This window comes from Pedobacter sp. G11, assembly GCF_003860265.1.
Lineage (GTDB): Bacteria > Bacteroidota > Bacteroidia > Sphingobacteriales > Sphingobacteriaceae > Pedobacter > Pedobacter agri.
Genome location: NZ_CP034190.1, coordinates 1,390,366 through 1,505,708, shown reverse-complemented (window position 1 = coordinate 1,505,708; position 115,343 = coordinate 1,390,366). Strand labels below are relative to the sequence as shown.

The 115,343-nt window shown below is 38.3% G+C and carries 108 protein-coding genes (1 of these 108 running past the window's edge); 71 read left to right on the top strand and 37 right to left on the bottom strand.

All coding sequences use genetic code 11. The features are described from left to right. Positions 1–45 precede the first annotated feature (45 nt). Complete coding sequence (gene mqnB / locus EA772_RS06600) at positions 46–672, top strand: futalosine hydrolase (protein ID WP_124911980.1); 627 nt, start codon at positions 46–48, stop codon at positions 670–672. A 40-nt stretch (positions 673–712) separates the two neighbouring features. Then, positions 713–1,561 (top strand): menaquinone biosynthesis family protein, encoded by an 849-nt coding sequence (locus tag EA772_RS06595; RefSeq protein ID WP_124911978.1) that lies wholly within the window; start codon positions 713–715, stop codon positions 1,559–1,561. A gap of 169 nt (positions 1,562–1,730) precedes the next feature. On the opposite strand, the gene EA772_RS06590 is transcribed toward EA772_RS06595, so the two are convergent. The 3 genes from EA772_RS06590 to EA772_RS06580 form a co-directional block, all read right to left on the bottom strand. Continuing rightward, positions 1,731–2,426 (bottom strand): response regulator transcription factor, encoded by a 696-nt coding sequence (locus EA772_RS06590; protein ID WP_029204345.1) that lies wholly within the window; start codon positions 2,424–2,426, stop codon positions 1,731–1,733. A 169-nt stretch (positions 2,427–2,595) separates the two neighbouring features. After that, entirely contained in the window at positions 2,596–4,425 is a 1,830-nt protein-coding gene (locus EA772_RS06585; RefSeq protein WP_124911976.1) for a sensor histidine kinase KdpD, read from the bottom strand. Between the two features lie 213 nt (positions 4,426–4,638). Further along, on the bottom strand, positions 4,639–5,007 hold the full coding sequence (locus EA772_RS06580) for a DUF3127 domain-containing protein (protein ID WP_124911974.1): 369 nt from the start codon (positions 5,005–5,007) through the stop codon (positions 4,639–4,641). 71 nt (positions 5,008–5,078) lie between these two features. Between EA772_RS06580 and EA772_RS06575 the strand changes: the two genes are divergently transcribed. Next, positions 5,079–6,269 (top strand): class I SAM-dependent RNA methyltransferase, encoded by a 1,191-nt coding sequence (locus EA772_RS06575; RefSeq protein ID WP_124914992.1) that lies wholly within the window; start codon positions 5,079–5,081, stop codon positions 6,267–6,269. A gap of 30 nt (positions 6,270–6,299) precedes the next feature. Here the strand turns inward: EA772_RS06575 and EA772_RS06570 are convergent, their stop codons facing one another. The 4 genes from EA772_RS06570 to EA772_RS06555 all read right to left on the bottom strand — a co-directional run bounded on the left by EA772_RS06570 (position 6,300) and on the right by EA772_RS06555 (position 10,391). Continuing rightward, positions 6,300–8,567: a peptidase domain-containing ABC transporter gene (locus EA772_RS06570; protein WP_124911972.1), complete on the bottom strand. Its 2,268-nt coding sequence runs from the start codon at positions 8,565–8,567 to the stop codon at positions 6,300–6,302. Beyond that, positions 8,564–9,847, bottom strand: coding sequence for an HlyD family secretion protein (locus tag EA772_RS06565; RefSeq protein ID WP_246834058.1), 1,284 nt, complete (start codon positions 9,845–9,847; stop codon positions 8,564–8,566). Before EA772_RS06565 ends, EA772_RS06570 begins: the two co-directional genes overlap by 4 nt. A gap of 20 nt (positions 9,848–9,867) precedes the next feature. Next, on the bottom strand, positions 9,868–10,083 hold the full coding sequence (locus tag EA772_RS06560) for a hypothetical protein (RefSeq protein WP_124911970.1): 216 nt from the start codon (positions 10,081–10,083) through the stop codon (positions 9,868–9,870). Between the two features lie 74 nt (positions 10,084–10,157). Continuing rightward, a complete protein-coding gene (locus EA772_RS06555) occupies positions 10,158–10,391 on the bottom strand; it encodes a hypothetical protein (RefSeq protein ID WP_010601658.1) in 234 nt (77 codons plus the stop codon). 297 nt (positions 10,392–10,688) lie between these two features. Here EA772_RS06555 and EA772_RS06550 point away from each other — a divergent pair, with 297 nt between their 5' ends. The 24 genes from EA772_RS06550 (at position 10,689) to EA772_RS06435 (ending at position 35,213) form a co-directional block, all read left to right on the top strand. Next, the gene (locus EA772_RS06550; protein WP_010601657.1) at positions 10,689–10,970 is read left to right on the top strand and encodes a helix-turn-helix domain-containing protein; all 282 of its coding nucleotides are present in this window, start codon (positions 10,689–10,691) and stop codon (positions 10,968–10,970) included. Positions 10,971–11,041: 71 nt separating this feature from the next. Beyond that, a complete protein-coding gene (locus tag EA772_RS06545; protein ID WP_124911969.1) occupies positions 11,042–11,686 on the top strand; it encodes an HD domain-containing protein in 645 nt (214 codons plus the stop codon). A gap of 102 nt (positions 11,687–11,788) precedes the next feature. Continuing rightward, positions 11,789–12,328: a hypothetical protein gene (locus EA772_RS06540; protein WP_124911967.1), complete on the top strand. Its 540-nt coding sequence runs from the start codon at positions 11,789–11,791 to the stop codon at positions 12,326–12,328. Positions 12,329–12,413: 85 nt separating this feature from the next. Continuing rightward, positions 12,414–13,673 (top strand): putative DNA modification/repair radical SAM protein, encoded by a 1,260-nt coding sequence (locus EA772_RS06535; protein ID WP_010601654.1) that lies wholly within the window; start codon positions 12,414–12,416, stop codon positions 13,671–13,673. Beyond that, positions 13,674–14,438: a TIGR03915 family putative DNA repair protein gene (locus tag EA772_RS06530; protein ID WP_116168686.1), complete on the top strand. Its 765-nt coding sequence runs from the start codon at positions 13,674–13,676 to the stop codon at positions 14,436–14,438. A 34-nt stretch (positions 14,439–14,472) separates the two neighbouring features. Next, positions 14,473–15,498, top strand: a complete 1,026-nt coding sequence (locus EA772_RS06525; protein WP_010601652.1) for a cell wall metabolism sensor histidine kinase WalK — start codon at positions 14,473–14,475, stop codon at positions 15,496–15,498. Between the two features lie 144 nt (positions 15,499–15,642). Beyond that, positions 15,643–17,058, top strand: a complete 1,416-nt coding sequence (miaB, locus tag EA772_RS06520) for a tRNA (N6-isopentenyl adenosine(37)-C2)-methylthiotransferase MiaB (protein ID WP_124911965.1) — start codon at positions 15,643–15,645, stop codon at positions 17,056–17,058. A gap of 163 nt (positions 17,059–17,221) precedes the next feature. After that, a complete protein-coding gene (locus EA772_RS06515) occupies positions 17,222–18,463 on the top strand; it encodes a sigma-54-dependent Fis family transcriptional regulator (RefSeq protein ID WP_010601650.1) in 1,242 nt (413 codons plus the stop codon). Positions 18,464–18,484: 21 nt separating this feature from the next. Beyond that, complete coding sequence (locus EA772_RS06510; RefSeq protein WP_124911963.1) at positions 18,485–18,991, top strand: LptE family protein; 507 nt, start codon at positions 18,485–18,487, stop codon at positions 18,989–18,991. Positions 18,992–19,063: 72 nt separating this feature from the next. Further along, positions 19,064–20,095, top strand: a complete 1,032-nt coding sequence (locus tag EA772_RS06505; protein WP_124911961.1) for a hypothetical protein — start codon at positions 19,064–19,066, stop codon at positions 20,093–20,095. A 14-nt stretch (positions 20,096–20,109) separates the two neighbouring features. Then, positions 20,110–20,466, top strand: a complete 357-nt coding sequence (gene secG / locus EA772_RS06500) for a preprotein translocase subunit SecG (RefSeq protein ID WP_124911959.1) — start codon at positions 20,110–20,112, stop codon at positions 20,464–20,466. Positions 20,467–20,621: 155 nt separating this feature from the next. Further along, complete coding sequence (locus EA772_RS06495) at positions 20,622–21,173, top strand: RNA polymerase sigma factor (protein ID WP_124911957.1); 552 nt, start codon at positions 20,622–20,624, stop codon at positions 21,171–21,173. An 11-nt stretch (positions 21,174–21,184) separates the two neighbouring features. Further along, complete coding sequence (locus EA772_RS06490) at positions 21,185–21,529, top strand: hypothetical protein (RefSeq protein WP_010599236.1); 345 nt, start codon at positions 21,185–21,187, stop codon at positions 21,527–21,529. A gap of 227 nt (positions 21,530–21,756) precedes the next feature. Then, positions 21,757–22,023, top strand: coding sequence for a hypothetical protein (locus EA772_RS06485; protein WP_124911955.1), 267 nt, complete (start codon positions 21,757–21,759; stop codon positions 22,021–22,023). A gap of 3 nt (positions 22,024–22,026) precedes the next feature. Continuing rightward, complete coding sequence (locus tag EA772_RS06480) at positions 22,027–22,251, top strand: hypothetical protein (RefSeq protein ID WP_124911953.1); 225 nt, start codon at positions 22,027–22,029, stop codon at positions 22,249–22,251. A 4-nt stretch (positions 22,252–22,255) separates the two neighbouring features. After that, positions 22,256–22,639 (top strand): hypothetical protein, encoded by a 384-nt coding sequence (locus EA772_RS06475; protein ID WP_124911951.1) that lies wholly within the window; start codon positions 22,256–22,258, stop codon positions 22,637–22,639. A 50-nt stretch (positions 22,640–22,689) separates the two neighbouring features. Further along, entirely contained in the window at positions 22,690–23,109 is a 420-nt protein-coding gene (locus tag EA772_RS06470; protein ID WP_124914991.1) for an Hsp20/alpha crystallin family protein, read from the top strand. Positions 23,110–23,289: 180 nt separating this feature from the next. Further along, entirely contained in the window at positions 23,290–24,048 is a 759-nt protein-coding gene (locus EA772_RS06465; RefSeq protein WP_124911949.1) for a DUF4197 domain-containing protein, read from the top strand. Positions 24,049–24,133: 85 nt separating this feature from the next. After that, positions 24,134–25,069 carry a PD40 domain-containing protein gene (locus tag EA772_RS06460; protein ID WP_124911947.1) on the top strand — a complete coding sequence of 312 codons (936 nt, stop codon included), beginning with the start codon at positions 24,134–24,136 and terminating at the stop codon, positions 25,067–25,069. A gap of 189 nt (positions 25,070–25,258) precedes the next feature. Next, positions 25,259–25,549 carry a co-chaperone GroES gene (gene groES, locus EA772_RS06455; protein WP_010599229.1) on the top strand — a complete coding sequence of 97 codons (291 nt, stop codon included), beginning with the start codon at positions 25,259–25,261 and terminating at the stop codon, positions 25,547–25,549. Positions 25,550–25,643: 94 nt separating this feature from the next. Beyond that, positions 25,644–27,278 (top strand): chaperonin GroEL, encoded by a 1,635-nt coding sequence (gene groL, locus EA772_RS06450; RefSeq protein ID WP_124911945.1) that lies wholly within the window; start codon positions 25,644–25,646, stop codon positions 27,276–27,278. Between the two features lie 318 nt (positions 27,279–27,596). Next, complete coding sequence (locus tag EA772_RS06445; protein ID WP_124911943.1) at positions 27,597–33,512, top strand: PKD domain-containing protein; 5,916 nt, start codon at positions 27,597–27,599, stop codon at positions 33,510–33,512. Next, positions 33,509–34,531, top strand: a complete 1,023-nt coding sequence (locus tag EA772_RS06440; RefSeq protein ID WP_010599227.1) for a PorP/SprF family type IX secretion system membrane protein — start codon at positions 33,509–33,511, stop codon at positions 34,529–34,531. Before EA772_RS06445 ends, EA772_RS06440 begins: the two co-directional genes overlap by 4 nt. 22 nt (positions 34,532–34,553) lie before the next feature. Beyond that, positions 34,554–35,213 carry an MgtC/SapB family protein gene (locus EA772_RS06435; protein ID WP_010599226.1) on the top strand — a complete coding sequence of 220 codons (660 nt, stop codon included), beginning with the start codon at positions 34,554–34,556 and terminating at the stop codon, positions 35,211–35,213. 4 nt (positions 35,214–35,217) lie between these two features. Here the strand turns inward: EA772_RS06435 and EA772_RS06430 are convergent, their stop codons facing one another. Continuing rightward, positions 35,218–36,219 (bottom strand): energy transducer TonB, encoded by a 1,002-nt coding sequence (locus tag EA772_RS06430; protein ID WP_124911941.1) that lies wholly within the window; start codon positions 36,217–36,219, stop codon positions 35,218–35,220. A gap of 124 nt (positions 36,220–36,343) precedes the next feature. On the opposite strand from EA772_RS06430, the gene EA772_RS06425 reads away from it, so the two are divergent. After that, a complete protein-coding gene (locus EA772_RS06425; protein ID WP_124911939.1) occupies positions 36,344–37,771 on the top strand; it encodes an L-serine ammonia-lyase in 1,428 nt (475 codons plus the stop codon). Between the two features lie 305 nt (positions 37,772–38,076). Here the strand turns inward: EA772_RS06425 and EA772_RS06420 are convergent, their stop codons facing one another. Continuing rightward, positions 38,077–38,988 carry an AEC family transporter gene (locus EA772_RS06420; RefSeq protein WP_168187491.1) on the bottom strand — a complete coding sequence of 304 codons (912 nt, stop codon included), beginning with the start codon at positions 38,986–38,988 and terminating at the stop codon, positions 38,077–38,079. A 60-nt stretch (positions 38,989–39,048) separates the two neighbouring features. Beyond that, on the bottom strand, positions 39,049–40,284 hold the full coding sequence (locus tag EA772_RS06415) for a DEAD/DEAH box helicase (protein ID WP_124911935.1): 1,236 nt from the start codon (positions 40,282–40,284) through the stop codon (positions 39,049–39,051). 478 nt (positions 40,285–40,762) lie between these two features. Here EA772_RS06415 and EA772_RS06410 point away from each other — a divergent pair, with 478 nt between their 5' ends. Both EA772_RS06410 and EA772_RS06405 read left to right on the top strand, forming a co-directional pair. Continuing rightward, complete coding sequence (locus EA772_RS06410) at positions 40,763–41,341, top strand: RNA polymerase sigma factor (RefSeq protein WP_010599220.1); 579 nt, start codon at positions 40,763–40,765, stop codon at positions 41,339–41,341. Next, positions 41,334–42,626: a carboxypeptidase-like regulatory domain-containing protein gene (locus tag EA772_RS06405; protein WP_124911933.1), complete on the top strand. Its 1,293-nt coding sequence runs from the start codon at positions 41,334–41,336 to the stop codon at positions 42,624–42,626. The genes EA772_RS06410 and EA772_RS06405 overlap by 8 nt, the downstream gene beginning before the upstream one ends. A gap of 299 nt (positions 42,627–42,925) precedes the next feature. Here EA772_RS06405 and EA772_RS06400 read toward each other — a convergent pair whose 3' ends face one another. Then, a complete protein-coding gene (locus EA772_RS06400) occupies positions 42,926–43,936 on the bottom strand; it encodes an inorganic phosphate transporter (RefSeq protein WP_010599218.1) in 1,011 nt (336 codons plus the stop codon). 12 nt (positions 43,937–43,948) lie between these two features. Beyond that, a complete protein-coding gene (locus EA772_RS06395) occupies positions 43,949–44,590 on the bottom strand; it encodes a DUF47 domain-containing protein (protein WP_010599217.1) in 642 nt (213 codons plus the stop codon). A gap of 342 nt (positions 44,591–44,932) precedes the next feature. Here EA772_RS06395 and EA772_RS06390 point away from each other — a divergent pair, with 342 nt between their 5' ends. From EA772_RS06390 to EA772_RS06375, 4 genes are all read left to right on the top strand, one after another. After that, the gene (locus EA772_RS06390; protein ID WP_124911931.1) at positions 44,933–46,720 is read left to right on the top strand and encodes a hypothetical protein; all 1,788 of its coding nucleotides are present in this window, start codon (positions 44,933–44,935) and stop codon (positions 46,718–46,720) included. A 61-nt stretch (positions 46,721–46,781) separates the two neighbouring features. Continuing rightward, positions 46,782–48,617, top strand: coding sequence for a hypothetical protein (locus EA772_RS06385; RefSeq protein WP_124911929.1), 1,836 nt, complete (start codon positions 46,782–46,784; stop codon positions 48,615–48,617). Positions 48,618–48,670: 53 nt separating this feature from the next. Then, positions 48,671–49,225, top strand: a complete 555-nt coding sequence (locus EA772_RS06380) for a LemA family protein (RefSeq protein ID WP_124911927.1) — start codon at positions 48,671–48,673, stop codon at positions 49,223–49,225. Continuing rightward, entirely contained in the window at positions 49,225–50,184 is a 960-nt protein-coding gene (locus EA772_RS06375) for a DUF3137 domain-containing protein (protein WP_124911925.1), read from the top strand. The genes EA772_RS06380 and EA772_RS06375 overlap by 1 nt, the downstream gene beginning before the upstream one ends. A gap of 6 nt (positions 50,185–50,190) precedes the next feature. Here the strand turns inward: EA772_RS06375 and EA772_RS06370 are convergent, their stop codons facing one another. From EA772_RS06370 to gltX, 8 genes are all read right to left on the bottom strand, one after another. Then, positions 50,191–50,556 (bottom strand): response regulator, encoded by a 366-nt coding sequence (locus tag EA772_RS06370; RefSeq protein WP_010599212.1) that lies wholly within the window; start codon positions 50,554–50,556, stop codon positions 50,191–50,193. 34 nt (positions 50,557–50,590) lie between these two features. Continuing rightward, positions 50,591–51,175 (bottom strand): chemotaxis protein CheB, encoded by a 585-nt coding sequence (locus EA772_RS06365; protein WP_124911923.1) that lies wholly within the window; start codon positions 51,173–51,175, stop codon positions 50,591–50,593. Beyond that, the gene (locus EA772_RS06360; RefSeq protein WP_010599210.1) at positions 51,160–51,978 is read right to left on the bottom strand and encodes a protein-glutamate O-methyltransferase CheR; all 819 of its coding nucleotides are present in this window, start codon (positions 51,976–51,978) and stop codon (positions 51,160–51,162) included. Before EA772_RS06360 ends, EA772_RS06365 begins: the two co-directional genes overlap by 16 nt. After that, a complete protein-coding gene (locus EA772_RS06355; RefSeq protein WP_010599209.1) occupies positions 51,975–52,349 on the bottom strand; it encodes a two-component system response regulator in 375 nt (124 codons plus the stop codon). Before EA772_RS06355 ends, EA772_RS06360 begins: the two co-directional genes overlap by 4 nt. Before the next feature lie 16 nt (positions 52,350–52,365). Further along, on the bottom strand, positions 52,366–55,947 hold the full coding sequence (locus EA772_RS06350; RefSeq protein WP_116168708.1) for a response regulator: 3,582 nt from the start codon (positions 55,945–55,947) through the stop codon (positions 52,366–52,368). 18 nt (positions 55,948–55,965) lie between these two features. After that, a complete protein-coding gene (locus tag EA772_RS06345; protein WP_124911921.1) occupies positions 55,966–57,099 on the bottom strand; it encodes a hybrid sensor histidine kinase/response regulator in 1,134 nt (377 codons plus the stop codon). A gap of 102 nt (positions 57,100–57,201) precedes the next feature. After that, positions 57,202–58,044 carry a neutral zinc metallopeptidase gene (locus EA772_RS06340; RefSeq protein ID WP_124911919.1) on the bottom strand — a complete coding sequence of 281 codons (843 nt, stop codon included), beginning with the start codon at positions 58,042–58,044 and terminating at the stop codon, positions 57,202–57,204. A gap of 150 nt (positions 58,045–58,194) precedes the next feature. Then, positions 58,195–59,700 carry a glutamate--tRNA ligase gene (gene gltX / locus EA772_RS06335; RefSeq protein WP_124911917.1) on the bottom strand — a complete coding sequence of 502 codons (1,506 nt, stop codon included), beginning with the start codon at positions 59,698–59,700 and terminating at the stop codon, positions 58,195–58,197. Between the two features lie 224 nt (positions 59,701–59,924). Between gltX and EA772_RS06330 the strand changes: the two genes are divergently transcribed. From EA772_RS06330 to EA772_RS06320, 3 genes are read left to right on the top strand one after another with little or no spacing between them, the layout of a single operon-like run. Next, a complete protein-coding gene (locus tag EA772_RS06330; RefSeq protein WP_116168712.1) occupies positions 59,925–61,130 on the top strand; it encodes a HAMP domain-containing sensor histidine kinase in 1,206 nt (401 codons plus the stop codon). Then, a complete protein-coding gene (locus tag EA772_RS06325; RefSeq protein WP_124911915.1) occupies positions 61,111–61,620 on the top strand; it encodes a DinB family protein in 510 nt (169 codons plus the stop codon). Before EA772_RS06330 ends, EA772_RS06325 begins: the two co-directional genes overlap by 20 nt. Then, positions 61,610–62,035, top strand: coding sequence for a hotdog fold thioesterase (locus EA772_RS06320; RefSeq protein WP_124911913.1), 426 nt, complete (start codon positions 61,610–61,612; stop codon positions 62,033–62,035). The genes EA772_RS06325 and EA772_RS06320 overlap by 11 nt, the downstream gene beginning before the upstream one ends. 118 nt (positions 62,036–62,153) lie before the next feature. Here EA772_RS06320 and EA772_RS06315 read toward each other — a convergent pair whose 3' ends face one another. After that, a complete protein-coding gene (locus tag EA772_RS06315; RefSeq protein WP_116168714.1) occupies positions 62,154–62,519 on the bottom strand; it encodes a DUF6249 domain-containing protein in 366 nt (121 codons plus the stop codon). Positions 62,520–62,651: 132 nt separating this feature from the next. On the opposite strand from EA772_RS06315, the gene EA772_RS06310 reads away from it, so the two are divergent. The 4 genes from EA772_RS06310 (at position 62,652) to EA772_RS06295 (ending at position 64,887) form a co-directional block, all read left to right on the top strand. Beyond that, a complete protein-coding gene (locus EA772_RS06310; RefSeq protein ID WP_124911911.1) occupies positions 62,652–63,218 on the top strand; it encodes a Crp/Fnr family transcriptional regulator in 567 nt (188 codons plus the stop codon). A 69-nt stretch (positions 63,219–63,287) separates the two neighbouring features. Further along, complete coding sequence (locus EA772_RS06305; protein ID WP_124911909.1) at positions 63,288–63,608, top strand: multidrug efflux SMR transporter; 321 nt, start codon at positions 63,288–63,290, stop codon at positions 63,606–63,608. Between the two features lie 221 nt (positions 63,609–63,829). Continuing rightward, on the top strand, positions 63,830–64,411 hold the full coding sequence (locus EA772_RS06300; RefSeq protein ID WP_124911907.1) for an RNA polymerase sigma factor: 582 nt from the start codon (positions 63,830–63,832) through the stop codon (positions 64,409–64,411). Then, the gene (locus EA772_RS06295) at positions 64,408–64,887 is read left to right on the top strand and encodes a hypothetical protein (RefSeq protein ID WP_124911905.1); all 480 of its coding nucleotides are present in this window, start codon (positions 64,408–64,410) and stop codon (positions 64,885–64,887) included. The genes EA772_RS06300 and EA772_RS06295 overlap by 4 nt, the downstream gene beginning before the upstream one ends. Positions 64,888–65,201: 314 nt before the next feature. Here EA772_RS06295 and EA772_RS06290 read toward each other — a convergent pair whose 3' ends face one another. The 5 genes from EA772_RS06290 to EA772_RS06270 form a co-directional block, all read right to left on the bottom strand. Then, complete coding sequence (locus EA772_RS06290) at positions 65,202–65,393, bottom strand: cold-shock protein (RefSeq protein ID WP_010599196.1); 192 nt, start codon at positions 65,391–65,393, stop codon at positions 65,202–65,204. Positions 65,394–65,497: 104 nt separating this feature from the next. Then, positions 65,498–66,424 (bottom strand): hypothetical protein, encoded by a 927-nt coding sequence (locus EA772_RS06285; protein ID WP_010599195.1) that lies wholly within the window; start codon positions 66,422–66,424, stop codon positions 65,498–65,500. Positions 66,425–66,440: 16 nt separating this feature from the next. Beyond that, positions 66,441–67,307: a phosphodiester glycosidase family protein gene (locus tag EA772_RS06280; protein ID WP_124911903.1), complete on the bottom strand. Its 867-nt coding sequence runs from the start codon at positions 67,305–67,307 to the stop codon at positions 66,441–66,443. 143 nt (positions 67,308–67,450) lie between these two features. Further along, positions 67,451–69,964, bottom strand: coding sequence for a zinc-dependent metalloprotease (locus tag EA772_RS06275; RefSeq protein ID WP_124911901.1), 2,514 nt, complete (start codon positions 69,962–69,964; stop codon positions 67,451–67,453). Between the two features lie 94 nt (positions 69,965–70,058). After that, positions 70,059–71,306, bottom strand: coding sequence for a pepsin/retropepsin-like aspartic protease family protein (locus tag EA772_RS06270; protein WP_124911899.1), 1,248 nt, complete (start codon positions 71,304–71,306; stop codon positions 70,059–70,061). A 51-nt stretch (positions 71,307–71,357) separates the two neighbouring features. On the opposite strand from EA772_RS06270, the gene EA772_RS06265 reads away from it, so the two are divergent. From EA772_RS06265 to EA772_RS06230, 8 genes are all read left to right on the top strand, one after another. Continuing rightward, positions 71,358–72,686 (top strand): D-alanyl-D-alanine carboxypeptidase, encoded by a 1,329-nt coding sequence (locus EA772_RS06265; RefSeq protein WP_124911897.1) that lies wholly within the window; start codon positions 71,358–71,360, stop codon positions 72,684–72,686. A 50-nt stretch (positions 72,687–72,736) separates the two neighbouring features. Next, positions 72,737–73,762 (top strand): glycosyl hydrolase family 18 protein, encoded by a 1,026-nt coding sequence (locus EA772_RS06260; RefSeq protein ID WP_124911895.1) that lies wholly within the window; start codon positions 72,737–72,739, stop codon positions 73,760–73,762. A 3-nt stretch (positions 73,763–73,765) separates the two neighbouring features. Next, entirely contained in the window at positions 73,766–74,809 is a 1,044-nt protein-coding gene (locus EA772_RS06255) for an aminotransferase class I/II-fold pyridoxal phosphate-dependent enzyme (RefSeq protein ID WP_124911893.1), read from the top strand. Between the two features lie 72 nt (positions 74,810–74,881). After that, positions 74,882–75,430: an RNA polymerase sigma factor gene (locus tag EA772_RS06250; RefSeq protein ID WP_168187490.1), complete on the top strand. Its 549-nt coding sequence runs from the start codon at positions 74,882–74,884 to the stop codon at positions 75,428–75,430. A 58-nt stretch (positions 75,431–75,488) separates the two neighbouring features. After that, a complete protein-coding gene (locus tag EA772_RS06245; RefSeq protein ID WP_124911889.1) occupies positions 75,489–76,511 on the top strand; it encodes a FecR family protein in 1,023 nt (340 codons plus the stop codon). A 91-nt stretch (positions 76,512–76,602) separates the two neighbouring features. Next, positions 76,603–79,914 carry a TonB-dependent receptor gene (locus EA772_RS06240; RefSeq protein WP_116168726.1) on the top strand — a complete coding sequence of 1,104 codons (3,312 nt, stop codon included), beginning with the start codon at positions 76,603–76,605 and terminating at the stop codon, positions 79,912–79,914. A gap of 10 nt (positions 79,915–79,924) precedes the next feature. Beyond that, the gene (locus EA772_RS06235; RefSeq protein WP_010599184.1) at positions 79,925–81,295 is read left to right on the top strand and encodes a RagB/SusD family nutrient uptake outer membrane protein; all 1,371 of its coding nucleotides are present in this window, start codon (positions 79,925–79,927) and stop codon (positions 81,293–81,295) included. A gap of 103 nt (positions 81,296–81,398) precedes the next feature. Further along, positions 81,399–81,899 (top strand): phosphoglycerate mutase family protein, encoded by a 501-nt coding sequence (locus EA772_RS06230; RefSeq protein ID WP_124911887.1) that lies wholly within the window; start codon positions 81,399–81,401, stop codon positions 81,897–81,899. Positions 81,900–81,968: 69 nt separating this feature from the next. Here EA772_RS06230 and EA772_RS06225 read toward each other — a convergent pair whose 3' ends face one another. From EA772_RS06225 to EA772_RS06210, 4 genes are all read right to left on the bottom strand, one after another. Continuing rightward, entirely contained in the window at positions 81,969–82,646 is a 678-nt protein-coding gene (locus tag EA772_RS06225) for a M15 family metallopeptidase (protein ID WP_124911885.1), read from the bottom strand. A gap of 95 nt (positions 82,647–82,741) precedes the next feature. Next, positions 82,742–83,968: an alanine dehydrogenase gene (locus tag EA772_RS06220; RefSeq protein WP_010599181.1), complete on the bottom strand. Its 1,227-nt coding sequence runs from the start codon at positions 83,966–83,968 to the stop codon at positions 82,742–82,744. Positions 83,969–84,040: 72 nt separating this feature from the next. After that, positions 84,041–84,457 carry a tRNA (adenosine(37)-N6)-threonylcarbamoyltransferase complex ATPase subunit type 1 TsaE gene (tsaE, locus tag EA772_RS06215; RefSeq protein WP_246834056.1) on the bottom strand — a complete coding sequence of 139 codons (417 nt, stop codon included), beginning with the start codon at positions 84,455–84,457 and terminating at the stop codon, positions 84,041–84,043. Positions 84,458–84,532: 75 nt separating this feature from the next. Further along, positions 84,533–86,086 carry a PglZ domain-containing protein gene (locus tag EA772_RS06210; protein ID WP_010599179.1) on the bottom strand — a complete coding sequence of 518 codons (1,554 nt, stop codon included), beginning with the start codon at positions 86,084–86,086 and terminating at the stop codon, positions 84,533–84,535. Between the two features lie 111 nt (positions 86,087–86,197). Here EA772_RS06210 and EA772_RS06205 point away from each other — a divergent pair, with 111 nt between their 5' ends. From EA772_RS06205 to EA772_RS22035, 10 genes are all read left to right on the top strand, one after another. Further along, positions 86,198–87,421, top strand: coding sequence for an HD domain-containing protein (locus EA772_RS06205; protein ID WP_168187489.1), 1,224 nt, complete (start codon positions 86,198–86,200; stop codon positions 87,419–87,421). 122 nt (positions 87,422–87,543) lie between these two features. Continuing rightward, a complete protein-coding gene (gene lpxD, locus EA772_RS06200; RefSeq protein ID WP_010599177.1) occupies positions 87,544–88,620 on the top strand; it encodes a UDP-3-O-(3-hydroxymyristoyl)glucosamine N-acyltransferase in 1,077 nt (358 codons plus the stop codon). Further along, positions 88,610–90,022 (top strand): bifunctional UDP-3-O-[3-hydroxymyristoyl] N-acetylglucosamine deacetylase/3-hydroxyacyl-ACP dehydratase, encoded by a 1,413-nt coding sequence (locus EA772_RS06195; protein WP_010599176.1) that lies wholly within the window; start codon positions 88,610–88,612, stop codon positions 90,020–90,022. Before lpxD ends, EA772_RS06195 begins: the two co-directional genes overlap by 11 nt. Beyond that, positions 90,022–90,807, top strand: a complete 786-nt coding sequence (gene lpxA / locus EA772_RS06190) for an acyl-ACP--UDP-N-acetylglucosamine O-acyltransferase (RefSeq protein ID WP_010599175.1) — start codon at positions 90,022–90,024, stop codon at positions 90,805–90,807. The genes EA772_RS06195 and lpxA overlap by 1 nt, the downstream gene beginning before the upstream one ends. A 38-nt stretch (positions 90,808–90,845) precedes the next feature. Beyond that, positions 90,846–91,328, top strand: a complete 483-nt coding sequence (locus EA772_RS06185; RefSeq protein ID WP_124911883.1) for a GNAT family N-acetyltransferase — start codon at positions 90,846–90,848, stop codon at positions 91,326–91,328. A gap of 10 nt (positions 91,329–91,338) precedes the next feature. After that, positions 91,339–91,953 carry an ABC transporter ATP-binding protein gene (locus EA772_RS06180; protein ID WP_124911881.1) on the top strand — a complete coding sequence of 205 codons (615 nt, stop codon included), beginning with the start codon at positions 91,339–91,341 and terminating at the stop codon, positions 91,951–91,953. A 613-nt stretch (positions 91,954–92,566) separates the two neighbouring features. Beyond that, entirely contained in the window at positions 92,567–93,127 is a 561-nt protein-coding gene (gene efp, locus EA772_RS06175; RefSeq protein WP_010602180.1) for an elongation factor P, read from the top strand. Between the two features lie 119 nt (positions 93,128–93,246). Beyond that, positions 93,247–93,807, top strand: coding sequence for an elongation factor P (gene efp, locus EA772_RS06170; RefSeq protein ID WP_010602181.1), 561 nt, complete (start codon positions 93,247–93,249; stop codon positions 93,805–93,807). A 349-nt stretch (positions 93,808–94,156) separates the two neighbouring features. After that, positions 94,157–94,717: a 5-formyltetrahydrofolate cyclo-ligase gene (locus EA772_RS06165; protein ID WP_124911879.1), complete on the top strand. Its 561-nt coding sequence runs from the start codon at positions 94,157–94,159 to the stop codon at positions 94,715–94,717. A 10-nt stretch (positions 94,718–94,727) separates the two neighbouring features. Continuing rightward, complete coding sequence (locus EA772_RS22035; RefSeq protein WP_157258990.1) at positions 94,728–94,886, top strand: hypothetical protein; 159 nt, start codon at positions 94,728–94,730, stop codon at positions 94,884–94,886. A gap of 65 nt (positions 94,887–94,951) precedes the next feature. Here the strand turns inward: EA772_RS22035 and EA772_RS06160 are convergent, their stop codons facing one another. From EA772_RS06160 to EA772_RS06145, 4 genes are all read right to left on the bottom strand, one after another. Further along, positions 94,952–95,908: a formimidoylglutamase gene (locus tag EA772_RS06160; protein WP_124911877.1), complete on the bottom strand. Its 957-nt coding sequence runs from the start codon at positions 95,906–95,908 to the stop codon at positions 94,952–94,954. Continuing rightward, positions 95,901–97,142 (bottom strand): imidazolonepropionase, encoded by a 1,242-nt coding sequence (gene hutI / locus EA772_RS06155; protein WP_124911875.1) that lies wholly within the window; start codon positions 97,140–97,142, stop codon positions 95,901–95,903. Before hutI ends, EA772_RS06160 begins: the two co-directional genes overlap by 8 nt. Positions 97,143–97,230: 88 nt before the next feature. Beyond that, entirely contained in the window at positions 97,231–97,998 is a 768-nt protein-coding gene (locus EA772_RS06150) for an exodeoxyribonuclease III (RefSeq protein WP_124911873.1), read from the bottom strand. Continuing rightward, the gene (locus EA772_RS06145) at positions 97,998–98,717 is read right to left on the bottom strand and encodes a peptidylprolyl isomerase (RefSeq protein WP_168187488.1); all 720 of its coding nucleotides are present in this window, start codon (positions 98,715–98,717) and stop codon (positions 97,998–98,000) included. The genes EA772_RS06150 and EA772_RS06145 overlap by 1 nt, the downstream gene beginning before the upstream one ends. A gap of 94 nt (positions 98,718–98,811) precedes the next feature. Between EA772_RS06145 and EA772_RS06140 the strand changes: the two genes are divergently transcribed. From EA772_RS06140 to EA772_RS06110, 7 genes are all read left to right on the top strand, one after another. Then, complete coding sequence (locus tag EA772_RS06140; protein ID WP_124911869.1) at positions 98,812–99,216, top strand: hypothetical protein; 405 nt, start codon at positions 98,812–98,814, stop codon at positions 99,214–99,216. Positions 99,217–99,295: 79 nt separating this feature from the next. After that, on the top strand, positions 99,296–99,832 hold the full coding sequence (locus tag EA772_RS06135; protein ID WP_124911867.1) for a heavy-metal-associated domain-containing protein: 537 nt from the start codon (positions 99,296–99,298) through the stop codon (positions 99,830–99,832). A 2-nt stretch (positions 99,833–99,834) separates the two neighbouring features. Then, positions 99,835–100,647: a hypothetical protein gene (locus tag EA772_RS06130; RefSeq protein ID WP_124911865.1), complete on the top strand. Its 813-nt coding sequence runs from the start codon at positions 99,835–99,837 to the stop codon at positions 100,645–100,647. Positions 100,648–100,654: 7 nt separating this feature from the next. After that, positions 100,655–101,158 (top strand): DUF3347 domain-containing protein, encoded by a 504-nt coding sequence (locus EA772_RS06125; protein WP_124911863.1) that lies wholly within the window; start codon positions 100,655–100,657, stop codon positions 101,156–101,158. Continuing rightward, positions 101,158–101,718, top strand: a complete 561-nt coding sequence (locus EA772_RS06120) for an AraC family transcriptional regulator (protein ID WP_124911861.1) — start codon at positions 101,158–101,160, stop codon at positions 101,716–101,718. Before EA772_RS06125 ends, EA772_RS06120 begins: the two co-directional genes overlap by 1 nt. Positions 101,719–101,826: 108 nt before the next feature. Further along, positions 101,827–102,651, top strand: coding sequence for a 4,5-DOPA dioxygenase extradiol (gene ygiD, locus EA772_RS06115; protein ID WP_124911859.1), 825 nt, complete (start codon positions 101,827–101,829; stop codon positions 102,649–102,651). A 249-nt stretch (positions 102,652–102,900) separates the two neighbouring features. Then, positions 102,901–103,620 carry a heavy-metal-associated domain-containing protein gene (locus EA772_RS06110; RefSeq protein ID WP_124911857.1) on the top strand — a complete coding sequence of 240 codons (720 nt, stop codon included), beginning with the start codon at positions 102,901–102,903 and terminating at the stop codon, positions 103,618–103,620. A gap of 93 nt (positions 103,621–103,713) precedes the next feature. Here the strand turns inward: EA772_RS06110 and EA772_RS06105 are convergent, their stop codons facing one another. Continuing rightward, on the bottom strand, positions 103,714–105,105 hold the full coding sequence (locus tag EA772_RS06105) for an aldehyde dehydrogenase family protein (RefSeq protein ID WP_246834055.1): 1,392 nt from the start codon (positions 105,103–105,105) through the stop codon (positions 103,714–103,716). 159 nt (positions 105,106–105,264) lie between these two features. Between EA772_RS06105 and EA772_RS06100 the strand changes: the two genes are divergently transcribed. From EA772_RS06100 to EA772_RS06080, 5 genes are all read left to right on the top strand, one after another. After that, positions 105,265–106,452, top strand: a complete 1,188-nt coding sequence (locus tag EA772_RS06100; protein ID WP_124911855.1) for a hypothetical protein — start codon at positions 105,265–105,267, stop codon at positions 106,450–106,452. A gap of 287 nt (positions 106,453–106,739) precedes the next feature. After that, positions 106,740–109,127: a prolyl oligopeptidase family serine peptidase gene (locus tag EA772_RS06095; protein ID WP_168187487.1), complete on the top strand. Its 2,388-nt coding sequence runs from the start codon at positions 106,740–106,742 to the stop codon at positions 109,125–109,127. Between the two features lie 528 nt (positions 109,128–109,655). Further along, complete coding sequence (locus tag EA772_RS06090) at positions 109,656–110,288, top strand: peroxiredoxin (RefSeq protein WP_010599334.1); 633 nt, start codon at positions 109,656–109,658, stop codon at positions 110,286–110,288. A 14-nt stretch (positions 110,289–110,302) separates the two neighbouring features. Next, a complete protein-coding gene (locus EA772_RS06085; protein WP_010599335.1) occupies positions 110,303–110,611 on the top strand; it encodes a co-chaperone YbbN in 309 nt (102 codons plus the stop codon). After that, the gene (locus EA772_RS06080) at positions 110,611–110,859 is read left to right on the top strand and encodes a hypothetical protein (protein ID WP_010599336.1); all 249 of its coding nucleotides are present in this window, start codon (positions 110,611–110,613) and stop codon (positions 110,857–110,859) included. The genes EA772_RS06085 and EA772_RS06080 overlap by 1 nt, the downstream gene beginning before the upstream one ends. A gap of 280 nt (positions 110,860–111,139) precedes the next feature. Here EA772_RS06080 and EA772_RS06075 read toward each other — a convergent pair whose 3' ends face one another. After that, positions 111,140–113,725, bottom strand: coding sequence for a phosphoenolpyruvate carboxylase (locus EA772_RS06075; RefSeq protein ID WP_124911853.1), 2,586 nt, complete (start codon positions 113,723–113,725; stop codon positions 111,140–111,142). Between the two features lie 262 nt (positions 113,726–113,987). After that, positions 113,988–115,343, bottom strand: partial view of a DHA2 family efflux MFS transporter permease subunit gene (locus EA772_RS06070; RefSeq protein WP_124911851.1) — the 3' portion only. It continues 192 nt past the right edge of the window; the window shows 1,356 of its 1,548 coding nt (coding positions 193–1,548); the start codon falls outside the window, past its right edge; the stop codon is at positions 113,988–113,990.

Sequence of the window (115,343 nt, the reverse complement as noted above, 5' to 3'; positions counted from 1 at the left end):
GATGGAAATTGAATGATTATAGTGGTAATCCCCTAACTTTACTTTATGAAAACACTGGTTGTAGCAGCCACAAAAGCCGAGGTTGCCTTCTTCTATCAGCACTTTAACCTACCTGAGGGAGATTTTATTGAAAGCAAAAATTTTGATTTATTGATTACCGGCGTGGGCATGGTGGCAACAGCATTTTCTTTAGGGCAATATCTCACCCCAAATAAATATAATTTAGTGATTAACGTGGGCATAGCAGGATGTTTTGACCGCAACATTAAACTGGGCAGCCTGTTAAATATTAGTGAAGATATTTTTGCAGAACTGGGCGCCGAAAACGGTGATGATTTTTTAACGATAACGGATTTAGGATTTGGCGAAAACCAATTCAATGCTAAAAGCAAAAAAATTATTGATTTGCCATCTGTAAAAAGTATCACCGTTAATTGTGTTACCGGAAGTGAAAAAAGTATCAGAAACTTAAAAAAACGAATTAATCCGACAACTGAAAGCATGGAAGGTGCCGCCGTTTTTTATGCCTGCACACGCGAAAATATCGATTGTTTGCAAATCAGAAGTGTTTCAAACTATGTTGAACCCAGAAACAAAGAAAACTGGGAGATTGGTTTAGCAATTAGAAATCTGAACGAGTGGATGATTTCTTTTATCTCAGAAATGAACTGATTATGACGTTTTAGTGTATTGCAGTGGTTAATTTTGATTTATGAAACTTACACTTGGTTTTTCACCCTGCCCGAATGACACCTTTATTTTTGACGCTCTTATTCACCATAAAATTGATACCGAAGGCCTTGAGTTTGAAGTAACTTATGATGACGTGGAAACATTAAATCAAAAGGCTTTAAAGGGGCAGTTGGATATTACTAAACTAAGTTTCCATGCCTTTGCCTACGTGGCGAACCAATATGCTTTGCTCGATGCAGGAAGTGCGCTGGGTTTCGGTGTTGGTCCGTTGCTAATCAGCCATAAGCACACCCCAGAAGCGCTTGATGAATTATTGAAATCCGGAACACGTGAACTGAAAGTCGGAATCCCGGGCAAATACACTACAGCAAATTTTTTACTGGGCATTGCATTCCCTCAGTTAAAACATAAACAGGAAATGGTTTTCTCTGAAATTGAATCAGCTTTGCTGGAAGACCAGATTGATTTGGGTCTGATTATTCATGAGAATAGATTTACTTACCAGGATAAAGGCTTAACTAAAATTATTGATTTAGGAGATTACTGGGAAAAACTAACAGGTTGCGCCATTCCTTTGGGTGGAATTGTAATCAACAGGAATTTGGATCGTGAAATTCAGCTTAAAGTAAACCGCTTGATTCGTCAATCGGTTGAGTTTGCCTTCGCTCACCCCAAATCGGGCATCGATTTTATACGCGAATATGCACAGGCAATGGATGAGGCGGTGATGTATAAACACATCGAATTATATGTAAATAAATACAGTATCAACCTTGGCGAAGAGGGTAGAAAAGCTGTGGATACCCTTTTCACCCTTGCTCAGGAGCGCAACATTATTCCGGCAATAAAAGAAAATTTATACTTGTAAGTAAGGATGCTATCATATATATTGGATGACATCCTGAGCCTATTTAAGACTTTTAAGATATCCTGAATGGCGTTTTCGGCAAGCTTGGTGTAACTACATTTAGAGATCAGTGATTTACGATACCTGCTCTTGCTTCTACTGTTTGGTGTCTTAAACAAGCCATCTACATCTAACTTACCAGCAACTTATAGCCCTTACCATGAACGTTAATAATCTCCACGTTCGAATCGCCTCTTAAATATTTGCGTAGCTTGCTGAGGAACACATCCATGCTGCGCCCGTTGAAATAGTTATCGTCATGCCAGATACTTAACAACGCTTCTTCACGGGTTAATACCGTGTTCTTTTTCAAACACAATAAACGAAGTAATTCTGCTTCTTTAGTAGATAGCTTTTGTTGCTGGTCGGCATTGGTAATAATTTGTGTGGTATAATCAAAAGTATAATCACCAATGCTAAACTGAGTTTCAGGCGCCTCTTCTATCCCATCCGTTTTGCTCGAAATTCGTTTGAACATAGCGTTAATGCGCAACAGCAATTCCTCAATACGAAACGGTTTTGTAATGTAGTCATCCCCGCCTAAATCATAAGCTGCAGATTTATCTTCTAACATGGTCTTAGCAGTGGCAAAAATAATGGGTACCTGTGCATTTATTTTACGAATATCTTTTCCTAAAGTAAATCCATCCTTTTTAGGCATCATCACGTCGAGAATACACAAATCGAAGTTTTGCTTATTGAAGGCACGTAAACCTTCCTCGCCATCTGTGCAAAGCACCACATCAAACTTGCCTTTCAACTGCAAATAATCTTGAAGTAATAAACCTAAATTTGGATCGTCCTCAACCAGAAGTATCTTTTTCATTGTTTTTATTTTGTTCCCGTATGTAGCATTACCTACCGTAAGGGTTTGATTGTGTGTTTGCATAACGGTTTAAATTTACTTGTGATATAAAATAAATTCACCGCTATGTTAAATAATGTTTGGCTGCATTTAGGTAATGTATCGACCAATTCAGCTTTTGTGCCGACATTTAGCCTTCGTATAAAGGTAACGATATTTCAAATGTTGTTCCTTTATCTTTCTCGCTGCTTACCTTTATGCTGCCATTTGCTTGTTTAATAATATCCTGAACGTAATTTAGCCCCAAACCAAAGCCCTTAACATCATGCAGGTTACCCGTGGGTACACGATAAAACTGATCAAAAATTCGCTTCGACTGGTCTTTGGTCATCCCAATACCCTTGTCCGCAATCTCAATAATCAAATTTTTATGTGTGTTCCTGGTAGATATTGTAATTTCTGGTACCTCTGCACTGTATTTATTGGCATTGTCTATCAAATTATAAAGCACATTCGAAAGGTGCAACTCATCGCCATAAACAGTTGATTTTTCAGCATCTGTATTGATATTTAAAACTGCACTTCTTTTTTGCAGCTGAAGTCCCATACTATCCAACACAATCACAATCAGGTCATTCATGTCAACCGCTGTGTTATCCATCTTTAGTTCACCTTTTTCCAGTCTGGCAATACTTAACACGCGTTCAATATGGCTTCCCAAACGCACATTTTCATCATAAATGATATTTGCCAAACGTTTCAGGCGGGTCTTATCTTCCGTAACTTCCGGATCCTTTAGTGCCTCACTGGCAATCATGATCGTGGCTACCGGTGTTTTAAACTCGTGCGTCATATTATTGATGAAATCTGTTTTCATCTCAGAGATTTTTTTCTGTTTTAGAATGGCATAAAGAGTATACGAAAAGATAAAAACCAGCACCAGCAACAAGCCTACCGACGATGCCAGCGTGAAACCCAGATTGGTTAAGATAGCAGAATTTTTGTTTGGGAAAGTAACAATCAAAGTTCCCGGATCGCGAAATAAGTCGTTACCAAAAAGTGGCGTTTTATAGGTGTTCTCTGGTAAAAACTCCCCTTTGGTATTGGAAGCCACCATAAACAGCACTGAATCTTTTTTTGCCAGCGAAACTTTATACGATGGTTTAAGGCTAATGTTGTGTGTAGATAATTCTGACATCAGAATATCACCAAGTGCCCTGAAATTAATTCGCTTGTAAATCGGAATTTTAGCATCTTCAAGCTCTTTGGATACATCTTCAACCAGATTCATTCGGGTGTAAGGGAGCGTGTCTTTACCCAGGGCCGCAATTCTTACTTCGAGCTTTTTTTTGGCAATTTCATCTTCACGCTTAAATTTCTTCTCTAAATCATCAGGAATTTTTGCAAGGCTTACAAAACCAGGACTGCCGTTTCTAGGATCGAAAACCAGATACCTTAAAGAGTCTGGCAAGCTTTGAAAACTTTTGAATTCGAAAGTTTTTGGAGGCGCTGCAAAAGGTTTAGTGCGCATGCTATACCCTTTGATCACAAGGCTTCGGATATCAATAAAAGCATCCATCTGTAAATCTACCTTATCGCCGTTAGGAGTATTAAGGGAGATGAACTCTTTCTCCGAGATTACTTTGGGTGCCCGGTAAGACATCCTTATGATACTATCCTGCTGATTTAAATAATTTTCTATTTGGTTTTCCCGTTCGGCCAACCTCAACTCCGATTCCTGCACATATTGTTGCCTTAAATCTTTAATATCGAGCGCTCTTTGCCGGGCATCCTGAAGTCGCCTTAATTTATTTTCGGCATCTTTCCTGTTAATGTGATTGGCCACATTTAATCGCTCTACTTTTTTAACTACTGTTGCTAAAGTCTGATTGACCTGTTCATCGAAAAGCTGAGATTTTAGGTTGTAGGCTTCTTTGATGTAATACAACTGCATCACAAAAACGCCCAGCAAAGCCACCGTCATTAAAACAGTAATAAACCAAAAACTCCTTTTTTTCATTGATGTGATCTTCTGCTGAAAGTATTTACAGTACTTTCTGCAACCTAACTGATATCAAAAATACTCAATAGCTAAGTTAAAGGAATGTTTTTAACATATTTTAACATGGCTTATTTAGCTGGAAATGAATATTCAAAGAAATTTTTAACAAAAAAATGCCGGGGCAAAAGCCCCGGCATGGTTCAAAATTGTTTGCTTAAAAAGAATCTTTATTTAGAATGGTAAATCATCATCTTCACCTGGTGTGTTACTCACATCAACCGGAGCTGCATAAGCTGGAGTAGCTGCTGCCGGAGCACCCCCTGCAATAGCATTGATTCTCCAAATGACCAAGCTGTTAAAATATGATGTTTTTCCTGTTTTATCTGTCCAAGGGCGACCACGTAAGTTAAAGAAAACCTCAACTTCATCACCCGCTTTAAATGTATCTAATAATGCAGTTTTATCTTGTAAAGCCTCAAAACGGATATATTCTGGGTATGTTGGATTTTCTGCGTATTCTACTATTAAATCACGTTTTTTAAACGTTTCACTCACTTGCTGCGTTGCACCTACTTCGTGTACTTTTCCTTTAATTTCCATATCTAATACTACTTAATGTACTATAAACATCAAATCTCTATAATTTTATTGATAACTTCGCATATATTATGATGCAAGTTTTCCACAATAAAAGCAAGGTAATTATTACCTGCAATAAGCGCCTTTCTCCGTATTTGCAAGATGAAGTTACGGCCTTAGGATATAAAATTGAAAGGGCTTTCCCAACTGGTGTTGAGCTAAATATCACCCTTACAGAGTGTATTAAGCTAAATTTGAACTTGCGTTGCGCCAGTCAGATTTTGTACGCCATAAAAAGTTTTAAAGCAGTTACGCCTGATGATTTGTACAACGAAATCAAAGCGATTGAATGGGAGGAATTGATTGATTTTGCAGGTTATTTCTCTGTAACCTCCAATGTGGATAATCCAAACATTACCACCCCACTTTTTGCCAATTTAAAGGTTAAAGATGCGATTGTTGACAGGATGAAAGAGAAAAAAGGGATACGCCCGAACTCTGGCTCTGATGCCAACAAAGCAGTAGTACATTTATACTGGAAAGATGCCGATGCCGATGTATTTATAGATACCTCAGGCGAAACGTTGGCGAAACATGGTTATCGTAAAATTCCGGGAAAAGCACCAATGCTCGAAGCCTTAGCTTCAGGTGCCATTTATGCCACCAATTGGGATAAAAAATCGCCCTTTATCAATCCGATGTGTGGTTCAGGAACTTTGGCTATCGAAGCAGCATTAATCGCAACCAATCGTGCTCCAGGCTTGTATCGCATGAATTATGGCTTTATGCACATTTTAGGTTATGATGAGCAGGAATTTTTTGCTGAAAGAAGAATTTTGAAAGATCAGGTAATTAAAAACACAGATCTTAAAATCATTGCCTCTGATATTTCTGAGGATGCCGTTGAGGTTACGCGTAGAAATGCCAAAACCGCTGGAGTAGATACTTTTATTGAATTTGAAGTTTGTGATTTCGAACTTACACCTGTTCCGGAAGGCGGAAAAGGCGTGGTGGTTTTCAATCCGGAATACGGGGAACGTTTAGGCGTACACAGCAAACTGGAACTCACCTACAAGCGCATGGGCGATTTCATGAAAACCAAATGTAAAGGTTATTCAGGTTATATTTTTACCGGAAATCCTGACCTTGCCAAAAAAATCGGCTTAAAGGCATCAAGAAAAATTGAATTCTATAACGGAAAACTAGATTGCAGAATGCTAGAGTACGAGCTTTACGATGGTTCAAGAAGAGCACCACTGATTGAAAATCAAGTACAAGCATAACTATATAAATTATCAGGAATTTAAAATGCACTAGCTTTTGGGTTCCTGATTACCTACTTTCTTTACCCGCTTTTTCTTTATTGAATCTGTAATTGACGGAAATTGTTTGTGCCACATGCTGGTGTACATCCCGTTTATTTCAACCAGCTCGGCATGTGTACCTTCTTCAATAAGTTTTCCCTCTTTTAACACCACAATTTTATCCGCATTTACAACGGTGCTTAATCGGTGAGCAATTAAAATAATGGTTTTGCCTTGTTCACGAAGTAAAGAAATAGCGTGATGGATATGTTCTTCTGATGAGGAATCTAACGAAGAGGTGGCTTCATCCAAAATTAATATTTCCGGATCACGATACAGCGCCCTTGCAATGGCCAGCCGCTGCCTTTGCCCGCCAGATAAATTGGTAGCGTTTTCTCCCAAATAGGTATCAAATCCGTTTGGCAAACGTTCAATAAAATCCATAATATGCAGTTGGGCACAAATACGCACAATTTTTTTCATATCAGGTTCCATCTCTCCAACAGCAATATTTTCAATCACATTTCCGGCAAACAGATGCACATCTTGTGGCACTACCGCTACCAGTTTCCTCAAACTTTCGTTAGTAATGTAATTGATGTCGAATTCGCCGATCATAATATTTCCCGACTGCAGCGGATAAATATTTTGAAGTAGCGAAAGTAATGTAGTTTTCCCAGAGCCGCTCTCTCCCACTACAGCTGTGATTTTACCTTTCGGAACATGAAGATCAAAGCCATCAAAAACCGTAACCCTGGTCCCGTACCTGAAATTCACTTTCCGAAATTCGATATCTCCAATCATATCCGGTGTAATGTCAGTTTTGTTCTCTGTTTTCTCCCGCTCTAAATCCATGATTTCAAAAAGTCTGTCGGCGGCAATGCGGGCATCTTGAAAAACCTTATTCATGCCAATTAAACTAATTACAGGACCTGTGAAATATCCGATAATGGCATAAAATGATAACAATTCTCCGGGAGTGATCAGGTTTTGAAGTACAAAACTTGCCCCTGCCCATAATAAAATAACAGCAAATGTGCTCGAAATAAAACCACTGGCGTTACCTACTAATAGTGAATTTGTTCCGGAGGTGTAAACCGTTTTCAGTAAATTAATAAATCTGATTTCTGTTTTCAGGTTAGAGAAATTCTCCAATCCAAATCGTTTTATGGTACTAACTGAATTGACTGATTCTACCAATTGATTTTCCAGTTCAGCACTTTTTTCCATTAGTTGCCTTTGTGTGGTTTTGTTCAGGCGATTTGATATATAATAAACCAAGGCGTACAAAGGCACAACAGTTAACATAATCAAAGCCAGTTTCCAATAGTAGGTAAACATCAGTGCAAAAGAAAAAATCAGGATGAAGACATTGACCGCAAAACCAACCAATACATCATTGATAAAAGCCCTGATTTTTACTGCATCATTCATCCGTGAGATGATTTCTCCTACACGCATGGTATCGAAAAAAGCCTGAGGTAACTTCAAAAGGTGTTTATAATAACCCAGGATTAACCTCGCATCAATTTGCTGTCCGGTTTTTATGGTTAATAGTGTTTTAGCGTAATTGATAAATATTTGCAGCAGGATGATGATAATCATCACCGTTCCCATCAGGTTTAATAAATTCGTATTGCCCTCTGGAAGTACATTATCTACTATTTTTTGAAGAAAAATGGAAGTTGATAAACCTAAGATGGTGTAAAATATGGCGCCAATTAATACCTGAATTAGAATTGACTTATGTGGCATCAGCAAATAGAGAAATCTTTTCTCTAATGATATTCGCTCGGTTCCGGCAGTGAAATCATCTCCGGGTAAAAGCATAATCAATACACCAGTCCATTTCTGCCTGAATTCATCCGGCGTTAGCCGCTGCATTTCTCCGTAAGCAGGATCCATCACCTCTACATAATCTTCGGTTACCTTGTAGATAACAATGTAGTGAGCGAGATTATTATGATTCACATGGGCAATAACTGGCGTTGGAATGGTAAAGAGATTATCAAAACTGGCTTTAACGCCTTTTGCAGAAAATCCTAACCTGGCAGATGCCTCAATTAAGCCCAGTACGTTGGTTCCCTTTTTATCGGTACCAGCATATTGCCGTATTCTGGCAATTGGTAAATCTAAACCATAGTGAATAGAGATAGAGGCCAGGCATGCAGCACCACAGTCGGTAACGTCATGCTGTTTGATAACGGTGCGTTTAGCTTTCTTTTTTAAAGCAATTTTCTCTTTGAAAGCCTGGAAGAATTGGTTTAAATTTTTCATCGGCTGCTTACTTGATTTTCTTTACTTTCAGGAATTACATTTGGGTTTAACCAATCATCAGCCTTATCATACAGCAATTGAAATAGCGTTCTTCTTGTTACAAAGAAACGGGCCTGTAGCGTCATACCCTTTTTTATTTTACCCTGGTATCCGTTCCTTAACTTTAAATTGTTTTTATCCAATAAACAGCGAACTTTGAAAAAGGGTTGTGATCCATTTTCCATAAATACGTCACTTGAGATGGATATTACTTTACCAGTTGCCATGCCCCATTCATTATAATTATAGGCATCAATTTGAAACCGGGCTTTGGTGCCAACTTTTAGCAAACCGATATCTTTAGGTTGAACATAGGTTTCTGCAATCAAGCCTGAATCGGGGGAAATTTCACCCAAAATTTCATTTGCCGAAATAGAACTTCCGGGTTGTATACCCTTTAATTGCTGTACTGTTCCGGTTAAAGGTGCTTTTATGGTGTAAAACTCTTTCTCTTCTTCATATTGCCGATCTCTGGTATCAAGTTGTTGATTTTGGATATTGAGCTGATTCAATTCCGTTTGCCACTTATTCCCCTGCTCCTCTCCAATTAAACTTAGCTCATTGAATACGTTATCCTTTCTGAGTTTCATTTCATCATATTCTAATGCAGAAACCGCTTTTCGTTTAAAAAGATAGGCGTAACGTTCATAATTTTTATAAGCCAGCTGATATCTTGCTTTTGCCTCGGTTACCCTTTGCATAAAGAAACTGTATTGCTGACCATATACGCCAGATTTAAGCGGCAACTTTTTCGACCAATCGTTCCTTCTGTAAGCATTGATGAGTAAGCCTAAATCGTGAAGCTGATCCTTAACATCGGTTTGCTGAAACTGATTCAAGGCATCCTGACTTTCGATATTTTCTTTTTTAATCGTCAGCAACACCTGACCGGCCTTCACATGCATATTTTCCTTTATAAATAAAGAATCGATGCGTCCGGCTATAAGTGGTTTAATTTCATTCCGCTCAGCAGTAGGCCTGAATAAACCAGTACTTTTTACATTTACATCAACCTTAATAAGAAATAATGCCAGAAAAGCAGCAATGAGTACAACCAAAATAACCTGGTAAATTACTTTGGTGTAAGAGTTATGAGAATGAAAATGATACTCGGCTGTATTTTCAATAATCTCTTTCGGAAATATGTATTTGTCACTATCCATATCTAATATTGACATACGCATTTTTGCTATTTTAGGTTTTAAGACCATAAAAAAAGACCAAATCTCTTGGTCTTTCATCACTTATATTTAACAACAAATTATTGCCTGTTGCCAATTAAACCTAAATCCAGGGCAATGTCATTGCCAACAGAAATGGTCGTTTCATTTCGTCTATCGCCGTTTGTGGTAATAAATGTAATACTTAATAAACTGTCAGATGTAGCACTGATTGATATGCCGGAGGCTTGCTGTGTATTTCCAAAAATACCCCCACCTCCAATTTCTAAAAGTTCTTGTGCTGATAAATTTTCCATTATTTCAGTATTTTGTTAGAGAAAAAAAGGGATTCTTTTCAGAACCCCTTTCTATAAATTGAGTGTTAATCAAATTAGCTGGTTAAGCTTTGGAATAATCCTTCCAAACTTCCACCGATGTTATTCCCTAAAGAGAACGAGGTTTTACTCGATTCATCTCCGTCTTGGGTTTCGTTTGAAAATGATAGTAAATTACCAATTCCAATTGATCCTAACAATCCACCTGAATTCGATGAATCATTACCACCAAATAAACCACCACCGTTGATTTCTTTCATTTCGTTTAAATTTAACTCTTGAAGTTTCATAACGTTCTAATTTTAATAATGCCTACTCTGTTTGAGGTTTTCGGCTACTCCTTTTTATAATCGCATTTAACTGCGAGGTTATTTAAGAAACGATACTCACCCATCAATAGTTTTTACAACTGCCTGATTAGCAACAACAAAATAGAATACATTAAACTTTTGAGTTGTTTCATTGTTGGTAATAATTACCGTGTTTACCCGTTCACGTGATACCTTAGAGCTAGCGAATCATTCCTATAAAATCTAAGCCTTTAAGAATTTCGTAAATTATAGAAACATATAAAATTATCCCTTTTTATGGAAGATGTATTAGCTTTAAAGACGAAGAACGTTGCCGGGAATATTAGGAAAATTAGAGAATACAGAGACTATACTCAAGATTATCTGGCAGCGAAATTAAAAATCTCTCAAAATGCTTACAGTAAAATTGAGTTAGGCTATAGTAAATTGACTATTGATCGTTTATTTCAAATCGCCGCAATTTTAGAGGTTGAGGTAACACATTTACTTACTTTAAATCACAATGATTTAATTAAAATTATTGCTGAAGATGAAAGTAGAACAGCAGCGGCGAGTTAATCAACTCTCCGCTGCTGATAACATTTTTTCTGCCCTGCATAAAATTCCGATATATTTGAGAAAAATTAATTATGCAGTCGTCTATCCAAAAAACCATTGATTTTGTTAAAGAAACTTTAGCCCATGCCGAAGCAGGCCATGACTGGTTTCATATTGAGCGTGTTTTCAAAACCGCTCAAAATATTAATCAAAAGGAAAATGGGAATGAACTTGTAGTAGCCTTTGCTGCACTGTTGCATGATATTGCTGATCCAAAATTTAACAATGGAGATGAAACCTTAGGCCCGAATATGGCTGCTGCCTTTCTCCAGTCTATATCCATTGATGAAGAAATAATTAATCACGTAAAACTGATTATTCAAAATATGTCATTTAAGAACAGTTTTGAACAAAGCTCCTTTATATCCAAAGAAATGCAAATTGTTCAGGACGCCGATCGGTTAGATGCCATTGGTGCAATAGGGATTGCAAGGGCTTTTACCTATGGCGGGTTTAAAAACCGTGTGTTATATGATCCTGCAATTCAACCACAACAGCATTTAGATAAAGAGAGTTATAAAAATACCACCGCCCCAACTATTAATCATTTTTATGAAAAGCTGTTGCTGCTTAAAGATATGATGAACACCGAAGCCGGCAAAGCTATCGCGGAGGAAAGGCATCAGTTTATGGAACTTTACCTGACGCATTTTTACCGCGAATGGGAAGGAAATTGAAATCAAAACAGTGTAAATACCGTAATTTCACCGTATAAAATACTTAGAAGTAAGTATTTCATGGAGTTTGATCTGCGCTTAAATTAGTAGCAGATTAACGTCATGAACTCTTTTCAATTACAATATCATAAATGTAGGGTACTTGTTGCCGCGTTTATTGGCATACCGCTTATTGGTGCCTTGCTGATGCTGGTTATTCTATTTTGCTTACCGCTTGATACGCCAGTTTGGGCCATTTCAATTCTTATTTTATTTTTTTTAGCGCTGATGATTGTAGCGCTACAATGGGTTATCAAAACCCAGATATTTGTTGCGTGTGATGTTGAGTTAGATAAAAACGGGATAAAGTTTGCAATCAAACATAAAACCTTATTTTATTCGAAAAAAACCCTACATTTTTCATGGAAGAACATCTATTCCATTGAAGAAAAATTTAGCAATCAAAATGGCGATTATTATTATGTCGTAAAATTTAGTGAACCTTCTTTCAGTGCAAATTTCAGTATCAAAGAACAGCATGAAGCAGAAGCTGAAGCATTTTTTAAACAGCTCAGACAACTTCAGGAGAATCAAAACCAATCAGAAAGTCACTTTCCAAAGCATTATAAAATCAACGGCAATAACATTTTAGCAACCAATTAGGCCATTCCACAAAAGAGTAAACTAAAGTATTAAATTTACTAATTTATTTAGTTTTAAAGCTATATTTGTTAGTAAATATGTATTTATGTCATTTGATCGAATTCGTGAAAAATTAAATATTCTTGCTGACGCTGCTAAATATGATGTTTCATGTTCATCAAGCGGTGGCACCAGGAAAAATGATAATAAAGGCCTTGGAGATAGTCATTCTTCAGGCATTTGCCATACCTACACGGAAGATGGTCGTTGTGTTTCCTTACTTAAAATACTGCTAACTAACCACTGCATTTATGATTGCCTTTTTTGCGTTTCGAGAAAAAGCAATGATGTGAAGCGGGCAGCTTTTACCGTAGATGAGGTAGTGGAACTCACCATGAATTTTTACCGCAGAAATTATATTGAGGGATTATTTCTGAGTTCTGGAATTTTCAAGAATGCCGATTTTACCATGGAGCGATTGCTTTTGGTTTGTAAAAAACTGCGGTTAGAGCAAAACTACAATGGTTATATTCACTTAAAAACTATTCCCGGAGCAAGTGATGAATTAATAAAAGAAGCAGGACTTTATGCTGATCGAATGAGCATCAATTTGGAAATGCCTACTGAAGCAGGTTTAAAACTTTTAGCACCAGAGAAAAACCATGCAGATGTGATTAAACCGCTAGATTTTGTTCAGAAAAATATTGCGCAGTTTTCTGCAGATAAAAAACTGATTAAACATGTTCCAAAATTTGTTCCGGCGGGGCAAAGTACACAAATGGTTATTGGAGCCACGCCAGAAAGCGACAAAGATATTATGTACACTGCAAATGCTTTTTACAAGAATTTTTCGCTAAAAAGGGTTTATTATTCTGGCTATGTTCCTATTAGCGATGATACCAGAATGCCGGTTTTAGGAACCCAGCCACCGCTTTTGCGAGAAAACCGCCTTTATCAAACAGATTGGCTTATGCGTTTTTATGGTTTTAAGGTTCAGGAGATTTTAAATGATGCCAATCCAAATCTTGATATCGATATCGATCCTAAATTAAGCTGGGCAATTAGAAATATGCAACATTTCCCTGTGGATATTAATAAAGCTGATTACAAAATGATTTTGCGCATTCCTGGTATCGGCGTAATGTCGGCCCAGAAAATTGTTCAGGCCCGCAAATTTGGGAAATTGAGAATTGATCAGTTGAAAAAGATTGGTGTGGCTTATAACCGGGCGAAACATTTTATTACCTGCGTCGATAGTCCTTATCAATTGAAAGATTATCAGGGAACCCAAATCAAAGCCTTTATTTTAGCCGAAAGCCAAAGCAAATATTTAAAAACTGATAGCAATCAATTGATTTTATTTTAAATGATTTACATTTTCGATGGATCTTTAACCGGCTTATTAACTGCGGTATTTGAATGGTTTGAAAGGAAACCTGGATCTACGTCTTTAAAATCGATGATGCTTTATCAACCAGAGGCTTTCCGTGAAAACCTGATAGTTGCAACTGACCAGGAGAAAGCCGACCGTGTTTGGGTTGGACTTCAAAAAAAATTGAAAAAAGATTGGCTCCGGAAATTTTACTGCACCTATTTATCTGAAATTCATGAGGCTTACGATCACTTATTTCAGTTCACTATCTATATTTTTCAAAATGAAACCGGTGCGGCGTCCAATTATGGTAATGATCATGTGATGGCCTTATCGAAATATGCAAAAAGTGTAGAACGCGAAAAACATCGCATGGAAGCATTTATTCGCTTTCAAAAAACTGGCGACGGGATGTTCTATACCTCAGTTGATCCGGATTTTAATGTTCTGCCTTTAATCAGTAATCATTTTAAAAACCGGTATGCAGATCAGGAATGGATAATTTATGATTTGAAAAGAAAATACGGTTTGCATTATAACTTAAAAACAGTTGAGGAAATCACGATCGATTTTGCATCAGAAGTAAATCAGAAAAATCCTGGGTTATTATTAATGGATGAAAAGGAAGAATTGTATTCTTTACTTTGGAAAGATTACTTCAAAAGCGCCAATATTGTTGCCCGAAAAAATACCAAGCTTCATGTAAAACATGTGCCCAAAAGATATTGGAAATATTTAACTGAAAAGCAATTGGGTTAACATTCCATTAACATAAAAAGCTTTAAATTGCACCATGAAATTAAGTGTGCTGGTTTTAATTACAGCTCTGGCTGTTGCGCTCTCCATCGGGATGGTGAACTTTTATTTTGAGCGCAGCTGGTATTATTTTGGAATTTCATTTGGTGTTTCCTTTCTGTGCAGCTTTTTGGTTTTCTACTATCTGCTGGAAAAATACATTTACAATAAAATTAAACTGATTTATAAGCTCATTCACAATCTCAAGCTTGGAAAAGATTTGAAAGATGCGCTTGGAGAATATGTAAGTTCCGATCCGATTAATGACGTTGAACAAGAAGTTAAAGAATGGGCTGGTGCCAAAAAACGAGAGATTGATTTGCTGAAAAAGCAGGAACAATTTCGTCGAGAATTTTTATCTAACGTTTCTCATGAGTTTAAAACACCGCTTTTTGCCATCCAGGGTTATATCGAAACTTTGCAGGATTGTATTGTAGATGATCCGGATATGGCGGTAAAATTTTTGAAAAAGGCAGAAAATAATGTGGAGCGTTTGAGTTATCTGATCAATGATTTAGATGCCATTTCGAAACTGGAAACAGGCGAAGCGCCTATTCATTATCAGAAATTTGATTTCGTTACACTTGCCAAAGAGGTGATGGAAAATCTGGAGGATAGGGCGAAAGCCAAGCACATCAAACTTTTTTTTAAAGATAAATATACTGCTGTAACCATGGTTAATGCCGACCGCGAAAAAATCCGGCAGGTGTTAATTAATCTGATCGTAAATAGCATTAAATATGGCATCGAACACGGTGAAACAGCCATTAAAATTTTCGAACTTCATGATCAATTCCTGGTCGAGGTAACTGATAATGGAATCGGTATCGAGGAGAAACATTTACTGCGTTTATTTGAGCGTTTCTATCGCATTGATACCCACCGGGCAAGAGAAGTAGGGGGAACTGGTTTGGGTTTGGCCATTGTTAAGCACATTTTGGAAGCGCACCAGCAAACTATTTCGGTGAGAAGCACCCCAGGTATTGGTACAACTTTCGCCTTTACGCTTCAAAAAATTGGTTAGCAAACCTACAGGCTTGAAGTGAATTGCCCACAGACTTCCTTAGCCGGTTTTTCAATTCAATTGTAAACATTGAAACAAAACGTGCCAATTTGTCACTTTTAATTTTATTTGTGTATTTTTGCAATCCCCAAAATCTTTTTAAGAATGATTGATTTACAAGTACAGGATAAAACGCATGACGAGACGAGACAAGGCGAAGCGTTGATTTTAGATACGCCTGTTAAAGCCGATGCCCGCAAATTATACATCGAAAGTTACGGCTGTGCAATGAACTTCGCTGATAGCGAAATTGTTGCCTCTATCCTATCTGAAACCGGTTTCGAAACCACTGGCGATTATCACCAGGCCGATGTAATTTTCATCAATACTTGTTCTATCCGTGAAAACGCCGAAACCAGAGTGCGAAATCGTTTATCTCAATTTGGTGTTGAAAAGCGCCGCAATCCTAAATTAATTGTTGGGGTGTTAGGTTGTATGGCTGAGCGTTTAAAATCTAAATTTTTAGAAGAAGAACGCTTGGTTGATGTAGTAGTTGGCCCAGACGCTTATCGCGATTTACCTAACTTAATTGAGCAGGTTGAAAGCGGACATAAAGCCGTGAATGTATTGTTATCCCGTGAGGAAACTTATGCAGACATTAGCCCAGTAAGGTTAAACAGTAATGGCATTACTGCCTTTATTTCGATTACACGCGGATGTAATAACATGTGCTCATTCTGTGTAGTGCCTTTTACCCGCGGTCGTGAGCGTAGTCGCGATGCACACTCCATCATCGAAGAAGCAAAAACACTTTTCGAAGCTGGTTACAGGGAAGTTACGCTGCTGGGTCAAAATGTTGATTCGTACACCTGGACTTCAGAAGATGGAACGGAAACTGTAAATTTTGCGCAGTTACTAGAACAAACGGCATTGGTTAGCCCAGATTTAAGGGTTCGTTTTTCTACGTCGCACCCTAAAGATATTACCGATGAAGTTTTACATACCATCGCCAAATACGATAATATCTGTAACTACATTCACTTACCAGTTCAATCTGGCAATACCCGGGTGTTGGAGTTAATGAACAGAACTTATACCCGTGAGTGGTACATTAACCGCATTGATGCGATTAGAAATATTATTCCAGGTTGTGCCATTTCAACTGATATTATTGCTGGTTTCTGTACTGAAACAGAGGAAGAGCACGAGGAAACACTGAGCATGATGGATTATGTGCAGTATGATTTTGCTTATAACTTCACCTATTCGGAAAGACCTGGAACTTTAGCAGCCCGTAAACTGGCTGACGACATTCCTGAGGATGTAAAGAAACGTCGTTTGGCAGAAATTTTAGCTAAACAACAAGCACATTCGTTGATGCGATTGCAGGAATGGGTGGGTAAAACGGTTCGTGTATTGATTGAAGGCACTTCAAAAAAATCTGATTTGGATTACTGTGGACGTGGTGATAGTGGCGCAATGGCTATTTTTCCGGCTATTGATGGCGTTAAACCAGGCGAATATGCTAATGTGTATATCGAAAGATGTACCTCAGCAACCTTGATCGGAAGAATAGTTTGATAATAGTTACACGTTATCGGTTCCGGGTTACATGGTTGAACGCCAAATTCCAACACCGAAACTGATCACACATATTACAATAAAAGTTAACGATTAAATCATAAGAAACATGTTATAAAGCATGACCTTCAACTTTTAACCTTTAACTTTCAACCATTAAAAAATGGATACACAAAATATTAAACAACGGTTCGGAATTATTGGCAATTCGCCTTTGCTTAATCGTGCTATAGATATTGCGAGCCAGGTGGCACCAACGGATATGTCGGTGCTTATTACAGGTGAAAGTGGAAGTGGTAAGGAGGTTTTTTCTCAAATCATTCACCAGATGAGTGCCCGTAAACATGGCGCCTTTATCGCTGTAAACTGTGGTGCTATCCCGGAAGGAACGATAGATTCAGAACTATTTGGACACGAGAAAGGCTCATTTACCGGTGCGCATGAAGCCCGAAAAGGTTATTTTGAAGTGGCCAATGGCGGAACAATTTTCCTTGATGAAGTTGCCGAACTGCCGCTAGGTACTCAAGCCAGGTTGTTGAGGATTTTAGAAAGTGGCGAATATCTTCGAGTAGGTTCATCAAAAGTTCAGAAAACGGATGTTCGTATTATTGCAGCCACCAATGTTGATGTATATAACCGCGTTAAAAATGGAAAATTTCGCGAAGACTTATATTATAGATTAAACACGGTTCCTTTGCGCATCCCTGCATTGCAAGAGCGTAAGGAAGACATCTTTTTATTATTTAGAAAATTTGCCGCCGATTTTAGTGATAAATACCGTAGCCCGGCATTACATTTAGAGCCAGATGCCGTAAATATTCTAACAAATTATAGTTGGCCAGGAAATGTTCGTCAATTGAAAAATATTGCGGAGCAAATTTGTGTACTAGAGAAAGATAGAAATGTTTCCGGTCAGGCCATTTTAAATTACATTCCTAACGAAGCCGGAAGCAATTTGCCTATGGCAATTAATGCGCAATCAAAAGAAGATTTCACGGAAAGAGATATCTTATATAAGGTACTTTTTGATATGAAAAAAGATATGGTTGAGCTTAAAAAATTAGTAGCGGAAATTATTCAACACGGCGGAAATACCGCTACTGTCTTAGCTGATAATCCCCAATACATCAACCAGCTATACAGAGATGTGGAGTTACCTTCGGGTCACGAGCATGCTTTCACTATTCAGCAGCCCGCACCAAGCAGCAACAACAACGGCAATAACGGAGATTACTTCGCCCATGAAGCGGAAGAAGTTGAAGAATCATTATCGCTGGTAGATAAGGAATCTGATTTGATTAAAAAAGCCCTGAAAAAACATAAAGGCAAACGCAAGTTCGCGGCTCAGGAATTAGGCATCTCAGAAAGAACCCTTTACAGAAAAATCAAGGAATTGAACTTATAATATTGCCAAAATATTCAGTTAATGAAAGTCAAAATATTAGCATTTATACTGATTGCTGCGCTTACATCTTGCTCATACAAGTTTAGTGGTGCATCAACCGAAGGTTTGAAAACTGTAATTGTGCGTACATTTGAAAACAATGCGCCATTAGTGGTTCCGAACTTAAACAATCAACTTACTGAGGCATTAAAAACGAGGATTCGTAATCAAACCAACTTAAGCGTATCTACTACTGAAGCAGATGCAGTTTTCGAAGGCAGGATTACAGGTTATGATATTAAACCAGTTGCATTGCAATCTAGCGCCACACCAACTGCAGGCGCAAACCGGTTAACCATTACAGTTTCGATTAAATACACTAATAATGTTGCGGGAAAAGAGAAAGAAAGCTTTGATGAAAGTTTTACCAAATTTTTTGATTTCCCACTAAATGGAGCTTCCATTCAGGCGGCATTACCAAATGCACTAGATCAAATTAATAAGCAGTTAACGGAAGACATCTTCAACAGAGCCTTTGCACAGTGGTAAATATCTAATTACACATTACAATCTTTTCTCAAAAACCGCCGACAATTTTTAACTTAGCGACAAACCTCAAACATGGATTACAAACAGCTACTTGCAGATTTACTTGCACAACCCGGAAAGGTTGAGGCTGCACATGTACCCATGTTGAAAGAGATGGCCGAAAAATTTCCTTATGCTCAGCCGATTCATTTGTTGCTGGCAAAAGCTGAATCGTCATTAATTCCAAAAGCAGCACTTTATACACAAGGAAACACCTTGTTTCATATTTTAAACATTGTTGCTGTAGAAGCTGCACCAGAAGATACTGAAACAGCGGAGACATTTTCAGTTGAAACTGATCCAGGTAACGAACTTTTACAAGAAACGGAACCAGAGCATAAAGTTGAACCGGCTGAAGTGGAAACACCCATCCATTTGCCGGGAGCAGATCAACTTTTGGATTTACCTGCCGATGAAAATAATTTTATCGAAAGCGTTGCCGCAGTAGATTTTTTTGCATTTGAAAAGAAATTAAGTACTGATGTTGTTCCGGAAGCACCCAATATCGAAACCGTTATTCCTGATGAACCTGAAATTCACCGTGTTTCTAAATATGACGATGATCAGTTGCCTTACACTTTCTTGTGGTGGCTGGCTAAAACCAGAAAAGAACATGAACAAATATTTCAGCCTTATGCGCAGCCAAGGCCGAATATAGCCAAACAACAACAGGAAGTTAGCAAACAACAAGATGGCGCAGCTTTTCAGCAGCAGTATGTAGAGCATATTTTCCACATTCAAACCCCTTTTGAGGTAGCAGATCATTTGGCAGAATATCCTGCTCCGGAGGTAAAAGATGCAAAAGGTGCAGAAATTATCGAGAAATTCTTAAAAGAAGACCCAACGATTAAGCCACCAAAACCGGAGCAAATTGACACCGAAAATAAAGCGAAAAAGAGTGCAGAAGATCATTATGACCTTGTTTCGGAAACCTTAGCTAAAATTTACATCGAGCAAATGCTTTATCACAAAGCCATAGATACTTATAAAAAATTAAGTTTGAAATATCCAGAAAAAAGTGGTTACTTTGCCGACCTTATCCAATCCATAGAAAAGAAATTTTAAAATATAATATTACGATGGTAACCTTTTTAATCATTTTATTAATTGTTGTGTGTATAGCTTTAGGCTTATTTGTATTGATACAAAACCCTAAAGGTGGTGGTTTAGCAACAGGCGGTGGCACAAGCAATATGTTTGGTGTTCAACGTACGGGCGACGTTTTAGAAAAAGGATCGTGGGTTTTATTGGCTGCAATTGTTGTTTTAACACTAGGTATTACTACGATCACCAAAAATGGTGGTGGTGCTACAGCTGTCGGAAACTCAGCTATTCAAGAGCGTTTAGATAAAACACCTTCTCCATCTCCACTTGGCGGATCGTTAAATAATGCTGCTCCGGCTAAGCCTGCAACTAATGATACCACTAAAAAATAATTGATGCTTTTTAGCATAATTAAAGCTTTCCTCAAAAGGGAAAGCTTTTTTTGTATCTGATATTTCGCAATGATCAATAGATTTTAGAAAAAATTAAAATAATTTAAAGTAAAATTATATCTCATCCGTTTACTGATTTATATCCCAATAAATAAGTGCCGACAAACGAACCCCAAAATATTATTTCAACCGTTTCCAGTTATGGAAAGCGCCTTTTCAGTTTCATTCGGGGGCGAGTGAATACAGATGAGGACGCGGAAGATATTTTGCAGGATGTGTGGTATCAGCTGAGTAATCAGCCGGAAGCGGGCGCTATTGAGCAGATTAGCGGATGGCTTTATCGCGTTGCGAGAAATAAAATTACCGACAAGTATAGAAAACAAAAAGAAGAGCACCTGGAGGATTTTACTTTTGAAGGGGAAGACGGGGAAATCAACTTTAAGGAAATTTTGTTAGCCGATGCGTATTCACCGGAACAGGAAGGCTTGAAAAAACTCTTTTGGGATCAGTTGTTTTTAGCCCTGGAAGAATTGCCGGAGAATCAACGTTATGTTTTTATTCAAAATGAACTGGAAGAAAGAACATTCCAGGAACTGGCGGATGAAACCGGCGAAAATATAAAAACGTTAATATCAAGAAAGGGTTATGCGGTAAAACATCTGCGTAGTCGCTTACAAAATTTATATCAAGAATTTATTAACTATTAATTGAATAGGAAATGAGAAACAGGAAATTTAGTAAAGGCAAGAAATTCATTTTCTTTATACCTGTAGTTGCCGCAATTGCAGCGGCCTTAGGCTACATTGTAATGTTTTTGTGGAACTGGATTTTACCAGAGGTTGTTGGTGCCGGTAAATTAAACTTTTGGCAAGCCTTGGGTTTGCTGGTGCTTTGCCGGTTGCTGTTCGGAAATTTTAACAAGGGTGGTGGTCATAATCGCTTTCGGGAAAAAGCAAGAGAAATGCGTTCCAAATGGGACGGCATGAATGAAGAAGAAAGAGCCAAGTTCAAAGAAGAATACAGACGCAGATGTGGCGGATGGGGACACAGAAATAAGGAATAATTTAGAGCCGGCAGAAATGCCGGCTTTTTTTTTATCTCGCCCGCCTTTTCCACGTTCCAATGAAAACAATCAGGATGCTCAATGACGAATGCATTTAGCTTTCGCTCGTTTTAAGATGTTGAACTAGGGAGAAATCTTCTATTGAAGTTCAATTATAAATATTTCAATTTTTTTAAAGTAAAAATAAATCTGTTCCGTCTACCCTATTAAATTACAAAAAATAATAAATGAAACAGATATTAAAAACTATAGCATTTGGAATTGTACTCGGTACGGCGGTATTCTTTGTGCCCTTTATATTCAAGTTTATACTAGCCTTAATGGTACTTGGGTTTACGTTCAGAATGATTTTAAAAGGTCGTCGTCGTCATTTTGTCAATCGCTTTGAAAGCTTCGATTCGAATTATTCGCCAATAGTTCCGATTGACAATCAATGGTATAAACCATCAGTACAAAGTAATGGACAGATTAATAACATCAATATTAATTATTAAGCGATGAGAGCATTCAGAATTTTACTGGCTTTAGCAGTTGCAGGCGCAACTTTTTACAGCCTAAACGTACTGGCTATGAGAAATGGATATCCAGACAGACTCGACTTTAAAAATAAACATTATCACGAGGGAAACTGTGAATCACATCATCGAAATCATGGTTTTAGTCATCACAACAACAAACCAATTGATACCGTAATCAATCCAGTAGATAGTTTAAACAAATAAGCACATGTCACAGGTTTTAGTTTTAAGCAGCCCTTCTTCACAAGATGTTGATCCGATTTTAGGATTTGCAAGTGAATTAATCATTCAGGGAGAGAAAGTTACTTTCTTTAGTTCGGATGAATTCAAAACATCGATCCAAAACATCGGCGCCGATTTTAAAGCGTATAATCAGGATTTGAACATTTTTAAAGTGGATGAGCAGGATGATAAACCAAAATCGGGATTAATAAGTGCGCTACTGGAACCAATGAAGTTTATTGATGATATCGTGGTTCAGATTAGAGGTTTGAAATTTGACTATGCCGTTTTTTCTCCCTCTTATCCGTATGCCAGCATCATCACACAATTACTGGGTATTTCGAGAACCCAGCAAATGATCTCGAATTAACAATTAAATATTACAAAATGTATAACGAAAATAGATGCCATACAGGCAAAATGAATCACAACTGCGGTCAAAAAGGAGGACGATTTGGAAGACATCACCACGGCCGGTTCGCCTACCATGCGCATGAAATGTTTGGAAAAGGTTTCAGACGTGTTCCTGCAAACATCGAAGAGAGTGATGAAAATTATATCATCCATCTTTTTGCCCCAGCTTTAGAAAAGGAATTTTTAAAGGTAATAACGAAAGATGATGTGCTCAGCATATCCTATACTCCGAATGAAGAGCAAGAAGCGACACAGAAATTCAGCAGAAGAGAATATAGCAACGGTGCTTTTGAAAGAGCCTTTGCCTTAAACGGAAAAGTGCTTACTGAAAACATTTCAGCGAAATATGTTGATGGAATTTTGAAAATAACACTTCCTAAAAATCCCGAAACCAATGTGCCCGCAAAAGATATCGCGGTAAACTAAGTTTCGTCTATTATAATTTCAACGGCCCTGATTGTTTGTACAATTAGGGCTTATTTTTTAGCTATCTCCAGCCAATTAAAATTTAACATTTACGTTTTCATTGAAGCTTTATCTTTGTGGCAAAGCAGGCTACTAAATTTGTGGCAGTTCTTTTGCTTAAAGAAGCTAAACACACACAAAATGAAAAAAATAAATATTTTAACGTCATCCCTGGCATTAATATTATTTGCAAACCTGAACGCGAATGCTCAAATTAAACTGAGCGATATTTTTAAGAAAGTAACGGATAAGCAAAGTACTACTACTGCCACCGGCACCCCAACCACTTTCGAAATCGGGCAGGGTATTAAAGAGGCTTTGCAACTCGGCGTTTCTGCAGGTGCCGACCGCTTATCAGTAAAAGATGGTTTTTTGGGTAATTTAGCTGTTAAAATTTTAATGCCTCCCGAAGCACAAAAAGTAGAAAAAACGCTACGTGGCATAGGCTTGAATAAACTTTGCGATAATGTGATTACCAGTTTAAACCGTGCTGCGGAAGATGCGGCTACTGAAGCAAAACCAATTTTCATCTCGGCAATTAAACAGATGACACTGGCTGATGCAACCAATATCCTGCTAGGAAACAATGATGCGGCAACAGCTTATTTTAAACGGGTAACTACCTCTGAATTGATGCAAAAATTTAGTCCAATAGTAACCACTAGCCTGAATAAAGTGAACGCAACGAAATATTACAGCGATTTAACTTCGCAGTATAACCGTTTGCCTTTAGTAAAACCCGTAAATACAAATCTTACGGAATATGTAACGCAAAAGGCAATTGATGGATTATTTATTGAGGTGGCTAAAGAAGAATTGAAAATCAGAGGGAATTTCAACGCTCGAAGTACCACCCTGCTTCAAAAAGTGTTTGGTTATGCAGATAAGAAAAAAAGTTAAGTCTGAATAAAATCATAAAATTAGAAGATCTGGGTTTTAAAAAGCCTGGATCTTCTTTGTTTAAAAACAATTCGTAAAATTGCGCATGACTAAATTGTATTCTCGTTTCGTACTGGCAATCGTTTCATGCCTGGCTATGTTTGCTTCTTGCACATCCAACAGTAATGATCAATCTAAATCAACAGCGATATTGGATACCGTTTCTTTAAGCGGGAAAAACTTTGCTTTGGCTTATCAGGATGGGCAAAAAATTGTAGCTACCAGTATTGATACGATGAAACAAATTTCATTTGGTGGCGCTACTGACCCATCCATTTCTCCTGATGGAAATAAATTGGCTTATACTGTTAGCGATAGTGCCGGAAACAGGAGCGTTTGGATAGCAGATTTGGAGAATAAAAGTCAGTTGCAGTTGCATGCAGACAGTAAAAATTATTATGGCGCAGTATGGTCTGAAGATGGTATGCATATTGTTTTTAGTGTTTTAAACGAGAAGAGCATCTGGAAAGTTGGTCTGATCAAAAACGATAATACCAGCTTTGTAATCCTTGATGGCCAATCGAATATCAATGTGAGTTCACCAACCTGGAAATCGGCGAATGAAATTGTTGCCCACGATTTGAAAAATCTATACACTTTTAATACTTCAGGAAAAATCATCGATACGAAGCCTTTAAAAGATTTGATCGGAACGAATTACAATATTGCCAGCGATAATCGTTTCTTCTATGCCGATAAGGGTAATAAAATTATTTTCAGTGCTTATTCTGGTAACGCCATACCCGAATTACATGGTAAAGCCAATGCTGTTTTTTCAATGGATGTGGCATCTAAAGCGATCAAACAAATTTCCTCCCCTGAGATGAATGTGTCGAATCTTTTTGTTGCTGCCGATGACCGGATTTTCTTCAGCGCAGCTGAAAAACCATTTACGCAAAGCCGAATTTATGTTTCTGATTTAAAAGGCGATATTAAAACCATTGTAGATAAGGGAACAGATCCTACAGCAGCCTTAAAGTAGTGCATTTGTAAGCCTTCACTCTGGCAATACCTCTAAATCTTCTCTGCCAAGCTGACACCTAATATTCTTGATTTGTTTGTATTTTGACAGGACAGGTGTAATTTTGTCCCTGAAAACCTCTTGGCATAAAAAGTGTTAATTGTAAGCTTAGTTAAAAAACTTAAATCAAAATAAAAAATAATAAAAGTTATGGCGTTAAACCTTAAACCAATTGCTGGCAGTTCGAACAGAGTAATTGTAGAACCAGCTGCCGCAGAAGAGAAAACTGCATCGGGTTTGTATATCCCTGATACCGCTAAAGAAAAACCATCTAAAGGAACTGTAGTTTCAGTTTCTGAAGAAGATGCTGAAGGTAAAAAAGCAAGCGTAAAAGTAGGCGATGTTGTTATTTATGGTAAATACGGTGGCACCGAGTTCCCTTACGAAGGTAAAGACTACTTAATCATGCGTGAAACTGATATTTACGCTGTTGTAGGGTAATTATAAGTTAAAAGTAGAAAGTAGAAAGTTAAAAGTTATAAGATGATGCGATTTAAAAAATCGTAAATCGTAATTCTAAAAATCTTAAATCAAAATGTCAAAACAAGTAAAATATAACGTAGATGCACGTGACGCCCTGAAACGCGGTGTAGATATCTTAGCAAATGCAGTAAAAGTAACTTTAGGTCCGAAAGGCCGTAACGTAATCATCGATAAAAAATTCGGATCGCCAGCGATCACTAAAGATGGTGTTACCGTTGCTAAAGAAATCGAATTGAAAGATGCGATTGAAAACATGGGTGCTCAAATGGTTAAAGAAGTAGCTTCAAAAACAGCTGATATTGCTGGTGATGGAACAACTACTGCTACGGTTTTAGCTCAGGCAATCATTACTACAGGTATTAAAAACGTTGCTGCTGGTGCTAATCCAATGGATTTGAAACGCGGTATTGATAAAGCTGTTGCTGCTGTTGTGGCTAATTTAAGAGAACAATCTCAAACGGTTGGCGAAGACAACAACAAAATCAAACAAGTTGCTTCTATCTCTGCAAATAATGATGAGGTGATCGGCGCTTTAATTGCTGAGGCAATGGGTAAAGTTGGTAAAGATGGTGTAATTACTGTTGAAGAAGCAAAAGGTACTGAAACTGAAGTTAAAACAGTAGAAGGTATGCAGTTTGACAGAGGTTACTTATCTCCATATTTCGTTACCAATGCAGATAAAATGGAAGCTGAATTAGATAGTCCTTACATTTTAATCTACGACAAAAAAATCAGCAACATGAAAGAATTGTTGCCTGTTTTAGAAAAAACTGTTCAAACTGGTAAGCCATTAGTAATTATCTCTGAAGATTTAGATGGTGAAGCTTTAGCTACTTTAGTGGTAAATAAAATCCGTGGTTCATTGAAAGTTGTGGCTGTTAAAGCTCCAGGTTTCGGTGATAGAAGAAAAGCAATGTTAGAAGACATCGCAATCTTAACTGGCGGTATTGTGGTATCAGAAGAAAGAGGTTACAAATTAGAAAATGCTGATTTAACTTATTTAGGTTCTGCTGAGAAAGTTGTAGTTGATAAAGACAATACTACAGTAATCAATGGCGCTGGTAACTCTGAAGATATTAAATCTCGTGTAAGCCAAATCAAAGCTCAAATTGAAACTACTACTTCTGATTACGATAAAGAAAAATTACAAGAGCGTTTAGCTAAATTAGCTGGAGGTGTTGCAGTTCTTTACGTAGGTGCAGCTAGTGAGGTTGAAATGAAAGAGAAAAAAGATCGTGTTGATGATGCTTTACATGCAACTCGTGCAGCTGTAGAAGAAGGTATTGTTGCTGGTGGTGGTGTTGCTTTCATCCGTGCAGTCGCTTCAATTGCTGATTTAAAAGGTGCTAACGAAGATGAGAATACTGGTATTCAAATCATTCGTCGTGCGATCGAAGAGCCATTACGTCAAATTTGCGAAAACGCAGGTATCGAAGGTTCTATCGTAGTTCAAAAAGTTAAAGAAGGAACAGCAGATTACGGTTATAATGCCCGTACTGATGTTTACGAAAACTTAATTGGTGCTGGTGTTATCGATCCAACTAAAGTTTCTCGTGTAGCATTAGAAAATGCAGCTTCTATCGCGGCGATGTTATTAACAACTGAAGTTGTTTTGGCAGACGAGCCTGAAGAAGGTGGTGCGCCAATGCCTCCAATGGGCGGCGGCGGTATGGGTGGCATGATGTAATCCAAATCGCTAAAAATCACGGAAAAAATTTCGTGTAAAAATATACCCTCAAGGTTTAATCTCCTTGAGGGTTTTTTTATGCTTATATTTCATTACAGAGCCCATTTCGCCATTCTTAAACTGTTCATTTTGTTCGAGTTGGTGTAAATATTTGAAAGTGCAACATAAAAATTACGTACTTTGTAACTGAATATTTATGAAAGCGTAGGTTTACTTATTACACAATTGTAAGTATACTAGATCAGCCGCCAAACAAACACTGATTTAAAACGAACGTAAATCATTCCTTAGTGTTAGAGATTTTTAATGTAGACCTGTTTGAAAAGGAAATGGCTTTTATATACCCTTATTTTAGGGATATTATTGATTACTAAAACATCTTCTGCCCAAATTACCATTGGAACAATTGATCCAGGGCCATTTACGCCTGGAAGTACTATTGCTGCGCCGCTTACCATCCCGAATGGATGTATCGACAGAGGCAATGTTTTTCAGTTGTATTTATCTGATGAGAATGGAAATTTCGCAGCAGAAAAGCTTATAGGAACTTATACCGGTTTTTATAGCACTTATATTAATGGTAGTATTCCTACTACGGGGATTACTCCAGGTATGAGCTACAAGCTTAGAATTAAAACTACAAATCCTGCCGCTGTAAGTGTGGAATCAAATGCATTTGAAATCAAAGCAGGTCAACCTACACAAGCTAAGCTTACTGCTAATTACCTCAATACAACCAACACTGAAACTTTCGGAACCTGTATTAGCAGAGCAAATAACTCATTTTTTATCACAAATGAGTCAACCTCGGGCACCACTGTTACCGCAAAAGTAACTAACGAAGTAAGTGGAAGCGCTACGAATTTGAGTTTTCCAACGAAAATACAAACCTTTATTGCTGATCAGGTTCACTATACAATATTGGCAAAGGCTGTAAATGCTGATGGTACGGTCGGCACAAAAGCTTACCTGTTAATTAACAACAAAGCCATTACAGCTTTCGGAACTTCAGGAAACAACATCGTTTGTTTGCCTTTGGGTGCGCTAGAGTTTAACGTTGATATTACATCGCCAGAGGGAATACAAAACAACTTTCCAGGAGATCTCTATACCATTACGTGGGGAGACAACACCACCTCGGTCTATACCCTGTGTGAAATAAAAGCCCTGGCGGGAAAAGTTAAACATACCTATATCAGATCCTCTTGTGGAAGTACTTCGGTATCAAGCGCCGGAACAATTTACAATGCCTTTGATGTAAGTATCAATGTATCCAATGCTTTCTGCGGCAACGTCGGAACACCGGTTTCTTCTTCGGCAAAAGTTGTGGTAAAGCCACTTAATGCGTTTAGCTATACCAATCCGGGTTGTACCAATACCAACATAACTTTTACCAATACATCAGTATTAGGTGAAAACCCAAATACCAATACACCGGGGTGTACACCAAACGTAGTAACTTACAACTGGTTTGTAGACGGATTACCTGTAGAGGTTAATAAACCTCGTTCGTATAATTTGGTTACTAAATTTTTAACCCATGGGGAACATACTATACGTTTAGAATCTAATAGCTCTGGCTCATGCGAAGCAGATCCTGTGGAGATGAAAATTTGTATTCAAGATCCTCCAAAACCTATTTTCACGCTTCCAAATACAACGATCTGTTCTGGAAGCACATTAAAAGCAAGCGATAACTCTGTGCTTGATAACATTTGTAATGCAGCAAATACATATTCATGGAGCGTAACACCAGCGGTTAGTTATGCCAATGGCACAAACGCATCAAGTAAGGAGCCTGAGTTTATATTTAGCAATGCTGGAGTTTATACAGTGGTTTTAAGAATTTCTACACCATCGTGTGGGATGATTTCATCTGACCCGCAAACGGTAATTGTTAATGCATCGCCAACAGCTACACTTTCTCCAGACATCACCCTGTGTAACCTGGCAACATATGATTTTAATAACACTACATTAGGGCCAACGAAAACAACAATAGCAGGTACATCGAAAGATTTAAGTGATACCTATACCTGGAGCGTTTCAGCCGCTGGCTCCGGAACGTATGACTTTTCTGGTGGAACCACAGCAAACTCAAAATATCCATCCATAAAGTTTAATAATTACGATGAGTATACGATTACGGTTATCCACAAAAATAACTGTGGCTCAGTAACCAAAACTCAAAAACTTACATTCTCTACAGCTCCGGTAGTAAGTGCAGGTGCTGATCAAAGTATCTGTTTTAATGATCCCAGTTTTGCATTGGCTGCCTCGATCACAGGTACAACAACATCACAGGTATGGATTGGTGGTGCAGGTGTATTTACGCCTGATAGAAATACATTAAATGCGGTTTATACGCCTACAACAGCAGAGAAAAATAGTGGAACCGTAACATTAAGGTTGAGGACTACAACATCTCTTGCAGCTCCGTGTAATCAGATAGATGATGATGTAATTCTTACTATAAAACCCAATATTAGTTTAACCAGTGCAGCCAGCAAAGTGATTTGTACCGGCGCAAATGTAGCTTATACGCCAACATCTGCACCAGCAGGGACCACTTTTAGCTGGACGGCTACCGGATCATCGAATGCAACAGGTTTTAGTTCAAACGGAAATGGCAATATAAATGATGTGCTCAACAATACAGATCCTTCTAATAATGCTACAGTAACTTATGTTATTACGCCAAGCCAAGATGGGTGTGTTGGTACCCCCTTTAATTTTGTAGTTACGGTAAATCCAAATCCTACAGTTACCGCAATAGCTCCAAATTTAATTGTTTGCAGTAAAACCAGTTCTGCCATTACACTGGCATCTGCGATGAATGGCCTGAATTATACTTACACCAGTGTTGTTACGGGAGAAATTACCGGAAACACAAATAGGGCGGTTGCAGCTTCAGGAAGCTCAATTAACGACATTTTAATTAATAGCGGAACCACTCCTGGAACCGTGACTTACACCATCATTCCTGTTTCGGCAGGGAACTGTGCCGGTATTCCTACCTTAATTACGATAACTGTAAACCCAAGTGCAACTTTAGCCAATGCAGGTGCTGATGATGCCATTTGCAATGCCAATACTTATATTTTAAAAGCAAATGAAGCTCTGGTTGGTTCAGGAAAATGGACGATCGTTTCTTCACCGACAATTATCACTTTTACCGATGATACAAAACCTAATACAGTTGTTTCGGGACTGCAACCGGGAAATAAATATGTTTTAAAATGGACGATTAGCGATGCGGGATGTTCAACATCAAGCGATGAAGTGGAGATCTCAGTCAACCCTCAAAGTGTAGGTGGAACAACAGCCGGAAGCAATTCAGTTTGTGCTGCTTCTAATGGCGGTAACATTACACTATCAGGAAATGTTGGAAATATTACAAGATGGGAACGTTCCATTGACAATGGACAAACCTGGTCTACCATTAGTTCAACCGCCAATCCGTTTATTTATGCAAACTTAACTGTAACCACGCAATATAGGGCAATTGTTCAGAGCGGGAGTTGTGCGGAAGCGATATCATCAGTTTCAGTTGTAACCGTGAACCCTTTAACCGTGACTGCAAATGCAGGTGCTGATCAGAACTTGTGCAGTGGCAACGGTATTACATTGAATGGGAATAATCCTGCCCCAAATAATGGATTATGGACATTGCTATCTGACCAGACGGGAATTACATTCGCCGACCCAACATTATACAATACAAATGTTACTGGTCTAATACCTGGTGAAATCTATAAATTCAGATGGACGATCTCAGGTTTTACGGGGTGTCCACCATCATCATCAGATGTTACCATAACTTATTTCTCTCCAATTACAAATAGCATCAGCAGTACTTCTTCTACCATTTGTTCAGGGCAGAGTATTACAATAGCGGGCAATGTTCCAACAGGAGGATCAGGTAGTTTCAGTTATCAATGGCAAAGCAGTTTTGATGGGAGTAGCTGGGTAAATATTCCTTCGGCTGTTGCTCAAGATTTAACCATTAAACCGACAGCATCAACAGCTTTCCGACGATTGGTAAACAGTGCAATCTGTACATCGCTAAGCAACTCCGTACAGCTAAATGTACTGCCGGATTTAACGAATAATTCCATTTTATCAGATCAGCAAATTTGTTTGGGCTCAGCAGCGGCAATGCTTAACGGATCAACCCCTGCTGGTGGCGATGGAAACTTTCGCTATCAATGGCAATCAAGTATCGATGGAACCACATGGAGTGATGTATTGGGTGCAACGGCAATTAGTTTTACGCCACCGAATCCTGCTGCAACAATTTTCTACCGTCGTTCAGTAAGCAGCGGATCTTGTTCAATAAACATTAGCAATCAGATAAAATTAACGGTAAACCCTCCGGCAAAGGCAGAAATAACTTATACCCAGGATAAAGGTTGTGCGCCATTTCAACTTACAAATGCCAATGTAACGGCAACATTATTCCCTGACAGAAATGCAACCTATACCTGGTTTGCAGATGGAACACAAATTGGTACTGGAGCAGTTTTTCCAGGTTATACGCTGGCAAACCAAAATCAAAGTGTGGTGATCAAACTTGCGGTAACGAGTAGCCTCGGCTGCAAAAACGACGAAATCGAACATACTTTTACTACCCAGCTGGATGTAAAAGCGGCCTATACTCAAAGCACAACTAATGGCTGCGGACCATTAAATGTGACTTTTACCAATACGTCGAACTCACTAACAGCAGCTACTTTTAAGTGGGATTTCGGAAATGGAACTACTTCGGATTTAGCACAGCCTGCCGCGGTAACTTACCAGCCCGATCCTACAGGAAAAGACCTTAACTATACCATTACATTAACTGCGACAACTCCTTGCGGAACGACTACTCAAACTTCAGAGGTTTTAGTGAAAGCCAAGCCTGTATCTATATTTTCTCCTGATAAAACAGCTGGATGCTCGCCATTCAAAGTGACTTTTAGCAATACATCACCTGGAAATTCGAGCAGTTATACTTATGATTTCGGTGATGGAGAAACCTTAACCGTGAAGGATAAAAATAGTGTTTCGCATATATACAATACAATTGCAGTTAAAGATTATGTTGTTAAAATGATCGCCACAAATGAATGTGGATCCAGGGAATCTCAATACACAATCCGTGTTTCACCAAATTCTATTGTGCCAGAGTTGGTCGTGAACAGCAATCAACTGAGGGGATGCGCACCGATGAAAGTAGATTTCTACAATAACACCAAAGGAGCAAGTACTTTTGTTTACGATTTCGGCGATGGCAGCACCAAAATAACCAACACTGCACCCGAAGTAGTTACGCATACTTTTACAAAAGCCGGAAAATATACCATTACCTTACATGCTTCCAATGGCTGTTCAAATGCATCCACAACAGAAGAAATTGAAGTACTGGAACAACCCCTTGTCAGTTTTACTGCTGATAAAACCAGCGGCTGTGAAGGCATAGTAGTGAAGTTTAAGAACAACAGTCAAAATGCCATCGGCTATGTTTGGGATTTTGGCGATGGAACCACTTCCAATGCAATTGAGCCGACGCATACTTTTACGGGGTCGGGAAAAAGTTTTACAATAACCTTAACAGCCACCAACACATTAGGCTGTACTAATACCATAAGCATTCCAAATTATATCAATACGGTAAATCCGCCGGTGGCAACATTTTCGGTTAGCCCGGGAAATGAATTATCCATTCCAAATTATACGTTTGGTTTCAAGGATCTGAGCACAGGAGCAGTTAGCTGGGAATGGACATTCGGTGATGGATCGAGATCTACACTTCAGAATCCTAACCGTACCTATGCTGAGGATGGTGTGTATTCGGTAACCTTAAAAGTATTGAATAAAGAAGGATGTTCAGCCACCACAACGCAATCAGTCAGGATTATTGGTGTGCCTGGAAACCTTAATCTGCCCAATTCGTTCATGCCTGCTAGTGCTAAGAATGAGTTGAGAACCTTCAAGGCCAAGGGACAGGGCATCAAAGACTGGAAGATGAGTGTTTTCAATAAGTGGGGACAATTGCTTTGGGAAACGACACAACTTGATGATGGCGCACCGCTGGAGGGATGGGATGGAACTTTTCAAGGACAAGATCAGCCACAGGGCGTTTACTACTGGAAAATAGATGTCAAATTTATAAATGGTAGCGACTGGAAAGGGATGACATACGATTCATCTCCGGCAAAAAAAACAGGCGTAATATATTTAATCAGATGATGGGGAGAAAGATAAGATTATTGGTGCTTGCGATGGTGTTGCCATTCCTTTCATTGGCTCAAGACCATATTTATTCGCAATTTTACAATTCGCCGATTTACTTAAATCCGGCATTAACCGGCCAGTTCGAAGGCGATTTCAGATTTAATGCCTTATACCGCAATCAATGGTCGGGCTTAGCGAGTGATTACTCCTACATGAGCGCATCAGGCGATTTAAATCTCGACCGCATTAATAGCGGCGTAGGTTTAATTTTTAACAGAAGTACCGAAGGAACGGCGTATCTGGTAAAAAATAATATCGCTGCCAGCTATTCATACATTATTGGAGGAGATGATTTCGCCCTGTCTTTTGGATTACAGGCAGGAATCACCAATCAAAAATTAAACTGGGATAAACTGGTTTTTGGCGATCAGATCGGAATAGGAACGGGTTATATTCCGGGTAGTATTTCCGGTGCGGAAAGGCCAAGTATCGACAGCCGGTTTTACCTGGATGCCAACGCAGGTACCAACCTAGTTTATGGTAAATTTATGTTAGGTGTTGCAGCACACCACATCAATCGCCCGGATGAATCTTTATCTGGCTTCCAGGCCAAATTGCCCATGCGTATTTCCGGAAACATGAGCTATAAAGTAACTTTAATTCCTGATCAGTATGATCGCGATGGAAGTTATCTAATTCCTTCATTGGTAGTTTATAAACAACAGAATATAACATCATATAGTGCAGGTATGCAATATAAATATGCCAGTATAAACGCAGGCATTTGGTACCGTGGTGGAAGCAATGCCGGTGGAAACGATGCGATCGTATTTTCAGTCATCTTCGATATTTTTAACCGCAAAACGAATGGAGAGAAGTTTCGGGTGGGTATTAGCCACGATGCCACTTCTTCCAAAATAAATTACACCAATACCGGAGGAACATCAGAAATTGGAGTGGGTTATGAAAAATATTTTCAGAATAGTTCAAATGGTGGTCGTGCAAATGGTTTAAGATGTTATGATTTTTATTAATTTGCCTTGCTAATTCGAGGCAATGAACGATATTTTAGATAACAGCCATTTCATCACACAGAGTGAAGTCAATAAGTTTTTACTGGCCACATTGCTTTGTGGTTTAATTGGCGCTGAAAGAGAGTACAGAAGTAAATCAGCTGGTTTAAAAACCATGATGATGATTGGTTTAGGTTCAACCTTGTTCACCATCCTCTCCATTAAAATCGGATTAACCAGTCAGGATCGTATTGCCTCTAATATTGTAACCGGAATTGGTTTTTTAGGCGCCGGTGTAATTTTTAAAGAAGAAAACCGGGTGAAAGGCTTAACCACAGCCTGCATCATCTGGATTGTTGCGGCTATCGGGATGGCGATTGGCAGTGGATATTACGAACAGGCAATTGGCGTTACCGGGGTGGTTTTGCTCGCCTTGATCATATTTCCGTTTTTAGAAGAAGTTGGCGATCGCCGCTTTACCAAAAGAGTTTATCGCATTGTTAAAAAGCAGCATACACATGGCGACTTAGAAAGTTACGAGCAGGTTTTCAGGGAAAATAAACTTAAACCACAACGTGGAAAACACCAACTGGTAAATAATGTCATCACCGGAAACTGGACTGCGACAGGAACACCCAAAAATCACCAAAAATTTGTGGAACAGATGCTAAAGGATAATGATATTATAGAGTTTGATTTTTAGGATATCAAAAATTGAAATTTATACTCTGATTATATCTCACCCTAACAGGTATGCCTCTCTGTTTGGCAGGCTTCCATCGAGGTGCAGAACTGAGTACCCTAATGGCTTCCTGATCTAGTAAGCGATCCACAGGCTTATCTATTTTAATTTCAGTCAGGTTGCCCTTTTGATCAATCACAAAATTTAAAAAAACTCTGCCTCTTATGCCATTCTTGTAAGCCTCTGCCGGATATTTTGTTGAGGATCCAAGATATTTATTCCAGGCTTGCTGACCACCAGGATAGGATGGCGCTTCCATGGTAGCTATATAGGGATAGGTGTTTCCGTCTTTGATGCTTTCGCCTGATTTGAGCTCCCCGTTTTCATACAATTCTGTAAATGTATCGCTCTTATTAGAATACTTTCCACTCCAATTCCCATGCTTAAAACCATTCACATAATCACCCTCCTCCGTAAGCGCTCCATCTCCAGATTTTGATATTTCTACTAAATGTCCGTTTCCATCTGCGATGTTCACTTTCCCGTTCGAATCTGCATCATAAATGATTTTTGCATTGGTATTAAAAATAAAATCCGTAAGTGAGGAATTCATCCCAATCATTTGGTCGCTTACTGGTTTCGCCTTAACATATTCAGCTCTTCTTCTTTCCTTACCGTTTTTATGATAAAAGATAGATACGCCAGAAAGGGTGCCATTCAGGTAATTCATTACCTGGGTTCTTTTGCCTGTGCTATCAAAACTCATCACTGGCCCTTCGAAAATTAATCTAGGTTCAAAAGCACTGATGTATCCCTGAGATTTACGCTTGCCGTTTTTATATAACTCCAATAACTGGAAGCGATTATCTCCCGAATCTGGCTCTTCAATTATCCTGATAAAGTCTGCTTCTGCCCTGGTAGGCACTTCTTTACCGTTTTCTTTTAAATAATAAATATTTTTCTTCTTCTGAGCTTGAGCAAAAGTATAAGTTGCCAATAAAAAGAATAAGAGTAAGCGTAATTTCATAATGTAAATTTAATGAGAATCAATGGACAAACTAACTAAGTCGCATTACATTTTTGTAACGAACATATTGTGATAAAAGGGCAAATTATAAAAACAAATCATAGCTTTGTGTAACTAACTTATCATGATTAAGGAACAGATTTCAGTTTTCGATATTTTTAAAATAGGCATCGGTCCATCAAGTTCTCATACACTTGGCCCTTGGCGGGCTGCGCAACAGTTTACCGCTTCTCTTAATCAGCAAGGGTTGCTTTCTGAAGTGGAGATGGTGAAAATATTACTCTATGGATCACTTGCCAAAACCGGCAAAGGCCACGGAACTGATGTTGCCATTTTATTGGGACTAACAGGTGCAGATCCGGTTACATTTGATGTTGATGCTGTTACTCCAACTTTTGAAAGTATCCAAAAAGATAAAAAATTAAATCTGGCAGGAAACCTGATTATTGATTTCGATTACAACAACGATTTACTATTTCTATTTGCCGAAAGCCTCCCCTTTCACCCCAATGCAGTTACCTTCCAGGCTTTTATGAAAAACGGCAAAGCGTTTTCTGAAACCTATTATTCTATTGGTGGTGGTTTTGTAGTAAAAGAAGGAGAAGATAACAGCCAAAAAGTTCAGGTCGATTTGCCTTTTCCGGTAGAGAAAGCGAAAGAACTTTTACATTGGTGTTTATCTACAGGTTTGAAAGTGAGTGAAATTGTAATGGAGAACGAACTGGCCTGGCGCCCTGAGGCAGTAACCAAGGCGGGAATTCTTCAACATTTTGCCGTCATGCGTGATTGCATCTATCGTGGCTGCCATACCACTGGGTTTCTACCGGGTGGATTGGATGTGGCTAGAAGAGCTTTCCCTTTAAATAAACGCCTGATTGGAAAAGCGGAATACAGCGATTATAATTCCTGGGTGGAAGCCATTCGCAAAGGCGGAAACGGATTCAATTATATTTTAGATTGGGTAAGTTGTTTTGCGCTTGCTGTTAATGAAGAGAATGCTTCTTTTGGTCGGGTGGTTACCGCACCTACAAACGGTGCTGCTGGGGTTATTCCTGCGGTACTGCAATACTTTATCACCTTTTGTGATGGTTATTCAGAAGAAAAAATCATCCAGTTTATTGCCTGTGCATCAGAAGTAGGAAGCATTTTCAAAAAAGGCGCTACCATTTCGGCAGCAATGGGCGGCTGTCAGGCAGAAATTGGCGTTTCCTCAGCAATGGCTGCGGCAGCACTAACTGAGTGTTTGGGCGGTTCTCAGCGACAAGTTTTAATGGCTGCAGAAATCGCCATGGAACATCATTTGGGCTTAACCTGCGACCCGATTGGCGGCTTGGTACAAATTCCATGCATCGAAAGAAATACCATGGGGGCAATAAAAGCCATAACGGCTAGTCAACTGGCGCTTCAAAGTAATCCTGATAAGGCTAAAGTAAGTTTAGACGCCGTAGTAAATACGATGTGGGAAACCGCTTTGGATATGAACGCCAAGTACAAAGAAACATCCGATGGTGGTTTAGCTACAAATATCCCGATTAGTTTGCCGGAATGTTAAATTAACAAGATGATTCTGTAATTTGAAGCGCAATTTTGTGCTTCTTCGGGAAACATTTTTCCCGCCAATGCTGCAATCTTTTGGTTATGGCTTTACGGTTATGAAGGTAAATGCTCCCAAAAGTATTTCCGCGTATGTCGGGGCTAGAAGGCAGAACCAGTAGTTGTTCGTGTGGGTTTCCCTTGCAGGTACCTCTGTGCCTAAACCTGATAGAAATGAAAAGCCCGCAGCGAAGTGAGGACTTAAAATGTTAGCAGCACTATATGCCACCCAAAAGCATAGAAATACTCGTTTCTAAGAAAAAGTTACAATAGGTTCGTTTGAGTTAAAAGCAGCCACCAGAAAAAAGTGGTAATGAAGGATAGTAAAATGCCCACACCCACAACCAAATTGGAAACTTTTGGATTTAAATTATACTGATCTGCAACCACTCCAGCGGTTAATAGTGTCGGCATCGCCATTTCAAATATCGTTATTTTGGTAATCATGCCATTCATACCTAGAACCAAAGCGATGATTAAAATGGAAAGCGGCGCTAAAATCAGCTTGTATAAAAGCGCAAAGCTGATGTGTTTGATTTCGCTAAACCAGCCACCAAATTTTAGTTGCAAACCGATTGAAAATAATGCCAGTGAACCAACAGTTCCCGAAAGTTTATCGAACAAAACATCAAGAGGTGAAAGGTTAATAAATCGCGGTAAGATTAATGCTAAAATACAACCCAGCAAAGGCGGAAAAGTCAATACTTTTTTAAACACCAACTTTGCACTTAATTTTTGTTGTTGAGAAGAACGAATGGCAACCACAATTCCAATGGTTGATAATAAAGTGAAGGTAACCTGATCACAAATAATCGCCGTTGCAATTTCTTTTTCGCTGAAATAAGCAATGATCAGCGGAAAACCAATAAATGAAGTATTGCTTAACGAACTAACCAGTTTCAATCCTCCGGAAGTGGCCCGGCCGATTTTACTGTATTTTGCATAAAGGGTAATCACTAGCCATCCCAACAACCACACACAAATTGGCGCCAAAGCAGGGAATAACAATTCATTCGACCAGCTAATGTGAGGTAAATATTTGAACGAGGTAGCCGGGAGTGCAATGTAAATAATCCAGGCATTAATGCCTTTGTGTGCATCTTTTGGTAGCGTTTTGCTCTTTCTGAAAAGAATACCTGCGATAATGCATAAACCAATAAGAATGAAATTTGCCATGTTGGGTGCAAAAATATTGATAAAAGAAAACGCCAATTAATAAATCGGCGTTTTTAAAATTTATGAGGTAGGGCTACTTGGCTTAGGTTTTTTCTTATGCCAAACCTTTTTCTTGCCATTATTTTTTGGATGTTGAGGTCGCTTTTCTTCTACATGGGTGATTTCCATCGTAGCAATATGCTCAGGCAAAGTCATTCTAGGTACCGCCTTTTCAATCAGTTTCTCAATGTTATCAAACTTGCGTTTATCTCTTCCGTTAACCAATGTAATTGCTGTTCCTTTAGTGGCGGCTCTTGCCGTTCTACCAATACGGTGTACATAATCTGCCGGATCGCCGGGAACATCGTAATTAATCACCAAGTCAACACCTTCTACATCAATACCACGCGATAAAACATCCGTTCCAATGATAATCGGTAAGCGTCGATTTTTGAAAGCCAATAAGATATCTTCGCGTTCTTTCTGCCCCAGATCAGAGTGGAAAGCTTCTGCCTTAATTTTTAACGATTTAAAAGTTTTGTATAAAGCTTTTACCTTATCTTTGGTTGAAGCGAAGATAATCGCACTTTTATACGTTTCATCTTTAAAAATATCTGTCAATAAAGCTTGTTTCTGTTGATCATGGATATTGTAAGCTTGCTGATCGATTCCTTCAGCTGGCTTTGCAATAGAGATGGTAATTTGCTCCGGCTCATGTAAAATACTTCCCGCCATCTTCCTAATTTTTGGTGCCATGGTGGCTGAGAAAAGTAGCGTTTGTCGTTTCTTAGGCAGATAACTTACAATGCGCATAATGTCATCATAAAAACCCATGTCGAGCATACGGTCGGCTTCATCCAAAATGAGGTGCTGCAAATGTTCCAGCTTTAAAACACCTGAAGACAAATGGGCCATTAAGCGGCCAGGTGTTGCGATGATAATATCTACACCATCACGCATGGAACGTTTTTGCTGCTCGTATGCGATACCATCGCCACCGCCGTAAACGGCCAGGGAACTGATGTTGGTGAAATAAGCTAAAGCTTCTACTTGTAAATCTATCTGCTGCGCAAGCTCCCGTGTTGGCGCTAAAATCAAGGTATTGTTATGCCTGTCTTGAGCACGACTGATCTTTTCCATCACTGGCAACAGGTAACTTGCTGTTTTTCCGGTGCCGGTTTGCGCACAGGCAATAAGATCGTGGTTATTTAAGATTACAGGAATAGCTTGTTCTTGTATTGGAGTAGCGCTTTTATACCCCATAGCCATCAGGCCTTCATGTAAATCGGGGTTAAAATTAAAGTCGTTAAAATTCAATCTGTTGTGTTTATGTATTTTAACAAAAGTACCTCAAATTACGGCGAATAGCAAGCGCCAACCCATCATGAATTTATAATTGTAAAATAGCCTGTTCTAATCGTCAATATTTAAGCTAAAATCTAAAGTTCCCAGCATTTGGCGGTCAGCCGACTGGTCATGAGCACTTCGGTGGACTCGTTAAACATTTGAATGCATTAATTAGTTACAAACTTATTGTTGAGCTTCTGATTTGTAAACCGTTAAAAAAAGCATCAAAGTTTGATTTTAGCCCCGGTTGCAGCGTTACCCTGCAGCGAGGAAGTATGACGAGCGAAGCGTAAAAGCGAAAAACGGGAGCAAACGCTAATTTTAGCAATGCCCTTGCGCTTCAAAAAAATATATTCTCCCGGTATTAAAAACCAATTTCGCTCAGATCCGTTCGTTACTGAAAAATATTTTTTATACTTGAGGATATTTATCATAGCGACCCAATTTTTTGAAGTTTATAAAAAACATAGCTGGAATTAACCAGAAAGATGATGCCGATTTAATTGCCGAGTATAAAAGCACAGGCGATTTAGACGCATTGGGTACGCTTTACAATAAATATATGCACCTAGTTTTTGGGGTTTGCCTGAATTATTTTAAGGATGAGGAGTTGAGCAAAGATGCTGTGATGCAGATTTTTGAGGAACTGGTTAAAAAACTTAAAATACATGAAGTGCAGAATTTTAAGAGCTGGCTGCATGTTTTAACGCGGAACCATTGTTTAATGGCGCTTAGAAAATCTTCGAAGCAAAATAACGTTTCTATTGATGATACTTTTGTGGAAAACAGCGAATTTGTGCATCTGGATATTGACGACACAAAAGAAACGCAGCTTACCATAATGGAAAAGTGCATGGAAACCTTGCCCGAAGAACAGCGGAAAAGCGTAGATTTATTCTATCTGCAGGAGAAATGTTATAAGGAAGTGGCCGATATTACGGGCTACGACATGCTCAAGGTGAAAAGCTATATCCAAAATGGAAAGCGGAATTTAAAGATTTGTATAGAGAAAAATAGTAGTGAATAACGATTGGTTAGATATTGACGTTCTGGAAGATTACCTTGATGGTAAGCTTGATGCTAAAGCGATGCACTTTGTTGAGCGGCAGGCGTTAGAAGATCCTTTCGTGGCCGAAGCTTTGGAAGGATTAAAACAATCGCCCAAACGGAAACAAACCCTTTCTATTTTACAAAAACAGCTTTACGACCGTATTTCGGAAAAACCAATTAAGCGGAAAATGTGGGGTATTACCACACATCGGTTAAGCATTGCTGCAACCGCTACGGTTGCTTTTATTGCGGTGAGCATTTTGTTTTTTATGCGTGAAACCAATCGTAAAAATGCTGAAACTGCCGCAAGAAGGCAGGAAGGTGTTGTAGTTAATTTAGATACAACTGCGGCTTTGGCTAATACAAAACCAACAAAAGCTGATACTTCTCCGGCGCTTACGAAATCTGCATTAATAGACCAGGCAATTACTGATGCCAAAACGGGCGATTTGGCTAAAAACACCGGCAAGGCATCAGTTGTAAAATCGGCAAGCAGATTGCCACAGGTGGAGGGAACCAAATTGCAGGAGTTGAGTGAGGCAAAAGCAGAGGCTGCTACTTTAAACAGCGCTGCAAAAATGAAGGCCTCCGGGGCTAACGATGCCGTAATGGCTGCCGCACCTGCCCTTGCTTCAAACCGTGTGGTATTTAGTGGCAATGTAGTAAATGAAAGCAATGGAAAACCAGTGGAAGGTGCGGTGGTTAAGTTATCAGGATCGAATAAAGTGACTGCTACAGATGCGAATGGCTATTTTGCTTTACCAGCTGATAGCAACGCTAAAGATAAAGATTTGTTAATTAATGCCATTGGGTTTAGAGAACGGCCGATTACGAATGTTGCAGATCCGAATGCAATTAGAAACGCCATGAGCGGCGATAAATCTTTAAATGAAATTGCGGTAATCGTGGGTTCAAATGGTCGTAAAAAGGAAAATATTCCTGCGCCTAAAATTATGCTTCGGGCTGAGCAGAACCTGAATGGAAAATCTATTGGAGAGATCACCAAACCAATTCCTGTTTCAACAATTAATTATAGCCAATATCTGGAAAATAATAATAAACTGTACAATCCTAAAGGGCCGGAACAATTTGTCATTTTAAGTTTTAAGGTTAAGAAAAACGGTCGCCCAGCAAATATTAAAGTTATCAAATCATTAAACAGCAAAGCCGATGCGGAAGCCAAACGGCTTATTCAAAACGGACCAGACTGGGTGCTGCCTAAAAATGGAAATGACCTGGTGGAGTTAAGTGTTAAGTTTTAGGTTTTAAAACGATCTTTTACCACGAAGAAATATAGCACAGTTGTGAAGGTATTGCTTATCTCCAGTTCTGGAACCATATAAATATTTAGGAAATATCGAAAAGCTTGGTTAACCTTCTGCAAGCGCTAAAACTGATGTGATCTTATATTGTTTAAAATCAACTGAAATTTATTCGCCCTAATGCCATTTTGTTTGGCAGCTCTACCGAGTGAACACAAATGCGCTGTCTCCCTCTTGATAAAAACAAAAAAGACTAAAGCGATTTGCCTTAGTCTTAAATATGGATGATGGATTTTGTTTTATTTGAAATAATAAATTGCGCCGTAAATAATGGCGGCTAAGGTTGCTGAAACTGGGATGGTTAAAATCCAGGCCCAAATTAAGTTGATGGTTACACCCCAACGTACAGCAGAAACGCTTTTCACCACGCCTACACCCACAATCGAACCTGTAATGGTATGCGTTGTAGAAACCGGAATACCAAAATGCTCTGTGATTCCCAAAGTAATGGCTCCTGCACCCTCGGCAGCAACACCTTCCAGTGCGGTCACTTTAGTGATTTTCGAACCCATGGTTTTCACAATTTTCCAGCCACCACTCATGGTACCTAATGAAATCGCCGAATAACAGGCAATTGGAACCCAGGATGGCATGGAATCAAAATCAGGTATTACTTTAGCTGCAATTAGCGCCGTAGCAATAATACCCATTACCTTTTGCGCATCGTTACCACCGTGAAAGAAACTCAAAGCTGCAGAAGATAATAACTGCAATCGCTTAAACCATTTTTCAGCTGTTGCTGGTTTTGCATAGCGGCAAATATTGATGATGATCAATGTTAAAACAACAGAAATAACCAAACCAATAATTGGTGCCAACACAATAAATGAAACGATTTTAACTACGTAACCCATGTTTACAGCGTCCATCGGACTGGCACCTGTTAGCAAAGCATGCGTCATACCTGCACCGGCAAAACCACCAATTAAGGTGTGCGAAGAACTGGAAGGAATACCATACCACCAAGTTAATAAGTTCCAGATAATTGCGGCCACTAAACCGGCAAGGATAACTTCTAGTGTAATATAATTTTCAATAACCGTTTTAGCAACCGTATTGGCTACTTTATGATCGGTAAAATAAAAGTAAGCTGCAAAATTGAAAAGCGCAGCCCACAAAACCGCCTGAAAAGGCGTAAGAACTTTTGTAGAAACAACTGTTGCAATCGAGTTAGCGGCATCGTGAAAGCCGTTAATGTAATCGAAAGCGATAGCTAGAATTACAACAACAACCAATAAGGTAGTTACCATTTTTGTTTAATATTAAGCGTTTTTAACTAAGATAGTTTCAAGCACATTCGCCACATCTTCACATTTATCTGTCGCTTTCTCTATCGTTTGTAAAACCTCTTTTTGTTTAATTAATTCAATCGCATTGGTTTCGTATTCAAATAAACGGGCTACCGCTAACGTAAATACATAATCAGCCTGGTTTTCGCCACTGTTAATACGGATACAAGCATCAGCAATTACACGAATGTTCTTGAAACTGCGTAATTCTTTAATCGCTTTATCAATATCTGTGCACATTTCAACCAAAAGTTCTGCAATTTTCACAATTGGCTCGCTAATGGTATTCATGTTATACATTTGCATGCGGTTTGCTGTACCATAAATATAATCGGCAACATCATCAACAGCAGTAGCCAACTGGTGAATGTCTTCCCTGTCAAATGGTGTGATGAAGTTCCTGCTCAGCTCTAAGAAAATTGAATGCGTTATATCATCTCCAACGTGCTCCAGGCGCTCAATTTCTTTAAAAATTGTTTTTCTGCTTTCAGCATCAGCAGTGCTAACCATTTCTAAAAGCGCTTCAGCAATTTTCAACGCGTTGCTACCAGCCTGCTCAAAAAGAGGGTGAAATTTTCTATCTTGAGGTGTAAAGAACTTAAAAATATTGTTCATGTTAATTTCTAATATGTTGCAAAGCTACAAGCCCAATGTTAAGTTAATGTTAATTCATTAATTATATTAAGAAATTGTTTGCTAATCTTTTTGCTTTATAAACATTTAAAAGCTACGGAGTTAGATTGAAAGAATTTGGAAATGAAAGTATTTAGCTTATCGGTAACATCAGCCCTGTTCCAAAGGAACTCCATCGAGCTAAACGCTTTACTCCTCCCGATGAAATATCGGGATCCGTGTTCGCTAATATCAGGTTTATCTACATAAGCCTGTTCGAAATGGCGAAATTGTCAAAGCAAACCTTTCTGTGAACTATCTGTTCTATATCGATAGACCATAAACATGACAGCTCAAAATAGAAACAGACTTTGGATTTGGATTGGCAGTATACTGGGCGGATTGATTTTAATTTTAGCCTTCGGTGCCATGTTTATCAGCGCCCGCTGGAAACCTATTCTTACTGAAAAAATAAAAGAGGGGGTTTATAATGGATCTAATCATCTTTATAGCATCGATTTCAAGAGCATTAATTTAAATGTGATTACGGGTAGTATGGCCATTCGTGATGTTACACTTAAACCAGACACGCTGGTTTTTGATACTTTAAAAAAACAGAATCTTGCTCCCGCACATACTTTTGAAATCAAACTTAAAAAGCTTCAGATTACGCGAACGGGCATCTTAACTGCCTATTTCAAAAAGCGGTTGGATATTAATGAAATCTTGCTCGATCGTCCATCAATTAATGTGATTTTTAATAAGGTGCCGAAGAAACCTGATACCGCTAAGGCTAAAAAATCACTATATGAACAGATTTCTAAGACCTTTAAATCGGCCAGGGTGCATCGTATTAAAATTGTTGATGCAGATTTTGATTACATTAATAAAAGTACGGTTGTTAAAACTAAAAACAGCATCAAGCATCTGGATATCGACGTCAATGATTTTCTGCTCGATTCTCTTTCCGGTAGAGACACGACGCGATTTTACTATACAAAAGACATTTCGTTTCAGGTGGCAGGTTACAAATCGACCACGAAAGACAAGATGTACAGCATGAAGGTAGATACCATTAAAGGCTCCTATTCTTCCAGAAAAATCAGCATTAAAGGTTTAATCTTAAAACCGCTTTATCCCGAACTCGAGTTTGCCCGTAAATATAAAGTTCAAAAAGATCGTTACGATTTAAGCTTTACTACAGTAGAGTTTAACGGAGTCGATTTTATTAAACTGAACACCGACGGCAAGCTTGAAGCAAAATCTGTGAAAATCGGTCCGGCAAAAGTAGAAGTTTTTATGAGCAGAGAATCGCCACCTCCTCCAGGATTCGACAAGGGAAAAAATTATCCTCACATGGCTTTAAAAAGGCTAAATATGCCTGTAGCGATTGATACTGTAAAGTTAAGGAACATCGATGTAAAATATGCAGAATACAATCCGGCTAGTAAGAAAACGGGATCGGTAACATTTAAAACCCTAACAGGAAACATTTTAAATGTAACCAATGATAGTTTACGTCTGGCTAGAAATAATCATGCTGTGGCCAATCTAAATTCGTTGCTAATGGGCACCGGAAAGCTAAACGTAAAGCTCGATTTTAATCTGACAGATCAAAACGGGGCCTTCAGTTACAGCGGAAGTTTAGGCAAATTCGATTTTAAAAATCTTAATTCCTTATCTAAAAATTTAGGCCTTATCGAAATTGAAAGCGGGAATGTTGAACATATTGATTTTAAAGCAAATGGAAATTTACGCACAGCATCTGGTTCAATGAATATGCTTTATAATAACCTGAAGGTAAAGTTACTTTCTGATAACATTGATGGTGAAGGAACTAAAGAAAAGGGATTTTTATCATTCTTAGCAAACACAATATTAGTTAAAGATGAAAATCCAAGCAAAGGCGATCCGCCCCGAACAGCAACAATGACTAATACAAGGATAAACTCGGCCTCCTTTTTTAACCTCATGTGGAAGACATTATTTGTTGGCATAAAAGATATTGTAGGTGTAGGTGTTGTGCCTGAAAAAAATCCTGTTAAGCAACAAAAGGTAATTGCAAAGAAAATTAGAGAGCAGAAACGACAGGATCGCAAAGAAGCCCGCAAAGCAAAGAGAGAGAAAAGCTAAAGTCTATTTTTACATTAAAATTATAAATGTATATTGCTGTGAAAACCATTCCTGTCGTTAAATGCCCGATACCAAAAGAAAAAAATACAAAATTATTAAGTGGATTGCATCAATAACTATAATCGTCTTCGCATTACTTGCAGGATTAGCTTGGTTTTTAAATGTAAAATCGCAACCGATACTTAGTAACCGCATTAAAACGTTGTTGTATAAATCAACTGATAGTTTATATACCATCAGTTTCTCAAAAGTATCCACCAATATTTTAACTGGAAGTGCAACATTATACAATGTAAAAATTATTCCAGATACTAACCGATTTAACGAACTGATTACATTAAAGAGAGCGCCTAATAACCTTTATACTGTATCGCTAAAGAAGTTGCAGGTGAAACATTTTCATCCGCTCACACTTTACCGACATCAAAAACTTCAATTAGAAGAGGTAATTTTTGATAGGCCAGAGGTGGTAATGATGAATAGGCAATTTGCATTTAATGAGAACCGGCCACCCCGACCTATAAAATCGCCCTATGCGATGATTTCTCAAAATCTAAAAGAGTTTAGCATCAATAATATTCTGTTTAGGGATGCGAGTTTCAAATACATCAATAAAAATGTGCTTAATGCCACGCCTTTCGCTATCGATGATTTAAATATTACCCTAAAAGATTTACTGGTTGATTCTACCTCTGCTGAAGACCCAGATCGGTTCTATTTACTTAAAGATGTTATCATCAACTTAAAGGACTACACCTATCCCACCCCTGATAAGATGTACAACATTAAGCTTAACCAGCTCGATTTCAAAGCCTCTACAGGTAATCTGCGGATCAACAAATTTCAGGTAGAACCACTGTATGATGAGATGAAGTTTGGCAAAGTTGCGGGTTATGCAAAAGATCGGTTTCACATACAAATGAGCGATATTTTGTTAAACGGAATCGATCTTCCACTTTACATTAGCAAACAAGAATTCAGGGCAAAAGAAATGGCTATTGCCAATGGATTTATTTCCGTCTTCAATGATAATAGCCTGGGTAAAAATTACGACCCTGCAGATAGTTTGGAAAATAGAGTCCGTCGATTTCCGCACCAGTTGCTACAGAACATCAGTGCTCCGGTGCTGATTCAGAAAATCAAACTCAAAGATGTTGATGTAAGCTACGCCGTTTATAATCCTGAAAGCCAGCAAAGAGGAAAAATATCCTTTGAGCACACTTCAGGTGTTTTTAAAAACGTAACCAATTTAACCAAAATCAAGGCAATAAATCCTGTTATGGAAGTTGATTTGAAAACTTACTTACTGGGGCAGGGAGAGTTGGATTTGAATTTTAATTTCGACCTGCTGGATAAAAATGGTGGATTTGCTTACAAAGGCCAGCTTCATACGTTTAATGCAAGGGTTTTAAATCAAATTACTAAACCTTTAGGTTTGGTGCGTATTAACAGAGGCATTATAGATAAACTTCGCTTTAATTTTAAGGCAAATAATGATGGGGCAAAAGGCAAGGTTGATTTCTACTACTACGACCTTTCGGTTGCGCTAATGAAGAATGATCCGGATAAAGATCACCTAGTGACCCGCGGCTTGCTTTCTATACTGGCCAACGCATTGATCATTAATGCTGAAAATCCGGGCAGAGATGGAAAATTCACATCGGCTTCAGTAAATTATAGCCGTATCGAAAATACTTCTTTTTTCAATCTGATTTGGAGGAGCTTATTTGTAGGTATTAAAAATAGTGTAGGCATCACTGATGAGAAGCAACAGGAAATCAGAAAGCATATTAAAAACTTCAAAGAGATGCAGGAAAATCATCGCCTTCGAAAACAAAAGAGATTAGAGCGAAGACAGCAACGGGAAAGGGAACAAACAAGAAACGAAAAACGCTGAATTCCTATTTTGTAACGTTTTCCTATCTTTAATATCTAAACATAAATTAAACTATGATTATCGCAATTATCCTCATCGCCATTTTCCTTTTTGGAATTTTCTTCTACAATTCGCTGATTGGCAAGAAAAACCAGGTAACCAATGCTTTTTCAGCAATTGATGTGATGCTGAAAAAACGTTTCGACTTAATTCCTAACCTGGTTGAAGTAGTTAAACAATACACCAATTATGAGTCTGAAACGCTATCAAGAATCGTTGAGCTCAGAACAAAAGTTGTTGCAGGAAATATCAGTGATGCGGAGAAAGCACAAATCGACAGTCAGTTAAGTAGCAGCGTTAAGGGTTTGATGGTTAATGTTGAGAATTACCCTGATTTAAAAGCCAACACCAATTTTATCAACTTGCAAACCACCTGGACGGAAAGCGAAGAACAGATTGCTGCAGCCAGACGCACCTACAATGCAGCCGTAACTGATTACAATAATTCCATTATGATGTTTCCCGGAAATTTATTCGCCGGAGCGCTAAATTTCCACCCTGTTCCTGTCTTAGAAACCGCAGCAGAGGAACGCGAGAATATCAGTGCAAAAGAGCTCTTTAATAACTAATGCAGTTTTTTAGTCTGGAGGGAAATTTGGCTTTACAAAATGTATTGTCCAGAATGGAAGTGGAGCGTCAAAAAATTGCTTCAACACAAAAAAAAGGTTATTTCTTTATTGCTGGTGGTATCATTTTAGCAATCACAGGCATTTTGATGGGTTTAATCGGACCTGCTATTGTTGTTGGTTTAATTCCGATAATTTATGGCGGAGTTCTATTTTACAAAATTGGTGATGAGTTACAAGCTTATAAAAAAGCTTACAAAAGGGATGTAATTGGCGAAGCGCTTCGTTTTTTAGATGGAAGCTTAACTATTGATCCTTACAGAGGAATTCTGGCTCAGGAATTTATTTACTCACAGCTTTTTTCGACAGATCCGGACCGGTATAAAACTGAGGATTTAGTTTGCGGAAAAGCAGATAAAACCGGTTTTTATTTCGCTGAAGTACATGCCGAATACAAAACTGTTACGCAAACTAAAAACGGTACCAGAACCGAATGGCATGACATTTTTAAAGGAATTATTTTTGTGGCAGACTTTAATAAGAATTTTAATGGGGTAACGATTGTTCGTCCGAAAGATTTTGGCAGTGCAATAGGCGCCTGGTTTTCAAAAAATTTATTTTCTTTCAATAATAAAGATGTGATTAAGCTAGAGAATGTTGATTTCGATAAGGCATTTATAACTTACGGAACCGACCAGGTGGAATCACGTTATTTACTTACTCCCGCCATGATGGAGCGTATCTTAAAGTTGAATAGCAACTCAAAGTACTCAATTTCATTATCTTTTATCGAATCGAGAATGTATATCGCTTTTCCACTAAACAGGAACTATTTCGAAGCTCCAATATTTAAATCGTTGCTTAACCCGGAGTTGCTTAACGAGGATATTACGGCAATAAAGTTTATGTATGATATTGTGAAAGAATTAGATCTTAACACTCGAATCTGGGGGAAGAATTAATTTATGCTAACTTAAGTGCTTCCTTACGATGCTTTCCAGTGCTTCAATATCAAAAGGTTTTGATAAATAACTATCTGCACCAGCTTCATCAGCAAGTGCTGAAATATCATTGTTCGCAGAGAAATAAATTACAGGAATATGTTTGAGTTCCGGATTACTTTTAATTGCTTTTGTTGCTTGTATTCCACCTAAATCCGGCAGCCAGTTATCCATAAAAATAATGTCGGGCATGTAAGCGGCAACCTGACTTTCGATCTCGTTTGCGGTTTCCGAAGTTTTAATTTCGTAACCTGCATCTTCCAATATGAAAGTACACAAGTCTAAAATATCCCTATTATCATCAAAAACAAATACTTTTTTTGCTTCAGCCATACATTTATCTCTCAAAAGGCAATCTATTCTCTATTTATCTATTTAACTTGTTTATGAACTCAGCCATTGCAAAGCTATCTAAAATAATGTGCCTTTTCACATTATTAACTGCTTGTTGTGGCATATAGGGCATAATTGCTGTATTAGGATTTTGAATAACCACCAAACCGCCCAAATTGTTTACAATTTTTAATCCTTCTACACCATCAGCATTGGAACCTGATAGCAATATACATACCAAGCCTTCTTTGAATACTTCCGCGGCAGACTGGAAAGTAACATCAATTGAAGGCCTTGAGTAGTTTATTTTTTCTGAATAATCCAGAGAAATTGTTTTATTGCGTTCAATGAGAAGATGATAATCAGCTGGTGTGATGTAAACATATCCCGCCAAAACAGGTTCTTTTTCTTCAGCCTCTTTAACTTTCAGCCCGGTTCTGCTTTGTAATAAATCGGCAAGTAAAGAATCATTTCCCGATTTTCGGTGCGTAACCAAAATTATAGGAAAGTTAATCGCTGTTTCCAGCAATGGAAAAATTTCTAACAGTACATCCAAACTCCCGGCAGATCCACCAATCACCAATGCACTGCACCTGGTGGGTATTAGAGCTTCCGCCATATCTTTTCTAATTTTATCCGCTTAAATTGCTTTGCTCCTGGCCAAAAATCGAGACTCTCCTTACTTCCTAATGCCAAATAACCAAGTTTTTCTAAACTGTTATCAAATAACTGAAACACTTTATGCTGCAATTCCTTATCAAAATAGATGAGCACATTTCTACATAAAATAAGTTGAAATTCATTGAATGAATGATCAGAAACCAGATTATGCGTAGAGAAAATCATTTTGCTGCTTAATGACTCATCAAATTTTGCCAATGAATAATTTGCAGTATAATAGGAAGAAAAATCTTTTACACCGCCTGAGTTGACGTAATTTTCAGAATATCCTTTAAGGTAATTTAATGGGAAAATCCCCTTTTTGGCTTTCTCCAAAACAGACGGATTAATATCAGTGGCATAGATCAGCGACTTCTGTAGCAGATTTAGTTCCCTTAATAAAATGGCCAATGAATATGCTTCTTCTCCTGTAGAGCAACCTGCCACCCACACCCTGATGAAAGGGTATGTGCCTAATACGGGTAAAACATCATTTCTGAGCGATTGGTAAAAACCCGGATCGCGAAACATTTCGGTAACATTTACAGTAATTTCTTCTAGGAAGCGTTTAAAATACTGTTTGTCATTTTTAACGGCATACCTAAACTCCGCAAAGCTTACAAAGTTATCTAACGTATACAGCCGGGTTATTCTGCGTTTAATTGATGCATGCGAATATTCCAGAAAATCATAGCCATGAACTTCCAGTACATCACTTAGTAATGCGTCAACCTGCTCATTATCTATCGCCTCACTTATCACTTATTTGTTACCTCTTCAATTTGTACCAATAACTCATCAACATTTATAGGCTTTGATATATAACCCGAAGCTCCTGCAGAAAGACATCTTTCTTTATCGCCCACCATAGCTTGTGCGGTAACCGCAAGCACAGGAATATTTTGCATTTTTTCTGATTTTTTCATTGCGGCAATGGCCTGATAACCGTCCATATCCGGCATCATCATATCCATTAGCACAACGGCAACATTTTCATTTTCTTCCATGATCGAAAAACCTTCACGGGCACTGATTGCAGACACACAATCGAAGCCCTTGGCCTTTAGAACAGCTTTTAAGGCGAAAATGTTTCTATTATCATCATCAATAATGAGAATTAATTTTTGAGGCATATTTTATTTAAATGGTTTAAGCTTTGTAATGATTTTCGTACAACCAAACACGCAACAATGAAACGAGCTGATCCATATCAACCGGTTTGCTGATATAATCAGAAGCGCCGGCAGCAATACATTTCTCCCGGTCGCCCATCATCGCTTTCGCGGTGACTGCTAAGATAGGCAAATCACGATATTTAACATCCTGCCTGATGGCCGTTGTCGTTTCGTAACCATCCAACTCAGGCATCATCATGTCCATTAAAACCACATCTACCTGTGGGTTTTCATTTAACAGTTTCAGGGCTTCCTTACCATCGGTAGCGGCAAGTACTTTCATTTGGTGTTGCTCGAGCATTTTGGTCAGCGAGAAGATATTTCGAACATCATCATCAGCAACCAAAACAGTTTTGTTCTTCAAAACATCCTGAAGCTCAGAAAATCCTTTTGGCGCTTTGGTCTTTTCTCGGCTTTTCTCCTCCACAAGATGTAAAAACAACCCGGCTTCATCTAAAATACGTTGATAGGAATGTGCTGTTTTTACCACAATCGAATCTGCATATTGCTTGATCCTGTTCTCCTCCCCTTTCGAAAGATTTTTACCCGTAAAAATAATAATAGGTAAATTCTCTAAACCCGGAGTTTTCTTCACCACCTCTAATGTTTCGTAAGCATGCTTGTCTGGAATTCCCATGTCAAGAATAACACAGTTTACATCTGGTTTGTGCAAAGCAGAAACGCCTTCATTTACCTGGTTTACAATTTCGGTTTGAATGTTGAAGTTGCTCAGAAAATAACTTAATGCCTTGGCATGCTGTTCGTTTTCCTCCACAATCAGCACCTTTTTCGGATGTCTGCTTAAGGCATGTTCAAGCTTAGAAAAAATTTCCTGCATGTGCTCAAAAGCAAATGGTTTATTAATAAAATCTACCGCTCCTTTAAGCAAACTTTCTTTTTTAACCTGTAATGATGACATGATGTGGACCGGAATTGGCCTTGTTGCAGGATCAGATTTCAGTTCTTCCATTACCTGCCATCCATCTTTAATTGGCAACTGGATATCTAATAAAATTGCCAAAGGTTTGTAGGCTTTTGCCATTTCAATACCAACATCACCTCTAACGGCAACCAAACCTTTATAGCTGCGTTTTCTTGTAAAATCAAGCAAGGTTTTCGCGAAAGGGGTATCGTCTTCTACAATCAGAATTACTTTATCATCGGGCTGAATATTATCGCGGTCATCTTCAATTTCCTGCGGAATGTTGCTCACCGTTAAATGACTTATTTTAAGAGGTTCAACTGCTACCGGGGCGGGTTTTTCTACCTGACCTTTCACATCATCAAAACCTTTATTTTTATCAATCGGCAGTGTTAAAATGAATATGCTGCCTTCATTTTCTTTACTCTTTAAATCGATGTAACCCCCTAAGAGTTTTGCAAGCTCCCTACTAATGGATAAACCTAGTCCTGTTCCTCCAAATTTACGGCGGGTTGATCCATCTGCCTGTTGAAAAGCTTCGAACACCATCCCCTGTTTTTCTGGCGCTATACCTACACCGGTGTCGGTAACTTTAAATACCAGGGCATTCAGCTTTTCATTCTTTTCGATATTTAACTTCACTGATCCCGCTGAGGTAAATTTAATCGCATTGGATAACAGGTTTTTCAGGATCTGCTCCAAACGCATTTTATCCGTATGGAAATATTCCGGCACATCGTCGGCTTTATCGATAACTAGTGCCAAAGCCTTCTCATTAGCCAAAGGATTAAATAAAGAGCGCATGTTTGAGGCAATATCATCTACCTTAACATTCGATCGGTCGAGCTCCATTTTACCAGCTTCGATTTTTGATAAGTCCAGAATCTCATCAATTAAACTCAATAGACCTTGACCCGAACTTTGAATTACTTCAGCATATTCCTGGTGTTCTCGATCCATGGCTTCGTTTTCAGCCATCAACCTTGATAATAATAAGATAGAATTTAATGGTGTACGCAACTCATGAGACATGTTTGCCAAAAACTCTGATTTGTATCTTGTACTTAACTCTAAAGCTTCTGCTTTCTGCTGAATTTCGATATTGCGTTCTTCAATCAACTCATTTTTCTCTTCCAGTAAACTGCTTCTTTCTTCCAGTTCCTGGTTGCTTTGAAGCAACTCTTCCTGCTGCACCCTCAATTCTTCTTCCGAAGCCTGAAGCTTTTGCGCCTGCGCCTCCAGTTCAGCATTCATGCCTTCTAATTCAGAATGCTGCACTTGCAGTTCTTCAGATTGTGCCTGCGTTTCCTCCAGCAATTGTTGTAGTTTCTGCCTGTTTTGAGCACCCAATAATGCAGTGCCTACATCGGATAGCACTAAGTTTAAGAAATGCATTTGTAAATCGGTAAATGCGGTAATCGTACCTATTTCCAAACCTCCAATTGAAATTCCGTTTCTGATGATTGGCAAAACCAATAACTGTGCAGGCTTTATGTTTCCTGTTGCGTGTGTGATGGTCAATTCACTTTGAGGAACATCTTCCAATAAAATATTTTTACCGGTTTTTACCGCCTGGCCAATCAATCCCTGACCAAGTTCAATTACAGGGAGAAGATTTTGTCCTTCCAATGCATACTTTCCTTTCAAATGAAGGTAACCATCGTCTTTAAATAAATAAATGGCTCCAATCTGGCTTTTGGTATAGGTAACCAAAAAGTCGATGATATCATCAGCTAAATGAAAAACATCTTTTTCTCCAACCATTTTTACATTTAAGTTGGCCACCCCGGTTTGTAACCATTCATTTTCTGCCAAGGTATCGAACGATTTCTTTAACGAAAACGACATCGTATTTAAAGATTCTGACAGTTCACCAATATCGTCCTGGCTTTGACTATCTAGTTTTACGCCATAATTTCCATTTGATATTTGATAGGCAATTTCTTTAATCGCTGCAATACGTTTTTCCATTTCGTATTTTTTGCTTTCGATTTCTTCCTGCAATTTCACACGCTCATCAAAATCTATTGATACCTTTCTATAAAAAAACAGCGTAATCAAAATGGCCAAAGCAGCCGCGATCAATATCAGTATTGGTGTGTAAGCGGTAAGTTTATTAAGCTCTGCGGTTCTCCACTCCAGCAAACGTTTTTCTTCCTTCACCAAAGCATTTACGGTTTCTCTTGCTTCGTCCATATAAACCTTGCCCTGAAACAAAACCGTAGGATCTACTGCGCCACCAAGTTCTTTGATTTCAATGGTCGATTTGATAATGCCCATCCTTTTAGTGAGGATGTTACGAAGTGCGGCCACATTTTTCTGCTGCACAGGATTATCCTTGGTAGCTACTTCAACTTTTTTTAAGATAGCCGCTGCCGAATCACTCGCTCCATAATATGGTGAAAGGAAAACCTTATTTCCGGTTAATAAAAAACCCCGCTGCCCGGTTTCAGCATCTTTTAAATAAGAAATAATATTTTCGGAATCTAAGATAACCTGATCGCTATGTTTTACCAGTTCTGTGCTTTTAATCAGGTTACTAATACTTACATAAGAAGCCAGCGAGCTGATAAAAAGAATAATAAGCGACAAGCCCAGGCCTAAACGTAAATTATTTTTAAGAGTAGTTTTCATTCTATATTTTGGAGATGACTAAAGTTGATTTTGCAGGATTTCTTCTTCGGTGGTGGGGACAATGAAATAAAATTCTGAGCCTTCATCAGGAACGCTATTTACACCAATTGTACCGCCATGACGTTTGATAATTTCTGCACAGATGTAAAGGCCAATACCTAAACCATTAAAGCGATGGCTGTTTTCTTCCACCCGATAAAATTTGTCGAATATTTTATCTTGCTGCTCAGCAGAAATGCCTATACCAAAATCTTTTACGGCAAGATAGAGTTTCCCATCACGGATATTGATGGTTACATTAACCTGGTTGGTGCCAGGAGCATATTTTATAGCATTGGTAATAAAGTTGATCACCACCTGTTCCAATCGCATTTCATCACCAAAAATATGCTCATTGGTGGTACCTATTTTATTAATTCTGAAATCGGGATTAGATTGTTGCAGCATTTCAATCGCATTGTTAACCATACTATCGGCGCAAAAATGCTGCATATTGAATTTCATTTTTCCACTTTCGATCTTTGAAATATCCAGCAGATCAACAATTAATTCATTTAACTTTTCGAGCTGAACACTGGCCTTTTCCAGATGGTTTTGAGCCATTTCCTTATTATCCCTGCTCAAACTGCGTTGTAGCAACTGTATATAACCCTTTACACTTGTTAAAGGTGTTTTAAGCTCATGACTGGCAATACTGATGAACTCATCTTTTTTGTGCTCAGCCTGTTTTCTAAATTCAATTTCCTCCAGCAGCTTTTCCTGGACCTCATTCAGTTTTCTGCTTTGCTCGTATATGCGGTAAAAAGTTTTGATTTTTAGAAGCAGGACATTAATGTCAACCGGTTTAGTAATATAATCTAAGCCCCCACTCAAATATCCTTTCGTGATAAATTTCAGCTCGGTATTTACAGCAGATAAGAAAATAATGGCAGTATCTTTAGCTTTACTGAAACCGGAGATGGCTTCGGCTACTTCAAAACCATCCATATCAGGCATCTGCACATCTAAAATGATCAGCACATAGTTATTTTTTAAAACTTTTTTTAGTGCTTCCTCTCCAGATGATGCTGTTTCAACCTCAAAATTATGTGCTTGTAAAACTTTCTGTAATGAAATAAGGTTTTCGGGTCGGTCATCAACTATCAGGATCATTTTTATTATACAACTAGGGCGCTTGGATAATTATGTTTGGTTTGGAGATAAAACTCTCATTAACTAGGTACCAACAATTATGTTTTGAAAATGTTTTAATGTTTACAAATTATTCGAGTTAAACGTATCACCCTGTTTAATATCTCCGGTATCAAATCCTTTTTTAAACCAGTACATGCGTTGCTGAGAAGTTCCATGCGTAAAAGAATCTGGCTGCACATCTCCTGTTGCCTGCTTTTGCAGTTTATCATCACCGATGGCATTGGCCGCAGTTAAAGCTTCTTCAATATCGCCCTCTTCCAGCTTAAAATCTTTTAGGTTTTGTGCGTGATGTGCCCATAAGCCGGCAAAGAAGTCGGCTTGCAACTCTAACTTAACCGATAAGCGATTGTATTCCTTTTCACTTACCTGCCCACGGGCCTGATCTAATTTTTCTGAAATTCCTAATATGTTCTGAACATGGTGACCAACTTCGTGTGCAATTACATAAGCCTGGGCAAAGTCGCCGGCAGCACCAAAACGGTTTTTTAAATCATCATAAAATGATAAATCGATGTAAACTTTATGATCGCCCGGGCAATAAAAAGGGCCAACGTTTGAACTTGCATTGCCACAAGCTGTTTGAACGCCATCTCTAAAGAGTCTTAATTTTGGATGTTCATATTGTTTGCCCATGGCCTGAAATTCTTTGTCCCAAACTTGCTCCGTTGACTCCAAAACACCAGAAACGAAAACCGCTTGCGAATCGTTTGCGGGCACACCTTGCTTGACTTCTTCTGTTCCCTGCGAAGTAGGAAGCTGTCCCACTACACCGGTTAAATCTTTCCCGAAAATTAAACCCAATACTACAACTATAATCCCAATTCCACCACCTAAAATGGTTTTACCTCCGCCCCCGCTTCTGCCATCTTCTACATTGTTACTGCCTTTACCAAACCACTGCATAATTTTAATTTTTTAATTTAATGGATAACCTAAATGTTGGGACAATTGTTAGACTAAATTAGAAATTATTTCCCGATTTATTCTTTTAGGTTTTGAAGCAATAAAAAAGCCAGAAATTTCTTCCTGGCTTGATTCTATTTGCTTTTCTGATTAACTGTTAAACAAGTTTACAGCTTTCGCTATCCTTGCTTTTGTTTCATCCACGCCTAAAAGTACAGCAATATCAAAAACTCCTGGACCAAACTTGCCGCCAACCAACATAATCCTAAACGGCAGCATTAATTCTCCGGGTTTAAATCCTTTTTCTTCTGCTAATGCTTTGAAATTTATTTCCTCAGCGGCAGCATCAGTCAAAGTTAATTTTTCAGCAAAAGCATTAAAGAAATCTGCTTTTTCAGCGCTCCATTTTGGCTTTACGGAGTTTACATCATATTCAGCAGGCGAAGTGAAAAAGTATCCGCTTTGTGCTACGAAATCCGGCAGCAAAGTGCAGCGGTCTTTAATCAAATCGATTACAGTGTTTAAGAACGTTTCTTTAACTTCAATTCCCGCCTTTTGCAGTTCTATTTTTACGCTTGGGGCTAAACGCTCTGCGCTTTCCGATTTGATCCATTCGTGGTTATACCATTTAGCTTTTTCAAAATCGAACTTTGCTCCGGCTTTACTGATTCTTTCAATGGAGAATTTATCTTCCAGTTCTTTCAATGAGAACAATTCCTGATCGGTTCCATCATTCCAACCTAATAAAGCCAACATGTTAATGAAAGCCTCTGGAAGAAAACCCATTTCTTTGAAACCTTTGGTCACATCACTGGTTTTTGGATCTGTCCAGTTCATGGCGTAAACCGGGAAACCTAAACGATCGCCATCACGTTTGCTTAATTTTCCGTGTCCATCAGGCTTTAAAATTAACGGCAGATGTGCCCATTGCGGCATATCGCTTTCCCAACCTAAATATTTCCACAATAAGATGTGAATAGGTGCTGATGGTAACCATTCTTCGCCGCGGAAAGCATGAGAAATTTCCATAGCCTTATCATCAACCACAACAGCTAAATGATAAGTCGGCATTCCATCCGCTTTCAATAAAACTTTATCGTCAACCAGTGAAGTTTCAAAACTTACATCGCCACGGATTAAGTCGTTGAAATGAACAATTTCATCTTCAGGAACTTTTATCCTTACCACATGCGGCGTTTTAGCAGCCAAAAGCTCTTCTACCTCACTCAAAGTAAGCGTTAAAGAGTTGCGCATTTGCATACGTGTGGCCTGCCCGTACTGAAAATTTGGAATTTCTTTACGTTTTGCTTCCAACTCTTCCGGGGTATCAAAGGCATAATAAGCGTAACCATCACTAATCAGTTGTTCTGCAAATTTGCCATAACTCGGTTTGCGTTCGCTCTGGCGGTAAGGTCCGTAGGCGCCAGGCTTGTTCGGACTTTCATCCGGCGCAATGCCGCACCAGTTTAAACAATCTACAATATATTGCTCTGCACCTTCTACAAAACGGTTTTGATCGGTATCTTCTACACGCAACACAAAAGTTCCGTTATTTTTTTTGGCGAACAAATAATTAAACAACGCCGTACGAACACCGCCTAAATGCAGTCCTCCAGTTGGGCTTGGGGCAAATCTTACTCTAACTTTTTTATCCATAATGAAGCAAAGAGCAGGGAGTTTAGGGCGAAAGCTATGGTGTAATCCATGCCTAAAGCGCTATGCACTATGCTCAGCACAAAGATATGTTTTTCATTTATTTTATACTGTTTTCATCTGTTATGAAGCAATTACGGTTGAAATGACTTATTTAATGGTTTGTTAAAAATCATAATGGTTTTCTTTTTTTATCGTTTTGTTATTGTAATTTGCCTACCTAAAGCATGAACCCTTATCAAAAGAAGCGCCGCTGGAAGTTTTTCCTACTAATATTTGCGATCCTAATCGGCATAGCATCAGTTTTTTACACGGATACCTTTGTGAAAAAAATGGAACGGGAAGAGGCGAATCAATTCCAATTATGGGTAAAAGTGCAGGAACGTTCTATGCTTTTGATGGACAATGATAATTTTAGGGAAGTAGTTGAAAGTGTTAGAAAAAACACTAAAACCCCGGTTATTGTGGTAGACTCATCTAAAAACATTACGACTTATTTCGGATTAGATTCAACCAAAACAAACTATTCAACAGATACCGCATTGGTTTTTGACAGTTTATATTTTGTTCATGAACTTAGGCAAATGAAATCTCAACATCGACCTTTAACGATGAATATTCTTGGTACAAATTACCTTGCCTATTATAAAGATTCGTTTATCCTTACCCAGCTTAGATATTTCCCATACATTCAAATGGGCGTAATTTTTCTTTTCCTTTTAACCGCTTATACCGCTTTCAGTTCGGCCCGGAGGGATGAACAAGATCATGTTTGGGTGGGCTTAGCGAAAGAAACCGCACATCAACTCGGCACTCCAATATCTTCGCTCATGGCCTGGACAGAGCTGATGAAATCAAAATTTGATGCAGAGGACGATCCATTAATCGCCGAAATGGAAAATGATATAAAACGTTTGGAAATTATTACTGATCGTTTCTCTAAAATTGGCTCCAAACCTATCCTGGAAGACCATACGGTTTATATTGTAATCAGCGATTTTATCAGGTATTTCAAGGTGCGTACCTCAGATAAAGTGAAGTTCAGCATTACGGGTGATGAGCAGGTTCGGGCCTTACTAAACGTACCTTTATTTGATTGGGTGATTGAAAACCTGTTAAAAAACGCAGCCAATGCCATCGAAAATGAAGGGTCTATTTCGGTAAATATCATTGAAAATTTAGCAAAAGAACAGGTATTTATTGATGTAACCGATAGTGGAAAAGGAATTCCAAGATCGAAATTTGATGCGGTATTTCAGCCAGGCTATACGACTCGAAAACGTGGCTGGGGTTTGGGTTTATCTTTAACCAAACGAATTGTAGAAAACTATCACAGCGGTGAAATTTTCGTAAAAGAATCAGAACTTGGCAAAGGAACAACCTTCAGAATCATTTTAAAAAGCAGTTTAAGATATGAACCGACCACAACCTAACGAGTATCCGGCTTGGGCCGAAACCTACATCAGCAAAGTTAATGGCGACATTATAGAAGTTTTGGAAGAACAGGTTTTCAGCATTCCGGCGCTTTTCGAATTGAACAAAGACAAAGAAAACTTTGCTTACGCAGAAGGCAAATGGACGCTGAAAGAAATGCTGGGGCACATTATAGATTGTGAACGAATTTTTGTTTACCGGATGACAGCGTTTGCGAGAAATGAAGCGCAGCATTTGCCGGGTTTTGATGAAGATGAGTATGTATTAAATGCTCGTTTCAGTGAGCGAAATTATGAAGATATGATTGAGGAGTTTTCGGCGTTGCGAAAAGCCAATCTTTACTTTTTTAAAAGTTTGAATGAAGCAGAATTAGCAAGAAAAGGTGTCGCTTCAGAACGGGAGATCAATGTGAAGTCTATCTTATTTATTGCTGCAGGGCACATTATTCATCACGTAGGTGTATTAAAAGAACGTTATCATGTGGTTTAAAGATTTTACCATTGAAGATTTGAATGGACGGCCGAAAAACCATATCGGTGCTTTGCTGGATATCCAGTTTACCGAAATCGGCGACAGTTTTATAACCGGCACCATGCCCGTTGATGAACGTACGCATCAGCCTGCAGGTATTTTGCATGGCGGCGCTTCTGTGGTTTTAGCCGAAACTTTAGGCAGCATTGCATCTTATATGCTTATTGATCCGGAAAAATATGTTGCCGTTGGATTAGAAGTAAATGCTAACCATTTGCGACCTGTGAAAAGCGGCTTGGTTAAAGGTGTTTGTACACCAATTCATATTGGTGCCAAAACGCATATCTGGGATATCAAAATTTATAATGATCGCGGCAAGATGAGTTGCATCAGCAGGTTAACAGTAGCGGTAATTAACAAACCAACATCATAAAAAATATCCTTTCTCCTGCGCTAATTGCGGATGAGTGCAATAACAGCATTACGATTAAATTGTAAAAACGATCAGTATTGCTCACGCTCATTTCCAACGAGCATGAGCAATAACCGCACTATTTTAGGGTTTCACGATCTAGCCACTTCTTTTCGATTACATAGGAAACAATTAAACCTAAGCCTCCGAAGATGCCGATGCATCCGAAATAAATGGCTACAGATTGGCTTTCTTCTGTATGGTTCATGTCGCTGCCAAATAAGCCTCTTACCGTAAATAGCGCAACCAACAAGCCCAAACCAAAACCAACTAAAAGTAATCCGAATTTTAAACTTAGAAATGGTTTGGGTGTAGATTTGCTTAATCCCGGATCGATTCCTCTCTCGATCATAGCCATTTTTTCTTTATTCGATAAATAGCGGATTCCAAATACCATTGCGAATGCACCTAAAAAAAGTGAGATTGGAACTAATATACCTTGCATGATGTTAATATTTTAAATGTGAATTTTGTTTTCTGTGTATTGAACCGTGTTCTGTGTATTATGACTACATGGTTTTTAATCAGGTTACAGGCTTGCTAAAAAAATTTATAGCTTTATTCCATAAACATCGCTTTGCAGGAGAAATTAAAAAATATCGAAATATTTAGTTCGCTAAACAATGATGCTTTAAGCTTATTGGCTAGGCATTGCAAGTTGGTTAACCATAGAAAAGGTACTGTTTTGATACACGCCGAAAAGGTTGAGCCTTATTTCTATATTTTAGAAAGCGGGATTGCAAGGGCCTATTCTGATGGAGAAAATCAACAAATTACTTTCTGGTTTGGACAGGCAGGTGATGTTTTACTATCTTATAACAGTTATATCAATAATAAACCTGGATATGAAAACATTGAGCTTTTAGAAGATTCATCATTGTTCAGGATTAAACTGCTTGACCTATTTAAGTTATACAACCAGCATTTAGCCCTGGCAAACTGGGGCAGAAAAATTGCCGAGCGGGAGCTAATAGCTACAGAAAGGCGGCTAATTGACCGATCGTTCAAGGATGCAACGCAGCGATATCGGGAATTTGGGAACCAGGAACCTGAATTAATTAAAAGAGTTGCGCTGAAACATATTGCTTCCTACTTAGGTGTTACGCAAGTTACTTTAAGCAGAATCAGGGCAAGTGATAAATAAGTTCATTTTTTAACATTTGTAAAATGTAGCACAAATCAATGGTAATACCTTTGTGCAAACATTTTTACTATGAACTGGATTATTCTGATCATCGCCGGGCTTTTTGAAGTTGGCTTTACCACTTGCCTCAAACTATCAAACAATTTCTCCAATATCAAATGGAGTATGGCATTTTTTATATGTATTATTTTGAGTTTTTTACTGCTGAATAAAGCTACCCAAACCTTGCCAATGGGTACCGCTTACGCCGTATGGACGGGTATTGGCGCTGTGGGGACGGTAATTATTGGTATTGCATATTTTAATGAGCCTGCTACCTTTTGGCGAATATTTTTCATCTGCACTTTAATTGGATCAATTGCTGGTTTGAAGTTTTTCGCCTCGCATTAGTGGGGTAAATGTTGCGGGTTACATGGCTAGGGCAATTAATACTGTTCTGACACCAGCCAGCAACTTTATACTTTTTACTTTAAACTTTTACGTAAGCATCCAAACCCGTAACCCGTAACTTATAACATGTACCTTTGCACAAGCATCCATACCAGTAACCTTCAACTTTTTTAAAGCAACCCTGTAACCTGCCGATCGCTAATGTAGTCTTAGAGGTAAGCATGGAGCAAAAATTTACAGATTTAATGCTGATTCAAAATGTATTGAACGGAGATTCCGCTCAATATGCTTTGTTGGTTAAACGCCACCAGCGATTTGTTTTTACGCTTGCTTTAAGGTTCGCTAAAAATAGAGAAGATGCCGAAGAAATTGCTCAGGATTGCTTCATTAAGGCCTACAAAGCTTTAGGAACTTTTAAACAGACTGCAAAATTTAGCACCTGGCTGTATACCATTACTTATACTACAGCGATGACTTTTCTACGTAGAAAACGATTAGAAACATCATCCATTAATGATGAAGAAACATTTTTACAACTGGAAAATCATACCTCAAGTTTTAATGCGAATGGTTACGAAAGGCAAGACAGCCACAAATATTTAAATCAGGCTATTCAAATGCTCATGCCTGACGATGCCACCATCATCACGCTATTTTATCAAGGCGAACAGAGTTTGGAAGAAATAGGTGAAATGCTCAACGTGGAGCCAAATACCATCAAAGTGAAACTACACAGGGCAAGGCACAGGCTTAAAGAAAAATTACAATATTTGTTACAAGATGAAGTAAAGGAGTTACTATGAACACAATAGAACAACAGCTTTGGGATTACATCGACGGGAATTTAGGCGCAACCGAAGTAAGAGCCATTGAAGAGAAAATTCATTCAGATGCCGAAGTTAAATTTCAGTATGAAGCATTCTTAAGTTTAAATTTAGCTTTTGACAAGATAGAATTGGATGAACCTTCGATGTCGTTTACCAGAAATGTGATGGAAAGTGTAGCATTGGAGCCTGCTCCAGTTGCCATGAAAACGAAAGTTAACACCAATATTATTTATGGGATTGGTGGCTTTTTTATCATGTCTTTAGTAGCGCTTTTTGGTTATGCACTTTTCAATGCTGATATCAAATTTTCTGATCTTGATTTTAAAATAAATGCCAATTTTAACCTAAATAAATACATGACGCCAACCATGCTTTACAGTTTCTTATTTGCTGATTTAGTTTTAGGGTTGGTTTTTTTAGATTATTTGTTGAGGAAAAAAACGGTGCACTAGTACTTACAAAAAGATTATCAATAGATTTCTACAGCTAGAAAATCTTAACTTAAACTTAAATCGCAGTTTTTATTTTCGTCATTGCGAATCAATTTATTATCGATTGAGTCAATCTCATCCGAAGAAATAGATTGCTAAGCGGTCGTGAAATTCCATCGCAATGGCGAAAACCCCAAGCCATCAACTAGATTCGATTTTGCTTCATAAATTGAAACTCAGAAGAATGGTGGGGCTCCATATTATATTCAGGGATTTTCAAAAACAAAAAAGCCCCGATTTATGCAATCAGGGCTTCAGTGTAAATATGATAATAATTAGATTACTTTCACATTAACGGCGTTTAAGCCTTTTTTACCGTTAGCAACTTCGTACTGTACTTTGTCGTTTTCACGGATTTCGTCGATAAGACCTGTTGAATGAACAAAAATTTCGCTATCGCCATTCGCAGGGATGATAAAGCCAAAACCTTTAGTTACATTGAAGAATTTTACTGTGCCTTCTTGCATTGTATTAAATATTAAAATTAAGTCTGCAAGGTAAGTTTTAATTTTTAAAATCAAAATAAATTTTAACATTTTTTTAACGTTAAAACTTTGTAAACAGCAGATTACTAAGGCTTTTTAATTGCCTTACCCACAATCATCACTGTAATTTCGCTGTTATGAGGAATGCCTAGTGTGGTTCCGGGAGCTACGTCAAACAGATTTCTAATGTAGATATCTGCCACGCCCTGCATCATCTTTTTCTTGCCTTCAGCAGTTTCCGGAAGTACTCCATTTACGCTTAAAATTTTAATATTTCCGGTATAATCTACCACCGCCAGGCATTCATAAGCAAAATCTTTATATGCCCGCTCAATTTCTATTCGGTATCGGGGGAAAATATAATCGTAAGCCGAAGTACGTTTAGTCAATTTATCTGCACTGCTAAATTTCTTAACCTTTACAATCTTACTTTTTGGCAGGAACTGAACCGGTTCTGTAGCAGCAAAAGCGGTGGTATCGGTACGGTTCACTTCAGCAACTCGTTTTTCGATATACGCGGTATCGGCCTTTGTAGGATGCTGCAAAATTTCGGCTGTTGTTTTGAGTTTATTTTTGATATAATGCTGAGCGTAGAAAGTCATGTTCACATCGGAGCGGATATCATCAGCAATCACTCTTCCATCTACCTGAATGCGTTGAAAAACCAAACTGTCTTTACTGATGTGTTTAACCTTAAAAAATTCTTCTGCAAAGTTGTACACATTTCCATGATCGTATTGAAGGTAAAAATTCTGCATGCGCTGCTTCTGTGGACTCCAGGCAGACATCGTATCTTCAGAAACCACCTCAATAATCCATGATGGTTTTTGCATAAAACCCTGCTCGTTAAAAGATAACCCGTTACTAAAACGGCGTTTTACTTCTTCATAACGAATCCCTTTTACGGGCTCAAATTGAAAATCTCTCTGTGTAGCATCGTTTTTTTTATTCTTTGAACTACAGGCAGAAAGCATCAGACTTAAAAAAAAGATTTGTATTATATTTTTGATCATCTAGCTGCTAAAATAACTATTTCTTTTTTACCAAAATTACATTGGCAACTTTACGTTGACCCTCGTGGTCCCATTTTTTATTATCAGTTGGATAATTGACTACCCCGCCATTGGGCATTCCGTTTACCCACAAAGTGGTGGAGCCACCGCCATCAAAATTGATACTGGTTGTGCATCCCAGCCATTTCATCAATTTTGTTAACTCGTGTAAACTCATGCCCGCTGAATTTTCATTTCGCCCATCAACAGTTAACAACAAAATTTTCCCGTTAGGTTTTATTCCTAAACAAGTCCGCGGATGACGCAAACGGGTGAACGAAGTGGTATCCAGCAATTCATCGTTTGTGTTGTAAGTTAATAACGGTCCGTTGAGCATGATGTTTTGTTCGCTAAGTTTCGTTTCCCAATCAGTGCTTCCATCCCATTTTTTAACCATGATTTTCCCATTATCGATCACTACCGCAGCCTGTTGATGCCTTGCCCGTTCCCTGTTTTTATCCAGGCGGTTGGTATTGATCACTTTTCCATTTACCCGAACAAAATCAACCGATCCTCCATTTTTTACATCAAAGAAATTACCATTTAAAGCGGCAATCGCGGTATCACGAATACCGAAATTGCTGGTGGTAATCAGTTCTTTTTCTTCAGCGCCCAAAGCAAAAATGGCTCTCCTACCCGTATTTTTTATCTCCAGAAAAGAAATATTCTCATTTGCTGCAAACAAATTTTTCTGATTAAAATGATGGCGGTAAAGTTTCACCTGCTTCGCAATTCTGGTTCTTTCCCATTTAGTTTTAACTACTGTTATCGAATCGATATTTTGTGCGAAACTGATGGAGCTTGTAAATGAAATCAGTGTATAAATAAATATTCGTTTTAACATGGGTTGATGATTTGATCTAAAATTAAAAAAAAACGGAGTAAACCAATGAAAAGGCTTACTCCGTTTTTATTAAATGATGGAATGATAGATTGTTTAAATGATGGAATGTTCTGGTTGATCAGTTTCAACACTTAACTTGAAAACTATTTCTTCGGATCTAAAATGTTTTTGATTCTCACACTCAGATCGTCATAATGCGCTTTCGTAATTGCATCACCTGCAGCAGAGCGAGCTTTCGTTGTAGCAGATAACGCTTTCAATTCAGCTCTTACTAATGGACGGATATCTGATAAGCTCACATTGATTGGCGTCAAACCATAGCTAGCAGCATATTCTGCCGGGAAACCTGGAGGCAATTCTGATTCTGTCGTCATTAGATACCCTAAACGATCTACATAAGCTCTTTGCAGGTTACGTTTGAATGCATCGGCCCTACCTGCCGCAAAAACAGAAGTTTTAATATCCTTGAATAACTCAGGCAATGTATAAGCTTTTGCTGTTCCATTTTTAGCTTCATTATCAAATAAACGGGCAATTCTTGGTGCCGCTAAAAGGTTAACCAAAGTATTGGCCTGCACTGCCTTAATTCTGTTCAAAAGTGTACCGTTATCAAATTTACTTAACTGATCGTTATTGATTAACCAAAGCGGTGTCGTAAACAATTGTTGATTAAAGAACGAAACAGCCTCCCTTTGTTTTGCTTTTGATAAATAACTGTAAACCGGACCTGATTGATCGTAAGTTTTGAAGTTTTCGCTCATACCACCAACATTCGTAAGCACGTGGCCCATGTAACGGTTATACTGACCAACAATTTCAGTATAAATCTCTTTCAAATCGCTATAGTCCTTACCTTTTTGGTAAGTCCATTTTTCTACATTCGGAAGAATACGTTTTAAGTTTGCGATACCATAGTTACTGGCTTTCATGGCATTATCGCCCAAATCTTCACTTTGTAAACGAGGATCCAAAGTAGTTCCCTGGCGGCCATAGAAATAAAGTGGATTACCAGCATTTTTTAAAGTCCATTGGTTTAACACCTCTTTCTCCTGCTCTGCCGTTTTGTTGCCTGGAATCCATGAATAACCCCATTTGATTGACCATTTATCATACTCACCAATTTGTGGGTGAAGTTTTGTTACACCATCACCCGGTTGAGCGATATAATTGAAACGGGCATAATCCATAATTGAAGGTGCCGTTCCGTGGGTATCAGTAAAAGATTTTGAACGCAAAGAATCAACCGGATAAGCATAGCTGGAACCGAAGTTATGTGGCAAACCTAAAGTGTGGCCAATCTCGTGAGAGGAAACGAAACGAATCAATTCGCCCATTTGTGCATCGGTAAATTTAGCTTTACGCACTTCCGGGTTAACGGCCGCAGTTTGTACAAAATACCAGTTGCGCAACAAATTCATCACGTTGTGGTACCAGCCAATGTGTGTTTCTAAAATCTGACCCGTACGTGGATCACTTACATGTGGGCCGTAAGCGTTAGGAATATCAGAAGCAAAATAACGCACTACAGAATATCTTGAATCTTCTACACTAAACTGAGGATCTTCCTGAGGTGTTGGCGCCTGTTTGCCAAAAATAGCATTCTTGAAACCCGCAGCCTGGAACGCCACTTGCCAGTCGTTAATCCCCTGAATTAAAAATGGAACCCATTTTTTCGGCGTAGCCGGATCGATATAAATGATAATCGGTTTTACCGGTTCCACTAATTCGCCTCTCATGTAAGCAGCCGTATCTTTCGGAACTAAATTCCAGCGGTGGATGTATGCCGTACGTTCTGCTTTTTGAGCATCTGTTCCATAATCAATTTGCGATTGACCGAAGTAACCTACGCGGCTATCCATAATTCTCGCTTTTACGGGTGTTTTCGGCAACAATAACATTGAAGTATTAAATTCCAACGTCACTGCACCATTGCTGTTATCAGTAGGCGATTCGGCCGCACGATAAGTTTTTGCTGTTTTAACCTCGATGTTAATTGGAAAAGTCTTTACTGTGTCGATGTAGGAACGTGTTGCATCATACGCAATTACTTTATAAGCCTTGCGGATTTGATCCGTTGCACCAATTGCCATGATATCGCCATTATAGAAATCGGTAACATCGATTACTACGCCGGTTGTATCTTTGTTGTACGCTTTAATTTCGAAACTTGCCAAAATCTGTGCAAGGTTTGAGTTTTGCACTGACTCGAACATATCACTTTTTGGATCTGCCTTGGTTGCATAACTTGGTACACGGATATAAACCTGTTTACCTCTTTTTTCCCATTTCCAAACCTGCTCGTTTAATTCCTCACCACCATATTGTTGATTGCCTACTTTAATACCTACGGGTGCTTTTGCCAAGCGGGTAACCACCAACATTTCGCGGTTAATGATGGAATCTGGAATTTCAAAGTACCACTTATCATCAACTTTATGGGTTTTGAACAAACCGTTTGTAGTTCTTGCTTTGGCGGTAATAACTTCCGAAAATGGTTTAATTCCTTCTTTTTTTGCTGCTGCAGCAGGCGCTGCTGAAGGAGTTGCCGGGGTAGTTGAACCCTTTTTTGATTTTTTTTGTGCGTGTACTGAATCTGTTCCAGCCAAACCAAGCACCATAATACCCGCTAACGCAAGTACCTTAACTTGTTTCTTCATTTATAATGTTTATATGGTTTTTATGATAATAAGAGCCCGAAGTTATAGCCTTGTTACCTTATAAACATTTTGTAACCATAAAATTACCAATCAGTTAAATTCGCTTTTCGAGCCGAACCACTTTAAAAAAAACTTTATTGTCTCTCACCATCTCAAAAATAACGGTTCTATCTGCTTTTGATTTAAACATTTCCGATAAATCATTTAAAGTGTAGGTTTCTATGGGTTTAAAATTTACGCCAATTATTTCATCATAAGGGCATAAACCCGCTTTTTCTGCCGGAGAGCCTTCATCAATTTCGCCAACAATTAACCGTTTATATTTATCCTGATCGAGGTAAATCACCATGCCAATCATATCATATTGGAAAGGCACATTTGCATAACTATTTGGCTTCAGGTACATGAACTTTTCCTGATAGTTTAATTGTACATCAAATTTACGGAGCATTTCGGCTCCCAAATTGCCGTTGCGAAAACTTAAATCGATTTTTTGTGATATAGAATTAAAATCGGGAAATCCTGAAACCACATCTTTAAAGGTATATTTACCTAAATGAAAAGCTTCCACCCGGCCAACATACCCTTTAATCTGTCCGCTTAAGCTCATCCCTAAATTGGCTTTAATTTTTTTTTCCGGAAGCGGAAAAGCTTCGCCCATTAACATTTCCATTGATAGTGCATGGCTGGCGCCGGTATCCATCAACAGCCTTGTGCCTACCTTATTGCCCCCATACATATCTACTTCCACATCTACATAGGGTTTTAAATTTTCAATAATGATCGGAATTTTATCGCCTCTATATTTAATCTTGCTATCTACATCACAAAAAATGATTCTGCTCTCGCTGTAGCGAATATCTACAATAAAACTATTGAAAAAACTATAGCCAATCAGCCCGTAAATTTTAACGCCCAAATGCCCTGACAGATTAAACAAATCTTCTTTTAAAACGGCAGTAGGAATGTAGTTAATTTTTGCACGGCCAATTTGTGCAGAAACATTCTGAGAAACGTAAGCATCAACTACTTCCAAACCAAGCCCTGAAAGTTTAATCTTACGCATTAAACTGAAATTTAATGTATCAATAATGGAAGGATCAGTGATAATCATCGGTCCGACACCGGTATCCAAAACAAAATTGTACGGTCCTTTCTCATTAACGTAAACCGGAATAATAATTAGATTTTTAACACATTTAAACTGGATAGACTGCTTTTGTTTTTTACCTGAAAACCTGAACTCCTGCCCTACCGAATGTAAACCAATTAATAGCAGCCCCACACAAATGGTAATTTTGTGGATACTCAAATGGATAACAAAAGCATATTTGGTTAACATTAAATTAAATTTAATAAATTAGTTGATCATTATCATTTCTAATTCATTAACATGTTCCTTAATAAATTTCAGCTTCCATTCTTTGCCCTTTTCGTTATCGGATTATTCAGTTTATCCGGCTGCTCTACAAATAAGATGATTGCTAAAAAAGTATCGAAAGAATTTAAAAATTCAACGGTGATCAAACAATATCAGGTAGGTTTTGCGCTTTATAACATGGAAGATAAAAAGATGATTTTTGAGAAAGATGCAGAGAAGTATTTCACACCGGCCTCAAACACCAAACTCTATACTTTTTTCGCCAGTTTAAAAATGTTGCCAGAGCAAATGCCAGCTTTAAAATATGTGGAACGTAATGATTCGCTAATTTTTTGGGGAACGGGAGATCCATCGTTTCTACAATTTGCGGTGAAAGATAAATCAGCTTATAATTTCCTCCAGGCATCAAATAAGAAATTGTTTTTTGCCCCCGGCAGATATTCAGGTCCTTTTTTCGGTGATGGCTGGAGCTGGGATGATTACGATTACTATTATCAACCAGAAATTACCGAAATGCCAATTATGGATAACATGGTAACGTCGACCTACCTAGGGCCACGAAAAATTAACATTTCGCCAAAAGTTTTTGAGCACTGTTTTGAAGTTGATTCCAGCAAAACCAAAGGAGGTTTTCAGGTAACAAGAGATTTTTTAACTAACCATTTCAAATATCCATTGGTTGATGTAAAACCTGGCTATAACCAACAAAATCCATATAAAACCAGCATCCAAACCACAGTTGAAGTACTATCTGATACGCTTCATAAATCCGTTGGTGTGGTAAAAATGAAAATTCCTTCTAATGCTAAAACGCTTCCGGGCGCTAAACGCGATTCGGTTTTGAAACACATGATGTTGCCAAGCGATAATTTTATTGCTGAGCATTTGCTATTGGTTTGTTCCGACCAGCTGGGTGATACGTTGAGCACGACCAAAGCCATTCAGCACATCACCAAAACCTATCTTTCATTTTTGCCTGACAAGGTAAAGTGGGCAGATGGTTCGGGTTTATCTCGCCAGAATTTATTTACACCGAGGGATAATATTTACCTTTTGGATTCTATTTACCACCTGGTTAACAACCGCGAGAAATTATTTGACATGTTACCGGCAGGCGGGAAAAGTGGAACCTTAAGAAATGCTTACCCAAAAACTGATCAACCTTTTGTTTATGGTAAAACCGGCTCATTAGGTGGCGTTCACAATCAGAGTGGCTATGTGCTGACCAAAAAAGGCAAAACTTATATTTATTCTTTCATGAATAATAACTTTAACAAACCTACAGCAGAAGTTAGGGCTGAAATGGTTAGAATTATGACTTATATTCACGATAATTTTTAGTAAAAATCCTGTTAGCGATATTATGTAAACCTACTGCAACACCTAATCCTATGAAAAAAATCTACTTTTTGTTCCCCGCGATTTTGGTAATCGGAATTTCTTCCTGTAAAAAAAACGATGGCATCACGGATCCACCTACGCCGGTTGAACCACCGAAACCATATGTAGCAGACAATAGTTTCAAAGTTGTAGCCTACTTTCCGAGCTATCGCGATCCGAATGGCGTTGCCGATGCAAAATTTAAGATGATCACCCATCTGTTTTATGCTTTTCTAAATCCAAATACCGACGGTTCATTGGCTAATTTAGAACAGCCATCCCGCTTTGCGGCTGTAATGCAAAAAGCGAGGACTAATGGTGTTAAAACAGGCATTTCAGTCTCGGGTACACGCAGTATTTTTGTTGAAATGGCGGCATCAGCATCAGCAAGAAAATTATTTATTAAAAATGTGCTGGGCTTCGCCCGAACCAATAATTTAGACGGTGTGGATATGGATTGGGAATATCCTAGTACAGCTGATGGTTCTGCAGACAATTATGTTTTATTGATGAAAGAACTATCTGATTCGCTGCACAAATACAATAAATTTTTAAGTGCCGCCATTACACCGGGGGTATACGCCGGAAGTATTCGTGATGGTTTAAAATCTGAAGTTTTTCCTTCAGTTGATTTTTTTAACATTATGGTTTACGATGGCATTGGCTGGGACAAAGATGAACCAATTCAACATGCTTCTTATAACATGGCAGTTGCCAGCCTAAATTATTGGATAGGTACCCGCGGCATGCCTAAACAGAAAGCTGTATTAGGAATTCCTGCATATGGTAAAAATGCAGCAAATGCATCGAAGGCCTACCGCGATTTTGTTGCAGCAAATGCCGATGTGAATCTGGATTATGCTACCATTGATGGCGTTCAATATTATTTTAATGGCATTTTAACCACGAAGAAAAAAGCTAAACTTGCAAAAGAAACGGCCAATGGAATCATGTTCTGGGAATTTTACCACGATGATAATGGCAGCAAATCAATCATCAGGGCGGCAAATGACGAGCTGGGCAGAAATTACAACTAACAAATGAACACCGATTTTAAATCGATTAATCAACCTTTTTCAAATACCGTTGTCGTTAATGGAAAAACATACCTCTATTTTGGTGGAACAGCCTATTTAGGCATTCCTCAAAATGAGGCGTTTATTGATTTATACCTTGAAGGCATAAAGAAATTTGGCCTAAATAATGGCACCAGCCGAAGCAACAATATTCAGCTAGGTATTTATGACGCAGCCGAACAAGAAGCGGCAAAAAGATTCTTAGCCGAAGATGCATTAATTACGTCAAGCGGTTATTTGGCAGCACAACTCACTGTTAAATCATTGTCCGCATTTGGAAAAGTGATCTATGCGCCCGCAACACATCCGGCGCTCTGGTTAAATGCAGCACCCGATACCTTCACTGATTCATTTAGCCAATGGAAACATCATACCATTGAAGCTATAAATTCATCGGAGGAGCGAAATTATGTGCTGATCAGCAACTCGATGAATAATCTTTTTCCTGAAATTTATGATTTCGATTTCCTGGAAGAAATTAACCCTGACAAAAACATTGTACTTATTGTTGATGACTCACACGGAATCGGCGTGAACAATAATGGATTAGGCGCCTTTAGCGAATTGCCTAAGCTCAAAAACGTAGAAACTGTTGCTGTGGCATCGATGGCTAAAGCATTAGGGGTTGATGCTGGCCTGGTATTGGGATCAAAAGAAATCATTCAACAGCTTAAAAGCTCAAACATTTTTGTCGGCGCTTCGCCGCCTGCAGCAGCAGCACTCTATGCATTCATGCATGCACAAGATTTATACCAAACCGCTTGGGAACAGTTACAGCAAAACATCGATCATTTTAGCGATGCAATTAATTTGACATGGAAGTTTGAACAGGGCTTTCCTGCTTATTTGATCAATTATCCAAATTTAGCTACAGATCTTTTAAAACATCATATTTTGATCTCATCCTTTCCTTACCCAAATGCAGACAGCAAGCCCATCAATCGGATTATTTTGAGCAGCTGGCATCAGCCGGAAGATATTGATCAATTGATCTCAGTGTTAAAATAAAATATTAGCAAATGAATAAATTAACACTATATTTATTTCCAGCTAACACTAACCAGGTAGTTTTGAGCCATTGTGTCAAACTATATTCAAAATATAATAGAAGGAGATCATTTATCTTTTGAAATAGTTTTTAAACTATGGCATAGGAAAGTTTACGCTTATTTTTTCAAGAAAACAGCTTGCGAAAACCAGGCTGAAGAACTTACCCAATTGGCATTTATCAAGCTTTGGCGGTTTAAACATACCTTATCAGAAGATTTTCCGCTGGATGTACAGCTTTTTAAAATTGCCAAAAGCACCCTGCTTGATTATTTTAAAAAGATCGCAAACGATAACCGGAATCTTCAAATTTATCACCGGGACTTGCTGGAAACGTCCACAGCAGAATCAAAACTTTACGAGGCAAAACAAGAACTGGATATAGTTTTGAGTTGTTTGCCTCCTACCAGGAAACAAGTTTTTGTACTTAATCGCTTACATGGTTATTCATATAAAGAAATTGCAGAAAAGCTTTCCATATCTCCGCGAACAGTAGAAAAACACATTTCTTTAGCTACAAAGCAACTTAGCGGCTATGCCGGTATCGCCTATTTCTTTATCCTTTTGGGATTTTTGAAATAAATCAAATTTATTTTTTCTTCATTACGGGTTTTTGGTCAAATCAATCGTATTGCTTAATATGAATGTTTCTGATCAGCTGTTAGATAAATATTTCAAGAATAAATGTACACCTGAAGAAAAGCTGGTGGTGGAAAATTATTTGCGGGAAATTGAGGAGTTGCCAGATCATTTTGTGCAAAAAGAAGAGTGGGATGATGCAGAAGATTTCCCCATGTCGTACGAGCGAAGTGATTTAATGTTTGAGGCTATAAAAAAACAAACATTGCGCAAAAAACACAAACACTTATGGCTTACCATTTGCTCAATCGCGGCGGCAGTTCTGGTGGTTTTAGGCATCGGTTTTTATACCTCTCAAACGGCAGACTTTAAACAAAAGGTTGCTAAGCTCATACCAAAGAAGGCCAGCAAAATCAACCAGATCAGTTTTAAATCGATTAACAATTTCACTGATAAAATTCAAAAGTTTACCCTTCCTGATCAATCTACTGTTAAAATTTATCCTGGTGGAGAACTAACGTATGCTCTTCCTTTTGTAGCAGCAAAACGTGAGGTGTTTTTATCTGGCACCAGTTATTTTCATGTGCAGAAAGATAAAAAGCATCCTTTTGTGGTTTATGCAAAGGGTGTTTCTACAACCGCCTTAGGTACATCGTTTACTATAGTTGCCGATGAAAAAAGCAAAATCATCACCGTAAAACTCCATACCGGAAAAGTGTGGGTTAAAGATGTTGATTCAGCAGGGAGAAATTCAATGTTCAGCAAAATCCTGCTTCCAGGGAATGCTTTGGTGTTTAACAGGGTGGACAACAAATTGAATGTAGAAACCTTGAATCAGATTCACTCGGAGAAAGAAGTCAAATCAGAATTAATTTTTAGCCAGGCTCCGCTTGTAACAGTATTTCTGAAACTAGAACAACATTACAAAACCAAAATTATATTCAATGCCGATGATCTTTCAGCAATGTCGTTTACCGGAACACTAAACTTAAACCAAACTATAAACCAAATACTTACCGAGCTAACAGAACTAAACAAACTAACTAAGGAAAGAGTAGCAGAGGGTTACTTAATTAAAAGATAAAAACAAACAAACATTACCTGAAGAACTATGCTGCCATTAAACGTAGTATGGGGAATCTATTGCCTAAAACAAACAAATTAATCATTGTACTATGCTTAGAAACTTTACAAAACACTTGTTGCTTTGTTTGCTGATTGTATCAGTAACTGCAACGGCCTGGGCTCAAACATCAGAGATTACAGGGATTGTAAAAGATGAAACCGGCGCCCCGCTAATTGGTGCCTCCATCGTTTTACTTAATACCAAAACCAATGAGAAGAAGGGGATTATGGTCAATCCCGATGGAAAATTCCAAATTACCGGATTATCTGCAGGTGTACCCTACAATATTAGTGCTTCTTTCATTGGCTATACCACTAAAACCATTGAAAATTATTTACTTAAAGCCGGCGAACAAGCTACTTTGCTGATTCAGCTTAACCCGGCAGCATCATCTTTAACCGATGTTGTGGTGGTGGGTTATGGTAGTCAGAAAAAGAAAGACGTAACCACTGCAATTGCCAGTATTAAGGCTTCTGATTTAGAAAACCAGCCAATAAATAATGCTGCAGAAGCGATGGTCGGTAAAATGGCCGGTGTTCAGGTTTCGCAGGGATCAGGAACCCCTGGAGGTGCATTGTCAATTAAAGTACGTGGCGTTGGTACCATTACTGCCGGTTCGAATCCACTGTATGTAATCGATGGTGTTCCGATCTCGAATGATAACATCAATACCATTAACACCAATGACATTGCTTCCATCGAGGTTTTGAAAGATGCATCATCAGCTGCCATTTATGGTTCCCGTGGATCAAATGGAGTGGTTTTGATTACCACCAAACAAGGTAAAACAGGGGTGGCCGCCATCAGCGTAAACAGTTACACCGGCTGGCAGAGCCTTGCGCACAAAATTGATATGATGGATGCCTATCAGTATGCACAAATGACCCTTGAATCAAGAAACAACACCTATGCTGATGCAATGGATGCGATTAACCGAAGAAACGCGGCAACAGGTTTACCACGCATTAATTACAACATTAATGATAGTAACGCTCAGCGTTTGGTCAATTCTGGAAACAATACGAGTGCCGTGATACCAACAGAGATTCTTCCTTATTTAAATGGCCAGCAAGGTTTAACGAATACTGATTGGCAGGATGAAATTTTTAGAACAGCAAAAATTCAAAACCATTCTATTTCTGCCGCAGGCGGAAGCGAAACAATGAAATATTATGCTTCACTTGAATATTTTGATCAGGATGGCATCATTTTAAACAGTGGTTTTAAACGATACAGCGGCCGACTTAACCTGGATGGTAAAAAAGGAATTTTCAGATATGGCGTGAATATTACGCCATCTTTAATTAAAGAAAAAAGGTTAAATGCAAACGGTGCGTATAACGCAGGAAATGCCAACGGCTTAAACACCGGTGGTATTGTGGCGTCGGCACTACATTATTCACCACTTTGGCCCGTTTACAATGCCGATGGAAGCTACAGTTTTGCACAAAACTCTTGGAGCCCCGGACAAGTCACAACTTTGCCAAACGGTTCGACAATTACAGGTAATGGTGAAACACAAGCCTGGAACCCGGTTGCTTTGGCCATGTTGCAAAAAGACGATGTTGGCTCCAACAGATTAACAGGAAGTACCTTCGTGGAGGCTGAAATCATCAAAGATCTGAAATACAAAATTCAGTTGGGTGTCGATATTTTCAGCAGTGCGGAAGATACATTCAGGCCGTCTATTATTCCATTATCAAATACAGCCGGAAATCCGCTATCTGATGCACAGGCAAGTTCCAGAACAATAAGAGAAACAAACTGGTTGTTAGAACATACTTTAAATTACACCAAAACTTTCGGCGATCATAATTTAAGCGCTTTATTAGGTTGGTCAAACCAGAAAGACGATCTGAGTGGAAATTATGCCGTAGCAACAAGAGGTTTTATCAGTGATCAGATTGAATACTTAAGTGCTGGTTTAGTAACGAATGGAACTTCAACCAGACAACAATGGTCTTTAGCTTCGGGTATTGCCAGAGTTCAGTACAGCTATAAAAGCAAATATTTATTCACCGGTTCGGTAAGGGCCGATGGATCTTCGAGGTTTGGGTCAAACAACAAATGGGGTTATTTCCCATCAGCTTCTGTGGGTTGGAGATTATCAGAAGAAGAATTCTTGAAAAATGCTAAAGCAATTTCTGATTTAAAAATCAGGGCAAGTTTAGGTCAAACCGGTAACTTTAATATTCCGAATTACCTTGCTCAAGGTGCCATGACCAATTATGGATACATTTTCGGCGGTGGAACGCCAGGCGTTGTGAATGGTGCAGCTCCTTTTGCGCAGCCAAATGATGATTTAAGCTGGGAGAAAACAACTCAATTGAACGTTGGTTTCGATGCAGCATTCTTCAACAATAAATTAACTTTATCGGTTGATGCTTACAACAGTAACACCACTGATTTATTGCTAAACGTACCGGTGCCTTTAACCACAGGTTTCTCTACTGAATTGAAAAACATTGGTAAAGTAAATAACCGTGGTATCGATATTAACCTCGGTACGCAACAACAATTTGGAGCTGTAAAATGGACTGCAAGTGCCAACTTCTCTAAAAACAAAAATAAAGTTGTTGAGTTAGGGCCTGGCAATGCCGATATTATCAGTACAGGTTCGGTTGCCAATGCGTACTTTTTAACCAGAGTTGGGGAACCAATTGGATCATACTACCTACCTGTTGTTTTGGGGGTTTTTGCTAATCAGGCAGAAGTAAATGCTTATCCTCATTATTTAGATACCCAGGGTAATTATGATTTAAATACTTCGAAACCGGGTGATTTTAAATTTAAAGATGTTGATGGAGATGGCGTAATTGATTTGACCAAGGATCGCGAAATTGTTGGTAATTACCTGCCAAAATTCACTTATGGTTTTGCAACTTCTGCAGAATATAAAGGCATTGATTTGAATGTATCGATGCAAGGTGTTTACGGAAATAAAATCCTTAATCTTTCCCGCAGGTATTTTGCCAACAAAGAAGGTAACATGAATAACATGATTAGCTCTTTGGATAGATGGGTTTCTGAAAGCAATCCAGGTAGCGGACAAGATGTGAGGGCAAATCGTGTAGCCAAAGGGAGTAACGGAACAACTTCAACCTGGCATGTAGAAGATGGTTCTTATTTACGTATCCGCAACATTGCATTAGGCTACACTTTCCCAACAGATTTAATCAAAAAGCTGTCTTTAAGCAAAGTGCGATTATATGTTTCTATGCAAAACCCATTTACGTTTACCAAATATACCGGTTACAATCCAGAGGTTACCAATCGCTCTGCCGCGACTACAAATGGTGAAGACTATGGCGTTTACCCAACGGCTAAAACAACTTCAATCGGTTTAAATATCACTTTATAAAATGAAGATCATGAATAAATATATCATACCAATCATAGCAGGCGGCTTAATTATTTCAGCTACATCCTGTAAAAAGTTTTTAGATTTAAAGCCTCTTGATTCGTACACTGAAAATACATTTTATGTGGATGAAAAAGGCTTACAAGGCGGACTGGTTAGCTGTTACGATGCTTTGCAGACAGATAGTTTGTACGGAAACAACCTGCTTACCTTAGGCGAAATCCGGGGAGATAATGTTACCGACAATGATCCGGGATCCGGAGCTGGTGTTCGTAACTCCATCGAAGTGTTTTCAGAAACTTCAGCCAACAACATTTTGGCAGCATCCTGGCAAGGACATTATAAGGCCATTTACCGCAGCAATATCGTACTCGATAGAGCTCCTGGCATCAGTATGGCCGATGCGACAAAAAATCAGATCATTGGTCAGGCGAAATTTATACGTGCTTTGAGTTACTTTAATTTAACGCGTTTGTGGGGCAATGTTCCTTTGGTTTTAACGGTTCAAAAAACAGCTGAAGCCAGAGAGAATGTTCGGGCAACTTCAGCACAGGTGTATCAGCAAATCATCAACGATTTAACTGATGCAGTTAGTAAGTTACCTGTTTCATGGGCCGATGCGCAACGTGGAAGGGCAACCAGTTATGCCGCATCTGCATTATTGGCGAAGGTTTATTTATACCAAAAGAGATATGATTTGGTCGTTTCTACCTTACAACCGCTTGCAACTGCTATTTACGCCGGCACGGTACTTTCTGTTGTTCCGCAAACCACAACCTTCCCAAGCGGCATGAAAACCAGTAAGGATGTTATTTTTGCTGTTCAATATTTAAATGGAGGAGTTAAAGAGGCTGTAAACCAGGATAACCGTTATAGAAATAATAACAATACCAACACCATCAGTATTCCTCAGGCTATTTTTGAAACTACAGATAACCGCAGGGCATTGGTAGCCACAACAGGTACAGGCGCTCGCCCAGGAAAGTTTAATAGCCCGGTTTCTAATTCAACTGAGATCAGTGGCGACTTCCCGATAATTCGTTGTGCGGATGTTTTGCTAATGTATGCTGAAGCATTAAATGAAGTTGCTTACGGAAACACGGAAGCATTTAGAGCATTGAATGCAGTACGGACCAATGCGGCAGCAACAAACAAAACGGCGGCAACCTTAACAACCCAGGCTGAATTTAGAACTGCAGTTTATTTGGAGCGCCGATTAGAATTGGCGCTGGAAGCTGATCGGTGGTTTGATATTGTAAGGACTGGCCAAATGCCGACAATCTTTCCTGGTATTCCTGCTTTTAGAGCCATTTACCCGGTACCTCAAGCGGAGATTGATAACGTAAACAATAAATCTGGCTGGCAAAATACAGGATATTAAGCAGCGCAAATTAAAACTTAACCGGTTTCGTTTAAAAGCGATACCGGTTTTCTTTTGCCCAATTTTAGCTTCGGTTAACAATATTTTTTTTAATCTTTACAAAATGAAACGACTGATTTTATTCTTTTCGCTAAGTTTTCTAATCTCAACAACAGCTTTTGCGCAAAACACCGAAGTTTGGGTAGTTCGCCACTCGGAGAAAGACAAAACAAACCCTGAAGATAAAGATCCAAATCTTTCTGATGAGGGTAGAATCAGAGCTGCCGATTTAGCAATCTATTTGAAGAAAGTAAAATTCGATGTGGGCTTTAGTACGCCATACAAACGAACACACCAAACGCTAGATTCACTCATCATTCCTAAAGTAATTAACTACAAAGACCCAAAATCGTTGGTTGATTCTGTGAAGAAAAATTACGTTGGTAAAACCATAATTGTTGCCGGCCACTCTAATACCGTATTAGAAATTATTGAGGCTTTTGGCGGAAAACGCCCAATGGAAATGCTTACCGATGATGATTACGATTATATTTTTCGATTGACGGTAAAAGATGATAAAGCGAAAGTGAAAAAGGATCAGTTTGGCAGGCCACACCATCTTTAGTTGAGAATGTAAGCTAATTAACTCATCCTGTTGTATGAATGGCGATTATTCAAACACCAACCAACTACATTATAGTTTTTCAAACGGAATATCCATCAAATCGTAACTTTGCCAGCCAGAAAAATCATAATGCCACCATTCATTGTCAAGGACATTCATTCTATACTTTCTCATAGTGGCGATTAAGAATTCACGATTTTTTTTAACCTCCGGAGTTACCGGCTCATAATTGGCGGCAGCCGCAGCAGAAAAACTATCGTACGGTGTTGCCATCGCTACTTCTTTTCCCGTTTTTAGATTAATCAATGTCAAATCAACTGCACAACCGCGATTGTGTTTAGAACCTTTTGCCGGATTAGCCACGAAATTTTTGTCGCTTGCTTTTTTATAAAATTCTACGGTGATGGCATACGGTCGATAACCATCAAAAATCTTCAGTCCGTAGCCTTTTTTGTTTAATTCCTTTTGAATTTTTTTCAGTGATTCAACTACCGGACGGCGGGCAAACGCCCTGGCCTGTTTATACATCACCTGTTTCATAAAATTATTCTTCGTGGCGTAGCGAATATCCAGCTTGATATTTGGAATTTCCTTCTTAATTTCCACCAATTCATTATTTGGATTGGTTTTTACTGAAGCTAAATATTGGTTATAAGAGTTAATAACAACCAGTTTTGATGCTGAGTTGCTTTGTGCTAGCGCAGAAAAAGACAGGGATAGTAAGAATAGGAGAAATTTTATTTTCATCTTGGTGGATATTATAATTAGGTCGTCATTGCGAGGCACAAAGCAATCTATTTGCTTGTGAGATTGCTTCGTGCCTCGCAATGACGGCTATATCGTTACTGGTTCGAAACCACTAATAATTCCAAATCCTTAAACGGCAAATTAAACATATCAGCCAAATCTTTATTGGTACAGTTACCTTGATAAATATAAAGGGCTTCACGAATGCCCGGATTATTCCAAACCATATTCATCAAACCGCCAAATTCACCAATATCTAGCAAAATAGGTGCAAAAATATTGGTCAAAGCATACGATGCAGTGCGTGGAACACGAGATGCAATATTTGGTACACAATAATGTATTACATCGTATTTTCTAAAAATGGGGTTGGTATGATTGGTTACTTCTGAGGTTTCAAAGCAACCGCCCTGATCAATGCTCACATCAATCACCACTGAATGCGGTTTCATCCGGGCGACAGTCTCTTCCATCACCACACATGGGCTACGTCCATGACTGGCACGAATGGCACCGATTACTACATCGCAGGTAACAATGGCTTTATTTAAAACGATGGGCTGCATTACTGAGGTGAAAACCCTACTGCCCAGGTTATTTTGTAAACGACGTAAACGATAAATGGAGCTATCAAAAACTTTAACTTCAGCGCCCAGAGCCAAAGCAGTTCTGGCGGCGTACTCTCCTACTGTTCCGGCTCCTAAAATTACAATTTCTGTAGGTGGTACACCGGTGAAGCCGCCTAACATTAAACCTTTTCCACCAGTCACATTGCTTAAATATTCTGCCGCAATCAGAATCGATGTAGAACCTACAATTTCGCTCATTGCCCGCACCACACTTAGCACATTACCTTCATCACGTAGATTTTCAAAGCATAAAGCATTAATTTTTTTCTGCATCAAAGCTTTTAGATAATCTTGCTTCAATGTTCCGGTTTGAAGTGAAGAAATTAAGGTTTGGCCTTTATGCATCAATTCAATTTCTTCCAGCATTGGTGGTGCTATTTTTACCAGAATGTCTGAATCGAAAACCTCTTTTTTGTCATAAGCGATTTTAGCACCTTGCTCTGCATACTCTGAATCGGAAAAGTTAGCAGCTATTCCTGCACCACTTTCCAAAACCACTCTATGTCCGTTGTTTACCAATAATGCTACCGAAAGTGGGGTTAGCGCAATTCTATTTTCTTGAAATGAAATTTCTTTTGGTATTCCAATATTCAGGCTATTTTTCCTGTTTCTGGTTTCTAGCGTCGCCTCTTGAGTTTGCAATAAACCCTGGCGAGCAATGTCGGCCATTCCTTCGCGTAATCCTGTAGCCATGATGTTTAAAAATGTATTAGTTTTAGGTTGTTCAAGATAAGGAAATTCTGTTGATTAATTGAAAACTAATTGTTACACCTTCGATAAGCTGAAAATTCTTTCGTTCCCCTCGCTAACAAAAATTTCAACCTTTACAAAATGATCAGGCAATAACTCTGCCACTCTTTCAGGCCACTCAATTAGGCAAATTCCGCCACCATAAAAGTATTCCTCATAACCCAAATCGTAAGCTTCCTGGATGTCTTTAATCCGATAGAAATCGAAATGAAAAACTGGTCCGTTTTGGCTTTCATATTCATTTACGATAGAATATGTAGGACTCGAAACTACATCTTCTATACCGAGTGTTTTGCAAAAGCTTTTAATGAATGTGGTTTTTCCAGCACCCATTTCTCCTTCGAAAATGAATATCCTTTCTTTCGAGGCAAATTCAAGAAGCTCACTGGCAACCTGAGGTAAATCGGATAAATCTTTTACTGCTATTTCCATGGTAAAAAAATAAAGGCAAAAGTAATACATAATTGCATTGCTTTTGCCTTTTCACTCCCCTTCAGGAGCCAACCATTATCTTGGCGAATAAGTTACCACAGGGATGATCATTTCTTCAAGAGAAATTCCACCATGCTGAAAGGTCTCATTATAATAGTTTACAAACTGGTTATAGTTGTTCGGATAAACGAAGTAACTATCCTCACGGGCAAAAATATAGCTACTGCTGATATTAATCTTAGGCAATAAAGCGTCGTGAGGGTTTTTGATCAGAAACACCTCTTTCGCATTGAAGTTTAGATTTCTTCCCTGTTTATACCTTAAGTTAGTATTTGTTGCCCGGTCTCCAATAACTTTAACGGGTTTCTTCACCCGAATGGTTCCATGATCGGTGGTAATGATTACTTTCACCTGTTTTTGCGCAATTTTCTTTAATAAATCCCAAAGTGGTGAATGCTCAAACCACGATAAGGTTAAAGAGCGGTAAGCTGCATCGTCATTTGCCAGTTCCCGGATCATTTGCATATCGGTACGGGCGTGGCTCAGCATATCTACAAAGTTGAAAACAATCGCATTGAAATCGTTCTGCAATAAATTATTGGTTTGTTCAACCAAATCTTTCCCCTGCTCAAAAGTTAAAATTTTATTGTAGCTAAATTTGCAATCTTTTCTTAAGCTCCGCTTGATGTTATCGGCCAGAAACGCTTCCTCGTGCATATTTTTCCCGCCTTCATCATCATCATTTTGCCATAGTTGAGGGAAACGCTTTTCCATATCTAAAGGCATCAATCCGGAAAAAATCGCATTACGGGCGTACTGCGTTGCCGTTGGAAGAATACTGGTGTACATATCTTCCTCGTCTATCCTAAAATATTCAGAAATTAAAGGATTAATAATTTTCCACTGATCATACCGCAAATTATCAATCAGGATGAAAAAAACCGGTGTCGTATCATTTATATGCGGAAAAGCTTTTTTCTTTAACAGCTCATTTGATAACAATGGTGATTTATCTTTATTCTGTACCCAGTCAAGATAATTTTCTTCTATAAATTTTGAAAACTGCGTGTTGGCTTCCTGTTTCTGCATGGTTAAAATTTCATGCATCTGAGGATCATCCAGTTTTTCTAACTCTAACTCCCAGAAAACAATTTTTTTGTATACCTCAATCCATTCTTCATAATTCAACCGATCGCTTAACGTCATGCCCAAACGACGGAAATCTTGCTGATAAGCCATTGAGGTTTTTTCACTTACTAAACGTTTGTTATCGATTAACTTTTTAATGGTTAGCAAAACCTGTTTCGGGTTTACTGGCTTAATTAAATAATCATCAATTTTACTTCCAATAGCATCTTCCATCAGGTTTTCTTCCTCACTTTTGGTGATTAAAACTACAGGTACATCGGGGTTTAGGTTTTTAATGGCAGATAGTGTTTCAATTCCACTCATGCCTGGCATGTTTTCATCTAAAAAAACAAGGTCGAAATGTGCTTTTCCAAATGCTTCGAGGGCATCGTTTCCATTGGTGAAAGTAGTTACATCATAACCTTTATCATTCAACAATAATATATGAGGTTTTAATAAGTCGATTTCGTCATCGGCCCACAATATTTTAGTTTCTTGCATGTTTTTGTAAAAATAGGTATGTAATGCCTTTTTATTTCGGCAGGTAAATCAATCTATAAATAAAAATAGCAATTTTTGTACCGTATCTAGCTATTTAACTATTTTTAACGATTGAATAAGAAGAAAATAATCAATGATCCTGTTTACGGATTTATAAGCATTCCATCCGAATTGGTTTACGATGTTATTTCACATCCGTATTTCCAACGTTTGCGCTACATCAAACAACTGGGAATGACTCACCTGGTTTACCCGGGGGCTCTACATACGAGATTTCACCATGCACTGGGTGCGATGCATTTAATGAGTCTGGCAATTGAAGTACTAAGAAGTAAAGGCCATATCATTACCGAAGGTGAAGAGGAAGCTGCCACACTGGCTATTTTACTACACGATATTGGGCATGGTCCGTTTTCGCATGCCCTGGAACATTCATTGGTTACAGGTATTAAACATGAGGATATTTCATCCAAGCTGATGCAAGATCTGAATGTTCATTTCGATGGAAAGTTAAGCCATGCCATTGAAGTTTTTAATGGAACTTATCCAAAAAGATTTCTTCACCAATTAATTTCTGGCCAGCTTGATTTAGACCGCATGGATTATCTGAATCGTGATAGTTTCTTTACCGGTGTAAGTGAAGGTGTCATCAGTTTCGACCGGATTATCAAAATGTTTAACGTTTTCGATGATGATTTGGTTATCGAAGAAAAGGGTATTTATTCTATCGAGAAATTTTTAATCGCCCGCCGTTTAATGTATTGGCAGGTTTACCTACATAAAACAGTAATTTCTGGCGAAATGATTTTGGTGAAGCTGCTGGAACGAGCGAAAGAGTTAGCTGCAGCTGGCCAAGATCTATTTGCCTCGCCATCCTTAAATTACTTTTTAAAAAATGATATCAGTGAAACCAACTTTTTCGAACAACATGAAAATCTGGAGCATTTTACCAATCTCGATGATCAGGATATTTACGCCGCAGTAAAAGTTTGGGTAAAACACCCTGATAAAATCTTATCCAAACTTTGCCAAATGCTTACCGCCCGAAATTTATACAAGGTAGAAATGGGAAATGAGATGGCACCAAAGGATCGCGTTGATTTTCTAAAAAATGCAACAATAGATTTATTAAATATTAAACCAGAGGAAGCCCGGTACTTTGTTTTTACCGATGCCATTCAAAACAGAGCTTACAATGCTGGTGTTGGAAATATTAAAATTTTGATGAAAAATAACGATATTGTTGATATCGCTAAAGCTTCAGATCTGTCCAACCTGGAGTCACTGCAGAAAACGGTTGAAAAATATATTCTTTGCTACCCGCGGGGGATTTAAGATTAATTAACAAAATATTTAACTTTTACTGCCGTTTTAAGTCTTACTATTGTGTAAAATATACACAGTTTAACCTTTACAGGTTTTTTTGTTCATATCAATTTAACATATACCTTTGTACGATGCAATTTACTGCAAAGCAGATAAGCGAGTTTTTAAACGGTTCCATTGATGGTAACCCTGATGTAGCCGTTACCGAACTTTCTAAAATAGAAGATGGTAAAGAAGGCTCATTGTCTTTTCTTTCAAATCCTAAGTACGAAAACTTCTTGTATTCTACTCAGGCTTCTGTAGTCATCGTTTCAAAAGATTTTGCTCCAACGCAGCCTTATACCAGTACATTAATACGTGTAGATAATCCGTATAGCTCATTTACAATTCTGTTAGATAAATACAACGAAGCTGTAAATGCACAGGCGGCTCAATCTGGAATCGATAAATTGGCCTTTGTTCATCCTTCAGCAAAAATTGGTAAAGATGTTTTTATTGATGCTTTTGCTTACGTTTCAGAAAATGTTGTTATTGCCGATGGATGTAAGTTAAATGCACAAACCTTTATTGGCGCAAACTCAAAAATTGGCGCAAACAGCACCTTTTTTCCTGGTGTAAAAATCTATCATAATTCCGTTATCGGCAATCGGGTAATTATTCATGCAAATACAGTAATTGGAAGTGATGGTTTTGGTTTTGCTCCGCAAAAAGACGGTACCTACAACAAAATTCCACAAATTGGAAATGTAGTGATTGAGGATGATGTGGAAATTGGTGCCAATACTACTGTCGACCGTGCAACCATGGGCTCAACAATTGTAAAAAAAGGGGCAAAAATTGATAATCTCATTCAAATTGCTCACAATGTTGAAATCGGCGAAAACACTGTTTTAGCTGCGCAATCTGGCATTTCCGGAAGCACTAAAATTGGCCCTAATAGTGTTGTTGGCGGTCAGGTTGGTATTGCTGGTCACCTCACCTTGGCGAAAGGCACTCAAATTGGCGCACAAGCCGGGATCAACTTTAATATCACCGAAGAAAATAAACAATGGCATGGCAGCCCTGCGCAACCATTGCGCAACTGGATGCGTGCTTCAGTAATTTTTAAGCATTTGCCAGAAGTTGAAAAAAGAATTAACGCCTTAGAAGAAGAATTGAAAAGGCTTACTGCCGAATTGGAAAAGAATACAATACACAATGAACGTTAGACAAAAAACGATTAAAAAAGAAATATCAGCAGCGGGTGTTGGTTTACATACCGGCGCTAATGTTACCCTTACATTTTGCCCTGCGCCTGAAAATCACGGTTTTAAATTTCAACGTATTGATTTAGAAGGACACCCGATCATTGATGCTGATGCCGACAATGTAACCGATACTTCCCGTGGAACAACCATTACTCAAAATGGCGCAAGCGTTAGCACCGTTGAACATGTAATGGCCTCGTTAATTGGTATGGACTTAGACAACGTTTTAATTAAACTTGATGGTCCGGAAACACCGATTATGGATGGCAGTTCTATCCAGTTTATTGATTTATTGGAAGAAGCAGGATCGATTGAGCAAAATGCAGATCGTGAATACTTTACCATTCCACATAATATTACCTATACAGAAGAAGACAGAAAGGTAGAAATCGTGGCCATGCCATTAGATGATTACCGTTTTACCTGTATGATTGATTATAATTCTCCGGTTTTAGGCAGCCAGCATGCGGGCATCAATACCATTGCTGAGTTTAAAAAAGAAATTGCTTCTTGCCGTACTTTCTGTTTTTTACATGAGCTAGAATACCAACTTTCGCACAATTTAATTAAAGGTGGCGATTTAAATAACGCGATTGTTATTGTAGATAAGGAAGTTACAAAAGATGAGTTGAGCCATCTGGCCAAATTATTTAATCGTGCTGATATCGATGTAGCGCCTCAGGGAATTTTAAATAATATGGAGTTGCGTTATCAAAACGAACCAGCCCGTCATAAGTTATTGGATATGATTGGCGATTTGGCTTTGGTAGGGATGCACCTGAAAGGTCATATTATGGCTGCTCGTCCGGGGCATGCCGCTAACGTTGCTTTTGCCAAAAAAATTAAAGCCGCGATTAAAAAAGAGAAAAATAAAAAAATACAAAAAGTGTACGATCCAAGCGCTAAGCCATTATACGACGTTGTTCAGATTATGGACATTTTGCCTCATCGTCAACCATTTTTGTTTGTAGATAAAATTTTAGAACTTTCGAAAAACCACGTTGTGGGCGTTAAAAACGTAACCATGAACGAAGAGTTTTTTAAAGGCCATTTTCCTGGTGCACCAGTATTTCCTGGTGTAATTCAAATTGAGGCCATGGCACAGGTGGGTGGCATTTTAGTTTTAAGTACCGTTCCCGACCCAAGTAATTACCTCACTTATTTCTTAAAGATAGACAATGTTCGTTTCAGGGCTCAGGTTCTTCCAGGCGATACTATTGTTTTCCGCTGCGACTTACTTGAACCGATCAGACGAGGAATTGCTCAAATGAAGGGTGTGGGTATGGTTGGCGAGAAAATCGTTGTCGAAGCCGAAATGATGGCCCAAATTTCAAAAGTTAAACAACCAGAACCTGCCCAATAATGATACAACCTTTAGCATACATACACCCACAGGCAAAAATTGCCGAAAACGTAGTGATTGAACCTTTTGTAGTGATACATAAAGATGTTGTAATTGGTGAAGGAACCTGGATCGGATCAAACGTAACCATCATGGATGGCGCCCGTATCGGTAAGAACTGCAGGATTTTTCCTGGCGCAGTAATTTCAGGAGAACCTCAGGATTTAAAATTCGCAGGTGAAGTTACCACTGCCGAAATTGGCGATAATACCACCATTCGCGAATGCGTAACCATTAACCGTGGCACGAAAGATAAATGGAAAACAGTTATTGGCAGTAATTGCTTAATACAGGCTTATTCACACATCGCTCATGATTGTGAGGTAGGAAATAACTGTATTTTTTCAAACAGTACTACTTTAGCTGGTCACATCACTATTGGTAACAATGTTGTTTTGGCTGGTTTAGTGGCTATTCATCAATTTGTAAAAGTAGGCTCTTATGCTTTCGTAACCGGTGGTTCATTGGTTCGTAAAGATGTGCCACCTTATGTTAAAGCTGCCCGCGAGCCGCTTTCTTACGCCGGAATTAACTCGGTAGGCTTGCGCAGAAGAGGTTTTACCAATGAGCAAATTGACGAAATTCAGGAAATTTACCGTGTACTCTTCGTTAAACACAATAACGTTACCAAGGCTTTAGACATGATTGAGGCTGAATTCAAACCAACAGAGATTCGTGATGAAATCGTAGATTTTATTCGAAATTCTAACCGTGGCGTGATGAAGGGTTTCGGGATGGGCAGTTAAGCTCAAAGCAAAAAACGCAGAAGCTTATAGCAATATCCATGAGCCATTTAAAGCTAATCAGAACCCATTCAGCACATACTGATTTCATGCAGTTAGTGGCTTTGTTGGATCAGGAATTAGCAGTTAGAGATGGCGATGAACACAGCTTTTATGCTCAATTTAATAAGGTTGATGCCATAAAAGAGGTTATTGTTGCTTACCAAAATGAAATTCCTGTGGCCTGCGGAGCTATAAAAGCGTTTTCAGAAACCGCAGCTGAAGTTAAACGGATGTTCGTTCATCCTGATTACAGAAAGCAAGGCATTGCCATTAAAATTTTAGCTGAGCTGGAGCAGTGGGCCAAAGAATTAGGATATAGTGAATGTGTGTTAGAAACCGGCAAGAAACAGCCCGAGGCAATTGCTTTATATCAAAAGGTTGGTTATCAAGTAACGCCAAATTATGGCCAATACGTAGGTGTAGAAAATAGCGTTTGCATGGCTAAACCACTATCCAATCTCCTACAGGATAATAATTCTTGAAACTGAATAAATGAAGATCGCTTTAAACAATGTTGGCCGAAGATTTAACAAGGAATGGATTTTCCGAAACATGAGCACCGAGTTTAGTTCAGGCAACAGTTATGCGATTTTAGGACCGAATGGATCAGGCAAGTCTACTTTACTAAGTATTTTAACCGGAAGTTTAACCCCTTCAGAAGGCGATATTTCGTTTGCTGGTGGCTCAAATATTCCGGTTGAAGATATTTATAAATACATTAGTTTAGCCGCACCATATTTAGAGTTGGTAGAAACTTTTACCTTAAAAGAGATTATCAATTTCCATTTCAAATTTAAGAATTTTACCGCTGGTGTCGATGCGCAATCGCTAATTGGAATTCTCGGCCTTGAAAAATCCGCAAACAAAGAGATTAAATACTTTTCATCTGGAATGAAACAAAGAACCAAACTTGCATTGGCTTGTTGTTCCGATTCTCCAATTTTATTTTTAGATGAACCTACCAGCAATTTAGACGTTCAGGGAATAGACTGGTATCATGAATTGATCGAAAATTTTGCGAAAGATCGGTTGACAATAATTGGTTCTAATCAAATCCACGAATACGATTTTTGTCAAAATCACCTGCAAATAGCTGATTTCAAATAGCTTAACACCTGATTTCGAGGCTAGAATGCTGATTAATTTGTCATCAATTTGTATTATAATTATTTTTTTAAAAAAATATTTTGCAATTGAAAAATAGTTCTTACCTTTGCACCACCAAAAAGAGAAACATTTATTAATAAAATCTCTGAAGGGAAAACATTAATATTCTCCGTTTTACGGAAACAAAATATAGCTGTAAAAAGCAAAAAAATTTTTCATAGTTTAGTTTGAGGTTTAGGTTGATTATGCCTTTGGAGTGGTTCCCAAAGGCATTTCTTTTATAAGCTGATTTTTTTAGAAAAATCATCATTGAGAGGCATAACGTAATCCCAGAGCACTCGATTATGAACGCCCGTAGCCATAAGGTTTCTTAATTCCTATCAACAAACAAAATGGCGTTTGTAGGAGCTGGTTTTTATTTCTTACGCGAACCCAGCTATTCTAAACCCGATTGCCACGGAAATACTTTTTTGATAAACCTAAGAGGTTTATTTTTACAAAAAAGATTGAAGTAAAAGCGGGACTATAGTAACCGATTTATTCCAGGCTTTGCTTTCCAAATCAAGAAACCTTTATTTAACTTTGATATTCAAAAAACAAAACATCATTATAAATGGCAAAGGCATCAGAAGTAAAAAGCGGAAATGTGCTTCGTTTTAACGGAGAGTTGGTAAGTGTAGAAGAATATATCCACCGTACGCCAGGCAATTTAAGGGCATTTTATCAATCCCGCATGCGCAACGTAAAAACAGGCAAAATTGTCGAATATCGTTTCCGGACAGATGAAGAGGTTACCATTTGCCGCGTTGAAACCAACGATTATCAGTATTTATATGAAGACGGGGATTATTTAGTGGTGATGGACAACAATACATTTGAGCAATATAATATCCCTAAATTACTGTTCGGCAGTGCGATTAAATTTCTTAAAGAGGGCATGAATGTAACTGTTGCTTTTGAAAGCGATGAACCGATTGTTGCACAGTTGCCTAACAGTGTCGAGCTTGAAATTACTTATACCGAACCTGCCGTAAAAGGCGATACCTCTACCAGTGCACAGAAATATGCAACCGTAGAAACCGGAGCCGAAATAAGGGTGCCATTGTTTATTAACCAGGGCGATAAAGTAAAAGTAGATACCAAAACCGGCGACTATATGGAGCGTGTGAAGTAGGCAATAACTCCTTATTCACTAAACCTTAAAGCCCTAAACCGTTGTAGGTTTTTGTTAAAATAATTTTACCTTTGCCGTCACAAAAAACTGAAATATAAATCCAAATAGGATCACATCATATGGCAAAAGCATCAGAAATTAAAACAGGTAACATCCTGCGTGTAAACAACGAATTGGTTACCGTTGATGAGTGGAATCACCGTACACCAGGTAAAGGCGGCGCTTTTTACACTGGCAAATTTCGTAACATTAAATCGGGCAGAATCGTAGAAGCCCGTATGAATACTGACGAGGCAGTAGAAATTTGCCGCGTAGAAACAAATGATTATCAATATTTATACGAAGATGGCGATTATTTGGTGGTGATGGATAACAACACTTACGAACAATATAACGTAGAGAAATCGTTATTTGGTTCGGCCATTAAATTTTTAAAAGAAGGCATGAGCGTAATCGTTTCAATGGAGAGCGATGAAGCCATTATGGGGCAGCTGCCAAACTTCGCAGAATTTGAAATTACTTATTCGGAGCCAGCGGTTAAAGGCGATACTTCTACAAATGCATTAAAGGCTGCAACGCTTGAAAATGGCGTTGAGGTTAAAGTGCCAATGTTTGTAAACCAAGGCGATAAGATTAAAATTGATACGCGTACAGGCGAATATGTAGAGCGTGTAAAATAGTTTATCAAAAAATAATGGAGCCCCTGAATTCATATTTCAGGGGCTTTTTTGTTTCAAAATTTGCTACAGAATTATGCAAATCAGTTCGAAATATTTCTCATGAAGATCTATTTTTCCAGGCAATAGTTTTTGAAAATGATTGTAGAAAGTTCTTCGGAAGAAGCAGCCCCGCTATCTGTTCCAATCTTTTTTTACGCAAGTTGTGATGCTGAGGCACAAAGGCATCTGCAATAAAAAAAGTATTTCCACGTCTATCGGGTTTACGTACCTCATTTTTGCAAATAGGTTCCGTTGCTAACCGCCGATAACAGCCACAATCCAAATTATTATATTTACCTAAATTCGCAATATGTTTAAGTCAGAAATTAGAAAGCAGGCATTAAAAGAAAGATTATCTTATCATGATGATGAATATCAGAAACTTAATAAAATGTTGCTGAAACGATTTCAAGCATTGGATTTTAGTGATATTACAACCATTCATATATTTCTGCCAATAGTTGAAAAAAAAGAACCAAACACCTTTCTATTAATCGAATGGCTAGCTGAAAATCATCCTCAAATTCAAATCATAGTCCCCAAGGCTGATTTTGAAACGGCTTTGATGACTCATCATGAATATTTAGGCATAAATGATTTGCAAAAGAACCTTTACAACATTCTGGAACCGCAAAAGGGAAACATACACGACGGAGAAATTGATATGGTTTTGATTCCGCTATTAGCTTTCGATAAAATGGGTTACCGGGTTGGTTTTGGCAAGGGATTTTACGACCGTTTTCTCGAGAATATAAATGCTCAAAAAATAGGCTTATCTTTGTCGCCTGCAATTGATCGCATTGACGACGTGAGTGAACACGACATCAGGCTGAATTATTGCATTACACCTACAGAAACCATTAAATTTTAAGCTTACAATCATGGCACAGGAAATCGTTATTAAAACTGAGAAACAATACGAAGACAACATGATTGCTGTATTTGAATTGCAGGAAAAAGAAGAGCTTACTGCTGAAGATTTAAAACAAATTGAGCTGATGCTAAAAGCTGGAGAAAAATACGAAGCAGAGCATTTGTAGAACTTAGTTCTATAATATCTTACTGATTACACAGATTTTCGCAGAACCAAATCTTAAGAAACAATTTAAGCTTGCGCCTTAATAAAATCACTAACTAAGTAAGCAATTAATTTAGAGGTTAACTTACTAACCCTACCATCAAGCAACCTTGTTGCGCCTTCGCTGATGTGCAGATAAGAAAACTTTTTTTCATTCGTTAAAATTAATTTTCGAATATCATTTACAGCGAAACCTGACGGGGTTTCGGCGCTTGCAAGTACATTTTGAATGCAATCTAAATCTATCTCTAAACCTGCAACGGAACCAATAGCAAAAAAGAAATTTTCGTCTTCTACGCCTTTTAAAATATCATCAAAAAATATCGGCTTCAGCTTTGGGTTTGCCTCAATTTGACTTAAAATAGCCTCGTTATTATAGTTTTGATGCAAACCGTACATGAAATAATTATCCATATATTTCCCGGCTAGCGCATAAGTAAATCCGTTTCCGCTATGTCTTCCTTCGGGCTCCCTTAAATCTGCGTGTGCATCCACATTTAAAACATCAATCGACTGCTTTTTGGCCAGCGATGTTCCTTTAATTATTGGATAAGCGTTGTTATGTCCGCCGCCAATCACAATTGGAATTTTACCCGCAGCAACAATTTTTTCAATTACCGGATAAACCAAATCATCGATTTCACTTACCTTTTTTCTTAAGCCATCGATGGTAGAATCTTTAGGTTCTTCAATTTCGAAATGCCCCAGCACTAAAATTTCTTCGCCTGACAAAAACCGGTTGCTTTGAATGTTTAAGAATGCCATTAACGCTGGTCGCCAGGTGGTAGAAGCGCCCGCAATACCTGAGTTTGCCCGAATACCAATATCTTCCGGAATACCTAAAAGCACAAATTTTGCAGTTGACGACTGCAGCGCATCAAGAGAAGAAATGGTTTGTATCCTTTCACCAAGTTTGGTTTCGCCACTCCGGTAAATAATCAGGTTATTGATATCGCTTTGCGAATATATTTTAAGGCTATCCATTATAAATTTCACCGTTTAAAATGATGGTTTCTACTTGTGTTTCACCAAAACTGTAAGGCAGATAGGCCATTGAGGGCATCGGTTTGGTGATAAATAAGTTTGCTTTCTTACCAATTGAAATGCTTCCATATTCGCTACTGATTTCCATCGCGGCTGCACCGTTTAATGTAGCGGCATTTATGGCCTGCTCTGGTTGCATTTTAAGCTTTATACACCCTAACGAAACCACAAAATTCATGTTTCCCGATGGCGTTGAACCGGGATTATAATCGCTTGCTAACGCAACCGGAACATTTTCGGCAATTAAACCTTTGGCATCGGCAAAAGGAATTCCCAAATAAAACGAACAAGAAGGCAAAAGTGTTGCAATGGTATTTGATGTTTTTAAACTATTTATGGTTTGCTGATTGGTTTCTTCAAGATGATCAACCGACACGGCGTAATTTTTTACACCAACTTCAACTGCTCCAAATGCAGAAAGTTGATTGGCATGAATTTTAGGTTTTAAGCCAAATTTTGCACCCGCTTTTAGGATCTGGTCTGTTTCTTCGACGGAGAAAAATCCCTTTTCACAAAAAACATCAATATAATCAGCTAATTTTTCTTCTGCTATTTGAGGCAGCATTTCATGGATAATTAAATCAATGTAGCCTTGATGGTTATCTTTAAATTCCTTTGGATACGCATGCGCCGCTAAAAACGTAGCCTTAATTGGAATCGGAAAGTTCGCTTTTAAGCGCTGGATTACCCGCAGCATTTTAATCTCGCTCTCTACCGTTAAGCCATAGCCACTTTTAATTTCAACGGCACCTGTGCCTTGCAAAATCATGTTTTTTAAACGACTGGATGCGCTTTCGAATAACTCGTCTTCTGATGCATGTTGAAGTTTATTGGCAGAATTTGAAATCCCACCGCCTGCAGCTGCAATCTCTTCATAAGTTTTACCTTGAATTTTCATGGCGAATTCTTCTTCCCGCGAAGCGGCAAAAACTATATGTGTATGGCTATCGCACCAGGATGGAAAAACAAATTTACCTTTAGCTGAAATTTGAGATGAGAGATTTAAGATTTGAATAGGAATTTCGCTCATCTCACCAAAATCTTTAATCAAACCGTCTTCTACTAAAAGCCATGCATTTTCCAATATGGGTAAGTTGTTCATTTCGTTTCCGCGAAGAAGCAACTTATCTTTTGGATGCACGCCTACAAGGCCTTTTATATTTGTGATGAGCATCTGGTTAGCGGTATTATTGATTAATTGTTTAAATGGTTAATCGGGTTTGCAAACAGTTAACCACAAATAGATTAACCGCTTAATCACGTCATTCTATCTCTAACAAAACCGGACAATGGTCGGAGTGTATCGCATCGGGTAAAATTCTTACGTTTTTTAATCGGCTTTCCATTGGTTTTGTAACCAAATGATAATCGATTCGCCAACCCAAATTTTTACCTCTTGAGCCCGCACGATAACTCCACCAGGTATAATGATGCGGGTCTTTGTTAAAATGGCGGAAAGCATCTATAAAACCATTATCTAAAAATAGCTGCATCCATTCGCGTTCTTCTGGTAAAAAGCCCGATGAATTTGCATTCGATTTTGGGTTGTGAATATCAATTGAGGTATGGCAAATGTTATAATCTCCACTCACAATTAAGTTTGGGATTTCTTTACGCAGTTCATCGATATAAACATCAAAAAACTTCATGAAAGCATATTTTTTCAACTGCCGTTCATCTCCGCTCGAACCCGATGGCATGTACAAACTCATCAAAGAAAAATCATCAAAATCGGCCCTTAAAATTCTTCCCTCTTGATCAATCCATTCTTCGCCGCAGCCATATTCAACATAATTAGGTTTAATTTTGGTTAAGATGGCTACGCCACTATAACCTTTTTTTTCGGCCGGAAACCAATAATGATGATAACCCAGCTGCTCTACCAAAGCAATAATCTCAGGAATTTGAACGGGTAATGCTTTTACTTCCTGCAGGCAAATCATATCGGCATCTGTAGTCTGCAACCAACCGAAAAAGTTTTTCGTACTTGCCGCCCGAATGCCATTAACGTTATAGGAAATGATTTTCATCAGGACTTCATTATCATTTTGTCCTTTAATGAAGCATTTAACAGTTGCTTCTCCAACTTTTTCGCCTCTCTCCTTTTCAAAATCGTGATATCCATTTTAACATCACTTTTAGGACGGTTATTTTTATCGGTTGTTAAAACAGCAATTTTATCGACCATATCCAGACCTGAAATTATCTCTCCGTAAACGGTATAATTTCTATCTAAGTGCGGTGTACCACCAAGGGTTTTGTAAACCTGTCTTTGCCATTCCGGGATTTTAAATTTTAATCTCTTCTCTTCGAGGCTGTTCAATTGTTCCTCCGTAAAAACTTTCCCTTGCACCAAGTAAAACTGACTTCCGCTCGATGCCTTTTCAGGATTATTGTCTCTAGCGGCAGCCAAAACACCTTTTTTGTGAAACAGACTATCTCTAAATTCTGCCGGGATGGTATATTTTGGGCCACCTTCACCCAGTAAAGAATCTGGCTTTGCAGTTTTGGAATCCGGGTCACCGCCCTGAATCATAAAATCTTTAATCACCCTGTGAAATAAAGTGCCATTATAATAACCTTCCTTTGTAAGTTTTAGAAAGTTATCACGATGTAATGGCGTTTCATTATATAGTTTCACGATGCACTCGCCAAACTCCGTTTTAATCCGGATATATTGATTTTTTGGCTTCGCTGCAAAAGCTGATAGCACAGAAAAGGTGCAGATCAATAATAATAATTTCTTCATTTGAAAGGTGTTTGGGGCTAATTTAAGGTAAAAAATGAAATTCAATAAATAAAGCAGTTTAATATTCGGTTTTTTTTGCCTTAACTTTGTAGTAATGAAGTTAAAACAAAAAATAGCACTTTCTTTGGCCGTATTGTATGCGGTTAGTGTTATGGGTTTGGCTTTAAGTTTGCATTTCTGCGGTGGTAAACTGGCAAATGTGCAACTGTTCAGCAATGAGCTTGCTTGTAAACTCTGCAAGGATATTCCTGCTGAAAAGATAAAAGACGATGGCTGTTGCAAGAACACTCAGGTAACGGTTAAAGTAAAAGATAGTCATCAAACTGCGGCAAAAGTAGAAATGCCAAAGTTGTTTTCTATCCAGCTTTTTCTGCACCCACCGGTTTTAGAATTTCTCACCAATATTACCCCAGTTTTTTTCAGCAAAATCAGCAACAAAGCCCCGCCGCTTTCCTCGCGGGTTGCCTTGCATGTTTTCAATTGTATTTTTAGGAATTAGGATTACTCATTTGCCTTTCGGTGCTTAAGCATTTCCAAAGGCGCAATGTGACATTTCTTAAATTCTAATTTCAAAAATCATGAGAACAATAAAAATATTCAGCATCATTATGCTTCTTTTTGCCGTTAAAGTTTCGGCTCAACAAATTTCAACAGCAGATTTAAAAGTGACAGGATTAACCTGCTCCATGTGTTCAAATGCAACACAAAAATCACTGGAGACCTTAGGTTTTGTTAATTCCGTAAAACCAGATTTAAATAAAAACATCTTCGTTTTAACTTTCAAAAAAGGCGCCGACATCAATATCGATTTAATTCGTAAAAAAGTTCAGGATGCTGGTTTTTCTGTAGGTGGCTTAACAGCTGATTTTACATTCAATCAGGTTAAGGTTGATGATAAAGGTCAGGCGATTGTTGATGGTAACGTTTATCGTTTCGTTAATGCAAAAAGCAAAACTTTAAATGGAACGGTAAAAGCATCAGTAGTTGATAAAAATTTCATTTCTGGTTCTGCATTTAAGAAACAAGCAACCACGCTTAATTCTGATGCTTATGCAAATGGAACAGCAGTTGTAAACGGAAAGAAAACTCGTGTTTATCACTTAGTTCTTTCCTAAAAATGAAGAAGATTCTTATTATGGCGCTGGTTTTCATTGGCGCCAACATAAACTCATTCGCACAAGAGCTATATGTTTTTACCGAACCGGCAAGTAATATGCCCACCAAATCAATTGGAGTTCGTTTAACCAACGAGGGGATGTTTAACAATCCTGGTTTTGTAAGCAGAACAATTCCTGAGGTAATGTTTGGCTTTAATAAAAACCTGATGGCACATGCGCAAGCGTTCTTATCAGATATGGATGGGAAATATCGGCTAGAGGGCGGAAGTTTATATGCTAAATATCGTTTTTTATCTATTGATGAAGCTCAAAGTCATTTCAGGGCCGCGGCTTTTGGTAGAATTAGCACAAGTAAACGCCCAACTTTTACCAGAGATATTAATCTGGAGGGAGATAATAGTGGAGCACAGGCTGGGTTAATTTTCACCCAACTTTTACATAAACTCGCCCTTTCGGCAACTTTGGGTTATGCACATTCATTTAATAACAGTGATAGGCAAATTATTGGAATGCCAAGACCTAACAATATGTTCTCCTATAGTTTATCATCAGGCTACCTTGTGCTTCCTTTTGTTTACAAGAACTATAAAGAGCCGAATTTCAATGTCTATTTCGAAATACTAGGAAAAACCGACCCAGCCTCAGGCAAATCCTATCTAGATTTGGCTCCAGCCGTTCAGGTAATTTTAAACAGCAGCACCCGGATAGATTTAGGTTATCGTTTCCAGGCCACCGGAAATATGGCAAACCGATATCTTAAAAACATGTATCTGCTAAGGGCAGAATTTAACTTTTTTAATGTTTTAAAATAAAATAAAGATGAAAAAAATCATGATAATAATGGCTATAATTGCCATCGCAACTACAAAATTAACTTTCGCACAAAGTAAAACAGATGTAGCTTTTAATCAGTTATTAACTGCCTATTACGACGTTAAAAATGCTTTGGCAGCTGATAAAAAAGATGTAGCTAAAGAAAAAGTAAAAGTTTTATCGGCTAAAGTTGATGCCATTCCACACAAAGATTTGCCAGCTACACAACATACAACTTGGATGGAGCAGGCCAAAATAATTAAAGCAAAAGCAACAGAATTAGCTGCCGGAAAAGACATCAAAACACAAAGAAAATCTTTCGAGGGAATATCTTATGCCATGATAAAAACGGTAAGAAACATTAAATTCAATAATGCAACAATTTACGTTCAGCATTGCCCAATGGCTAAAGCGAGTTGGCTAAACGAAAAAGAAAACATTGAAAACCCCTATTATGGAAGCATGATGTTTGATTGTGGCGATGTTACCGAAACCATAAAATCGAAATAATGAATCTGCATATCAAAAATATGGTATGCAACCGTTGTAAAATGGTGGTTAAGGCTGAGCTGGAAAAGCTTGGCTTTAATCCTATTTCGGTTGAACTTGGCGAAGTTTTAATATCGGAAAACATTTCTGTTGATGATAAAATAAAAATCGCTGAAAAGTTAAATCATTTTGGTTTCGAATTATTGGAGGATAGAAAAACTCAAATTGCCGAGCAAATAAAAACGGCAATCATCAATCTGGTTCATTACTCAAAGGAGCCTTTAAAAATTAATCTTTCTACTTACTTAAGTCATCAAATTAATCAGGAATATAATCAGTTAAGCGCCATTTTTTCTGAAGCAGAGAATCAAACCATTGAAAAGTATTTTATCGCTCAGAAAATCGAAAAGGCAAAAGAAATGCTCACCTATGGCGAACTCACGCTAAGCGAAATTGCTTATCAACTTAATTACAGCAGTGTTGCGCATCTTTCTGCTCAGTTTAAAAAAGTGACAGACTTAACACCGTCAGCTTATAAAAAGCAAACATTTGACAAAAGGAAAACCTTGGATGAGATTTGATGATTCATGGAAGATGTAAAATGGATAATGGAGTTCTTATCGTTTTCTTAACATAAATCAAGCCCCTAAAAATAACGATGCTGTACCTTTACATTAAAATTCAACAGCATGTCAAGCTTATCACAATTCAGAAGTTTTACCCAACGTTTACCACAAACGGATTTAATGCCTACGCTGTTTATTGGCCACGGTTCTCCGATGAATGGGATTGAAAATAATGAGTTTAGCCAAAGTTGGGCCGAGTTGGCAAAAAACATTCCGTTACCTAAAGCAGTACTGGTGGTTTCTGCGCATTGGTACACACATGGAACTTTTGTTACCGCAATGGATTTTCCATCAACCATTCACGATTTTGGAGGATTTCCACAAGCGTTGTTTGATGCTCAGTACCCTGCTCCCGGAGATGCAGAATTGGCGGCTGAAATACCAGGCCTGGTACACTCTACGCATATCGGCTTAGACCACGATTGGGGCTTAGACCACGGAACATGGACGGTGGTAAAACACATGTATCCAGAAGCCAACATTCCTGTTCTCCAATTGAGTATCGATTACACAAAATCGCCAGAAAACCATTATGAAATTGCCAAAGAAATTTATGCGCTCCGGAAAAAAGGCGTTTTAGTTATTGGAAGTGGAAATATGGTGCACAATCTTCGAATGATTAGCTGGGAAATGATTAACGGAGGTGGTTATGATTGGGCGAATGAAATGAATTACAAATTCAAAAGCCTTATTGCTAACGGCGACCACAAACCATTAATTAATTACCGCAATTTAGGAAGTGATGCCATGCTGGCCATCCCAACTCCAGAGCATTATTTGCCATTGATTTACACGTTAGGTTTGAAGAATGAAAATGAGGAAGTTTCGTTTTTTAATGACAAAGCCGTTGGTGGTTCATTAACAATGACCTCGGTTTTGGTTGGATAGTTTTAACAGCAAAGAGATGCTGAGCGCAAATATTCTGTCATGCCGTTGATGCTCTAATCCCCGTCATTGCAATCCTGATTCTTCTTCGAGAGAAGCAATATCCGTAAAGATATACTTGTAGCTGAAGATTGCTTCATGCCTCGCAATGACGGCCGACTTACACATCCGTTTAAAATTCTATAACATTTTATGATTATTCTGTAACGCTTCTCATCCCCAAGATGGGTAAATTTGTTTAAAATCTTAGTTATGACACATACCTATCAACTTACCGGAATGACATGTGGTGGTTGCGAAAATAAAGTAAAAAACAATCTTTTGATTTTGCCTGAAGTAACGGCTGTTGAGGTTTCGAAAGATACAAATTCTGCAACCATCAGTATGGATAAACATATCGGCTTAGCTGCTTTGCAGCAGGCTTTGGGCGGAGCAGAAAGTAAATATCAGATTACGGCTAATAACCACAGCGAATTGGCGGAGGAAACAAAATCATGGACTGAAACTTATAAACCAATCCTATTGATTTTTGGTTACGTTACCGCGATTTCGTTATTGGTTTCCTGGCAAGATGGCAACATCAACTTCATGACTTTTATGCGTATTTTCATGGCCGGATTTTTCTTGACTTTCTCTTTTTTCAAAATGTTGAACCTGAAAGCTTTTGCAGAAAGCTACGCGATGTACGATATCGTTGCGAAAAAATTCAGTTCCTGGGGTTACATTTATGCTTTTATCGAACTTGGTTTAGGCTTAAGTTTTGCACTGAATTTATTGCCGGTTGTGGTAAATTGGGTTACCCTGGTTGTAATGTTGGTGAGTATTATCGGCGTTTTGGAAAGCGTTTTGAACAAGAAAAAGATTCAATGTGCTTGCCTGGGTGCAGTTTTTAATCTACCAATGAGTACAGTTACCATTGTAGAAGATGCAATTATGATTGCGATGAGCGCCGCAATGCTAATACTGATGTAATCAATCTGCACAAGCAGATTTTTTGCCATGGAAGCACAGAAACCTCGGAAATAATCAATTTTATTCCGTATCAATCCGTGTTTCCGTGGCATCTCATAGAAGCTTTTTCAACCATTTTAATAAGCTTATGTTGTAAGGAGGATAAATCATTTTGGTCATTCCAAATTTGGATTGAAAAACAACTGCTCTTTCATGAGAGAAATTTTTAAAACCAAAAATGCCATGACAACTTCCTATTCCGCTGCTGTTGACTCCTCCAAAAGGTAAATTTGGATTGCTGATATGAACCAACACATCATTTACGCAGGTACCTCCAGAACTGGTTTCATTGATGATTTTTTCTTGATTTTTAGAATCATCTGAGAAAATATAGAGCGCTAAAGGTTTACCTTTTCCATTCACAAAATCGATAGCTTGCTGCAAATTTTTGTATTTCACAATGGGTAAAATCGGCCCAAATATCTCTGATTGCATAATACTGTTTTCCGCACTTACCGAAGTTAAAACAGTTGGATTAATCGTTAAAGACTCGGCATTTGCCTCTCCCCCGAACGCTAATTTTGCACCCTCATTTATTGCGGCATATATCAAGCCATTTAATCTATCAAATTGTTTCTGGTTGATGATTTTTCCATAAACAGCTGTGTTAATTGCGCCATCTGCGAAGAACATTTTCTGTGCGGCAACTTTATAATAATTTACAAACTCCGCTTCCTGTTTTTCGTTAATTAAAACATAATCTGGTGCGATACAGGTTTGCCCAGCATTAACCAACTTTCCCCAGGCTATTTTTTCTGCGGCTTTTTTCAAATCACAAGACTCATCAATTATTACCGGAGATTTTCCACCCAATTCTAAAGTAACCGATGTTAGATTTTTTGCTGCCGCCGCCATTACCACTTTTCCAATTGTTGTGCTTCCGGTAAAAAATATATGGTCGAACGGGAGTTTTAACAATTCGGTCGAAACTTCAGTATCGCCCTCGAAACAAGCTATTTCTTGTTTATCAAAAGCTTTTTCAATGATTTTATTAATAATTTTCGCGGTGTAGGCGCTTAATTCAGATGGTTTTAAGATGGCACAATTCCCTGCAGCAATTGCAGAAATCAATGGACTCATCATCAATTGTAGCGGATAATTCCATGGCGCAATAATTAAACAAACTCCTTTCGGCTCATAGTAAATCTTATTGGCTGCAAAAAGATTGCTCATGGTTTTACTAACCGATTTTGGTTTCATCCAACTGCTCAATTTCTTAACCGCATGGTCTATCTCAGCATAAGTAAAAAATAATTCCGTTACAGCAGTTTCAAATCTACTTTTGCGTAAATCTTTCTCCAAGGCAACATAAATTTCCTCTTCAGCATTTTGCAAAGCCTGCTTAAGTACCATTAGCTTCGCAATTCGGGTTTTTGCATCCGTTTTACGCAACTCAAATTTGTATTTTTGCTGTAAATCAAAAACTGAGTTTATTTTTTGTTCCATTGAATTATCTGTCATTTTGAGCTTGCCGAAAGATAATGAGAGGTCTTTGATAAACACAACTGACATCATTATTTCCTAATTAAATTTAGTTAAAATCAATTCATTTCATCAAAAGCTCATTCATTTAAAGCATATTGCAAATAATTTTAAACACCAGCAATGAAGAAGTTATTTTTCCTTTTCATCTACTTAATTCCTTTGTTTAGCCAGGCACAAACCATCAAAACTGATGTATTGGTTTTAGGAAATTCAAATGCAGCCTTTGCAGCGGGTATTCAAGCATCAGAATCGGGTGTTAACACTATTATTTTAACACAAAGTGATGGATTTAAACTTAGCGAATTCAACAAATTACCTCAAACCGGTATAACCAAAGCATTCGAAAAAAGAGCAAGAAAATCTTTAAAAATTTCAGATAGTATTGCACTACCCGAAATAACTAATCAAATTTTAAATGCTGTAATTAAAAACTGGTCGGATAGCTCTAAGCTTTTGGATGTGACCAACAACACAACTTACTTCGAGTTAAAACGTTCGGGAAGTGGTTGGGAAGCAAAACTCACCAAAGAAAAAAGCATAAAGGCAAAGGTTTTAATTGTTGCCGATGATATTCAGAAAATTCTTCCTGCATTAAAGGTCACTAGTTTAAATGTAGCGGAGGCAGCTAACTTAAATTATTCGGAAAACTTATATCGAACTACAATTGGCGGGATAAATGAAACAACAGATTTCCTATCGCTTTACAATTTGCTCATTCCAAATCAGGAAAATATCCTTTACATAAAACCCGATAATTTAGAAATTGGTCAAGCCGCTGGTGCAACCGCAGCTTATGCGGCATTTTTTCAAACCAAAACCAGCTTATCAAATTTAAAAAGAATACAGGGTGAATTACTGAGCTACAAACTTTCTTTAATGCCTTTTGAAGATGTAAAAATAGCCGATTCAAATTGGCTGGCCATACAAAAAATCGGTATTACAGGAATTTTGAAAGCTGACATCAAAAATGCAAAAGTTTATTTGAATCCCGAAAAAGAGGTTTCTTATGATGAAATTAAGCAGCCCATAAAGGATTATTATTACAAAGCGCAAATCTGGTTTGATGACCATCAAAATATTCCCATAAATCTGGAAAATACCATTTCGATGGTTTGTTACGTGGGCAACAAAGCTGTTGATGCCACCAAAGCCGAAATAGAAAAGAAATGGAACAAAAACTATAAATTTTCCTCAAAATACGACTTGAAAAAAGTTTTAACACGGAGAGAATTTTCAGTTATTATTAATGAATATCTGAAACCATTTGATATGGTGAATGTGGATAGAACCGGAAGAGTAATAAGGTAAGCCATCATAGTTTTTTGCACCCGGAACACATGGAAATTTATTCGGCCAATTCCGTCTAAATTTGTGTTTCCGTGGCATTTTTCTTTAAAAATAAACTATTGGGTAAAACCTCCCCCCCAATTTTTGATGAATCTACTTTTGTCCTTTGTTTCTCTCTCCCCAAGGAGAGGGATTGAACAGCTTTTACTAACAACTCAACCTTTCATAGGGAGAGGTGTTGTAACATTTCCATTTCCTTATAGATTTAGCACCTGCATTATCTAACTTGCAGCATCCAAACTAAATTCATGAAGAAATATTTACTTTTCCTACTGTTGTGTACAGGAGAATATACTTTTGCGCAACAAATAGCCCCATTAACAGTCGAAAAAATAATGCGAGACCCAAAATGGATGGGAACCTCCCCTACTAACTTCCGCTGGACAGGAGATAGCAAAACATTATATTTCAATTGGAATCCAGATAATAAGGCTAAAGAAGAGTTGTTTAAAATTTCAAACTCATCAACAAAACCTGTAGAAGCTGCTGAGAAAGAAGATGAGAAATTGTTAGGTTTAAATTACATTTACAATAAGGATAAATCGTTAGGTTTAGTAGAAAAAAGTGGCGATATCTATCTTCAGAACTTCAAAACGAAGAAAGAAACTCGTTTAACCAATACGATGGATAGGGAAAGCAACCCTGTCTTTTTAACCAATGGTGATGTTGCTTATCAATTGGGCGACAATATTTTCCAGTTGAATATGAAAACTGCCGAAACCAAACAAATAACCAATTTTGTTAAGGGAAAAGCAGCGGGAAGAACACCAGCAAAACCTACTACTGAACAAGATAGCTGGCTAAAGGCCCAGCAAACTGAATTATTTGATATCATCAAGAAAAGAAATGCTGAAACGCGTAATGGCGGTGCCCGTGGAGGAAGAGGTCGTTTTGGTTCATCATCTAGTGAAACCAAATCTTTAAAATCACTTTATACAGATGACAAGTTTCTTAATGGAGTAGTGATTAGCCCGGATGGTAGATTTGTAACTTACAAATTGACTGCTCCGGCTCAAAACAATCACAGCACCATCGTACCAAACTATGTTACAGCTTCTGGTTATACGGAAGATATTCCTGGCAGAACAAAGGTTGGCGAAAATGAGAATATCTCTCAGGGATTTATTTTTGACACACAAAGAGATACTGTTTATGCGATACAAACGGCAACTATTCCCGGCATTAAAGACATTCCGGATTTCTACAAGGACTATCCTAAGCAATTAGATTCTCTGAAAAAGAAAAACGCTGACAGGCCTGTTAATTTCTTCGGTCCGATTTGGAACGAAAACGGCAGTACTGGAATTGTGGTTGCTACATCAGCTGATAATAAAGACCGCTGGATTTTAAAATTAGATGCATCAACAGGAAAATTCGATTTAATCGACCGCCAGCATGATGAGGCCTGGATTGGAGGCCCCGGTATTAGTGGATTTTATCAGGGAAGCACAGGGTGGATTGACAACAATCGTTTTTATTACCAGAGTGAGGCTACTGGCTATTCGCATTTATATGTTGCAAATGTTTTAACCGGAAATAAAAAACAGTTGACTTCTGGTAAATGGGAAGTTCAATCTGTTCAACTTTCAAAGGATAACAGCACTTTTTACTTAAAAACAAATAAAGAGCATCCAGGAATTACCAATCTCTTCAAAATTAGCGTAAACGGTGGAGAACTTGTTCAAATTACAACGATGAAAGGTTTAAATGACCTTACACTTTCTCCAGATGAAAAATACATAGCCATAAATTATTCTTATCTGAATAAACCTGTTGAATTGTATCTGCAACCCAATAAAGCTGGTGCAAAAGCAGTAAAGATTACCGAATCTACAACTGCAGAATTCAATTCTTACAAATGGCGTGAGCCTGATATGGTTTCATTTAAAAACCGTTACGGTGCTGATGTTTATGCAAGGGTTTATAAATCTGAAAAGCCTCATCCTAATCATCCTGCCGTAGTTTTTGTTCACGGTGCGGGCTATCTTCAAAATGTACATTTTGGCTGGAGCACTTATTTCCGTGAGTTTATGTTTAATAATTTACTGGCTGATAATGGTTACACGGTAATTGACATTGACTATACCGCAAGTTCAGGTTATGGCAGAGACCACAGAACCGGGATTTATCGGCACATGGGTGGAAAAGATTTAACTGACCAGGTTGATGGGGTTAAATTTTTGGTGGAAAAGTATGGCGTTAATCCTAAACATGTTGGCTTGTATGGTGGGTCATACGGAGGTTTTATCACCTTAATGGCCATGTTTAATGAATCAGATGTTTTTGCCAGTGGCGCCGCTTTGCGTTCCGTTACAGATTGGGCCCATTACAACCATGGTTATACTTCGAATATTTTAAACGACCCTTTCAACGACCCGATTGCCTACAAGAAAAGCTCTCCTATTTATTTCGCTGATAAGCTGAAAGGAAACTTATTAATGGCGCACGGAATGGTTGATGTGAATGTTCATTTTCAGGATATCGTTCGCATTACTCAACGTTTTATCGAGCTGGGAAAAAATAATTGGGAACTGGCTGTTTACCCCGTAGAAGACCATGGTTTTATCGAACCTAGCAGCTGGACGGATGAATACAAAAGGATATTTAAATTGTATGAAAATACATTAAAGAAATAGAATTTCGAACCCCTTTTAATGAAAATTAAGAGGGGTTTTTTGTCTTCCGTCGGCTGAAGCCAGACGGCAATGAAATAAAACCATGTACCTTATAAGCTTTTGGGATTCCTTGCCGTTGGTTTCAACCAACGGAATGAATGATAATAATAGTGCTGGCTTTAGCCGAAAGTGCAGATGCATTTAAACCCGACCCAAGAATTCCCATAATTTGTTAATAAACCCGATAGAAGTGAAAATACTTTTTGTAGTACAAATAAAATAGATTGCCAAGTCGTTCCTCCTCGCAATGACGACCATAGCGTACAATAGAAGCCAAAAAGATTGTAACGAATAGCGGGACTGTAAACTGCCAAAAGCATCATCCGTTCATTTTCAAATAATTAAATAGCGACAAATTATACATTTCAAAATGAATATAGTTTTTGACTATATCGTTATCAATAAATACGATGAATAATTAATACATCCGGGTTGATTCGGAGTTCTTTTCACCGTACCTTTGTGGCACAAAATTAAAGACAAAAAATTATGGCAATAGTAGGTAAAAAATTCCCGAGTGTTAGTATTGATGCAATGTCAGACATGGGTGATGACTTGAAAATCAACGTATTTGAAGAAGCTGTTAGTAAAAACAAAAAAGTTATTTTATTCTGGTATCCAAAAGATTTCACTTTCGTTTGCCCTACAGAATTACATGCTTTCCAAGCTGCTTTACCTGAATTTGAACAAAGAAATACAATTGTAATTGGTGCATCTTGCGATACTAACGAAGTTCACTTTGCTTGGTTAAATACACCAAAAGATAACGGCGGAATTGAAGGTGTTACTTACCCAATTTTAGCTGATACGCACAGACAGTTATCTGGAATTTTAGATATTTTAGATCAAGAAGTTAATTATGATGAAGAAGGAAACGAATCATTCTCGGGTTCAAATGTTTCTTTCAGAGCAACTTATTTAATTGACGAAACTGGTAAAGTTTTTCACGAAAGTGTTAATGACATGCCTGTTGGCAGAAACGTTAAAGAATATTTACGTTTAATTGATGCTTATGCTCACGTTCAAAAACATGGCGAAGTTTGCCCTGCAAACTGGGAAGAAGGAAAAGAAGCAATGAACGCAAACAGAACTGGCGTTGCTGAATATTTAGCTGCTAACTAATTAAATAAAACATCATGTTTTTAGAATTAACAGAAGATAATCTTCAACAGTATTTAGCCGATAACTCGAAAGTTATGGTTCAGTACGCTGCATCATGGTGCGGTAACTGCAGAATCATGAAACCCAAGTTTAAAAAGCTGGCTGCTGAAAATGAAGATGTAGCTTTCTTAATTGTTGATGCCGAGAAACTTCCAAACTCACGCAAATTTGCTAACGTTGATAATTTACCAACTTTCGCAGCTTTTGAAGGTGGTAATTTGGTAGATCAGGTTCAAACCAACAAAGCGGAAGGTTTAATTGAACTTTTTAACAAGATAAAGTAATGAAGATTCCGGTTATAAGACAATTATTTCAAAACACGACTCCTGCTCAATTGGAGACAACTTTAGAAGTGTTAGAGGCTTTCTGCGAATTCAGAGGCGTTAGCGAACATGAAGTTGATGTTGCTGGCGAAATGATTACCAATATTTGCGGTGCGCTTGAGGTGCATCAAATGGTAAGCGAAGGTGCTGCTGAAAAAGATGCGCTTAACGCTTTCGGCCAAAAAGTAATGGGTTCGATTGATAGATAATTTTCTTTAATCAGGCTCTTTAAAAAACAACCCCTTTGCAGGAATGCAGAGGGGTTTTTGTTTTTTAGGCATCTCGTATTGGCAACGTAAATAGCCACCACGTCATTGTGAAGCACGAAGCAATCTTAATGCAGCAGACGTTTTAGGATTGCTTCGTACCTCGCAATGACGACCGATCATGGCTAGTTACAAAAAAGGTCTGTGAAAACACAGACCTATAAACGCTTTAAAACTTATATTTCCTTAAATGTTATATGGTAAATTAAACCGTGACTAAACCTTAAGCTAAATTCCTGCCTGCATTTACAATACCAAAAACCGTTCTAACAGCTAATTTTTCTAAAGCTGCTTGGTCTTTCTCGTTCTGGTCGTGCTGAAGTTTTTCTAAAGCGAAATGCTGAATTAAAACTAACGGCAAGATAATCTTCTCACGGGTAGCGATGGATTTTTTATCAACCGGATAATTAGCCATTAAAACTTCCTGTCCTGATAGTTTTAGAAGCATTGTTTTAGTTAATTCAAACTCATCGTGTAACTGGGTCCAAAAGGCACCAAACTCCTTGTCGTTGGCTAAATGAGCTGTAATCACAAAGTCTGATTTGCTCATGCTCATCATACAATTATCTACAATGGTTTTTAAATAATCAGAATCTTCATAAGCCTTTACAACCTTATCCCAATTACCGGCTTTTTCCTGATTCTTCATAGCAGTTCCCATTCCGTAAAACCCTGGAACATTTTGTTTCAGCATGCTCCAGGCTGTAACGAAACTAATCGCCCGCAAATCTTCTAACTTCATTTCTCCACCGCCATTTCTTTTTACCGGGCGACTGCTGATATTTGCCTGAGAAAGTAATTTCAATGGAGACAGCTTTTCCAGATAACTTACAAAAAGCGGGTGTTCGCGTAAATCAACAAAAGCTTTGTAACCATCTTCTGCCATTTCATCAAGCAGCGCTTTATTTTCAGGGTCTAGAAGCACATTATGTTTTTCTTTTAATCCTGATGAAATACCGGCATTAATTAATTGTTCAATATTAAATTCAGCACTTTCCACTGAACCATATTGAGAACTAATGGTTTGGCCCTGAACCGTTAATTGTATATTTTTATTTGCAATTTCTTTACCCATTGAGGCATAAAAACGATGGGTTTTACCGCCACCGCGAGCCGGCGGACCGCCTCTGCCATCAAAAAATGCCAGTTGAATATTGTGCTTTTTAGAAATTTCTGAGAGTGATGTTTTACCATTAAAAATAGACCAGTTGGCCATTAAATAACCACCATCTTTTGTACTATCGGAGTACCCCAGCATAATATCTTGTTTATTGCCACGAGTGGCCAAATGTGCTTTATAAAACGGATTGCTATAAAGTGTATCCATAATCGCCCCTGCTCCTTTTAAGTCGTTAACGGTTTCGAAAAGCGGCACAAAATCAATGGTTAAAGCGTCCTTACTCCAGCCATTCCAAAGGAAAAGTTCTATCAGTTGCAGGATATCGCTGGCCTGCTGGCAATTACTGATGATGAAACGATGGCATGCTTTCTCGCCGTTTCGTTGTTGAATGCCTTTAATTTCTTTAATCGTTTGAATGGTATCCTCAATCAAAGCATCAGCTTCTGTAACATAAACAGGTGTCGCCTCTTTAAACGAAATCAGTTTCAGCTTCTCCGCTTCTGAAAGTTTATCATAATTTTCTGGATATAAAGATGAAATCGGTTTATTCTGGCGGCAATAAGCATGCACACTTCTTAATACGCGGCTATCCTGACGGATATCTAAAGAAGCAAAATAATTGCCGTACAAATCAATTTTACGGATTAAATCATTTACTAAATCAACAAACAGACCCTCATGCTCCTTTAAAAGTGTTTCTTTAATCTGATTAAGGTTTTCTCTCAATTCATCAGAAATATCATGAATTTCACAAGATTGGTCGAAGGCATTTTTGTAAAGCACATCTTGAAGCTTGGAAATATTTTCTTCCACACCTCTAAAAGTTATGCGGCGTTTAATTACCCTAAAATCACGATAGTAACAACGGAAGAGAATTTGGCGCAACATTTTAGAAACCTCCAAAGTGGTATCGGCATGGATATTCGGATTTCCATCTCTATCGCCACCCGGCCAGAAACCTAATTCTAGAATTTTCTTTGTTTCAAGATTATATTCATCCAAGTTCTGGTCAATTTCTTCCTGAATATTTGCCGCAGCAAAGTAAAATGTATTTTCTAAAAACCAGGCCAGGTTCAATGCTTCATCTACAGGCGTCGGCGATTTTTTGTTGAAAAATGGCGTTTTACCCAACTGCTGCAACAGGGCGTTCATAGAAGTGATATCATTATCTCTAATGGCTTTTGTTAAATCTGTAATAATCGCCAAAACACTTCCCGGATAAAACTGAGTAGGGTGTGCTGTTAAAACCAAACGTAGAGAAAGTTCATCAATTAACTTTTCTATCTTAGCCAGCATAGGCTTATTATCAGCATTCTTTTTTAGGATAAAAGCTAACGTACTTTGCTCATCTGTAGTGTTTAACTTAGTGAATGAAGCATCCTCAACCGCATCAAAAAGCACAACCTGACGCTCTATATATTGAATGAAACGAAAGAGTAAATCAGTAATATCTTTCCTATCAGTATAGCTTGTAAACTTTGCAAAAAACTCTTCTATTATTTGAGCAGGTTTTTGTCCGTTAGCAATGCCATCTTCACAACTTTTAAAGAATAGTGGTAGCAGTGTTCCGGTATCTTTAATTTTATAGAAAGGAAGGGTTAAAAAAAGACTGTTAAAGAGCTCGAATTTTGAGATTACCTCATTGTTAAAAATAGATTCCCGTTGTGTTGTTAAACGAAGTTTAGGCATAGCTTAAGCAATAGTTTTGTATATCGTAATACTACAAAAAATGCGTAAGGTATTAAAATTCTAGGGCTTACAATTTGGAAAATTATAGAATAATTTTTAATTTTAGAATCTTATTTGGCTACTAGCTAGCTTAGTAAGAACATTTGCAATGTTTAAGGGCATTGCATTGATTGTTAATTTTTTGGGTTAAAACAGCCGATGTAATAAAATACACCGGCTGTTTTTATTTTATGATATTTTTCAGGCTAATTTCTTGCCAATTTTAATGCGCATCTGTTACAATGTTTGCATTTTTCTTAAATTTCTGAAGATATAGTAGTGGAATAGAGAACAACATAATTAACCCTGCCACCCAATATGCATCGTTGTAAGTTAATAACATGGTTTGTTTAATTACGCTTCCTTCTATGGCTTTCATCGCCATGAGCTTAGCATCAATAAACGATGAACCTTTGGCCATAAATCCGCTTGTTAGTGCATTTAATTTTTGAATAAACGCAGGGTTATATTCGTTGATATTGGCAAGCAAACTACTTCTATGAAAGCCAGAACGAACGTGGATTAAGGTAGTTAAAGCTGCGATACCAAAAGAACCACCCAGCTGTCTGCTCATGTTATTCAAACCAGAACCCTGGCCAATCTCTGCTCCAGATAAATCCTGCATCGCAAGGGTGGTTAACGGCACAAACAATAAAGCCATACCAAAACCTCTAATTACCAACGGCCAGAAGAAATCTCCAGTTCCGGAAGCCAGAGTAGAGTTACTTAACATCCAACAGAAAACGAAGAACAAAAACATGCCGCCGGTAGCCATAAATTGGGCAGGCACACCTTTTTTAAGCATGATACCGATGAATGGCATCATGGCAATGGTACAAATTCCGCCTGCGATAAATAATTTTCCGGTTTGCAATGGTGTAAAACCTAGCAAGTTTTGTGCAAAAACCGGGAAAACAAATACCGAACCGTATAACCCAAACCCTAAGATAAAGGAAGTAAACATTCCGATAGAGAAACTTCTCTTCTTCATAATGCGAAGATTCACAATGGGGTGGTCTGTTGCGGTCTCTCTCCAAATGAATAACAATAATCCAAAAACAGAAACCACTGCTAATGCGGTAATGTATGGTGTAGAAAACCAGTCTTCGCTCTCGCCTTTTTCCAACACAGTTTGTAAACTACCTACAGCGATCGCCAAAAGTGCAATTCCCCACCAATCTACAGGTTTACCCTGTCCATCCTTGGGCGTCTCTCGAATAAAGGTGTACGTACAGTAGGCGGCGAGGATTCCGACGGGAATATTCACGTAAAAAATCCATGGCCAATCGGCAATTTCCAGAATATAGCCACCAATAGTTGGACCAACTGTTGGACCAACAACGGCACCCAAACCGAATAAAGCAGTGGCAATACCCACATCTTCACGTGGCCAGGTTTCAATTAAGATTGCCTGTGCCGTTGAAATTAAACCACCACCAGCAACGCCTTGCAAAATCCTGAACAAAATCAGCTCATTTAAGGAGGTTGCGTTACCACATAAAAAGGAAACCAGGGTGAAAACGATAATGGAGGTTAAGAAATAATTTTTACGCCCGAAACGACTACCCAACCAACCCGA

What these genes read in the sequence shown, in the direction of transcription:
- mqnB (WP_124911980.1), top strand. Translation starts at nt 46, where the DNA reads ATGAAAACACTGGTTGTAGCAGCCACAAAAGCCGAGGTTGCCTTCTTC.
- EA772_RS06595 (WP_124911978.1), top strand. Translation starts at nt 713, where the DNA reads ATGAAACTTACACTTGGTTTTTCACCCTGCCCGAATGACACCTTTATT.
- EA772_RS06590 (WP_029204345.1), bottom strand. Translation starts at nt 2,426, where the DNA reads ATGAAAAAGATACTTCTGGTTGAGGACGATCCAAATTTAGGTTTATTA.
- EA772_RS06585 (WP_124911976.1), bottom strand. Translation starts at nt 4,425, where the DNA reads ATGAAAAAAAGGAGTTTTTGGTTTATTACTGTTTTAATGACGGTGGCT.
- EA772_RS06580 (WP_124911974.1), bottom strand. Translation starts at nt 5,007, where the DNA reads ATGGAAATTAAAGGAAAAGTACACGAAGTAGGTGCAACGCAGCAAGTG.
- EA772_RS06575 (WP_124914992.1), top strand. Translation starts at nt 5,079, where the DNA reads ATGCAAGTTTTCCACAATAAAAGCAAGGTAATTATTACCTGCAATAAG.
- EA772_RS06570 (WP_124911972.1), bottom strand. Translation starts at nt 8,567, where the DNA reads ATGAAAAATTTAAACCAATTCTTCCAGGCTTTCAAAGAGAAAATTGCT.
- EA772_RS06565 (WP_246834058.1), bottom strand. Translation starts at nt 9,847, where the DNA reads ATGAAAGACCAAGAGATTTGGTCTTTTTTTATGGTCTTAAAACCTAAA.
- EA772_RS06560 (WP_124911970.1), bottom strand. Translation starts at nt 10,083, where the DNA reads ATGGAAAATTTATCAGCACAAGAACTTTTAGAAATTGGAGGTGGGGGT.
- EA772_RS06555 (WP_010601658.1), bottom strand. Translation starts at nt 10,391, where the DNA reads ATGAAACTTCAAGAGTTAAATTTAAACGAAATGAAAGAAATCAACGGT.
- EA772_RS06550 (WP_010601657.1), top strand. Translation starts at nt 10,689, where the DNA reads ATGGAAGATGTATTAGCTTTAAAGACGAAGAACGTTGCCGGGAATATT.
- EA772_RS06545 (WP_124911969.1), top strand. Translation starts at nt 11,042, where the DNA reads ATGCAGTCGTCTATCCAAAAAACCATTGATTTTGTTAAAGAAACTTTA.
- EA772_RS06540 (WP_124911967.1), top strand. Translation starts at nt 11,789, where the DNA reads ATGAACTCTTTTCAATTACAATATCATAAATGTAGGGTACTTGTTGCC.
- EA772_RS06535 (WP_010601654.1), top strand. Translation starts at nt 12,414, where the DNA reads ATGTCATTTGATCGAATTCGTGAAAAATTAAATATTCTTGCTGACGCT.
- EA772_RS06530 (WP_116168686.1), top strand. Translation starts at nt 13,674, where the DNA reads ATGATTTACATTTTCGATGGATCTTTAACCGGCTTATTAACTGCGGTA.
- EA772_RS06525 (WP_010601652.1), top strand. Translation starts at nt 14,473, where the DNA reads ATGAAATTAAGTGTGCTGGTTTTAATTACAGCTCTGGCTGTTGCGCTC.
- miaB (WP_124911965.1), top strand. Translation starts at nt 15,643, where the DNA reads ATGATTGATTTACAAGTACAGGATAAAACGCATGACGAGACGAGACAA.
- EA772_RS06515 (WP_010601650.1), top strand. Translation starts at nt 17,222, where the DNA reads ATGGATACACAAAATATTAAACAACGGTTCGGAATTATTGGCAATTCG.
- EA772_RS06510 (WP_124911963.1), top strand. Translation starts at nt 18,485, where the DNA reads ATGAAAGTCAAAATATTAGCATTTATACTGATTGCTGCGCTTACATCT.
- EA772_RS06505 (WP_124911961.1), top strand. Translation starts at nt 19,064, where the DNA reads ATGGATTACAAACAGCTACTTGCAGATTTACTTGCACAACCCGGAAAG.
- secG (WP_124911959.1), top strand. Translation starts at nt 20,110, where the DNA reads ATGGTAACCTTTTTAATCATTTTATTAATTGTTGTGTGTATAGCTTTA.
- EA772_RS06490 (WP_010599236.1), top strand. Translation starts at nt 21,185, where the DNA reads ATGAGAAACAGGAAATTTAGTAAAGGCAAGAAATTCATTTTCTTTATA.
- EA772_RS06485 (WP_124911955.1), top strand. Translation starts at nt 21,757, where the DNA reads ATGAAACAGATATTAAAAACTATAGCATTTGGAATTGTACTCGGTACG.
- EA772_RS06480 (WP_124911953.1), top strand. Translation starts at nt 22,027, where the DNA reads ATGAGAGCATTCAGAATTTTACTGGCTTTAGCAGTTGCAGGCGCAACT.
- EA772_RS06475 (WP_124911951.1), top strand. Translation starts at nt 22,256, where the DNA reads ATGTCACAGGTTTTAGTTTTAAGCAGCCCTTCTTCACAAGATGTTGAT.
- EA772_RS06470 (WP_124914991.1), top strand. Translation starts at nt 22,690, where the DNA reads ATGAATCACAACTGCGGTCAAAAAGGAGGACGATTTGGAAGACATCAC.
- EA772_RS06465 (WP_124911949.1), top strand. Translation starts at nt 23,290, where the DNA reads ATGAAAAAAATAAATATTTTAACGTCATCCCTGGCATTAATATTATTT.
- EA772_RS06460 (WP_124911947.1), top strand. Translation starts at nt 24,134, where the DNA reads ATGACTAAATTGTATTCTCGTTTCGTACTGGCAATCGTTTCATGCCTG.
- groES (WP_010599229.1), top strand. Translation starts at nt 25,259, where the DNA reads ATGGCGTTAAACCTTAAACCAATTGCTGGCAGTTCGAACAGAGTAATT.
- groL (WP_124911945.1), top strand. Translation starts at nt 25,644, where the DNA reads ATGTCAAAACAAGTAAAATATAACGTAGATGCACGTGACGCCCTGAAA.
- EA772_RS06440 (WP_010599227.1), top strand. Translation starts at nt 33,509, where the DNA reads ATGATGGGGAGAAAGATAAGATTATTGGTGCTTGCGATGGTGTTGCCA.
- EA772_RS06435 (WP_010599226.1), top strand. Translation starts at nt 34,554, where the DNA reads ATGAACGATATTTTAGATAACAGCCATTTCATCACACAGAGTGAAGTC.
- EA772_RS06430 (WP_124911941.1), bottom strand. Translation starts at nt 36,219, where the DNA reads ATGAAATTACGCTTACTCTTATTCTTTTTATTGGCAACTTATACTTTT.
- EA772_RS06425 (WP_124911939.1), top strand. Translation starts at nt 36,344, where the DNA reads ATGATTAAGGAACAGATTTCAGTTTTCGATATTTTTAAAATAGGCATC.
- EA772_RS06420 (WP_168187491.1), bottom strand. Translation starts at nt 38,988, where the DNA reads ATGGCAAATTTCATTCTTATTGGTTTATGCATTATCGCAGGTATTCTT.
- EA772_RS06400 (WP_010599218.1), bottom strand. Translation starts at nt 43,936, where the DNA reads ATGGTAACTACCTTATTGGTTGTTGTTGTAATTCTAGCTATCGCTTTC.
- EA772_RS06395 (WP_010599217.1), bottom strand. Translation starts at nt 44,590, where the DNA reads ATGAACAATATTTTTAAGTTCTTTACACCTCAAGATAGAAAATTTCAC.
- EA772_RS06390 (WP_124911931.1), top strand. Translation starts at nt 44,933, where the DNA reads ATGACAGCTCAAAATAGAAACAGACTTTGGATTTGGATTGGCAGTATA.
- EA772_RS06385 (WP_124911929.1), top strand. Translation starts at nt 46,782, where the DNA reads ATGCCCGATACCAAAAGAAAAAAATACAAAATTATTAAGTGGATTGCA.
- EA772_RS06380 (WP_124911927.1), top strand. Translation starts at nt 48,671, where the DNA reads ATGATTATCGCAATTATCCTCATCGCCATTTTCCTTTTTGGAATTTTC.
- EA772_RS06375 (WP_124911925.1), top strand. Translation starts at nt 49,225, where the DNA reads ATGCAGTTTTTTAGTCTGGAGGGAAATTTGGCTTTACAAAATGTATTG.
- EA772_RS06370 (WP_010599212.1), bottom strand. Translation starts at nt 50,556, where the DNA reads ATGGCTGAAGCAAAAAAAGTATTTGTTTTTGATGATAATAGGGATATT.
- EA772_RS06365 (WP_124911923.1), bottom strand. Translation starts at nt 51,175, where the DNA reads ATGGCGGAAGCTCTAATACCCACCAGGTGCAGTGCATTGGTGATTGGT.
- EA772_RS06355 (WP_010599209.1), bottom strand. Translation starts at nt 52,349, where the DNA reads ATGCCTCAAAAATTAATTCTCATTATTGATGATGATAATAGAAACATT.
- EA772_RS06350 (WP_116168708.1), bottom strand. Translation starts at nt 55,947, where the DNA reads ATGAAAACTACTCTTAAAAATAATTTACGTTTAGGCCTGGGCTTGTCG.
- EA772_RS06345 (WP_124911921.1), bottom strand. Translation starts at nt 57,099, where the DNA reads ATGATCCTGATAGTTGATGACCGACCCGAAAACCTTATTTCATTACAG.
- EA772_RS06340 (WP_124911919.1), bottom strand. Translation starts at nt 58,044, where the DNA reads ATGCAGTGGTTTGGTAAAGGCAGTAACAATGTAGAAGATGGCAGAAGC.
- gltX (WP_124911917.1), bottom strand. Translation starts at nt 59,700, where the DNA reads ATGGATAAAAAAGTTAGAGTAAGATTTGCCCCAAGCCCAACTGGAGGA.
- EA772_RS06330 (WP_116168712.1), top strand. Translation starts at nt 59,925, where the DNA reads ATGAACCCTTATCAAAAGAAGCGCCGCTGGAAGTTTTTCCTACTAATA.
- EA772_RS06325 (WP_124911915.1), top strand. Translation starts at nt 61,111, where the DNA reads ATGAACCGACCACAACCTAACGAGTATCCGGCTTGGGCCGAAACCTAC.
- EA772_RS06320 (WP_124911913.1), top strand. Translation starts at nt 61,610, where the DNA reads ATGTGGTTTAAAGATTTTACCATTGAAGATTTGAATGGACGGCCGAAA.
- EA772_RS06315 (WP_116168714.1), bottom strand. Translation starts at nt 62,519, where the DNA reads ATGCAAGGTATATTAGTTCCAATCTCACTTTTTTTAGGTGCATTCGCA.
- EA772_RS06305 (WP_124911909.1), top strand. Translation starts at nt 63,288, where the DNA reads ATGAACTGGATTATTCTGATCATCGCCGGGCTTTTTGAAGTTGGCTTT.
- EA772_RS06300 (WP_124911907.1), top strand. Translation starts at nt 63,830, where the DNA reads ATGGAGCAAAAATTTACAGATTTAATGCTGATTCAAAATGTATTGAAC.
- EA772_RS06295 (WP_124911905.1), top strand. Translation starts at nt 64,408, where the DNA reads ATGAACACAATAGAACAACAGCTTTGGGATTACATCGACGGGAATTTA.
- EA772_RS06290 (WP_010599196.1), bottom strand. Translation starts at nt 65,393, where the DNA reads ATGCAAGAAGGCACAGTAAAATTCTTCAATGTAACTAAAGGTTTTGGC.
- EA772_RS06285 (WP_010599195.1), bottom strand. Translation starts at nt 66,424, where the DNA reads ATGATCAAAAATATAATACAAATCTTTTTTTTAAGTCTGATGCTTTCT.
- EA772_RS06280 (WP_124911903.1), bottom strand. Translation starts at nt 67,307, where the DNA reads ATGTTAAAACGAATATTTATTTATACACTGATTTCATTTACAAGCTCC.
- EA772_RS06275 (WP_124911901.1), bottom strand. Translation starts at nt 69,964, where the DNA reads ATGAAGAAACAAGTTAAGGTACTTGCGTTAGCGGGTATTATGGTGCTT.
- EA772_RS06270 (WP_124911899.1), bottom strand. Translation starts at nt 71,306, where the DNA reads ATGTTAACCAAATATGCTTTTGTTATCCATTTGAGTATCCACAAAATT.
- EA772_RS06265 (WP_124911897.1), top strand. Translation starts at nt 71,358, where the DNA reads ATGTTCCTTAATAAATTTCAGCTTCCATTCTTTGCCCTTTTCGTTATC.
- EA772_RS06260 (WP_124911895.1), top strand. Translation starts at nt 72,737, where the DNA reads ATGAAAAAAATCTACTTTTTGTTCCCCGCGATTTTGGTAATCGGAATT.
- EA772_RS06255 (WP_124911893.1), top strand. Translation starts at nt 73,766, where the DNA reads ATGAACACCGATTTTAAATCGATTAATCAACCTTTTTCAAATACCGTT.
- EA772_RS06245 (WP_124911889.1), top strand. Translation starts at nt 75,489, where the DNA reads ATGAATGTTTCTGATCAGCTGTTAGATAAATATTTCAAGAATAAATGT.
- EA772_RS06240 (WP_116168726.1), top strand. Translation starts at nt 76,603, where the DNA reads ATGCTTAGAAACTTTACAAAACACTTGTTGCTTTGTTTGCTGATTGTA.
- EA772_RS06235 (WP_010599184.1), top strand. Translation starts at nt 79,925, where the DNA reads ATGAATAAATATATCATACCAATCATAGCAGGCGGCTTAATTATTTCA.
- EA772_RS06230 (WP_124911887.1), top strand. Translation starts at nt 81,399, where the DNA reads ATGAAACGACTGATTTTATTCTTTTCGCTAAGTTTTCTAATCTCAACA.
- EA772_RS06225 (WP_124911885.1), bottom strand. Translation starts at nt 82,646, where the DNA reads ATGAAAATAAAATTTCTCCTATTCTTACTATCCCTGTCTTTTTCTGCG.
- EA772_RS06220 (WP_010599181.1), bottom strand. Translation starts at nt 83,968, where the DNA reads ATGGCTACAGGATTACGCGAAGGAATGGCCGACATTGCTCGCCAGGGT.
- tsaE (WP_246834056.1), bottom strand. Translation starts at nt 84,457, where the DNA reads ATGGAAATAGCAGTAAAAGATTTATCCGATTTACCTCAGGTTGCCAGT.
- EA772_RS06210 (WP_010599179.1), bottom strand. Translation starts at nt 86,086, where the DNA reads ATGCAAGAAACTAAAATATTGTGGGCCGATGACGAAATCGACTTATTA.
- lpxD (WP_010599177.1), top strand. Translation starts at nt 87,544, where the DNA reads ATGCAATTTACTGCAAAGCAGATAAGCGAGTTTTTAAACGGTTCCATT.
- EA772_RS06195 (WP_010599176.1), top strand. Translation starts at nt 88,610, where the DNA reads ATGAACGTTAGACAAAAAACGATTAAAAAAGAAATATCAGCAGCGGGT.
- lpxA (WP_010599175.1), top strand. Translation starts at nt 90,022, where the DNA reads ATGATACAACCTTTAGCATACATACACCCACAGGCAAAAATTGCCGAA.
- EA772_RS06185 (WP_124911883.1), top strand. Translation starts at nt 90,846, where the DNA reads ATGAGCCATTTAAAGCTAATCAGAACCCATTCAGCACATACTGATTTC.
- EA772_RS06180 (WP_124911881.1), top strand. Translation starts at nt 91,339, where the DNA reads ATGAAGATCGCTTTAAACAATGTTGGCCGAAGATTTAACAAGGAATGG.
- efp (WP_010602180.1), top strand. Translation starts at nt 92,567, where the DNA reads ATGGCAAAGGCATCAGAAGTAAAAAGCGGAAATGTGCTTCGTTTTAAC.
- efp (WP_010602181.1), top strand. Translation starts at nt 93,247, where the DNA reads ATGGCAAAAGCATCAGAAATTAAAACAGGTAACATCCTGCGTGTAAAC.
- EA772_RS06165 (WP_124911879.1), top strand. Translation starts at nt 94,157, where the DNA reads ATGTTTAAGTCAGAAATTAGAAAGCAGGCATTAAAAGAAAGATTATCT.
- EA772_RS22035 (WP_157258990.1), top strand. Translation starts at nt 94,728, where the DNA reads ATGGCACAGGAAATCGTTATTAAAACTGAGAAACAATACGAAGACAAC.
- EA772_RS06160 (WP_124911877.1), bottom strand. Translation starts at nt 95,908, where the DNA reads ATGGATAGCCTTAAAATATATTCGCAAAGCGATATCAATAACCTGATT.
- hutI (WP_124911875.1), bottom strand. Translation starts at nt 97,142, where the DNA reads ATGCTCATCACAAATATAAAAGGCCTTGTAGGCGTGCATCCAAAAGAT.
- EA772_RS06150 (WP_124911873.1), bottom strand. Translation starts at nt 97,998, where the DNA reads ATGAAAATCATTTCCTATAACGTTAATGGCATTCGGGCGGCAAGTACG.
- EA772_RS06145 (WP_168187488.1), bottom strand. Translation starts at nt 98,717, where the DNA reads ATGAAGAAATTATTATTATTGATCTGCACCTTTTCTGTGCTATCAGCT.
- EA772_RS06140 (WP_124911869.1), top strand. Translation starts at nt 98,812, where the DNA reads ATGAAGTTAAAACAAAAAATAGCACTTTCTTTGGCCGTATTGTATGCG.
- EA772_RS06135 (WP_124911867.1), top strand. Translation starts at nt 99,296, where the DNA reads ATGAGAACAATAAAAATATTCAGCATCATTATGCTTCTTTTTGCCGTT.
- EA772_RS06130 (WP_124911865.1), top strand. Translation starts at nt 99,835, where the DNA reads ATGAAGAAGATTCTTATTATGGCGCTGGTTTTCATTGGCGCCAACATA.
- EA772_RS06125 (WP_124911863.1), top strand. Translation starts at nt 100,655, where the DNA reads ATGAAAAAAATCATGATAATAATGGCTATAATTGCCATCGCAACTACA.
- EA772_RS06120 (WP_124911861.1), top strand. Translation starts at nt 101,158, where the DNA reads ATGAATCTGCATATCAAAAATATGGTATGCAACCGTTGTAAAATGGTG.
- ygiD (WP_124911859.1), top strand. Translation starts at nt 101,827, where the DNA reads ATGTCAAGCTTATCACAATTCAGAAGTTTTACCCAACGTTTACCACAA.
- EA772_RS06110 (WP_124911857.1), top strand. Translation starts at nt 102,901, where the DNA reads ATGACACATACCTATCAACTTACCGGAATGACATGTGGTGGTTGCGAA.
- EA772_RS06105 (WP_246834055.1), bottom strand. Translation starts at nt 105,105, where the DNA reads ATGGAACAAAAAATAAACTCAGTTTTTGATTTACAGCAAAAATACAAA.
- EA772_RS06100 (WP_124911855.1), top strand. Translation starts at nt 105,265, where the DNA reads ATGAAGAAGTTATTTTTCCTTTTCATCTACTTAATTCCTTTGTTTAGC.
- EA772_RS06095 (WP_168187487.1), top strand. Translation starts at nt 106,740, where the DNA reads ATGAAGAAATATTTACTTTTCCTACTGTTGTGTACAGGAGAATATACT.
- EA772_RS06090 (WP_010599334.1), top strand. Translation starts at nt 109,656, where the DNA reads ATGGCAATAGTAGGTAAAAAATTCCCGAGTGTTAGTATTGATGCAATG.
- EA772_RS06085 (WP_010599335.1), top strand. Translation starts at nt 110,303, where the DNA reads ATGTTTTTAGAATTAACAGAAGATAATCTTCAACAGTATTTAGCCGAT.
- EA772_RS06080 (WP_010599336.1), top strand. Translation starts at nt 110,611, where the DNA reads ATGAAGATTCCGGTTATAAGACAATTATTTCAAAACACGACTCCTGCT.
- EA772_RS06075 (WP_124911853.1), bottom strand. Translation starts at nt 113,725, where the DNA reads ATGCCTAAACTTCGTTTAACAACACAACGGGAATCTATTTTTAACAAT.